Raw genomic sequence first — 113,503 nt, 5'->3', positions numbered from 1 at the left:
GGCGAATGCCCAACAGGCCCGCCAGTCCATGCCCAATCCACTCGTTGGTCAACATCCGCGGCCCCTGCGGGTTTTGGTGGAACTTCACGGCGCACAGCCCCAAACCGTCACTCAGGAAGAACTTCTGGGGCTGAGAATTCCCCCGTCCCACCGGCCCCAGGTACAGCTCTGCCCTTGGGATGGTTCTGCCACTCGCCGCCAAGCCTTAGATCACCTCCACCGTCAGGGTCTTGGTCGTGTCGTTACCCAGAATGTCGATGACCTTGACGAGCACGGTGTACTGGCCCCGCTCCAGGTACTCGTGCCGGGCGCTCAATTCCAGTTTGGTCTGTTTGCGGGTGCGGTACGCCTGCCACTGGTTGTGGAAGGTGTCGCCCCTGAAGTCCCAGTCCACCGCCCAGTAGTCCACGAGTTGCGACCAGTGGGTGATGCTCTTTTGCACGTCGGCGGGAATGTCGTCCTGCGGCATCAGGAAATCCGTCAGGGTCAGTGTTAGCCTGCGGGCCTTCGTTTCCGCCCGCACATCCAGCGCCCCCAGCTCGAAGAAGTGGATGTCCCCCTGCTCGACCGCCTTTTTCTCCAGCACCTCGCGCGGAATCTTGCGGAAGCGCACGTCCACTCCCGCGTCGCGCGCCATGTTCTTGCCGGTCTCGTTCAGCTCGAAGGCGAAGTCCCAGCCCAGCACGTCCACCGCCGCCGTCGCGCCCGCCCCGCCCGCGCGCTTGAACACCTCGCGGGTGATCGCCTTGAGGTCCCCCTCAGTCACGGGCGCGTCCACCGCCCCCACGTGCACCAGCCGCCCCGCCTTGACTCCGTGTGTCCACGTTCCGCCTGGCAGTTCCTCGGCCCCGTATAGCCGCAGGATAAAACTGCGATACGCCGCCTCGCGCGCCCGCCCTGCCGTCTCGTCCTCCCACTCCGCCGCCTGCCACGCCTGCCGCTCGTACTTGCCCAGGTTCTGCACCACAAAGGGCCCCACCTCGGGAATACTCAGCAGCCGCTTGCGCGTCGTGTGAATGGCAAACCGCCCCAGATCGCAGGTGATCCACCGCCGCCCCAGCTTCTCGGCCACCGCCGCCGTCGTGCCCGATCCGCAAAAGCAGTCCAGTACGAGGTCCCCGGGGTTAGAGGAGGCTTTAATGATGCGTTCGAGGAGAGCTTCGGGTTTTTGGGTGGGGTAGTTGACGTTCTCAGTCTTATCCGCCGGTTGCAACATAGATAACCGCCACACGTTGTCAACCACACGCTCATCCCGGACCTGATAGAGGACGTTGCCTTCGTCATCCCGAGCGTTTACCATTTTTCCATCAACTTTTTGACGAACAAGTTGTTTTACAGGCGCCTCACGTTTTTCCTCAAGTGGATTAAAGGTGTAGTCAGCCTGTTTATTTCTAGTGTACCAGTAGATTACATCAGTGGAGCGAGGAAAGACGCCCTTCCTCGTGTCAGGCATTTTGTTATAATAATACCAATATATTTCATTTCTAAAATTCTCCCTGCCAAAAACATCATCCATGATTGCCCTACAGTAATAGCCTGCATTCCAATCTAAGTGGATATAAATGCTGCCGGTCTCCGAAAGCAAGTCTTTCAATATAAGACTTGTTTCGTAAAACCACTGCAAAAACCCATCCAGCCCCCGTCCCCACGTATCCCTGTACGCCTTTTGTTCCAAGATGCTCGGCTGTTTCATGAAGGAGGCGGCCTGGCTTCCTTCCATCTTCGGGTCGTCGGGAATCTGGGCGGTGAAGCTGAAATCCGCCCCGGTGGCGAAGGGCGGGTCAATGTAAATCAGGTCCACTTTACCCCGGAACTCTTCCAGAAGGCTGGGCAACACGTATTTCTTGTCTCCCCAGATCAGGCGGTTGCGCCACTCGGTTTCCTTGCCGGTGGCAAAAAAGTCCAGCATCTTCATGCGCTGCTGGCTGCTCTCGTTGACGGTCTCAATGGTCTGGAACGGGAGGGCCAGACGCACGGGCTGAACACGCTTGCCGGAAGGATCGTACTTGCCCTCCCAGATGAGTTCGACGGGCATGGAGCCCAGTGTAGGGGAAAGGGTAGAGAGGTTGCGGGCAGGTGTGAGGGTCGTTCCGAAAACGCCCCCGAACTCGTTGTACCGGAGGCCCTTTACTCCACGCCGGCATCCGGCCAGCCTCTCCCTGCCCCTTCCAGAGCCGGGCCCGGGCCTGCCGAATGTGGCGGTTAGCTAGATCAGGCGTCGTCCGTATGTGATCGGTGCCGGTGAGGGTTGGCAAGGCCAGCCCTGCTTCCAGGCGTCCACGGACCGGCCTTCGACCCCGGGGAGGAGGTCTAGCTCCCTCTACTCCACGGGCCGGGCTCTTCTTTCTTCTTGCACGATTCACCAATCGCTCTCTAGAATGAGACTTCGTTCCTCGACGGGGAGGTTCCCACCATGCCTGCGACGAAAACACAATGGCTTCGACGCCTGGAAGACTTGACGACATCTGCCGCCTCACGCTTCGCTTCCTGCGCCGTGCGGTGAAGGAGATTGGACCGACGTCGTGGCACCCGCTGTTCGAAAACATCGTCTGGACCGCTCCCCTCTTGACAACGGGGGCAGTCTCCTGCTGTGCAATGCACATGTTTCCATCCCGTCTCTTTTGCTCCTCCCTGCGAGATTCGGGCGATGTGAGGAAGCTTTTTAAGATCAGCTCTGCCTCCCTAGCCTTTACAACCCAGCCTCTTGCCCCTCATAATCCGGCCAGGGGGTAGGAACGTGGCCTACAAGAAACTCAGCGAGCAGATGCACGAACTCGACAACATTCAACGCAGCGACGCCTTTCTCAAGTCGTTCCGGGAGGCGGTGCGCGAAGGGAAATTCGAGGCGACGTATCTGCCCGAGCGTTTCACGCTGCCCAAGCAGTTCAGCCGCCGGGGCGCCGAGGGCACCTATCAGCGCGAGACGAAGGAGATGCTCTTCGAGGTCACGCCCGAGTTCGAGAAGTGGTTCGAGCAAACGAACAAGGAACTCGGCGCCACCCGCCGCGCGGGCAACGTGAAGCCCAGCCTGGAGGCCATCGAGTCGGGCCAGATCGACTTCAAGACGCTCGCCGCCGAGACCCGCAAGCGGATGCAGGCGAGCTTCGAGAAGGGGCAGACGCTGGGCAAGAGCCGCGCGAAGGCCACCGCCGGAACCCGGACGGGCGGGGGCGCGGGGCGCCGCAAGAAGTCGGCCTGAGCGGACAGGGTGGGGGGCTGGGCCGCGTCCGGGAGACGGCGCCGCCCGGCCCCCTTTGCCGTCTGTGCGCCTCCCCGTAAGATAACGGGCGATGATGTCCGCTCCGCAAGGGACCGCCCCCCAACCCGACGCCGCCTCTCCCACGCTCCGGCGCGGGCTCCTTCTCGTGATCACGGGCGCCTCGGGGGTGGGCAAGGGCACCCTGCGCGAACGCTGGCTGGCGGGCCAGGACGTGTTCTACTCGACCTCGTGGACCACCCGCGAGGCCCGGCCCGGCGAGCGCGACGGGCTGGACTACGTGTTCGTGACCCCCGAGGTCTTCCTCGACCAGGCGCGGCAGGGCGGTTTCCTGGAGCACGCGCAGTTCGTCGGCAACCATTACGGCACCCCGGCCCAGCCCATCGAGGCGGCGCTCGCTCGCGGTCAGGACGTGGTGCTGGAGATCGAGGTCGAGGGGGCGATGCAGGTCAAGGAGCGGATGGGGGACGAGGCGATTCTCGTCTTCATCATGCCGCCCAGCCTCACCGAGCTGCGCCGCCGTCTGGTGGGCCGCGCGACCGAGACGCCCGAGCGGATCGAGAAACGCCTCGCCCGCGCCGTGGGCGAGATCACCCACGCCCACGCCTTCCGCTACGTCATCGTGAACGACGACCTGGACCGCGCGGTCGCCGAACTCCACGCCGTCCAGCGGGCCGAGCGCGCCCGCCAGCTTCCCGAGGAGGAGTGGACGCCGGAGGACCACGCCGCCGCGCGCCTGGCCGAGACGGTGCGCAGCACGGCCCTCACGAACGAGGACCTCAGCCGCGTGGTGAACACCTGACCTATCCTGCCCCTATGGGTCTGGAACTCGTGCAGGGGGACATCGCCAGGGAGCGGACGTGCGCGGTCGTCACCGCCGCGAACAGGGAACTCGCGGGCGGCGGGGGCGTGGACGGCGTGATCCACCGGGCCGCCGGGCCCGAATTGCTGCGAGCCATCCGGCGGATCGGGGGCACGCCGACGGGCACGGCGGTGATCACGCCCGCCTTCGGTCTGGAGCGGCGGGGCGTGCGCTTCGTGATCCACGCGGTCGGCCCGATCTGGCGCGGGGGCACCCACGGCGAGGCGGAGCTGCTGGCGGGCGCCTACCGCGAGAGCGTGCGCCTGGCGGTGGAGCAGGACTGCCCCTCGGTCGCCTTCCCCGCCATCAGCACGGGCGTCTACGGTTACCCGCTGGAAGAGGCCGCCCAGGTGACCCTCCACACCCTGCGAGACGAACTTGCCCGTCACCCGGGGCTGACCGTGCGCCTCATCCTGCACGGGGCAGGAACGCTGAACGTGTTTCGCCGGGTGCTGGCGATGTTGGACGAGGGCACTGGGAAGCACGCAGGACATTGAGGGCACACCTGCCCGGGAGGCAGGAGAGGATGGCCGCCACGCCCCCCGGACCCGACACCCGGCGCATAGGGTTGACGAATCGTGTATAAGACGCTATCTTCCCACTATCACCGCCCGAGAGGCGGCTTTTTTATTGCCCCTCCAGCACGGCCAGCGCCTCCCGGGCCTCCTCCAGTTCCACCTGGGCCGTGCGTCCCGGCGCGGCGAGGGGGGTCAAGCGGGCGACGTCCGCGCGCACCAGGCGCCACAAGACCTCCGGCCTTTCCCGCAGCAGGTGCGGGCCGTAGCGCAGGGCGGCGTCTTCGGGCAACCCCGCGTAGGCCGGGTCGGGGCCATCCCGGCGCTCCAGGCGCAGCACGGGATAGGGCCAGTACCCGGGAATCAATCGCTCGGCGGTGAGGTGGTAGCCCTGCTCCCGCGCCCACACCCGCAGGGGCCGGGCGGAGTCGTTCGTTTGCAGCACGAGCGTGGGCGGCAGTCTCTCCCCCGCCCGGCGCAGGATGCCGAGGGCCGTGCCCGCACCCATCCCGCTCACGCTCGCGCTGCCGATCTCGCCGGGGAGGAGGGGGGCGAAGCCGTCTCCCTCGCGCACCTCGATCCGGTCTTCCAGCCGGGCCAGGGCCACGTTCCGCCGCGCATGGGCGAGGGGGCCGGGGTTGAGTTCGACGACCACGCAGCGCCGAACCCGTCCCTCCCGGATCAGGTGGATGGGGAGGTGGGCGTGGTCCGAGCCGATGTCCGCGTGCGCCTCCGCCTCGACGAGCGCGAGCACCGCCGCCAGCCGGGGGTCAAGGGCGGGAGTCGGCATGGGGTTCTCCGTGACCGGGCGAGGTGAGCTGCCACGCGGGTCCGTCGCGGCCCTTCCCCGCCGAGAGGCCGGGGCCGGGTCTCCACGGGCGGGAGGGGGATGGAAGTCTCGTCTCAGCCGAGGGGCTCACGGAAGGGGCCTCACCTCGTCGCCGACGCGGATCACGCCGCCCCGCAGCACCCGCGCCGTCAGGCCCCCGTGCCCGCGCACCGCGTTGTACCCGCCCGGCCCCAGCGTCTCCTCCATCCGCGAGCAGGGGTGGCACTCTCCAGTCGTCTCCAGCACGACCTCCCCGATCTGGAGGCGGGCCTCCTTGAGGGCGAGAAGCGGGATACCCGAGACGAGCAGGTTGCGCCGCAGCATCTCGGGCGTGGCCTCCCCCAGCCCCGCCAGCGCCGCGATCACGGGCAGGTGCTCGGCCTGGAGGAGGGTGACCTGCCGCCGTCCGGGTCCGCCGGGGATAGGCTGGGCGGGCGGCGCGGCCCGCGCGACCTCTCCCGGTTCCCCGACAAGCGCCGGGACGCGGGCGGGGAGTGTCTTGCCGTGGTCGCCGAGGAGGCCGACGAGGGGGTGCGCCTCGGCCTCCGGCACGCTCCGCACGGGACCGCGCCTCGCCACGCGCAGGCCGATCCAGTCCACCCGGCCCGGGCGGGGGAAGGTGGCGCGCAGCTCGTGGATCGTCTTCACCCGCGCAGGGTAGAGGACCCAGCCCCCGGAAATGGGAATTCGTTGCTAGACTGCCCGGCATGAGGCGCCCGACCCGACGTTCCTATCCGCCCCGCCGCACGGTGGGGTGAGGGTCAGGCACAGCCCGAAATCCAACCCGGAGGCGGCGCACGGTGAGAAGACCTGTGCGCCGCCCCCCTTTTGTGGAGCCAGCATGAACGAAATCCGCCGAAGCCTCCCCGTGGACGAACAGCTCGCCATCCTCGAACGCGGCGCCCATGACCTCGTGACCAAGGACGACCTGCGCCGCAAGCTCTCTCGCAGCCTGGAGACGGGCGCGCCCCTGCGCGTCAAGCTCGGCGCCGACCCCACGCGGCCCGACCTGCACCTCGGGCACGCGGTCATCCTGCGCAAGATGCGGCAATTCCAGGACCTCGGGCATAAGGTCATCATGCTCATCGGCGACTTCACCGCGATGATCGGCGACCCCAGCGGCAAGTCCAAGACACGCCCGCCCCTCACGCTGGAGGAGACCCGCGCCAACGCCCTGAGCTACCTCGACCAGTGCAGGCTGATCCTGCGCGACGACCCCGAGGTGCTGGAAATTCGCTACAACGGCGAGTGGCTGGAGCCGATGGGCTACGCCGACGTGATCCGGCTGGCGAGCCGCTATACGGTGGCCCGCATCCTGGAACGCGACGACTTCACCAAGCGGCTCAACGCGGGCACGCCCATCTCCATGCACGAACTCCTCTACCCGCTGACCCAGGGCTACGACTCGGTGGCGCTGCACGCGGACGTGGAACTCGGCGGCACCGATCAACTCTTCAACAACCTCGTGGGCCGCGCCCTGCAACGCGACTACGGCCAGGAGCCTCAGGTCGTGATGACCCTGCCCCTCCTCGTGGGGCTCGACGGCGTGGAGAAGATGTCCAAGAGCCTGGGCAACTACATCGGCCTGACCGACGAGCCCGACGCGATGTTCGCCGGGTTGATGAAGGTGCCCGACCCCCTGCTGGAGAATTACCTGACGCTGCTCACCGACCTGCCGCGGGAGCGCGTCGCGGAACTCCTCGCCGGGCACCCCGTCGCCGCCCACCGCGAACTCGCCCGCGAGGTCGTCGCGTGGCTGCACCCGGGCTCGGACCTCGACGCCGCCGAGGCCCGCTTCCGCTCGGTGGCGCAGGGCGGCATCCCCGAAAACGTCCCCACCGTGACCGTCCCCGCCTCCGAACTCAACCCCGAGGGCAAGGTCAGCATGGCGCGGCTCGCCGTTCTCGCGGGCTTCGAGCCCAGCCTAGGGGCGGCCCGTAAGCTCATCCAGAACCGGGGCCTGAGGCTCAACGGCGAGACGTACCTCGAACCGCAGGGGACCCTGACCCTGGAAGGGGGCAGCGCGGTCATCCAGAAGGGCAAGGACCGCTTCGCGCGGGTTGTCCCGGGTTCCTGATCCCTCCTCGTCCTCGCAGAGCCTCCACGGCCTTCCTGTGCGGTCGCCGGAAAGGTCACGAAACCCCGAAACCCGGAAAGTTATGCACAGGACGCTGTGGATAACACCCGAGCCTGTGAAGAACGTCCTGGAGCGGCTTTATCGCCGCCGCTCTCCAGAGTTATCCACAGCCCGAGTGTGGAAAAGCCCGCTCCCTGTGGATAAAAACCTGACTGGCCCATCACGCGGACGTGGTGGACCGATCTTGGTTGGTCGGCTTGCCGTCAGGGGGGCGCCGCGAGGCCGGGGTCACACCCGGTCGCTCAGGTCCTCCTCGCGCAGCCGCTCGACGCGCAGCATGTTGGTCGTGCCGCGCACGCCGAAGGGCACGCCCGCCGTGATCACGTAGCGGTCGCCCACGTCGGCGAGGCCGCTCTTTTTCAGCTCGTCGTTGGCGATGCGCACCATGTCGTCGGTGTCGTGGGGGTCCTCGCTGAGCATGGGCACCACGCCCCACGAGAGCGCGAGCTGGTTGCGGGTCTGCTCGTTGGGGGTCAGGGCCAGGATCGCCACCGCGGGGCGGTTCTTGGCAATGCGGGTCGCCGCGCCGCCCGTGCTCGTGAAGGTCACGATGGCGGGCGAGTCGAGCTTCTCGCCGATGGAGCACGCCGCGAAGGCGATGGAGTCCTGCGCGAGTTCGGTGTCGATCACGACCTGGCGCTGGAGCATGGCGTAATGCTCGCTTCCTTCGGCCTCGCGGGCGATGCGGTCCATCATGGCGACCGCCTCGACCGGGTACGAGCCCGCCGCCGACTCCGCCGAGAGCATCACCGCGTCGGTGCCGTCGTAGATCGCGTTCGCCACGTCCGACGCCTCGGCGCGGGTGGGCCGGGGCAGGTTGATCATGCTCTCGAGCATCTGCGTCGCGGTGATCACCGGCTTGCCCGCCTCGCGGCACAGGCGGATCAATCTCTTCTGGATCGTCGGCACCTGCTCGGGGCGCATCTCCACGCCGAGGTCGCCGCGCGCCACCATGATGCCGTCCACCTCGCGCAGGATGTCCTCGAAGCGGTCCACCGCCTGCGGCTTCTCGATCTTCGCCATCAGCTTGGCCCGGCTGCCGAAGCGGGCGAGGTAGTGCCGGGCGAGCAGCAGGTCGTCGCGCGAGCGCACGAAGCTCAGGGCCACCCAGTCCACGCCCAGCCCCGCCCCGAATTCCATGTCCTGCACGTCTTTCTCGGACAGGGCGGGCACAGCGAGGTCGGCCTGCGGCACGTTGATGCCCTTGTTGTTCTTCAGGACGCCGCCGATCACGACGCTGGTCGAGATGTCGTTACCGCGCACCTGGGTCACCCGCAGGGCGAGGTTGCCGTCGTCGAGCAGCAGCAGCATCCCGGGGTGAACGTCGAGCGCCAGCCCCTTGTAGGTGCTGCTCACCCGCTGCGCGTCACCCTCCACGTCATCCATCGTGATCGTGAAGCCCTGCCCGGGCTCCAGGGTCACCGCCCCCCCCGCGAAGCGCCCCACCCGGATCTTCGGCCCCTGGAGGTCTTGCAGGATGCCGATGGCCCGCCCCTTCTGCGCGGCGAGTTCACGCACCATCGCGTACGTCTGGCGGTGGTCCTCCGGGTCCCCGTGGCTGAAGTTCATCCGCACCACGTTCAGCCCCGCGTCCATCATCCGCCCCAGCGTCTCGGGATTGCGGCTCGCCGGGCCGATGGTGGCGACGATCTTCGTTGCCCTGTCGAAATGTTTCATGTGGAATGTCCTGTCTTTCTATGTTGGGAACGGTTCCAGGATCGGCCAGCAATCAGCGATCAGCCGTCAGCCGTTCCTGAGAGCTGATCGCTGACGGCTGAGGGCTTCTTACCTCAGCGCCCGGCGCCCCAGGTACACCGCCGCAGCTCCCAGCGCGTCCTCGATGCGCAGGAGCTGGTTGTACTTGGCGATGCGGTCGGAGCGGGAGGCCGAGCCCGTTTTGATCTGCCCGGCGTTCGTGGCGACGGCGAGGTCGGCGATGAAGGCGTCCTCCGACTCGCCCGAGCGGTGGCTGATGACCGTGCCGTAGCGGTTGCGCTTGGCGAGTTCGATGGCGTCCATCGACTCGGTGAGGGACCCGATCTGGTTCACCTTCACCAGAATCGCGTTGCCCACCCCCGTCTCGATACCGCGCCCCAGCCGCTCGGGGTTCGTCACGAACAGGTCGTCGCCCACGAGCTGCACCCGGTCGCCGATGCGCTGGGTCAGGAGACGCCAGCCGTCCCAGTCGTCCTCGGCGAGGCCGTCCTCGATGCTCACGATGGGATAGCGCCCCGCCCAGTCGGCCCAGAAGTCCACCATCTCCCCCGTCGAGAGGGTGCGGCCCTCACTCTCCAGGTGGTACTGGCCGCCTTTGTACAGCTCGGTCACGGCGGGGTCGAGCGCGATGCAGATGTCCTTGCCCGGCTCGTACCCGGCCTTCTGGATCGCTTCGAGGAGGACTTCGAGCGCCTCCTCGTTGCTCTTGAGGTCCGGGGCGAAGCCGCCCTCGTCGCCCACGTTGGTGTTGTACCCGCGCCCGTTGAGGACTTTCTTCAGCGCGTGGAAGGTCTCGGCTCCGTAGCGCAGCGCCTCGCGGAAAGTGGAGGCGCCGACGGGCATGACCATGAACTCCTGGAAGTCCACCGAGTTGTCCGCGTGCGCGCCGCCGTTGATGACGTTCATCATCGGGACGGGAAGCGTCTTGGCGTTGCTGCCGCCCAGGTAGCGGTAGAGGGGAATGTCCAGCTCGTTCGCGGCGGCGCGGGCGGTGGCGAGGCTGACGGCGAGGATCGCGTTGCCCCCCAGGCGGCCCTTGTTCGGGCTGCCGTCGAGCTCCAGCATCGCGGCGTCCACCGCCCCCTGGTCGGAGGCGTCGAGGCCGACCACGGCGGGTCCGAGGACCTCGTTCACGTTCTGGACGGCCTTCTGGACGCCCTTGCCGCCGTAGCGCGGGCCGCCGTCACGCAATTCGAGCGCCTCGTGCGATCCCGTGCTCGCTCCCGAGGGCACGATGGCGCGGCCCGAGAAGCCGGAGTCGAGGTGAACTTCCGCCTCGACGGTCGGGTTTCCGCGCGAGTCGAGCACTTCACGGGCGATGACTTTCTCGATGTTCATGGCTCTTTCCTCCCCGAATTCGAACCTGCGCTTCAAACCCGGGCCCCCGATCTGGTCAGGGGCGCCAGGTGTACCCGGCACACTATAAGCGGGCTCACGGTGGACGTGCCTCCAGCCGTCTAAAGCACGTCCATTCCCGGGAAGGGCGAGGAGGGGGGAGAGGCCCCAGGGCGAACATGCCTCTCCTTGCCCCTGGCTGGCCCCTTAAACGCGTAGCGTGACGATGACCGCCATGTACCCGCCCCCCCCGCTTCCGCGGAAGATGGCGGGGCTCGTGGAGCCCGAGAAGAGGAGTTCGGCCTCCCCTTCGATGGGACCCAGGGCGTCGAGGACGTGCCGGGCGTTGAAGGCGAGGCTCATGGCGGGCTCGGAGCCGCCCTGCACCACGTCCACGGTGTCCTGCGCGCGCCCATAGTCGCCCTCGGCGGCGAGGCGCAGCTTGCCCTCCGAGACGAGGAACTCGACCCGGTTGTTCGCGTTCTTGTCAGCCAGTACCGCCACGCGGCCCACGGCCTCCTTGAGGGCGGTGGCGGGCAGCGTCACCTGGAGCTTGATGTCCTTGGGGATCACCCGCTCGTAGTCGGGGAAGTCGCCGTCGAGGAGCTTGAGGTTCATCCTTACCCGGTCGGTGGTGACGCTGAGCATCCCCTCGCCGTAGGTGAAACGGGCCTCGCCGTCCTTGAGCACGCGGATCAGCTCGTCGGCGCTGCGGGCGGGCACGATCAGGCTCTTTCCGTCGCCGCTCGCCGGGAAGTCGCGGATGGCGACCCGGTAGCCGTCGGAGGCGACGACGCGGGCACCCGAGGCGCGGTGCTCCAACTTGATCCCGCGGAAGACCGCCTGGAACGCCTCGTTGCTCGCCGCATAGCGGACGCTGCCGAGCGACCGGGAGAGTTCGGCGGCGTCGAGGCTCACGTCGGCGTGGGCCGGAAAGCTCAGCGGCGGATAGGCGTCCAACTCCCCGGTCTGGAGCTTGAAGTCCGACCCGCCCGCACGCACGGCGAGTTCGGCGCCGCTCAGTTCGAGTTCGACGAGTTCCCCGCCCAGGTTGCGGACGATCTGCGCGAAGAGGTGCGCGGGCACGACGAAGCTGTGCGGCTCCTGCACCTCCGCGGGCACGAAGCACGACAGGTCGATTTCGAGGTTGGTACCGCTCAGGGTCAGGCCCGCGTCGGAGGGCTCGACCTTCAGGGCGGTCAGGAGGGGATTGCTGCTGCGGCTGGGAACGACCCGTTCCAGCAGGCCGAGTCCCTCGCTCAGGGTCTTCTTGGTGACGTGTGCTCTCATCTTTCTGGTCTCTGCCCCTTCCCGGTCCTGGGTCTGTCTTCTTTTCTCTTTTACCTGTTCTGTAAAAGAGAAAAAAATAGTAGTAGTAGTAATAGGGCCTGTGGAAACTGTGGAAAACCCACTTTGGGCCGCGCTGGGTGCACAAAAGTTATCCACAGGCCGCCTGTGGAAACCTGTGGATAAGCTGTGGATAACTCCCGACTTATCCACAGGCCACTGGACCTGTGGATAACTGCCCGACTTTTCCACAGGGTTATCCACAGGAAAACGGCACTTATCCACAGGTTATCCACAACCTTATCCACAGGTCGTGAAACTTTGCACAGGTGTTTGGAACGATTTTTGGAACTTTTTCTGTCCTTGAAAGAAAAGAAGATGAGATTATGCATCTTTTTCCTCATCTTCCACACCTTTGATCTGGCGGCGGAGGGTGTCGAGAGATGCGGTCAACTCCTCGTCCCGGCCCACCTGTTCGGTGACCTTGGAGACGGCGTGCATGACCGTGGAATGGTCGCGTCCGAAGAACTGGCCGATCTCGGGGAGGGAATGGCTGGTCAGCTCGCGGGTGAGGTACATGGCGACCTGGCGCGGCACGACGACCTCGCGGACGCGGCCCGAACCCCGGATGACCTCGGGGGGCAGGTTGAAGTGGGAGGCAACCTGCCGCAGCACGTCCGTCATCTCGATCTTGACCTCGTGCGGCGTGAAGACGTTGCTCAGCGCGCGGGCGGCCACCGCGCGGGAGAAGGGGACGTTGTTGAGGCTGGCGAAGGCCACCACCCGCATCAGCGCGCCCTCCAGCTCGCGGATGTTGCTCGTGACCTGCCGGGCGATGAGTTCGAGCACCTCCTGCGGAATGTCGATGCGGTTGTGCTCGGCGTTCATCTTCAGGATCGCCACCCGTGTCTCGAACTCGGGGGTCTGGATGTCGGTGATCAGGCCCCACTCGAAGCGGCTGCGCAGGCGTCCGGCCAGCGTCTCGATGTCCTTGGGCGGGCGGTCCGAACTCAGGATGATCTGCTTGTGGCTCTCGTACAGCGCGTTGAAGGTGTGGAAGAACTCCTCCTGGGTGCGCTCCTTGCCCCCCAGGAATTGGATGTCGTCCACCAGCAGCAGGTCCACCGAGCGGTAACGGTTGCGGAACTGGGTCATCCGGTCGTCGCGGATCGCGTTGATCAGGTCGTTCGTAAAGGACTCGGTGGAGACGTACTCGATGCGCTTCTCTGGAAAGCGTTCGGCCATGTAGTGCCCCACCGCGTGCATCAGGTGGGTCTTGCCCAGCCCCACGTCCCCGTAGATGAAAAGCGGATTGTACGCCTTGCCGGGCGACTCCGCGACCGCGAGCGCCGCCGCGTGGGCGAGGTTGTTGTTGGGGCCCACCACGAAGTTCTCGAAGGTGTACTTCGGGTTGAGCGTCTTGCGGTTCTCGCCTGGTGGTGGTGCGGGCGGGGCGCCCGGCGGCGGCTTGCGCGGCCCGGACGGCGGGGGGGGCGGCGGGTCCTGCGGGAGGATCATCGCCTCCTGCACGGCGGGGAGCACCTGGAAACTCACCTGGGGGTGCTCGGCGCCGAGCGATCTCAGGGCGTCTTCGAGGAGGCCCTGGTACTGCCGACGCACGAAGTCCTGGGCGAACGAGTTGCGCACGCCCAGCACCAGCGACCCCTCCTGAACGCCCAGGTTCTTCATGGGCGCGAACCAGGTGTGGTACTCGACTTCCGTGATGTTTTTGCGGACGTACCCGAGCACGTCGGCCCAGATTTCCTGCGAGATAAGCCGCACCTCCCCCTCGAAACGAGCGGGGGTCAGCATACCACCCGGCCTTTTTGCCCCTTTCCCGCCCGGCCTACCTTCTCGCGGCCACGAATGCGGCCCCGCTCCGGGGGGAGGGGGCCGGTTTGGAGGGGAGGGCACCTCTGAGTCGGAATTCCTCAGGAGGCGCCCGTCAGGTCGTACACGGCCTCGCCGCCCCGCCCGAGAATCAGGACGTACTCGCGAGTCGTGGGGTCCACGTTCAGGCCCAGGGCATAGGACTCGCCCGCCTGGAGGTCTACGGTGGTCGCCTCCAGCACGGTGCCGCTCAACGAGTTGCGCACGCTGAGGGTGCGGCGCCCGGGAGGCAACACGACCACCCGGTACGGCACGTCGGGGCGCACCTGCCGCAGGATCGGCGTGCCGTCGAGCAGCACGTCCACGGCGCCCGCCCGCCCGGTCAACGACCGGTACACCAGGGTGGCGGCGTCCGCCCGAACGGCGTAGGGGGAGGAGGGCTCGGCGAGCACCTGGACAGGCTGGGCCGTCTGGGCCGGCGCGCACCCGCTCAGGGCACCCACGGCCAGGGTGCCGAGGGCCAGCAGGGCGAGGGCGGGACGGGCGGTTTTGGGTGTGGTCATGGGGGGTGCCTCCGGGAAAGGGTCTGTGGCCTCGCCCGTCAGGCTAGGGCCCCACCGTTTTGCGTTCGCGCGGGTCCGCTAAAGACGGCGTGGGCCCTCCCCCTCATGAAAAGCGCCGCCCCCGGGGGAGCGGGGACGGGGCTGGGGCGGAGGAGGCGCTCAGTCGCCGTTCACCACCTTCGACATGGCGGCGCCGCTGGCGAGAGCGAGGGTGTAGCCCGGCGTGTCCTCGTCGTTCTGGAGGCTCAGGGCGTAGAGGGTGTTGCCGAGGACGTTCACGGTCGTGGTCGCCAGCACCTCGCCGCCCCGGTTGGTCTTCACGGTGACGACGTGCGTGCCGGGCGTCAGGAAGAGCGTGCCGGGCCGGTCGGTCGCCTGCACGCCCGCCTCGATCCGCGTGCCGTCCACGTACACGTCCACCGCGCCCGGGCGGCCCGTGTCGGCGAGGAAGAGGACGTTGGGGCGGGCCTGGGGGGTCGTCTGGGCCGAGGCCGTGCCGAGGGCTCCGGTCAGCGTCAGGGCGAGGGCGGCGGGGATCAGGGCAGTCTGGGCGAGCTTGTTCATGGTCGTTCCTCCGGTGCGGTTTCAGGTGGGCCCCTGTGGCTTTCCTGCTGCCCGAAGGCTAGGCGCCGAACTTCAACGTTCCTCGCGCGCCCTGCGAAGATCGTGTGCAGCGCTGCTCAAGCCCGCCTTCACGCCTCTGCCAGCCAACGCTCAGCCCTCTCCCACCGCCCGCAGCACCTCCGCCTCGCGCTCACGGGTCAGGAAGACCTTCTGAGGGTGGTCCGCACTCCACGCCCGGGTGTCCCGCGCCGTCGTGAGGGGGTCTTGGAGCGTCAGGCCCGCCGCCCGCGCCCGGTCGTTCGAGACGTTCATCACGCCGCCCTGCTCGCCGTTCGCGGGAACGTACGCGGGAAGGTCATGCCAACGGAGACCGTGCGCCTCCAGCGTCGCCGCGTCCACCCAGACGGGCGTGGCGCCTGGGCCCGTCGCCTCCCGCACCGTGTCCAGGAAGTCTCGCCAGCTCAACCGGGGGCCGGAGAGGTTGAACACGCCGGGCACGCCCTCCTCCAGCACCGTCACCGTGAAGCGGGCGAGGTCGCGGGCGTCGATGACCTGTAAGAAGTCCGAGCCGTCGCCGGGAGCCAGGAAGTCGCCCCCCGCGGCCACCCGGTCCACCCAGTACGTGTAGCGCCCGGTCGGGTCAAAAGGTCCCGCCACAATCTGCGGGCGCAGGATGGTCGCGCGCTCCCCAAGCACCTCCCCCACGATGCGCTCGCAGGTCACCTTGAGGGGGCCGTACGTCTCGCCCGTCACTTCCGTCACGCTCTCGGCGGCCTCCGGGAGCAGCGGGTCGTCCTCGCGGATGGGGTGGCGAGCCTGCTCGGCGTACACGCTGACGGTGCTCACGAAGACGTAACGGCCCACCCGGTCCCGCAGCGCCCCGGCGCTCGCGCGCACCTGCCGGGGCGTGTAGCCGCTCACGTCCACGCAGGCGTCCCACTCCCGACCTGCCAGGGCCGAGAGGCCCGCTTCCCCCTCGTCGCGGTCGCCGCGCAGCCGCTCGACCTCGCCCGGCAGTTCGTCGGGGGTGCGCCCGCGTGTCAGGACGCTCACCCGGTGCCCGCCCGCGAGCAGGGCCTCCACGAGGTGCCGTCCCACGAATTGTGTGCCGCCCAGGACCAGAACGCTCATCTTCGCCATGCCCCAGCATTCCACGCCGCTAGCATGGGCCCATGAGCCCGCTGTGCTGCCAGGTGGTCCCGTGAAGGTGCGCTTCGTTCCGGGCCGGGTCCGCGTTCGTCTCGACGACCTCGAGGTCGCGGCCCTGGCCCTGGGCGACACCGTGACGGTGCGGGTCGAGTGGCCGAGTGGCGGCTGGGCGGTCGTCCTCGACCCGGCGGCGACGGGGGTCTCCGGCGAGGGCGGCACGCTGACGGTGGGCCTGCACGGCCTGCTCCCCGACCTCGTGGACGGCGGCGAAGAAGGCGTCGAGCTGCCCGGCCCGCCGCGCGTGAGCGTAGAAAAGGATTACGGGCCGCAGCACGCCTGAGCCGTGCCGCCGCGCGCGCCGTGAACTTTTCCGGCTCACCGGAGGGGCCGGGCGCCGCACAATGGACGCCTGCTATGACGATCCCAGGTGTGAGACCGCTTCAGACCGGCGACCTTGCCCCCGACTTCACGGCCACGGACGAGGGCGGGCGCCCCGTGAGCCCCTCGCGGTGGCGGGGGCGGTGGGTGGTTCTGTTCTTCTTTCCGCGCGCGGCGGCCACCCACTGCCAGATGCAGGCGCGGCGCTTCCAGGCCCTCTTCCCCGAGTTCCAGGCGGCGGGGGCCCACGTCGTGGGCGTGAGCAGCGACACCCGGCAGCGCCAGACCGAATTCCGGGGGCTGTGCGACCTGAGCTTTCCCCTGCTCTCCGACCGCCACGGGCAGATCAGCCGCCTGTACGGGGTGCTGGACGCCCCCGAGCCCGGCGAGGAGGTTGCGCTCGCCCGCCGCGAGACCTTCCTGATCTCCCCGGAGGGCCGGGTCGCGCACCGCTGGCGGGAGGTCGTGCCCAACGTGCACGCCGCCGAGGTCCTCCAGACGCTCCACACCCTCCAGGCGCCCCCGGCCTGAGGACGCGGTGCCTCTCCCTGCATGTGGGGCGCCCCAACGGCCCCTCACCTCGCCTCCCTCACCCGCTGACTAGGCTGGGGGCATGAACAGGAGCGGACGATGACCGACGACGGAGCGGCGGCGACGGGCGGCATGAGAGGCATCACGGAGGACACCCCGGACCACGCGGGCGCCCCCGGGGAGGCGGGCAGCGTCGATGGGGTCTCCGCCTTCGGGGGCGAGCCGGAGGTCGGGGAGGCCGAGGGGTTCATTGCGCCCGACGACCCCCCGCAGGCCACGGATGCGGTCACGGCGGATAGGCAAGGCGAGCGGGAAGAGGGCCTCGTCAGCGGCCTCGGCGGGGGCGTGACGGGCACGGACGACCTCTGAGGCCAGGTTCCCTCCTTACTCCCGGGCCGTCTCCCACGCCGCCAGCGTGGCCTCCCCGGCGGGGGTGAGGGCGTAGCGGGCCCGCGTGTGGCCGGGTCCACCTTCACGAACAATCCATTTCTGTGCCTCCAGCTCCTTGAGGATCACGACGCTCAGTCGCCTGCCCCCCAGCGTGGAGGACGGGCCGCGCCCCGTCTGCCGGGTGTGGATGACGAGTTCGGCGCCCTCCCGGAGAGCTGTCAGAATCCGCGCCTGGGCTTGCGTCGGCGTCACCCGCTCCCCTCCCCTACCGCCGCGCCCAGCGCCCACCGACCTCCTCGGCCAGCCCCATGAGTTGGAGCATCACGAGGGCAGTCTGCAAGTCGGGCAGGGCGAGGCCGGTCGAGGCGTGCAGGTCGTCGAGGGTGGCGGGGGTCGTGAGGGCGGCGTAGGCGCGGGCCTGCTCGGGGGGCAGGTCGGGGGCGGGGGCGGCGGGGGCCGCGTCCCAGCCGAGGTCGCTCAGGACGTCGCCCGCCGTCTCGGTGAGGACGGCCCCCTCGCGCAGCAGGCGGTGGGGCCCGGCGGCGCGGGGGTCTCCGGCGCGGCCCGGCACGGCGAAAACCGCGCGCCCGCATTCGAGGGCGTGCGTGGCGGTGATCAGGCTCCCGCTCTTGAGTTCCCCCTCCACGACGACGGTGCCCGCCGAGAGCGCGGCGATCAGGCGGTTGCGGGTGGGAAAGTGGTGCTGGGCCGGTCCGGTGCCGAGCGGGTACTCGCTGAGCAGGGTCAGGCGCCCCGCGAGGCGCCCGTTCTCGGCGGGGTAGACGCGGTTCACGGCGCTTCCGAGGACGCCCACGCTCACGCCCCCGGCCTCCACGCTCGCCGTGTGGGCGGCGGTGTCCACCCCCCGGGCGAGCCCGCTCACGACCGTCACGCCCGCCCGCGCGAGGTCGGCGGCGAGGGCGCGGGTCAGCGCGAGGGCGTGGGGGCTCGCCGCCCGCGTGCCCACGATCCCCACCGCGCGCGGCACGACCGGGAAGTCCGGCAACTCCCCTTTCACCCACAGCACCGGGGGCGGGTCGCCGAGAGCGTCGAGCGCAGGTGGGTAGCCCTCCAGCCCGCGTCCGAGCAGGGTGACGCCCTCCGAATTGGCCTTGTCCAGTTCGGCCTCCGCCTGCTCGCCCGCCTTGGGGTGGCCGATGGCCTCCAGCGACTTCACGTCGAGGCCCGGCACCTCGCGCAGGGCCGTCAGGGGAGCGCGCAGGGCGGCCTGGGCACTCCCGAAGTGCCTGCGCAGTCCCTCGATGCGGCGCGGCCCGAGGTGGGGCGTGAAGCGCAGGGTGAGCAGGGCGCGCAGCTCGGCCAGCGCGGGGAGGGAGACGGCGGAGGTCACCGGGGCAGCATAGGGGGCGAACACGCACAAAATTCCTTCTCCGGGCGCGTGGAGGCAGCGCCCTCCGCTCAGGGTTCCTCGGCCAGCGGCACCGTCCGTTCGGAGGAAAACTGGAAGAGGGCCACCACCCGGCGGCCCTCCCTCTCCCCCACCCGCAGCGCCTCCCGCCGGGCCTCCTCCCGGTCGAACCGCCCCGTCACGGTGTCCAGGTACAGGTCACCTTCCGGGTGAATCCACGCCCCGAAGGCCCGCCACTCCGGGGAGTTCTGCCCCAGAAGGGAGCGGTGTGTCTCCACGAAATGCCGCAGGGGCGCCTCCCAGTCCACCGATGCCCGGACGATCACGGTCTGGCCGGGGTGCCGGGGATAGAGCCACCGCGCGCCCGGGTTGGTGGGTCGCCCGGCGGGGTCGAACGTGGCCCCGCCCGCCGCACGGATGGTCTGGAGCAGGAGCGGGACGTCCATTCCCGGCCTCCTCACGGGACCGGCAGGGCTTCCCTTTCCTCCTCCGCCTCCCCGACCTCCTCCTCGTCGTCGCCGAGGGCCGCGCCGGGCAGGGTCAGGGTGAACTGGGCGCCGCCCACCGCCTCGCCGGGCCGCCCCTCCTGCGCCCGCGCGCTCCCCGCCGTCAGGGTCCCGCCGTGCAGCACCGCGATCTGGCGGGCCACGCTCAGGCCCAGGCCGCTCGAGCCGCTGCCGCTCACGAAGGGGTCGAAGATGCGCTCGCCGAGGTCGGCGGGCAGGCCGGGGCCCGAGTCGCGCACCGTGAAGGTGACGTGCTCGGAGGTCTCGCGCAGGGTCACCGACACCTGCCCCCCCGGCCCGGCGGCGCGGCGCGCGTTGGCGAGGAGGTTGCGCAGCGCCTGGGTCAGGCGGTCGGGGTCGCACAGGATCATGCCGTCCCAGTCGCCCACGAAGGTCAGCCCGGAGACCAGCCGGTCGAGTCGCCCGCGCAGGGTCGCCGCCGGGATGAAGTGCCACACCAGCCGCATCTCCAGTTGCCCGCGGGCGAGCTGCATCAGGTCCTGGGTCGTGAAGGTCAGCTCGTCGGCCACGAGGGCGGCGCGCACGACCTCCGGGTCCCCGCCGCGCTCGGCGGCCCGCGCGAGGCTGGCCTTGAGGACGGTCAGGGGCGCCCCGAGTTCGTGGACGATCTGCCCGAGAAGCTGCTTTTCACGCGCCTGCCCCGCCTCGATCCGCAGGAGCAGGCGGTTGAGCGCCGCGAGGAGGCGGTGAAGCTCGTCCTCACGCGCCGGGAGGGGCAGGGTGGCGAGGCTGCGGGTGGGGTCGATGCGGTCGGCGAGGTCGGCGGCCTCCCCCAGCCCCGCGAGCGCGCGGCGCCCGACGAGCCACCCCACCACGAACATCAGGAGGGGCGTGACGAGCAGGGCGAGCAGCAGGGCATTCAGGGCGATGCGCCGCGCGTCGATCAGGGCGTCTTCCGGCAGAGCCACCCAGAGGGTGCCGAAATCGCCGAGCGTGCGGGTGGTCGTCCGGGCGGGGACTTCGGCGATCTGCACCGTCCCCTGCCCCTCGAAGGGGAAGGGCGCCCCCTCGTACTGCCGCAGGGCGGGCGTGGCGGCGAGGACCCGCCCGTCCTCGTCCACGATCATGGTGTAGACGCCCGTGCCCCCCGGCGACTTCCCGAGGCTCTGGCCCCGGCCCAGGAACGCCTCGGCGAGGCTGTCGGCCCGCTCGTTGAGCCGGGTCTGGAACTGCGCGTCCATCTGCCGCAGCAGCAGCGTCATCACGCCCAGCCCGATCACCCCGATCAGCGCGAACGCCACGAGCGTGTACACCAGCGCCAGCCGGAAGCGCAGGCTGTGCCGCCACGCCACCCGGGCGGTGCGCAGGGGGGCGCGGCTCACCGGGTCACCTCCAAAACAGACCCGCCCCGGCGGTCGGGCGCGGGGCGGGCAGGGGTCGGGGTCATGGCCCGGAGTTTAGACGCCGTGCCCTCAGGCTTGCAGGACATAACCGACGTTGCGGATGGTGCGGATGCGCAGGTCGCTGTGGGCCTGCTCCAGCTTCTTGCGCAGTTGGGAGATGCGGACCTCGACGGAGTTGCTGTTGGGCGTCTCCCAGCCGTAGAGGTGCGACTCGATGTCGGCGCGCGAGAACACCCGCTCGGGCGTGCGCATCATCAGCTCCAGGATGCGCGCCTCGTGTTCGGTGAGGTTCACGTTCTTGTCGTTGACGGTCAGCAGCAGACTGCTCGTCGAGAGGCTGGTGTTGCCGAGGTTCACGCCCGTCCCGGCGGCGGTGCGCCGAAGCAGGGCCGTGATCCGCGCGTCGAGTTCGGGCATGGCAAAGGGTTTGGTGAGGTAGTCGTCCGCCCCCGCGTTCAGCCCCGCGACCCGCTCCTGCACGCCGCTGCGGGCCGAGAGCACCAGCACGGGCGTGCTCGAATACTGCCGCAGCGCCTGCACGAGGTCGAGGCCGTCGCCGTCCGGGAGGTTGAGGTCGAGCAAGATGAGCTGGGCCGAGTGGGTGCCGAGCCACCCCTGGGCGTCCTTGAGGGTAGAGGCGTGGTGAACGAGGTAGTCGGCGGAGAGGTATTCCTTGAGGAGCGGCCCGAGGTGCGGGTCGTCCTCCACGACGAGAATCTGGGCGAGCATTCAGCGGTCTCCTTGGGGGGGGGCCGGGGGGGTGGGGTCGGCGGGCATCCTCGTCCGGTCCAGGGCGGCCCTGCTCTTGTCCGCCCCCGCGCGCAGGCCCGGCAGCAGCAGCGTCTGCCCGGTGGGCTGGGGGAGCAGGTTGAGCTTCAGGCCGTCCAGGAAGCGTTTGAGGGGCAGGCTGCCTCCCGGCGTCTCCAGGGTGAGCTGCCCGGCCCTGAGGAAGCCGTCGTACCGGCTTTGCACGTTCGCGTACAGCCCGGCAGCCTTCTCGTCCTCCTCGCGGGAGAAGAGCGCCACCACCGGGCCGGTGTAGTCCCTGACGAGCTGCACGGTCATGCCGCCCTTTCCGTTCGTCTCGCCGTACCCCAGCTTGGTCTGGAGTTCGCGGTCCCAGACGATGAGCTTGAGCGCCTGCGCCGGGGAGGCGAAGGCGAGCAGCGTCAGGAGCGCGAGGGTGCGGGTCAGGGTCATCGGGTTCACTGTATCCAATCCGGGAGCACACAACCGAGTTGCGCCCGTGACCAGCCATCCTAGACCCCCAAGCTGACGGCCCTTTGACCGCCCCTTGAGGGGAAATTTAAACGCCCCCGGGGCGGTCAACCTCGGGGGCCGACGGCGGACCGCCCCTAGATCGCCTCCAGCAGCAGCCGGTCGGGGTTTTCGAGGAGCCGGATGACCTCCTTGCAAAACCGGGCCGCCTCCGCCCCGTCCACCAGGCGGTGGTCGAAGCTCAGCGAGAGGTACATCATGTGCGCCACGACGATCTCACCTTGCTCGTTCACGATAGGCCGCTTCTGGATGGAGTGCACGCTCAGGATCGCCGCGTCGGGCACGTTGATGATCGGGAAGGAGAACAGCGCCCCGATGGAGCCGATGTTCGTCACGGAGAAGGTGCTTCCGGCCATGTCCTCGGGCGTGAGCCTCCCCGCCTGCGCCCGCGCGGCGAGGTCCGTGACCTGCCCGGCGAGTTCGAAAACGCTCCTCGTGTTCACGTCGCGCAGCACGGGCACGGTCAGGCCCGCCTCGGTGGCGACCGCCATCCCGATGTTGTAGTAGCGCTTCATGACGATCTCGCCCGTCGCCTCGTCGTACGAGGAGTTCAGGCTGGGGTACTTCCGCAGGGCCGCCGCGACCGCCTTGAAGATGAAGGGGAGGTAGCTAAGCCGCACGCCCGCCGCCTGCGCCTCGTCCTTCACGCGCGAGCGGAACTCGACCAGTTTGCTCAGGTTCACCTCGTCCACGGTCAGGGTGCGGACGGTGTAGAGGTGGCTCGCCTGCATCTGGTTGGAGATCGCCCGGCGCATCCCCCGCAGCGGCACCCGCTCCTCAAGGTGCTCGTACCCCCTGGGCGTGCGGTACTGGGGCGGGGGGACGGGCAGGCCGCCTCCCCCTTTCGCGGCGGGCGCCGGAGCCTGGGCGGGCGGAGGCGTGACGGGCGTTGGGGGAAGAGGAGTGGGCGCCGGGGCCTCCCCCGCCGAGGTGGCCTGTGCGTGGGCGCTTACGTCCTCCATCCGCACCCGCCCGTTGGGGCCGCTGCCGCGCACCTGCGCGAGGTCTACCCCGAGTTCGCGGGCGAGCCGACGCGCGGCGGGGACGGCGGGGACCCGACCCGCGCTCTGGGTGGGCGCCGGAGCCTGGGCGGGCGGGCTGAGGGTGGCCGTCCCGCCGCCCCGGGTCCCCAGCCCCTGCACGGTCACCGTCTCGTTGGAGGTAAACGCCTTGAAGAGGCTGGCGTCGTCGTCCGCGCTCGCGGCGATCTGCCCCGTCTCCACAATGCTTCCCCCGCCGCTCCCCACGTCGGCGTCCCCGGCCATCTGGGACCGCTCCTCCTCGGCCTGGAGGGGCAGGTCGGCCTTCGTTTCCGGAACCGCCGGGGAAGGCGCGCTCTCCCCTCCCCTCCCCGCCGCCTCGTCGATGAGGGCGATGGGGGCGTGGACGGCCACCACGTCGCCCTCCTTCGCCAGCCGCTGACGCAGCACGCCCGCGACGGGACTGGGGAGTTCGACGGTCACCTTGTCGGTCATGACCTCGCACAGGGGTTGCTCGAGGGCCACGCTCTCGCCCTCTCCCACCAACCACTTCAAGATTTCGCCCTCGACCACGCTCTCGGCGAGTTCGGGCAACAGCACTTCTCTCACTGGGGACCTCGTTGGATGAATGGTCAGCGCACTCAGCGCAGGAACAACATGCGGGCCACACCGTAGAGCATCAGCAGCACGCCCAGAACCTGAATCCAGCGCTCCCCCCGCGCGTACACCCACGCGCTCACCCCCAGGGCCACGAACATCGCGCCGACGAGGAGGTGCGGCCAGGGCTCGGGCGCCCTCTGGACCAGCGGATACACGGTGAAGCCGATGGCGAGCCCGAGGATGCCGAGCAGGGGGCGCAGGAGGTCCGGTCTCATGCCCTGACCTTACGGCTAGTAGTTGAGGACCTTCACGCACGCCGCCGCGATGCGGTTGGCGCCGGGGAGGTACACCTTGTCCTGCACGTAGGGGTAGGGGGTGTCGAAGCCCGCGACCTGCGACACGGGCGCGAGCAGGGCGTCGAACAGCTCCTCCTGAATCACGTACGCGACCTCGCCCATGAAGTTCGCGGTGCGCGGCGCCTCGCTGACGAGAACCGCGCGCCCGGTCTTCTCCACGCTGGTGAGCACGAGGTCGCGGTCCCAGGGGACGAGCGAGCGCAGGTCGATCACCTCCGCCTCGACCCCCTCCTTGGACAGGGCCGCCGCCGCCTTCTCCACGTCGGGCATCACCCCGCCGTAGCCGATCAGGGTGAGGTCCCGCCCCTCTCGGCGCACGGCCCCCCGCCCCAGCTCGACCGTGTAGTCGTGGGCCGGGACCTCCCCCTTCGCCGCGCGGTACAGCCGCTTGGGCTCGAAGTAGATCACCGGGTCATGGCCCCGGATCGCCGCCTTCAGGAGCCCCTTCGCGTCGTAGGGAGTGCTCGGCATGACGACCTTGAGCCCCGGCGTGTGCGCGTAATACGCCTCCGGACTCTGGCTGTGGTGGTGCCCGCCCTTCACGCCGCCGCCCGAGGGGGTGCGGATGACCAGGGGCGCGGTGAACTGCCCGCCCGAGCGGTAGCGGATCTTGGCCGCCTGGCTGACGATCTGGTCGAAGCCCGGCCCCATGTAGTCCGCGAACTGGACCTCGGCGACGGGCCTAAGGCCGCGCACCGCCATCCCGACCGCCGCGCCCACGATGCTCGCCTCGCTGAGGGGGGTGTCGAAGACCCGCCGCTCGCCGAACTCGGCCTGGAGGCCCGCCGTCGCCAGGAAGACGCCGCCGCGCGCCCCCACGTCCTGCCCGAAGACGACCACCCGCTCGTCGCGGGCGAGTTCTTCCCGCAGCGCCTCGGTGACCGCCTGGATCAGGGTGAGGGTGCGAGTTCCCTGCGCCTCGCTCCCCTGGACGGCGGGTTTGGGTTCGGTGGCCGTCATGCCCGGCCCCCCGTCTGCTCGGCGCGCAGGAAGGCGGCCTGCTCGCGCAGGTGGACGGGCAGGTCGGCGTACACGTCCTCGAACATGATCCGCCAGTCGGGCTGCCCGCTCGCCTCGGCCTGCCCCACCGCCTCGTCCACCTCGCGGTGGGTGGCGGCGATCAGCCCCGCACGCTCCTCGGCGCTTACCGGGTGGCCCAGGTGCTCCAGCAGCCCCTCGACGCGGGTGATGGGGTCGCGGGCCGTCCAGAGCGCCACCTCCTCGCGGGTGCGGTAGTTCTTCTCGGCGTCGGCGTCCGCGTTGGAGTGCGAGCCCACCCGGTAGGTCAGGCACTCGACGAGGGCGGGGCCGCTTCCCCGTCGCAGCTCCTCCACGACGTGTGCCAGGACCTCCATCACCGCCACGATGTCGTTGCCGTCCACCAGGTAGCCCGGCATCCCGTACGCGCGGGCCTTGACGTGGACCGTCTCGCTCGCCATCTGGCCCCTCAGCGGCGTGCTGATCGCCCACTGGTTGTTCTCGCACACGAAGAGGCAGGGCGCCCCGTTCACGGCGGCCATGTTCACGCCCGCGTGCCAGTCGCCCTCGCTCGTCGCCCCGTCCCCGAAAGTGCAGACGGTGATCTCGTCCACCCCCAGGTATTTTTGCGCCATGGCGTTTCCGGCGGCGGGCGGCACCTGCGAGGCGATGGAGGAACTGATGGAGACGAAATTCTGCCGCCCCGCACCGAAGTGGTGGGGCATCTGGCGACCGCGGCAGGGGTCCGAGTTGGTGCCGAGGCACTGGCTCACGAGGTCGAGCAGCGGCACCCCCATCGTTAGCCCGAGGGCGTGGTCGCGGTAGTACGGCCACACCCAGTCGTGCCCGACGCGGATCGAGCGGGCGAGGCCGACCTGGGTGGCCTCCATCCCGCGCGACTGGGCGTAGAAAGTGGTGCGGCCCTGGCGGAGCAGGGTGACGAGTTTGCGGTCAAACTCCCGCGCCCGCACCATGTCGCGGTGCAGGCCCCGCAGCACCTCGGGGGTGAAGCGGGCGGGCAGTTCCCGGATTGGTTGGCCGTCGTCGGCGACCCACGAGAGCGGGTCGGGGGTGAACGGCTGAATCATGGCGGGCCTCCTGAGCGGCGCGGCAGAGGGCCCCACACCGTGAGGTCTCCACCGATCTGTCTAGCAAACGCTCGTTAGGCATTCTAGCGGTTCGGGTCTGGTCCTGCCGAACGCCCCCGGGGGGCATCCGCAGGGGTGAGACACGGGGCCACCGTAAGCCTCGCCGGAGTGCCCACCTCTCCCCCGTTGCTACACTCGCGCTGACATGAGCGGCTGGAACGTGATCGTGATCGGTGGAGGACACGCGGGCCTGGAAGCGGCCTGGGCCGCCGCGAAGTTTGCCCGCACGGCCCTCCTCGTCGGCAACCCGGCGACCGTCGGGCGGATGCCGTGCAATCCGGCGGTGGGTGGCCCCGGCAAGAGTCAGCTCGTCTTCGAGGTCCAGGCGCTCGGCGGCCTGATGGGTCGCCTCGCCGACGAGACCGCCATCCACACCCGCGTGCTCAACGCCAGCAAGGGCCCCGCCGTCCAGTCCCTGCGGGTCCAGAACGAGCGCGACGCCTACGCCGAGCGGGCGCAGGACGTGATCCTGGGCCACCCCGAGATCGACGTGGTGCGCGGGGAGGCCGCCGACCTGGAGCCCGACGGACGTGGTGGCTGGCTCGTCGTCACCACCGATGGCCGCCGCCTCGCCGCCCGCAGCGTGGTGATCGCGGCGGGAACCTTTATGCGTGCCGTCACGTGGTATGGCCGCCACTCCCGCCCCGAGGGCCGCCAGGGCGAGCCGCCCTCCCGCTTCCTGAGCCAGCCGCTCGCCCGCGCCGGGCATGTCCTCAAACGCTACAAGACGGGCACGCCGCCCCGCGTCCGCGCCGACTCGGTGCGCTTCGCCGACCTGCTGGAGATTCCCGCCGATCCCCAGCCGCGCGGCTTCACCGGGCGTCCCGGCCCCCGTGCCGCCGAGTCACCCACCTGGCAGACCCACACGACCCCCGAGACGCACCGCTTGATCGCCGAGAACCTGCATGAGTCTCCTATGTACGCCGGGGATATCGAGGGCCTGGGCCCGCGCTACTGCCCCAGCATCGAGGACAAGGTGGTGCGGTTCGCCCACCATGACCGTCACCTTCTCTTCGTCGAACCCGACGGGGTGCAGACGAGCGAGGTGTATCTCCAGGGGTTCAGCTCCAGCCTGCCGCCCCGACTTCAGGACGCCCTCGTCCGCACGCTGCCGGGCTTCGAGGCCGCTGTCATCCAGCGCTACGCCTACGCCGTCGAGTACGACGTGGTGGACTCCACCGAGCTGACCCTCAACCTCGAATCGCGCCACCTCCCCGGCGTCTTCACGGCGGGCCAGATCAACGGCACGAGCGGGTACGAGGAGGCGGCGGCGCAGGGTCTGGTGGCGGGGACAGCGGCGGCTCGCCGGGCCGCGGGGCTCGGTGGGCGTCAGATTTCACGTGAAACGGGCTACCTCGGGGTCCTTCTCGACGACCTCGTGTTCAAGGGGAGCGACGAGCCTTACCGCATGATGACGAGCCGCGTGGAGCACCGCCTGATCGTGCGCCAGGACAACGCCGACGAGCGCCTGACCGAGCTGGGTTTCGAACTCGGTCTCGTGGACGAGGCGCAGCGTGACCGGGTGCGTGAGAAGTACGCGCGAGTCGCCGAGGGGATGCGCAGGCTTCATCAGCAGCGCGTCCAGGGTCAAACCGGCGACGCCTGGCTCCGACGCCCGGAGTTCTCGCTCGCAGAGGTCGAGGCCCTGGGTGTGACGCTGCCGACGCTGACCTCGGAGGAGCGCGAGGCGTTGGAGATCCGAGTGAAGTACGCAGGCTACATCGAGCGAGCCGAGCGACAACTTGCCACTGAGGCCCGGGCGCGTGAGGTCAGCCTGAGCGGCCTCGACTTCTCCCAGGTGCCCGCCCTGTCCAATGAGGCGCGCGAGAAGCTCAGCCGGGCCCGCCCCGCGACGGTAGATCAGGCGGCGCGCGTTCCCGGAGTGCGGCACGCCGACGTGAGCGCCCTCCTCGTCCACATGAAGCGGGCCGCCGGCGTTTCACGGGAAACTTGACGGTGAAACAAAAGGGGAGGAGGTTAGAGGTTGCCGCAGTTTGAAGAAGGCGTGCTGCTGGGCGTCCTGATCGGGGAGGGCCACTTCGGCGGCGACGGGAAGCAGCCGCACGTCACGGTGCGGATGCACACCCGGCATGAGCGGCTGTTCGGGCGGCTGGTGGAGTGGTGCCCGGGTTCACGGCTCTACGGGCCGTACGAGCACGGCGGGCGCCGTTATTTTCAATGGATGGCGCGTGGAGAGGTGTTGCGGGGGCGGCTCGTGCCCCTGCTCGACCGCCTGCCGCTGGAGGAGATCGATGGACACGTGTTCGAGCGCTATCAGGCGATGAAAGAGCAGTACGGGCTATGACCCCTGAAGGAAGAGAACTCTTGTTGAGCACGGCGGCAGAGCTGGGCCTCGACCTCACCGGACGGGCAGAGGCGTTCGGGCGACTGCTCGACCTGCTCGTCACGGCGGCGGATCAGACCAACCTGACCTCGTTGAGAGGCGAGCGCGACATCATTCTCAAGCACTTCGTGGACTCGTTGACCTGCCTGCGGGGCGAATGGCTGGACGGGGAGGTGCGGGTCCTCGACCTGGGAACGGGCGCCGGGTTCCCGGCCCTGCCCCTCGCCATCGTGCGCCCGGAGCTGAGCGTCACGGCGTTGGACGCGACCCGCAAGAAAGTCGAGTTCGTGGGCCGCGCGGCGCGCCACCTCGGGCTGACGAACGTGGAAGCGCTGGTGGGCCGCGCGGAGACCCTGGGACGCCAGCCGGGGCAGCGCGAGGGCTACGACCGGGTGGTCACGCGGGCGGTGGCGGCGTTGCCCATCCTCGCCGAATTGAGTCTGCCCTTTCTCCCGGTGGGGGGCCTGCTCGTCGCGCAGAAGGGGGCGCTCGGTCCCGAGGAGTTGGAGGCGGGCAGCCGGGCGGCGGCGGAGGTCGGGGGAGAGGTGCGGGCGGTGGAGCCTTTCACGCTGCCCGTGTTGGGGGATGCGCGCACGCTGGTGGTGGTCGAGAAGACGGGGCCCACGCCGGAGCGGTACCCCCGCCGGGAGGGCGTGCCGAACAAGCAGCCGCTATTCTGGAAGGCGACGTGAAGATCCTCGGAGTCGTGAACCAGAAGGGTGGGGTGGGGAAGACCACCACCGCCATCAATCTCGCCGCGTACCTGGCGGCGGGCGGACGCCGGGTGCTGCTCCTCGACATGGACCCCCAGGGCAACGCGTCCAGCGGCCTCGGCCTGCGCGGGCAGGAGCGCGGCCTGTACGAGGCCCTCGACGACCCCGGACGCGTCCCCGAGCTGATCCAGCCCTCGGGCCAGCCGGGGCTCGACGTGCTGCCCGCCACCCCCGACCTCGCCGGCGCGGGCGTCGAACTCGCGGGCGACCCGCAGGCCCTCACCCGCCTCCTGGGTCAGGTGGAGGGCTACGACCTCATCCTGATCGACGCGCCGCCCAGCCTGGGGCCGCTCACGGTGAACGTGCTCGCCGCCGCCGACGCCCTGCTGATCCCCCTCCAGGCCGAGTATTTCGCGCTGGAGGGGCTGGCGGGCCTGATGGAGACGGTGGAGCGGGTGCGCGGTGGGCTCAACCCGCGGTTGAGGGTGCTCGGGGTGGCGATCACGATGTTCGACGGGCGCACGAACCTGGGGCAGGAGGTCGAGACGATGGTGCGCCAGCACTTCGGGGAACTCGTCTTCTGGTCGGTCGTGCCCCGCAACGTGCGGCTCTCCGAGGCGCCCAGCTTCGCCAAGCCCATCAACGCCTTTGCGCCCCTGTCGAGCGGGGCGGCGGCGTACAAGCGGCTCGCCGAGGAGGTGATGCAGCGTGTCGAAAAAATCTAGCGGCCTGGGGCGCGGCCTCGACGCCCTGCTCGGCAAGCCGCAGCCCGCCGCTGGCGAGGCGGGACCGGCGGTGCAGAACGTCCGGGTCGAGAAGATCGTCCAAGCGGCCTACCAGCCCCGGCAGGTCTTCGGGCCGGAGGCGCTCGCTGAGCTGGCGGGCAGCATTCGGGAGAAGGGCGTGTTGCAACCCCTCCTCGTGCGCCCGCGCGGCGACGGCTTCGAGATCGTGGCGGGGGAGCGGCGCTGGCGGGCCTCGCAGCTCGCGGGCCTGACCGAGGTGCCCGTCATCGTGCGCGACCTCGGGGACCGCGAGGCGCTGGAGATCGCCGTCGTCGAGAACCTTCAGCGCGAGGACCTCGGCCCGCTGGAGGAGGCGCGGGCGTATCAGGCCCTGCTCGATCAGGGCCTCAATCAGGAGGGGGTGGCGCAGGCGGTCGGCAAGGGCCGTTCCACCATCTCCAACGCCCTGCGCCTGCTCAGCCTGCCGGAGGCCGCCTTGAGAGCTCTCGACGCCGGGGAGATCACCGCCGGGCACGCCCGCGCCGTGCTCGCCCAGCCGGAGGCCGACCGCGCCTGGGCCCTCGACCAGATTCGCACCCGCCGCCTGAGCGTCCGCGAGGCGGAGGCGTTGAAGCGCGAACCCAGAACCTCCGCCCCGATTCAGGTCAACCCGCCCCGCCCCTACCGTCAGGTCGAACTCGACCTCAGCCGCCGCACGGGCACGAAGGTCCGCATCACGGGCGAGGACCGCGGGAAGGTGGAGTTGAACTACGCCTCGCGCGAGGAACTCGACCGCATCCTCGACCTCCTCGGGTACGCGGTGGAGTAGGCGAAAGGGAAGGCGGGGGAGAGCCGCTCGACTCTCCCCCGCCTCTCCGTTGTGCCTTCAGCGCCGCGCGCCCACCAGGAAGATGTTCGGCCAGGGGCGGTAGGTGCTCTTCAGGGTGTCCTGCTTGAAGGTCTTGCCGTCACGCACGAACTTGCGGGTGACCTCCATCACCGCGCCGGGGGCGGCCCAGTCCACCTGCTTGCGCTGCCCGGCGGGAACCGAGGCGTCCCGGATCACGCGGTCGGCGGGGGCGGGCGTGCTCCGCAGCGTGCGCGGGGTGCCGACCTCCACCGTGAAGTCGCGCGCCTTGCCGAAGACGTGGACGGCGAGCCGGGCCTCCTCGTCGTTCCACTCGCTCTGGAACCACAAAGACCCGCCCGTGTCGTTGGCGAACTTGAGGTCGAGAAAGGGCTGGTAGATCGTGGCGTCGAGGCCCTGCGGCTCGTAATAGTGGACCTGATAGGAGTGGTTTTGCCGCTCCAGCACGGGCAGGCCCGCGTTGTAAAGGGTGCGGAAGACCGTCGTGCTGACCTGGCAGATGCCGCCGCCCAGCCCGCTCGCGGTGCGCTCCCCCGCGATGACGAGGCCGGGCACGAACCCGCCTCTGGCCGTCACGGGCCCGACGATCTGGTTGAAGGAGACGACCCGGCTCTCGACGAGGCGGTCGCGGAAACGCACGGCGCCGACGTGGATGTTCGTCATCCGCTCGGGGCTGCTGCCGTAGTAGTTCGTCTCGCCCGTGCCGAGGTGGGCGGTGATCCCGCGCGTCAGGAAGTAGTCGAGCGTGCGCTTGGGGGCCGTCTGCCCGGTCACGACGACGTTGGCCTTCACCCCGCGCGGGTCCTTGAGGGCGGCGAGGACGTTCGCGCGGGTCTTCGCCTCGTCCACCGTCAGGCCGTTGCGCTGCACGACCGCCCAGCCGTCCCACTGGTTCTCGAAGCGGGCGTCCTGGGGCTGACGGGGCAACTCGGCCAGGAATTGGCGCAGGTCCGCCTCCAGGCTCGCCGTGATCGTGCCGCGCGCCCGCAGCTCCGCCACGCGCGGGCCGGGCAGGGTGAGGGTGCGGCTAAAGGGCACCGTCGTCTTCTTGCCGTCCACAAGCGCGGGCCACGGCGCCTGCACCGTGATGAGGAGCGGCGCCGACCGTGCCGGGGCGGCGGGCGGCGTCACCGTCGGCGCGGGTGCCGGGGCAGGGACAGGTGGCGGAGCCGGAGTGGGCGCCGGGGGCTGCACCGGGGCGACGGGCACAGGCGTCGGCGGGGTGGGAGCCGGGGCCGGGGTGGGGGCAGGCGCGGGCGCTGGAGCCGCCGTCGGCGCGGAGATCGGGGCAGACGGGAGAGGCAGCGCGGGGATGTCGAGGCTCGTCTGGGCCGACGCTCCGCCCAGCAGCACGCTCACGAGGACGGCGGCGCTTCTGGGGGCAGCGCTCCTGAAAACCGGGGCCATAGCGCGAAGTATCTCACGGTCCCGGGGTCGAAACGTGACTGCGTGCTGAGGACGGGGGAGGGGAGAGGTGGCCCTCAGCGCGCGAGCGGCGCGGCCTCCCGCACCTCCCCGAGCTGCCGGACGATCTCCGCCACGGCGGCCACCGCGTGATGCCGCCCATTCTCGATGAAGACCTGATTCGTCCGCCCCGCGAAACCCGCCGAGCCCACCACGAACAGCCCCGGCACGCTGCTCTCGTAATGTTCGCTCAGGACCAGGCACTCGTCGGGCTGGGTGGCGAGGTCCAACCCCGCCAGGAAGGAGAGATCGGGTCGGTAGCCCGTCAGCGCGAAGGTGAAGTGGGTGGGCAGCCTGAAGGTCGTGCCGTCCTCCCTTTGCACGAGCACGTGGTCAGGGTGAATCTCGACCACCCGCGAGGAGAAGTGCGCTGCGATGCTCCCCTCCTTGATGCGGTTTTCCAGGTCGGGGCGCACCCAGTATTTGATCGTGCTCTTGAGTTCGGGCGCCCGCACCACCATCGTCACGTTCGCCCCGCCGCGCCACAGGTCGAGGGCCGCGTCGGCGGCGGAGTTGCCCGCGCCGATCACGGTGACGTTCAGGCCCATGAAGGGGTGCGCTTCCGTGTAGTAGTGCGAGACGTTGGGGCTGTTCTCGCCGGGAATGCCGAGGGGAAGCGGGTTGTCGTAGTACCCGGTCGCCACCACGACCCGCCGCGCCTCGACCACGCCGGGCGTGCCGTCCTGCGCCTCAATCTCCAGGGTGAAGCCCGCCGGGGCCGCGTGCACCCGCCTCACCTCGGTGTACTGCCGCACGTTCAGCTCCTCGCGCTGGGTGACGAGGCGATAGTACATCAGGGCGTCGCGGCGGTCGGGCTTGTCGTGCCCGGTAACAAACGGGTGGTTGCCGATTTCCAGCTCGGGCGCGGTGGTGAAAAAGGTCATGTAGGTCGGGTACTCGAAGATGGCGTTCACCACGCAGCCCTTTTCGAGCACGACGTAACTCAGGCCCGCGCGCGTGCAGGCGATGGCGGCGGCGAGGCCCACCGGTCCGGCCCCCACGATGGCAACGTCGAAGAGTCCACTCATGCCGGGTAGTGTGTCAGAGGGACGCAAAACGGACGGTGAGGCGAGTCCGTCAGGCGATTTCTTTCCGCAGCGGCGTTCCTGGAAGCGGGACAGGCCCCATCCCTCCCCCCCGCCGATTAGACTCGGCGCATGACCACCCACTCTGACGCGCGGGGGGCCACCCGCACCGAGTCCGACACGATGGGCCAGCTTCAGGTCGCCTCGGACCGGTACTGGGGCGCCCAGACCGAGCGCTCGATCCACAATTTCCCTATCGGGCGCGACACCTTCGTCTGGGGCCGCCCAGTCATCCGCGCGCTCGGCATTTTGAAGAAAGGCGCCGCGCAGGCGAACGCCGAACTGGGCGAGTTGCCGGGTGACGTGGCCGACCTGATCGTCCGCGCCGCCGACGAGGTGATTGCGGGGCGGCTCGACGAGCATTTCCCGCTCGTCGTCTTCCAGACGGGCTCGGGCACCCAGAGCAACATGAACGCGAACGAGGTCATCTCGAACCGCGCCATCGAGCTCGCGGGCGGCGAGCTGGGAAGCAAGTTGCCCGTCCACCCCAACGACCACGTGAACCGCGGCCAGAGCAGCAACGACACCTTCCCGACCGCCATGCACATCGCCGTCGTGCTGGAGCTGAACGAGCGGCTCTACGACAGCGTGGGCAAGCTGCGGGACACGCTCGCGGCCAAGGCTGAGGAGTACAGGGACCTCGTGAAGGTGGGACGCACGCACCTGCAAGACGCCACCCCCATCACGCTCGGGCAGGAGATCGGCGGGTGGGTCGCTCAGCTCGACTACGCGCTCGCGGAGGTGAAGCACGCCGAGGGGGGCCTGTACGACCTCGCCATCGGGGGAACGGCGGTCGGGACGGGCCTGAACGCCCACCCGAAGTTCGGTGACCTCGCCGCGCAGAAGTACGAGGCCGAGACGGGGTTCCCCTTCCGCTCCGCCGAGAACAAGTTCGCCGCCCTCTCAGCCCACGACGCGCTGGTGCAGACCTCGGCGGCGCTGCGGACCCTCGCCGGGGCGCTGATGAAGATGGCAAACGACGTGCGTTGGCTCGCCTCGGGCCCCCGCAACGGCATCGGCGAGATCACCATCCCCGAGAACGAGCCCGGCTCCTCCATCATGCCCGGCAAGGTCAACCCCACCCAGTCGGAGGCGATGACGATGGTCACGACCCGCGTCTTCGGCAACGACGCGACCGTGGCGTTTGCGGGCTCGCAGGGCAACTTCCAGCTCAACGTCTTCAAGCCGGTGATGGTCCACGCCGTGCTGGAGAGCATCCGCCTGATCGGCGACGCCTGCCTCGCCTTCAACGACAACTGCGCGGTGGGCATCGAGCCCGCCTATGAGAAGATCGAGCACAACCTCGCCGTCAACCTGATGCAGGTCACCGCCCTGAACAAGCACATCGGCTACGACAAGGCCGCCGCCATCGCCAAGAAAGCGCACAAGGAGGGAAGTAGCCTCAAGGAAGCCGCCCTTGGGCTGGGCCACGTGACGGCGGAACAGTTCGACGAGTGGGTCGTGCCGCTGGAGATGACCCACAGTTAAGGCGGGCCGGAAACCACAGGGCTACTCCGCAGAGGCAGGAGTGGCCCTCTTCCTCGTCTCCGAGACGAGTTTGTATGCCTGCACCAGCGTGCCCAGGGCCAGCGCCGCCGACTCCCGCCGGGAGTTGACATTCTGCGGGCTGGGATGCGGGCAGGCCAGGGTGGGGAGCGGAGAGCCGATAAGGGGCCAGACCTTCCCGGCGTGGCGCCCGACGAGCACGACCACCCGCAGGTCGGGGAGGAGGCCGAGAACCTGGCGGGTGAGGGAAACGGCGTCCGCGTATTGCCCCGGACGGGGCGTGACGACGACGCCCGCGCTCATCTGCCAGGGCACGGCGTTCCACACGGCCACGTCCCGCCGCCGCAGGCCCGAGAGGTGCAGCAGGCAGCGCAGGTTCTCCGCCGTGCCGTCGGGGTTGTCCACCGAGACGAAATGGGTGCGGCTCACCGCCGGGCCGGGCGTCTCGAGGAGCAGCAACACCCGGGCCGACACGCCGCCGTCCTCCGGGTCGAAGAAGGGGACCCAGCGCCCGCTTTTGGCCTGGACCTGTTCGGCCCAGCGGTTGAGTGGAGAGACGTGAGGCTCGAAGCTGCGCTCCAGCCGGGCCTGTCGCAGTGCAGGGACTTCAAGGCTGCGGGTTTGCAAAAGGCTCCTTTCCTGTCGTGGGTCTTCGGCCTCGGTCCTCACGGTGAGCCCAAAATCGGCCTGCATAGGTTTGACACTCGCTGCATCCGGCGCTCTCCTTTTTCTATCACCGTCCGAGAAGGCGGCTTTTTTATTGTCTCCCCGCCGGGCCGCGGCCATAAACGCCCCTTCACCGGAGTCTCGCCCGCCCGCCGACCCGCAGGGGCAGGCTGACCCCATGACCGACGACCAGAAGCAGGGCTACGATCCCGCCAACACGTCGCCCGCCGAGGGCCAGAGCCACGCGATTCCCGACGCGGCGCGCGGCCAGGACCCGGGAGTGGACCCCGCCGACAAGGACGCGGCGGAGGGCGAGCGCGACGAGGTGGAAAGCAGCGCCACCCCGGGCCGTGACTGAGCCCCTGTTCGGGCCGCCCGAAGGTGAGCGGCCCCTGAACGCGGCCCGCCCGGAGTCGGAGCGGGCCGAACTGCTGGGCTGGATGTTTGGCCGCGTGCACGAGGAGTACGGCGACCGCACCCACGAGCCCCGGCGCGAGCCCATGCACGAACTCATCAGCACCATCCTCTCCCAGCGCACGACCCATCAGGACGAGGAGGCCGCCTACGGGGAGTTGCGGCAACTCGGCGACTGGGACACCATCATCGACACGCCGACCGAGGTCGTGGCGCACGCGATCCGGCGCAGCAACTACCCCGAGAGCAAGGCGCCGCGCATCCAGGCCACGTTGCGCGCCATTCGCGAGCAGCGGGGCGGGTACAGCCTCGACTTCCTCGCCGAGATGCCCGTCAAGGACGCGATGAAGTGGCTCACCGACCTGCCGGGGGTGGGCCTCAAGACCGCCTCGCTCGTCTTGCTGTTCAACTACGCGCGGCCCGTCTTCCCGGTCGACACGCATGTCCACCGCGTCACGACCCGCGTCGGCGCGATTCCCCGCATGGGCGAGCAGGCGGCGCACCGGGCGCTCCTGAAGCTCCTGCCCCCCGACCCGCCCTTCCTGTACGAGCTGCACCTCAACCTGCTGCGGCACGGCCAGCGGGTGTGTACGTGGACCCGCCCGAGGTGCCCCGCCTGCGTGCTGCGCGAACGTTGCGACGCGCACGCCATCTACGGGAACAACGTGCCGAGCTTCGGGGACAAGCCGGGGAAGTCTTCGTAAGGCAGCACGAGCCTTCTGGATCCGTCCTTCTTTGCAGTGGCGCCGCGGAAGTCTGAAACCATGACACCGACCCAAACCAGCCTGTCACGCTCAAGCCCGGCGTCCACTCCCACTTCATCGTCGTGAGCGGTGACAACCAGGTCCGGTTCAACTTGAGAGAGCTTGCCCAGGTCCTCAAGTGAGCCGTCGGTATTCAGACGCACCCGGTTTTGCTCGTCCCTGTGGTTGAAATGCCTAAACCCTCGCAGTCAGCGAAGCTTCACCCTCGCTCCCGCTCCCGCAGCACGAGCTGGATCAGCCCCAGCGTCACGAGTTCCGCCTCCTCGGGCCTCACGGGGCGCAGTTCCTCCACCATGAAGCGGCGAGAGAAGACGCTGCGGCGTTTGCGGACCCGGAAGGCGGGCTCTCCGGCGGCGTCGGTGACCGTGTACGTGGGGTTGACGAGGTAGTCGAAGCCCAGCGCGATCAGGTCGCCGATGAAAGGGATGGCGTCGAGCACGCCCTCGACCACGCTCATCCAGGGCTGGTCGTCGACGACGGTGAATTCCACGCGCTCGTCCGGGCCCAGGAGTTCGTAGCTCGCCGCCCAGAGGGTCCGCAGGCCCCGGGCCTGGAGCGAGCCCACCAGGGGGCCGTCCTGGCGCCGAATCTCGCGCCGGGCCCGCCAGTCGAGCGCCCCCGCCATCAGCCCCCGGGCGCGGATGCCGTGCGTCTGCTGCCGCCTGGCCTCGTCGGCGTAGACCCGCACCTCGTCGCGGATGCTGAAAAACTTCTCCTTGACGACGGCGACGAGGCGGCCCTCGGCATCCGTGATGCGCAGCTCGGTCAGGAGGCTGAACTTGAATTCCAGCGTGAGGGGAAAGGTGGGATTCACACCCCGGGGTACGGAGTCAGGCGGGGTCCGGTTCCCACCTGTCGAACCGGAGGCCCGGAGTGACGCCCGTTCCCTGCGCCCAGAGCTGTGCGGGCTGGGCCTTGCGAGCCTGGGGCTGGACGGTCTGAATTCGTACCGCGCCCACGCCGCACGCGACGGTCAATCCGCCCTCGTCCACCCGCAGCACCTCGCCCGGCTGACCCGACCCCTCCGCCACGCTCAGGCCGCCGAGCTTGAGGCGTGCTCCGTGCAGGAAGGCGGTCGTCTGCGGCCACGCGGCCACCCCCCGGTAGCGGTTCACCACCGCCCGCGCGCCCTCCCCCCAGCGCACGAAGCCGTCCTCCTTCACGAGCATGGGGGCGTGGGTGGCCTGGGCGTCGTTCTGCGGAGTCGGGGAGAGGTCCGGCAGTCGGGAGAGCGCGTCCACGATCAGCCGCGACGCCTGCGTGCTCAGCGCGTCCGCGAGTTCGAGGCTCGTCCACTCGGGCGCGATGGGGAGGGGTTCTTGCAGCAGGACCGGGCCGGTGTCCATCCCCTCGTCGGTCTGCATGATCGTCGTGCCCGTGACCGTCTCGCCGCGGATCAGGGCCCACTGGATCGGCGCCGCGCCCCGGTAGGCGGGGAGGAGGCTGGTGTGGGTGTTCAGAAAGCCGGACCGGGGAACGGCGAGCAGGGAGCCGGGCAGGATTTTCCCGTAGGCGCAGGTGACGGCCACGTCCGCCCCGCTTTCCCGCAGCCGGGCCTCGAACGTCGCGCTCCCCCGCAGTTTCTTCGGCTGGGCGAGCGGCAGGCCGAGTTCGGCGGCCCGGGCGGCGACGGGCGGCGGCGTGAGGTTGAGCCCCCGCCCCACCGGCTTGTCGGGCTGCGCGACGACGAGGACGACCTCGAAGCGTTCCCGGATCGCCTCCAGCACCGGCAGCGCGAAGGCAGGTGAGCCGAAGAAGGCGACGCGCGGGGGGGTCAACCCTGGGCCTCCAGCGTTTGCAGGTAAGCGCGGGCGCGGCCCTTCAGCTCGGCCAGATACTCGACGTACTCCTCGGTCACGGCGCCGGGCAGGCGGTCGAGGTAATACAGGCCGTGCAGGTGGTCGGTCTCGTGCTGGAAGATGCGGGCGAGGAAGGCGCCCGTCTCCATGCTGTGCCGTTCGCCGCCCAGGTCGGTGTACGTCACCCGAATCTCGCTGTGGCGGGGCACGTCCGTCCGCTTGAGGCCGGGGATGCTCAGGCAGCCCTCGCCGAAAGCCGTGTCCACGCGGTCCGAGAGCGGTTCCACCACCGGGTTGAGCACCACGAACTCGCGCAGCGCGCGGGCCCTGAGCGGCTTGCCCTCCTCGGTGTCGTCGTCGTACTCGACGGCCACGAAAAGTTGCACAGGGAGACCGACCTGCGGCCCGGCCAGCCCCGCCCCGCGCGCCTCGTACATCGTCTCCAGCATCGTGCGGGCGACCTCACGCAGCGGCTGGGGAGCGAAACCGGGCACCTGAACCGGCGCCGAAAGGTCCTCGACCACCCGCGCCTGTCCCCGCAAGACCGGATCGCCGTAGAGCCGGATGGGGTAGAGGCCCGCCCCCGTCACTTGGCCCGTTCCTTGCCCGCCTCGGCGAGGGAATGGAGGTACGCCTTGGCCTGACGCTGCATGGACGCGAGGGCCTTGCGGTGGTCTTCGGTCACCTCGGGCGGCAGGCGGTCGAGGAAGAACACGCCGTCGAGGTGGTCGGTCTCGTGCTGGAAGACGCGGGCGAGGTAGTCGTCGGCCTCGATGACGCGCTCCTGGCCGTCCAGATCGGTGTAGCGGACCTGCACGGCGCGGACGCGGGGCACGCCCTCCTCGTAGATGCCGGGGATGCTCAGGCAGCCTTCCTGGTAGGAGCGGTCCTTTTTCTTGTCGATCACGGTCAGCACCGGGTTGAGCATCACGAACTCGCGCAGGACGCGGGACTTGAGGGGCGCGTCGCCGCCTTCTTGCTCCTCCTCGTCGTCCTCGTACTCGGCGGCCACGAACATCCGCACCGGAAGGCCCACCTGGGGAGCGGCGAGCCCGACGCCGCGCGCCTCGAACATGGTCTCCAGCATGGTGTTCGCCACCTCGCGCACGGTCTGGGGCCCCGAACCGGGCACGGTGAGGGTGCCCTCGGGGCTCAGGGGCCGCGCCTTGCGGCGCAACACGGGGTCACCGTACAGGCGGATGGGGTAGACGCGGGGGGCCTGGGCCATAGCACCCCTTTTTACCAGAGCCTGCCGGAGTGTGGCCCCACGCCCGCACCTTTGCCGCAGGGGGACCCCTCCAAAGGTCTGGGCCCGGCCCCAGGGTCCTCTCACGTTGTCCCCACTCCCCGCCCCTAGGTTCGGAGGGAGTCCAGCCCCACAGGAGGTCTTTGCCATGCCTACGCGCCCCATCCTCGCCCTGACGACCGCCCTCCTCGCCTCCCTCGCCGCCGCGCAGACGGCGCAGCCCGCCACGACGGCCCCGACCACGGCGGCCACCCCCGCCCCCGCCGGGAACGCCGCCCAGGCCGCCGCCGAGGCCCGGCAGCTCGCCGAGCGGGCCCGCGCCACCTACCCCCAGGGCAGCGCGAACATCGACCAGACCCTCTGGAAGGGGGCCGCCGCCGCCGCCGACCGGGCCGCGGGGCTTGAGCCCCAGAATCCCGAGTACCTGCGCCTGCGCGCCCAGATCTACACCGAGGTGGGCTTCTGGCGTCAGGCAGAACTCGCCTGGGCCGCGTATTTCCGGGTCGCGCCCGCCGCTCCCGGGAGCGCGGAGGCGCGGCAGGCCGCGAGCGTTCAGTACAACCTCGGGTACGCCGCCTACACCCGCAACCAGCCGACCGAGGCCGCGCGCTTTTTCTCGGCCTGCCTGGAGTTCGACCCGGCGAGCGTGCCGTGCGCGACCTGGGCCGCCCGCACCGCGCTGGAGGCCGGGGACTACGCCCGCGCGCAGACCCTCTACAGCCGGGCGCTGAGCCTCGCCCCCGGGGACCGGACGCTCACGTACTTTCAGGGGGTGGCGCAGCGGGCCAGCCGCTACGGCCCCGCCGCCACGCGCGCCTTCAGCCGGGCGTACGCGGACCTCGACGCGGGACGCGGGGCACAGGCCCTCGCCGGGTTTCAGGAAGCCGCCCGGAGTGCGCCTAACTTCATCGAGGCGTGGCGAGAGGCCGGGAGAACCGCGCTCGAACTCGGGAACGCTCAGGCCGCCCGCGCTGCCTACCAGGCCGCCGCCGCCCTGCCCGAGGCGAACGCGGCGGACCGCTACAACCTCACGGTGGCCCAGGAGGGCGAGCGGTACGGGCTCGCCGCCACGCGCGCTTTCCGCGACGCCTACGCGAAGTACGCGGCGGGCGACAAGGCGGGCGCCGAGGCGGGCTTCCTGGAGGCCACCCGGCAAAACCCGCAGTACGCCAAGGCGTGGTCGTGGCTGGGCCGCACCCGCTACGAGGCGAGGAGCTTCACCGGGGCCGCCGACGCCTACGCCCAGGCCGTGCGCCTCGACCCGACCGACCGGTCGAGCGCGTACTTCCTGCGGCTCGCGCAGCAGGGGAAGTAGAGGGGCGCTCTCCCATGAGCGGGGTCTGGCAGCGAGCCGGGCCCCGCTTCTCTCATCCGGGTTCACGCCCCCATCAGACTTGGCCCATACGCTGGGGGCCATGCGTCCCCTTGCCCTCCTTCTGCTGCCCCTCACCCTCGGCCTCGCCGCCTGTGGCCCGCGCGGCGTGCAGGCGCCCGAGGCCTACGACGTCAGCGGCACCGTCAGCGGCGACTGGGGCACGGGCCCCATGCTGCGGCTCGCCCTCGTCGGCTCGGGGTTCCCGAGCGTCGTGACCAACGAGAGCGGGCGGGCCCAGACGCCCTTCCCGGCGAACGGCAACCCCTGGACCTTCGGGTTCGACCTGCCCAACATCCCCGGGGTCTTCGGCGTCTATCAGATCGTCGCGTACAACGACGCGAACAACAACGCGCAGTACGACATCGGCGAGAGCTTTGCCCGCAACAGCCAGTGGCTGGTCTACAGCTCGGTGGGCGGCAACGTCCCCGCCACCCAGGTCACCCCCGAACTCAACGTCGAGCAGGGCTGGAACGTCTACGACCGCCGCGCGGGCACCCTGCGCCCCGGTCCTCCCAGCGAGAAGATCACCGGCTACGACATCAGCCGCTGACCCTCAGTCTCGCTTCCCCGAACGCTGCCTTCCCGGCGGCGTTCTTTTTTGGCCCGCCTAGAGCATTTGACATAAAAACGCTGTCATGCTGAGCCCAACGCTCGCGCTCGAGGGTCAACTCCGCGAAGCATCTCGTCTGCCTTGCAGGGACCCTTCGCTTCGCTCAGGGTGACAACTCTTCTTTGGTCGAATGAGCTAAAGGTTGTCCCTGAAAAACGCCACGCTCCGGTCGAGCGCCACCCGCAGGTTCCGGCTGAGGTTGTGGTTGTCCCCCTCGTAGCGGTACGCCTCCACGCCCTGCCCGGCGGCGCGCAGGTCCCGCGCGAGGTCCTGCTGGAACGAGTAGGGCACGTCCTCGTCGGCGGTCCCGTGGTGAAGCTGGATGGGCCGCCCGTTCAGGTCCTCCAGGTAGGCGTTCGGGCTCAGCGCCCGCAGGTACCGCCGCTGGAGGGGGTCGAGGGTGGGCCGCGCCGCGCCCGGTGCCCGGTTCCAGTCGGTCGCCAGCACGTCGTAGCTCGCCACCACGCCCGCCCAGAGGGAGGCGGCCCGGAGGTCACGGTCCACCAGCATCGCGCGCAAGGAGAGTTGCCCACCCATGCTGTGCCCCCACAGCCCAAGTCTCCTGGCATTCACCCGCGAGTCCCGCTTGAGGCTCGCGGCGGCGTTGAGCACGTCCACCGTGTAGCCGGGATCGTTGTACCCGCCCGCCGCCACGCCCTCCGAGCTGCCGTGCCCCCGGTAGTCGCTCTTGAGCGTCACGAAGCCCGACCGCGCGAAGGCGTCCTGATAGGCGACGTACCGCTCGGTCGTCCGGTACTCGTCCGGCGGGATGTAGCCGTGGTTGAACACGATGGCGGGCCAGCCTCCGGCAGGCGGCGTGCCGCGCGGTACCGTGAGGAGCGCATAGATGGTCAGCCCGTCCGACTCGTAGCTCACGACCTGCCGGGAGTAGTTCGTGCCCGGATTCAGGTTCCGCACGACGGTCAGCGCGCTCCCCGGGTACTCCCGCGCCCGCAACGCCTGGATGCTGATGGGCTCGCGCGCGACGAGGGCCTCTATCGCCGCGTCCGTCACCCCGCCGGAGGGAGGGGAGGGAGAAGGCGCCGAGGTCTGAGGCGGATTCGTCGGGGTGTCCCGCTCCACCCACGGCACCTCGAAGGGCAACTGCTCCGGCTGAGTGACCGCGACGTACCCCGCCCCGAGGGCGAGGGCGAGCAGGGCGAGGGAGGGCAGGCGCCTCATGACGAGGGGTGGGCCGCCCTCACAGCCGCTCCTTGAAGAAGGCCACCGACCGCGCGAGCGCCGTGTAGAGATTGCGGGTCAGGTCGTGGTTGTCTCCCGGGTAGACGTAACTCTGCACCGGCTTGCCGATGCTCCGGAGCTGGGACACGAGGGACGTGTGGAAGGCCACGGGCACGTCCTCGTCCGCCGTGCCGATGTGGAGTTGAAGAGGGCCGCCGAGGTCGCGCAGGTAGGAGTTGGCGCTGAGGGCGTTCCAGAACTGCGGGTTGGCCTTCGGTGTGCCGTACTTCTCCACCGCCCTCTTTCGCAGTTCGAGCACCCGGCGCGGGATGGAGGCGGGAACGGGGCTGTTCCACTCGTTCATGATCTGGTCGTAGTCGCCCACCACCCCGGCCCAAATGACCCCCGCCTTGACGCTGCGGTCGATGACCATCGCGCGCAGGGTGAGAAAGCTGCCCATCGAGTGCCCCCACATGCCGATGCGGTCGGCGTTGACGCGGGGGTCTTTCTTCAGACTCGTCAGCGCGTTCATCACGTCCGTGGTGTAGCCGGGCGAGTAGTAGCCGCCGAGGGCCTCCCCCTGGCTGCTGCCGTGCCCCCGGTAGTCGCTCTTGAGGGTCACGAAGCCCGCGCGGGCGAAGGCGTCCTGGTAGGCGACGTAGCGCTCGGTCGTCCGGTACACGTCCGGCGGGATGTAGCCGTGGTTGAACACGACGGCGGGCCAACCCCCGGCGGGCGGCGTGCCGTTGGGGACGGTGAGGAGCGCGTTGATCCTGAGCCCGTCCGAGAGGTAGCTCACCACGTAGCGCCTGTAATTGCTCCCGGCGCGCAGGGTCTGCCGCACGGTGAGGGCGCTCCCCGGGTACGCCTTCTTCCGGGCGGCGGGAATGCTCATCTGCGCGGCGTCCACCTTCGCCAGCGCCGCCGCCGACTGGGCGTGCGCGGTGGGGGCGGCAAGGACCAGCAGGGGCGGCAGCAGGACGAGGGCTCGCTTCATGGAGGGCAGCCTAAGCGGCGCGGATGAGCGCGACGGGATGACCCGCCACCAAGGCACGCAGAGCGAACGTTCAGCGCCCCCTCAAGCGTCTGTCATGGGCTTACAGCCGCGCGTCCAGCGGCTCGCTCTCCAACGCCAGCACGCCGAGCACGCACTCATGGACCCGCCCCACGCCTGCCCCCTCGACGAGGCGGTGCAGCCCCTCCAGTCCCAGGTGGAACTCGCGCAGCGCCCGGCTCCGCTTGGCGGCCAGCGAGCGGGAACGCAGCCGCCCCAGGTTCTCCGGGCGGGTGTACTCCGGCCCGTAGATGATCCGCAGGTACTCCCGGCCCCGCACCTTCACGGCAGGTTGCAGGCTGCGCTTCTCCGGGTCGAGGAAGGCGAGCGGCTTGACGACCATGCCCTCGCCGCCGTTCTCGGTGAGGGAGAGCCACCACTCGGTCGCCTCCCGCTCGCTCGCCTCATCTCCCAGGGTGACGAGGCGGTGGGCCGTGCGCCCGAAAAGCGTCGGGTCCGCGTCGGCCAACCTTCCCAGCATCTCCAGGTGCCAGAGGTGGTCCTTGTCTGCGTGGACGGCCCCCTCCGAGGCGAGGAGGTGGAAGGGCCTCACCTGCACGTCCCCCGGGCCCTCGACACGGCGGACGTAGGCGCGGTAGGCGTCCCGGTAGGTGAGGAGGTTGCCCGCCCGCTCGCGGGTGCGTTCGAGCAATTCACCGACTTCGAGACCACGCGCCCGCGCCGCCTCCAACGCTGCCACGGCAGCAGGCAGGGCCGCGTTCCCCGCCGCGCCGACCGCCGCGTACTGGTTCCGGATCAGCTCCTCCGCCTTCAGGCTCCACGGCAGAATCTCGGCGTCGAGGACGAGCCAGCCCGTGTTCAGCTCCTCCCACAGCCCGGCGCGGGTGACGGCGGCGCGGGCGCGGGTCAGCACGTCCGCCTCCCAGTCCTCCTTGAGAAAGGGGCGCCCGGTGCGGGTGTAAATCCGGCCCGTGCCCTCCCCGCTGAAGCGTTGCCGGGCCGCCGCCTCATCCCTTGCCAGGACGAGGACGGCGCGGCTACCCATGTGCTTTTCCTCGCACACGACCCGTTCCACGCCCTGCGAGCGGAAGTAGGCGAAGGCTTCCTGCGGGTGTTCCAGAAGGTCCTCCCGCGCGCTCGTCTCCACCGGGCTCATCGTGGGCGGGAGGGAGGGGCACCACGCCGGGTCCACCCCGAAGCGCCCGAAGGTCTCGACTGCCGCCGCCCGCTCGCCCTCCCGCAGGGCAATGCCGCCGAAGGTGCGGGTCTCGATCCGGGCCTTCCCCGTCAGGGCGGCGAGGTCGGGCACCCCGTCCGTTCCCGGCGTCTCCGGTGCGGCGAGGGGACGCGCGGGCACCGTGTACTGGGCGTGGGCGGGCACGCTGACGGTCTCCATCTCCGGGTAACGCAGTGCGGTCAGCGAGCCGCCGAACGCGCAGCCGGTGTCGATGTTGAGGGTCCGGTTGACCCACCTCGGCCCGGCGACGGGGGTGTGTCCGTACACCACATACGCCGCCCCCCGGTACTCCTGCGCCCAGTCGCGCCGCACGGGGAGGCCGAGTTCGTCCGTGCTCCCGTCCACGTCGCCGTAAAGGGCGAAGGACCGCACCCGTCCCGATGCCCGGCCCTGATACCGCTCCGGCAGCCCCGCGTGCGCGACGACCACCCGCCCGCCGTCGAGGACGAGGTGGCTCACCAGCCCGTCGAGGAAGGTCCGCACCCGCGCCCGAAACTCCGGCCCGGCGGCGTCCAACTGCTCCAGCGTCACGTCCAGCCCGTGCTGCGCCTTGACCGCCTTGCCGTCCAGAGCGCGCCCCAGCTTGTCGTCGTGGTTGCCGGGAACGCACAGGACCGTGCCCGCCCCCACCATCCCCATCACCAGCCGCAGCACGCCCGCGCTGTCGGGCCCCCGGTCCACGAGGTCGCCCACGAAGACGGCGGTGCGGCCTGGGGGAGGGGTGACCGTCTCGCCGTCCAGCCGGTAGCCCAGCCGCTCCAGCAACTCCCGCAACTCGGGCAGGCAGCCGTGCACGTCCCCGATGAAGTCGAAGGGCCCCGTCAACTCCTTGCGGTTGGTGTAGAGAGGGACGCGCATGACGGTCGCCGCCTCGACCTCCTCTTCAGAGTGCAACACCCAGACGTGCCGGAAGCCCTCCTTCTGGAGGCCGCGCAGGGTGCGCCGCAACTCCGAGACCTGCCGCCCGATCACGGAGGCCGGGAAGTCCCGATCCGTCCGGGCCGCGTGCCGGGCCTCCAACACCGCCCTCGGCAAGTCGAGGACGATGGCGACGGGCAGCACGTCATGTGCTCGGGCGAGGTCCACCAGACGGCGGCGGTCCTCCGGGCGCACGCTCGTTGCGTCCACCACGGTCAGTCGCCCGCGCGCGAGCCGCTTGCCGCCCACGAAGAACAGGCTGTCGAAGGCGTCCCCCGTCGCCTCCAGGCTGTTTTCGTCGTCGCTGACGAGGGCGCGGAAGAAGTCGCTGCTCAGCACCTCGCTGGGGAGGAAGTGCCGCGCCGCGAAGGACGACTTGCCGGAGGAGGACGCGCCGACGAGGGCGACGAGGGAGAGTTCGGGGAGGGGGATGTGCATGGGGCGAGACCTCAAGGGCCGATGCTCGCACATGGGAGGAGGATAGGCATGGGCAGATTGGCGGAGGGGGGATCGGTAACCTAAGTGTGGATAATCAGGTAAGCTAATCCTATGGCTGATGCCCCGAATCAAACTCAATCTCTTACTCAAATGGTACAGGATGTCAGAGCTGGAAGGCTGATGTTACCTGAGTTTCAGAGGGATTTTCGTTGGGACTTAGAACAAACACATGAGCTGTTTGATTCCCTTATTCAAGATATTTTTATCGGTTCTATCATATACGGCAAACCATCTTTTGCGATGACACTACGTAAAATTGATGATCGTAAAAGAAAGTCCGGGAGAGATAAAAAGTCAAGTAAAAATAGCGAACCTGAGTATTTGAATGAAGTTCAAATGAGACAGAAATCCGATATGGGACTCAGAGTTATATTAGACGGTCAACAAAGAGTGACAAGTATATACCGTGCGTTGACTGGCGAGGGTGGAGATCAGGTTTGGGTTTATTTTAAGCCTGATGTAGACCCAAGGACTCTATCTAGTCAAAAATTAGAGGACGTGTATGATAGAGTTGCTGGAGAAGACAATGAAAATTATGTATGTGTGAGATTGGAGGACGCCTATAATATAGAAGTAAAAAGCTACGAAGACGAAGATTTAAACATGATATTTAGTAGGACGAAATTTTCAAATAGAGTCGACATTGACTCAGAAGAGTTAGAGAGGGCTAGGAAAATATATCGTAGGGCAGCAAGACTATTACTCGCTCTCTTCAAGCAAGAGAAATTGGTTACATTCCATTTATTAGACATGAGTTTAGAAAAATTTTGTGCCTTTTTTGAGAGAAGTAATAGTAGAGGCATACAACTCAACTTCACGGATGTTCTCGCCGCCAAGTTATACTCTGGTTTCAATCTACGAAAAGAGTTTAAATCTTTAGAAGCCGAGTTAGGAGAGAGCGTTAACCGAGAGTTGATGGTCAGAACAGTTGCGCTTTTGAAACGGTCCAGTAATAACGGGACCACATCCAACCGCAAGATTGATAAACAAGCTTTACTAAACGAACTAGAGGCACACGATTTCAATGTGTTTTGGGGCGTAGCTGCTGCTTTGTATAAAAAGACCAGAAATTATTTGCAAACTCAGAGGCTGCTGGTATCATCGTCACTTGCGCCGTACGAGAATATGCTAGTACCGTTGATGATATTTATGCACGAAGTAGGAGACACAAGTAAAGTAAACCAGGATCAGGCGGAATTTTTGAAGTGGTGGTATTGGTCCTCGATATTCAGTTCAAGATACTCGGGAACTACAAACGAAACTATACTGTTAGATGTTGAGGCACTCAAAAGTATCGCGAAAAAGCAAAAACTTCCTCCAACTTATTTTTCCACTTTTCGAAGCAAGTTGGAGGAGCCCAGTGATCTTTTAACCTATACACGTCCATCTGGTGCTATATATAGAGGCATTTTGAATTTGCTTCACTACAGTGCGCCAGATGGCCTTCTAGATTGGAATAGTACACAGAAAGTGGGAACAAATGATAGATTGGAAGAGCACCATATATTTCCTAGTGCTCTGCTTGATCAATTCGACAACAAGGTTCTCGATCAAGGTTTAGCGAAGGAGTACGGAGATTCTGTAGTCAATCGTGCTCTGATGCCAAAACTTACTAACATAAAAGTTGGCAAAAGGTGGCCGGAGGATTATTTAAACGAACTTAAAGAGTCGAACCGTCTACTAGATAAAAGCTTGGAGGCCCAGCACATACCTAAGGAGTTGCTAAATGGCATGGAATTTCATAGTTTTTTAGAGGCTAGGAGTAGGGCGCTATTTAAGCTAGTAAAAGCCTTTACATCAATGAGGCAGGATTTAGTAAGGGAACTTTGGTCTCTTTAAATTAAGCATCTTGTGTTGTTGAACACCGCCATCTGCGTCACCGGGCCGTACTCGGGATGCACCTCGCCCACGTCCTCGAACCGCACCGCGTAGCCGTGGTCCCGCGCCGCCCCCTCCGCCCAGGCCCGGAACTCGGCGCGCGTCCACTCGAAGCGGTGGTCGGCGTGCCGCATCCCGGCGTCCTCACCGAAGACCGCGTTGTATTCCCGGTTGGGCGTCGTCACGACCACCCTCCCCGGGCGCGCGTCGCCGAAGAGGTTGGTGGTCAGGGCCTGGAGCCGGTGCGGTTCGAGGTGTTCGATGACCTCCACGAGGGCGGCGGCGTCGAAACCGCGCAGCCGGGCGTCGCGGTAGGTCAGGCTGCCGTGCAGGAGGCGGACGCGTCCGGCAAGTTCGGGGCGCTCCCGCAGGTGCAGCTTCTCGGCGGCGATCTCCAGGGAGCGGGCGCTGACGTCGAGGCCCACAAGTTCGCGGAACTGCGGGGCGGCGAGGAGACGGCGCAGCAACTTGCCCTCCCCGCAGCCCAGGTCGAGGATGCGGGCGGCGCCGCTGGCCTTCAAGACCTCCGCCACCCGGTCCAGCCGCTCGTCGTGGAGGCGGGGTCGGGCCTCGCGCGCAGGCTCCTCGTCCTCCGCCTCCGGGGTGAAGGTCGCCTCCGCCTGCCGCACCAGCTCCCGGAAGCGCAGGAAACGCCTCGTGATGAACTCACGCTCCGGATGTTCGTCCAGCCACCCCGAACCGTGCCGCAGCAGCTTCTCCACCTCGGCATCGTCGAGGTAATAGTGCTTGCGACCGTCGAGCACGGGCAGCAGGACGTACAGGTGGGCGAGGAGGTCCCGCAGGCGCACCGTGCCCGCCAGCCGCAGCCGCACGTAGGGCCGCTCGCCCCAGTCCGGGAAGAGGGGGTCGAGGGGGATGGGTTCCGCCTGCACCACGTACCCCAACGGGCCGAAAAGTCGTCCGGGCAGGTCGGCGGGACCCCGCGCGGCCACGCAGGGCAGCTCGGCGACGAGGGGCAGCGGCGTGTTGGCGAGTTCCTGCCGCTCCTTGCTCCGCCCCGTCATCGCTGTGCCGAAAGCGTCGCGCAGGGCCACAGCGAGGAAGCTGCCCCCCGCGTAGGGCCGGTCGTTCACGTACGGTTCGAGCGGGGTGCCCTCCCCGGCGCGGGTGTGGCGCGAGAGGGCGACCGGATCGACCTCCAGCAGCAGGGCCGCCGTGCAGCTCTCCGGGGTCGCCTCCGGGTAGAAGACGGTGGACCGCCCGAAAGGCAACTCACGCACCAGCACGCGGCCCGGGTGCTTGTGCAGCAGGAAGCCCAGGTCGGTCGCCGGGAAAGCCTCTGGTCCGGAGCGGGTGGCGGTGAGGGTGAGGAGCATCGTGGGGGCAGGCTAGCGCGGCCCCTTTGCTCTGGGCGTCCGTCATGTGGCGGAGCCGGGGGAGGCACGCTGGCCCGCAGGCACCCCGTACAATCGGGGCTGATGCTGTGGACCCGGCCCCTGACCATGCTGCGGCTGCTCGCGCTGCTGGTCGCCAGCGAACTCGTGCGCACCGGCTTTTTCGTGTCGGCGCTGCCCGTGGCGGGGCCGGGGCTGGGGCTCGGCGCGGCGGTGATCGGGCTGATGGTGGGCGGGCACTACCTCGCCGACGCGCTCGCCAAGGGGCCCCTGGGGCTCGTCACCGAGCGGTGGGGGCTGGGCCGGGTGCTCGGGCTGGGCGCGGCACTCGGGCTCGCGGCGGTGCTGGGGGCCCGGCTCGCCCCGTCCCCCGCGTGGGGGGTGTTGGGCTGTGCGGTGTGGGGCCTCGCCTACGCCGCCCTCTGGCCGGGGGTGATGAGCACGTCGCAGACGCTGGCCCGGCCCGGACGCACGGCGCGGGCGCTCGCGGTCTCCAGCCTCAGCGTCGCCCCCGCCATCCTGGGCGGCGTGCTGGGGGTAGGACCGCTGATGCAGGCGCGGCCCGAGACGGCGTGGGCGCTCCTGGTGGGCGCCCAGGTCGCGGCGCTCGTCCTCGCCCTCAGCCTGTGGGGGCTGCGCCTGCCCGGCACGGCGGAAGGGGGGGGCGGGAGCCGGGTCAGCGTGTGGCGCGGCTGGTCGCGGGTCGCGGTGCTGCTTCCCGCCGCCTTCGCGCAGACGCTGGCACCTGGGCTGCTCGTCACCGTGTTCTATCCCCTCCTCGCGCGGCTGGGGCTGGGGCTGGGCGACCTGATTGGGCCGGGGGCGCTCGCGCTCGCGGTGTTCGGGGCCTCGTTCTGGGGGGCGGGCCGGGTGGCCGACCGGGCGCACCCCCGCCGCGCCCTCGCGCCCGGCCTGCTCCTGCTCGCGCTGACCTTCGGGGTGGCGGCCCTGCCCGGGGTGGAGACGCGGCTGTGGCTCCTCGCCCCCCTGCTCGGGGTCGGGTACGGGGCCTTCGTCGTGGGGTGGAACGGGCTCGTCGGGCGGGTGCTGCCGGACGCCCACCGCGCCGCCGCCTGGGGCACGGTCATGGCCGTCGAGGCGCTGGGGTACGCGGTGGGCCCGGTGCTGGGCGGCCTGCTGTGGGCGAGCTTCGGCCCGGCGGGCGTCTTCACCCTGGGGGCCGCCGTCTTCCTCCTCGCAGAGGCGTACTACCTCCTCCCGGGCCGGATGGTCACGCGCCCGCTGCCCCAGCCGCAGGGGGAGACCTCCTGACCGTCCTCTTCACCGGCCTCTCGTCGCCCTTCCCAGTCTCCTCCGGCCCAGACCGTGGGGCTCTGTGCTCATCCAGTGATCCGGCCCAGCCTGCACGATAAGCCGATGGCAATGGTCGTTCTGCTTGGAGGTGCCTCGGGCACAGGAAAAACGCAGGTGAGCTACCCGCTCGCACACCGCTTGGGGATCAGCGTGACGGAGGTGGACGACCTGCACCTCGCGGTCATGCACCTGACCACGCCCGAGCGACAGCCCGCCCTGCATTGCTGGTTCACCCACCCCGACCCCGGTTCCCTCTCCGCCGACCAGATCGTGCGGGCCCACCTGGCCGCCTCACGTGCCCTGCCGCCTGCGCTGGAGGCCGTCGTGCTGAACCACGTGAAGGAAGGGCCACCCCTCGTGCTGGAGGGCGACTACCTCCTGCCCGAGTTGGCGGCGCGCCCGGCCCTCGTCGACGCCTTTGCGCGTGGCGAGGTCCGGGCCGTCTTCTTGCACGAGCCGGACGAGGAGCAACTCGTTCGCAACCTGCGGTCACGGGAACCCGGGGAGGGGGAGCAACGTGGCCGGGCTCATGTCAGTTGGAACCTGAGTCTGTGGCTCCGGGAGGAGGCCGAGCGTTACGGTCTGTCCGCCCTCCCCGCCCGCCCGTGGGAGACGTTGCTCGACCGGCTGGTGGACGCCCTGAAGTTGGCGTGAGCGGAGATCACCTCAACCTGTCCTGGCCCCCCGGCCCGCACGGTCACAGCCCCTCCGGATCCAGGAGCAGCGGCTCCTCCACCTCGAAGGCCTCGGCGTAGCGCACCCGGGCGAGGGTGCCCCAGTACATCAGGCGGGCGCGGCGGCGCTCCACGACCTCGGGGGTGACCGTCTCGGAGACGTGCCCTCCGGCGAACTGGCTGGCGTGCGCGCGGATGGCGGCCTCCCACTCGGGCAGGACCGCCTCCACGTCGACGAGCACGTTCGCCGCGATGTCCCCGTTGCCCTGGTAGAGCAGCACCCGGGAGACGCGGTGCGGCTCGCCCTCCAGATCGGCCCGGCGCAGCGCGGCGAGGTGCAGCGCCCGCCGGGCGAGGTGGGAGGTGCCGAAGTGGTCGGGGTGGCGGTCCCGGGGGTGCGGCAGGGCGAGCACGCGCGGGCGCACCTCGCGCAGCACCCCGGCGAGGGCGTGGGCCCCCTGCGGCGTGTCGGCCAGTTCCCCGTCCGGGAGGCCGAGCTGCCCGCGCCACGCGAGCCCCAGAATCCGGGCCGCCGCCACGCACTCCGCCGCGCGCTCCCCCGGGGTGCCCTGGGTGCCGCGCTCGCCGCGCGAGAGTTCGAGGACGCCGACGGCCCGGCCCGCCCGCGCCAGCCGCAGCAGGGTGCCCCCCGCCCCGATCTCGGCGTCGTCGGGGTGGGGAGCCAGGCAAAGCCAGTCGAGGGGCCGCGGGGTGCCGAAGGTCGTCTGCGCCGTCATGCCCCGCAGGATAGGGGGCGGGGAAAGCGGCCCCTACCCCTTCGCCGACCGGCGCGGCACGAGCGCCATCACGCAGGCGTAGACGACCACGTGCATGAGGTTGAGGATCAGAATGACGGAGACCGGGACGTTCGGGATCGAAAAGGGCGTGACGAAGGAGGCGACGAGCAAGGCGAGCGCGAGGACCGCGAAGATCCGGTTGGGCTGACGGGTGAGCCGGGCGATCAGCGCGTACACCACGCCCGCCCCCAGCGCGCCGATGAACGACAGGCCCAGGACGGGCACCACCGAGAAGGGCATCTGCCGCGGCCCGGCGAGCACGTCCTGAAAAGCCCCCGGGGGGGGGGGGGGGGGGCGGGGGGGGGGGGGGGGGGGGGGGGGGGGGGGGGGGGGGGGGGGGGGGGGGGCGGGGGGGGGGGGGGGGCGGGGGGGGGGGGGGGGGGGGGGGGGGTGGCGCGGGCCGCGCGCACGGTGAGCGCGACCGGATCGCTGGCGGGGAAGGTCAGTTCGGGCGCCTCGTCGAGGAGTCGGTCCTGCCCGCTCTGCGGGGCGGGCGGCAGCGGCAGGAGCAGGGGCGTGTGCGTCCGGGTGGCGACGAGACGGCGGGCCCTGACCTTCAGAGGGGACCTCCTGCCGGGCGGGGCGTGCCGGGTCTGGCAGGTGTGGTGGGGACGGGCGAGGGCGGCGCGGGGGTGTGCACGGCGGCCACGGGCGCGAGGCCCCCAGGCGCCACCGGGCACCCCAGGCAGACGAGGGCGTACCAGATGTGGTCGGCGTCGCCGCAGAGGTGGTGCCTGCCGCTCAGGTACAGGTCGTGGGACGCGACCGGCCCGAGCACCCGGCGCACGTCGCGCAGCGAGGCCTCGCCGGACCCGAAGGGGGACGACACGAACACCCGGTCGAGCGTGCCGGGCACCCAGCGGCAGGTGAGGGACGAAAGACTCAAGGGGTCCTCCAGGGAAGCTCCCAAACGGGGGGGTGCGAGATGCCAGACGGGCTGCCGGGGCCAGGACTGCATGCCTTCCTCCTGCGCAGGTCTGGCCTTTCGTGTTCGGGCCGAGGCACCCCTGGTACCCGGACTGACGGCCTGCGAACTCCCTTGCGGGCGGCTACTCCCCGGCGACGGCTCCCCTTTGTCTCGATGGTAGGGACCCCGGTCCCCGCCGCGCCATGCGTCTTCCTTAAGCTCGGTTCGGGCCGCCTCACATCCTCCGGGGTCCCGGATGAGGATAGGCCGCACAGCCGGGGTTCGGCGAAGGGGGCAGGGGGCTGGCCCTCACGAAGTTCCCAGTGGGGCCTGTTACGGTGGGGGCACAACCGCGGGGGAGTAGCCGCCTGAGAGCAGGTGCGCGCGCCGTCAGTCCGAAAGCAACGCTTTCCGGCGCTTCGCAGCGAGGGCCAGACCCACAGGAGGGAGGTGTGACATGCACCCGTCCGCCCGGGTCTGGCCCCCGCTCACCCACCGCCCGCCGTGAAGGCTCTGCCCGGCCCAGCCGGGCCGAACACGACCCTGACAGGTCGCTCAGACAGGTGGCCGAGTCAGGCGCCCGGCCCCCACCGCCCGCCCGCGCGGCCCGGCGCCTCCCCCGTCGGTGCGGGCGGAAAGGACCCCAGCGATGACCCTGCGTGTGCTTGTTCCCACCGACTTCTCCCCGGCGGCGGGGAAGGCCCTGGCGGTGGCGCGCGCCGCCTTCCCGGACGCGCGCCCCCACCTCCTGCACGTCGCCCCGCCGCGCCCCGCCCGCTCTCCGGCGGGAGAGCCCGCCCGCGAGCGCGAGGCCCTGGACGCCCTGGGTGGGGGAGCCCTCGCCTCCGGGCCGCCCGCCGAGGAGGTGCTGCGCTGCGCGCGGCAGGGGGCCTTCGACCTGATCGTCCTCGGCAAGGCCGGGCCCCGGCAGTCCGAGCGCGGGGCGGGCCCCGTGACCGAGCGGGTGATCCGCGACTCGCCCGTGCCCGTCCTGAGCGTCTCCGCCGCCGCCCCTCCCGTTCCCGGGTCGGGGGCGCGTGTCCTCCTCCTGATGGACTTCTCGCCCGGCGCGCTCGGGGCGCTCGACTTCCTGCGGCGGTCGTGGCCGGACGCGCAGATTCAGCCGCTGCACGTTGTGGACCCGGGGGCACTCGACACGCCGCTCGCGCTGCCTATGCTCTCCAGCCCCCCCGCCCTGCGCGGCGCGAGCACCCGACTCCTGCGCGAGCGCAACGAGCTGTGGGAGCGCGAGGCCCGCGGGCGGCTGGAGGGCCTGGGCGGCGGCGAGGTCGCCTGGGGCCCGCCCGCCGAGGTCGCCCTCGACCGGGCCCGCCGCGGCGAGTGCGACGTGATCGCCCTGGGCACGAGCGCCAAGCGCGGCCTCGACCGCCTGCTCTTCGGCTCGGTGGCCCGCCGCATCGTGCGCGAGTCGCCCGTCCCCGTCCTGACGGTCTCCGGCCCGCTGCCCAAGCCCGCTTGAGTCTCGCCGCGTCATACACCGCTTCAAGCGCCTCGCTCTGCGACCTGGGGCGCAGGGGAGGGCAGAATTATAAAGACTCCGCCCTCCCGGGCTTCCCGGGCTGTGGTGGAGAAAAGTTGGCGTGCTACACACGCGAAGTCAAATCAGGCGTCCGAGTCCCGAGGGGGGCCGCCTTGGTCTTCCAACCCGTCTAGCAACCCTGTAGGATAGCCGTCGATGCTGCGGAGGTTCTTGCGCTCCCAGTAGCGTCTCAAGCCCTCCTCGCCCCAGGCCTCCGCTTGGCGGGTCAGGGCCGAGCGTTCCTCCCGGAAGTCGAGGAGCGGCACGCCGAAGCCGCAGGAGGTCTGCACGAGGTTCACGCGCAGCTCAATGATCTGCCGGGTGCCGGGCAGAAGGGTGAAGGCTGAGGCGCGGGCCTCGAACTCCGGCGTTCCCAGGGCCAGCGCGCAGCCCACGCCGTAGAGCCGCAGGATCAGCGGCGAGCCCTCGAACGCGCAGAACATGAGGGTCAGGCGGGGCGATAGGCGTAGGTGGGCGGCGGTCTCGTTGCCGCTGCCGGTCAGGTCGAGGTACGCGACGGTGTGGTCGTCGAGGAGCCGCAACGTGTCCAGCCCCCTGGGCGAGATGTTGACCCGCCCCTCCGGCGCCGCGCTGCCCGTGAAAAAGACGTGCTGACGGGCGATGAACTCGGCGTGCTCGGGGAGGATGCGGTCGAACTGCTTCGCCATAGACCCAGGATAAAAAAGAAAAAGGCCCCCGAGTGGGGACCCTTCTTCTCTTGACTTCGCTCAGACCGCGAGGACCTGGCGACCGTTGTAGTAGCCGCAGCTCGGGCAGATGTGGTGGCTGAGCTTCTTGGCGTGGCAGTGGGGGCACTCGCCGAGGGTGGGGGGGGTGAGCGCGTGGTGGCTGCGGCGCATGTCGCGCTTGCTCTTGCTCGTCTTCTTCTTGGGAACGGGGTGCTTCGCCATGACTCTTTCTCCTCGGGAAGCCGCTCGGCGTCTGGGACTGGTGGAACGCTGCCGGGGCTTTTCTGCTCAGCCCTCGTGGGCGAGACAACAGCCGGGAGTATAACACGGCTGCCTGGATGGAGGCGAGGGGCCAGGTGCCTCTCCCCGCCGGGTGCGGGACGCCGCGCGGCATGAGGACGGCGGGTCACCCTGCCACTCCAGCCCCAGCCTGTTCAGGAGGTCCGTCGGCGCGAAGGCCGCCCACACCCGCCCGGTCAGGACTCCCGGAAGGCGGGGAGGATCAGGGTCCTCTCCTGCTACCACGCGGCGTGTTCGGTCGCGCCATCCGTCCCACCCCCACCGTGTCCCCCGCCCAGGGTCGTCACGGCCCGCGTTCTTCCGTCCAGGTAGGAGGATCGCGCAGGGCGTTTTAGAGTGCTCGCGTGCATGAACTCGCGCTCCCTTCCGTCACGCTGGCGCAGGGGCTGTATTTCCTCGACCTGCTGGGGGTCCTCGCCTTCAGCCTGTCGGGGGCGCTGCTGGGCGTGCGCAAGAGGTTCGACCTCTTCGGCGTCCTGGTGCTGGGCTGCGTGACCGCCGTCGGCGGCGGGGCGGTGCGCGACAGCCTGACCGGGCAGGCCCTCCCCGTCTTCCTGCGCGACGAGACGTACCTCTGGATGGCGCTCGCGGGGGCCGTCCTGAGCTTCGCCTTCGGGGAACGGCTCGCCCGCTTCGAGAAGGCCCTGAGCGTGTTCGACTCGCTGGGCCTGAGCCTCTTCGCCGCCTCGGGGGCGCTTGGGGCCATCGCCATCGGGCTCGGGCCGCTGGGGGTGACGTTTGCCGGGATGCTCAGCGGGGTGGGGGGCGGCATCATCCGCGACCTGATCGCCAACGAGGTCCCCGAGGTCATGTACCGCCGCGACCAGCTCTACGCGACCGCCGCCGCCGGGGGCGCCCTCGTCGTGTATCTGCTGCACGGCCACGTCACGACCTTTCAGGCCCAGCTCGGCGGCATCATCACCGTCTTACTGCTGCGCTGGGTTTCGCGCCGGGGGTGGGTGCGGCTCCCCGTGCGGAGGTTGCCGGGGGGGTAGGTAAGACTTCGCCGGATTCCCCACCGTCTGCGGGCGGGGGGGCACGTTACAAAACGGCCATGATCCAAGCGGAACGGGTGCAGGTGCTCAGGCCGGGCGAGCCGTCGGGGAAGGGGTTCGTCTTGCTGTGGGTGCAGTCGAGCGTGCGGACGCGGGACAACCACGCCCTCGAGTACGCGGCGGGCGAGGCGCGGCGGCTGGGTGTGCCCCTCGCCGCCGTCTTCGGCCTGAACCCGGATTACCCGGAGGCGAACGCCCGCCACTTCCAGTACCTGCTGGAGGGCTTGCGCGACCTGCGGGCCGGGCTGGCGCGGCGCGGCGTCCCCCTGCGCGTTGGCGTCGGCCACCCGCCCGACGTGGTGCTGGACGCCGCCCGGGGTGCTTGCCTCGTCGTCACCGACCGGGGGTACCTGCGCCCCGGACGCCAGTGGCGCGAGGCCCTCGCGGGGCGGCTGGAGGTGCCCTTCGTGCAGGTCGAATCTGACGCAGTGGTGCCGATCCGCACCGTGTCGGACAAGCAGGAGGTCGGCGCCCGCACCCTGCGGCCCAGGCTCCACCGCGTGCTGGAACGGTTCCTGGTGCCCGTGGACGTGGAGGAGGGAGCGCAGGGCCACCCCGACTGGGACCCCGGCCTGGACGTCTCGGACCCGGCCCTGACCGTGCGCGCCCTGGGGGTGGACAACAGCGTGCCCCCCGGCGAGGAGGAGGGGGGCGAGGCGAGGGCGCTCGCCCGGCTCGACCACTTCGTCACCCGGTTGCTGCCGCGCTACGACTCCGGGCGGCGCGACCCCAACGTGGACGGGGGCAGCCGCCTGAGTGCCTACCTCCACTACGGGCACCTCTCGCCGCTGACGGCGGCCCTCGCGGCGCGGGAGCACTCGGACGGCGGGCCCGGCCTCGACACCTTCCTGGAGGAGATGATCGTGCGGCGGGAGCTGAGCTTCAACTACTGCGAGTTCAACCCCGCCTACGACCGCTACGAGGGCCTGCCCGCCTGGGCGCGAAAGACGCTGGAGGAGCGCGCGGGCGACCCCCGCCCCCACCTCTACACCCGTGAGGAACTCGACGCGGCGCAGACCCACGACCGCTACTGGAACGCCGCCCACACCGAGATGGTCCGCACGGGCCGGATGCACAACGCGATGCGGATGTACTGGGGCAAGAAGATTCTGGAGTGGGGCCCCTCGCCCCAGGAGGCCTACGACACGACCTTGTGGCTGAACAACCGCTACCAGCTCGACGGGCGCGACGCCAACTCCTACGCCAGCGTGGGTTGGGTCTTCGGCCTGCACGACCGCCCCTGGGCCCCGCGCCCCATCTTCGGCAACGTGCGCTACCTCGCCGCCTCGGGCCTGAGCCGCAAGTTCGATGCCGACGCCTACGCCCGCAGGTGGACCTGACGGGGGGGCACACCTGAGCATCTTGCTCACCTCACTCCAGCCGGGGTGGTATGCTGCGCCGCAGGGCCGCTGGTGTCCGGCTCACACAAAACAGGGCAGCGCAAGGTCTGCCTTCCCCGGCGTACCCCGGGAGGGCAGAAGACGAGGTGGAGGTGAGCGAGGGTTTCTGCGGATGCCTCCAGGCCCCGGCACGGGCCTACCCGACCTTCCTCCGGGGAGGTGAAGCGCGGCGATAAGCTTCTCGCGGTGACGCGGAGATAAGGCCGCGCGGTGCCCACAAACCCACCCAGACACCGCCCGCCCTGGCCGTGCGCCGGGAGCGGGTCAAGGAGCACGTATGTGCGGAATCGTCGGATATATCGGAGGCAGGCAGGCGCAGGACGTGCTCATCTCGGGCCTCGCCAAGTTGGAATACCGCGGCTACGACAGCGCGGGCGTGGCCGTCGCGGACGGCGAGCGGGTCGTGGTGAGGAAGAAGGCCGGGAAGCTCGCCAACCTCAGCGGTGAACTCGTCCACCACCCCCTCCCCGGCACGCTGGGCATCGGGCACACGCGCTGGGCCACCCACGGCCTGCCCAACGACACGAACGCCCACCCCCACGCCACCGAGGACGGGCGCATCGTCATCATCCACAACGGGATCATCGAGAACTACCTCTCGCTGAAAGAGGGCCTGATCTCACGCGGCCACACCTTCAAGAGCGAGACCGACTCGGAGGTGCTGGCCCACCTGATCGAGGAGGCGTACCAAGGGGACCTGTACGAGGCCGTGAGACAGGCCCTCTCGCAGGTGCGCGGCGCCTACGGCATCGTCGTCACTCACGTCGCCCACCGCGAGATCGTGGCGGCCCGCACCGTGAGCCCGCTCGTCATGGGCGTGGGCGAGGGCGAGATGTTCCTGGCGTCGGACGTGCCCGCCCTGCTGCCGTACACGCGCAATATGGTCTTCCTCCACGACGGCGACATGGTGGTGCTGCACGACGACGGCTTCCGGGTCACCGACTTGCAAGGCAACCCCGTCGAGCGAAGCATCGACCGCATCGAGTGGGACGCCGAGGCGGCGGAGAAGGGCGGCTTCGACACCTACATGCTCAAGGAGATCTACGAGCAGCCCACCGCCCTGACGAATACCCTGATCGGGCGCCTGCACGACGACACGGGCGAGGTGAACCTCGACATCGGCCTCGACCCCCAGAGCTTCAAGCGCATCTCGATCATCGCCTGCGGCACGGCCTACTACGCGGGGCTGGTGGGCGAGTACCTGATCGAACAACTCGCGCGCATCCCGGTCGAGGTGGACGTGGCCTCCGAGTACCGTTACCGCTCGCCCCTGGTGAGCGAGCAGACCCTCGCCATCGTGGTGAGCCAGTCGGGCGAGACCATCGACACGCTCGAAGCCCTGCGTGAGGCGAAGAAGGGCGGCGCGAAGACCCTCGGGGTGATCAACGCCAAGGGAAGCTCCATGACCCGCGAACTCGACGACACCCTCTACATCCACGCCGGGCCCGAGATCGGCGTGGCGAGCACCAAGGCGTACACCGCCCAGGTCAGCGCGATGCTGATGCTCGCCCTGTGGCTCGCCCGCGCGCGCGGAACGCTGAGCGAGACGCGGGCCCAGGAACTCCTGCACGCCGCCCGCGAGCTGCCGCGTCTGGTGGAAGAAGCCCTCGCCCCCGAGCGGGTGGAGCAGATCAGGCGCGTGGCCGAGAAGTACGCAGGCGCCCGCGACTACCTCTTCCTGGGCCGCGGGGTGAACGCACCCACCGCCTTCGAGGGGGCCTTGAAGCTCAAGGAGATCAGCTACATCCACGCGGAAGGCTACGCGGCGGGCGAGATGAAGCACGGCCCCATCGCGTTGATCGACGAGAAGCTCCCCGTCGTGGTGATCGCCACCGAGAGCCCGCTGCTGGAAAAGACCATCTCCAACGTGCAGGAGGTGCGCGCCCGCTCCGGCAAGGTGATCGCGCTGCTCTCCGACGGCGACACGGAGAATGCCGGGCACGCCGACGACGTGTTGTACGTCCCCCGCGCCCACGAGGCGGTGAGCCCGGTGGTGAACGTGGTGGCGCTGCAACTGCTGAGCTACTTCACGGCGACGGCGCTGGGCAAGGACGTGGACAAGCCGAGGAACCTGGCGAAGTCAGTGACGGTGGAATAAGTTCGGTTTGATCGGGCGCGTCGAATGTATGTCGGAAAAAAGTTCTTTACTTTAAAAAAAGTCATTGACTTCTGGAATAAAGTTTCTTACTCTCGTTTAGAGCTACTCATCTGGATGGGGTAAGTTTTCAAAATACCACCCCGCCACCGTCCTGGGCGAGCGCAAGCTCGCCCCTACTGTTATGGAGGCCTATGGCGAAGCGCAACAGAGGCTTGACCAAGGAATCAATCCTCAAGCGGTGGAAGGAGGGGAGGGGCCAGGGTGAGGGGGCAGAGTACCAGCCCTGGTTGTCCATTCAGGACGTTCCTTCCCAGGGGCAGGTCAACCGTCAGCGCGGGTGGAAGACGGGACGGGTTCACCACCTGATGAGTTTGAACGAGCTGCGCTACTTCTACCTGTTGGAGTGGGCTCCAAACGTTATAGACATCCGCGAGCAATTCCCACTCTGGCCCCCCGAGGAGACCGAAGCCATCGCCAAAGAGTTGGGGTTCAAACACCCCTCACCGCCTGGAGGCGGGTCTATGGTCATGACTTCCGATTTTTACATCTCTTTGCAGGATGGCGAAGATGCAGTGCGGACTGTGAAACAAGGTGTAGAACTGAGTGATGAGCGCACTGTACAGAAGCTCGATATAGAACGTGAATACTGGAGTAGGCGCGACGTAAGCTGGGGTATTGTTGTAGCTGATGACATCCCCCTCCCTTCGGTGGAAAACATTGAGTGGCTGCATTCGCACCTTATTCTTGATGGGTTTGACTTAAATCCTGACGATGTTCCTACGCTAACCCAGTATCTGACTAGTGAGGTACGTACCAGTGCCGACGCTCTTTCCAACGTTGCTCGCCGGTGTGACGATGACTTGGGGCTGGAACATGGAAGCTGCCTGGCTTTAGCGCGGCATTTACTCGCCACTCGGCAGTGGGAGACAGACATGTCCATTCGGATTAACCCTGCCCGTCCGCTCGTCTTGCGTCAGGCTCGGGAGGAATAGACTGTGCATCTCGTCGAAAACGTGTTGATGGAGACGGTGTTAGACGACAACACGATTTGCGCCGAGCGTGTTCTCTATATCGACCGATCTACCGACGCTCTTGTAAGCATCGACCTTCTTAAAGAAAAGGCGTTGCCTACTTGGTTCAAGCTCTCCGAAGTGGAGGCAGAGGTTGACAGAGGCAGCAGGCGTCTTCTCCGGCATGATCCGTGGCTGGCTACTCCACGTGGAGACGAACAACTTAGTGAGGCTGAGCGTTCGGGCCGGGACCGGGCCTGGGCTGCCATAGAACCCGTCGTGCAGGCCAAACCGGAGATGTACGAGCGCAAGGCGCGGGGCATCCTCATCGCCCAGGTCATTCAAGAGGGACGCGCGACCAAGCCGACCCTCTACACCTACCTGTACCGTTATTGGCGGGGCGGCCAGACTATCTTCGCCCTGATTCCTCGTTTTGAAAACTCTGGCGCCCTAGGTAAGACACGCACAAGCAGTGCAGCGAGTGGCCCGAAGCGTGGCCGGAGGACGACCGTTGAGAAGCTAACGGGGGAGGCCCCAGGAGTCAACGTGGACGAGCGCACCCGCGCGCTGCTGGTCCAGATTGGGGAGGAGTTCTACGAGAACAAGCTGGGGGTCACTAAGAAAATGGCCTATGAGGCGGGGATCATGAAGTACTTCCACGAGGGCTACGAACCGCTCCCTGACGGAACGCGAGTACCCATTTTGCCCTCGCCGGAGAAACTGCCGACCCTGGCCCAGTTCGACTACTGGTACGGCAGAGCCAAGAACCCGGACAAGGCCCTCCTCGCCCGTGAGGGCAAGCGCGCGTACAACCTCAAGCACCGGGGGATGCGCGGTGAGTCCACCTCAATGGCCTACGGACCCGGCTCGCTCTACCAGATCGACTCCACCGTGGGGGACGTGTATCTCGTGTCCTCCCGCGATCCCCGCCTCATCGTTGGCCGTCCGGTAATTTACGTTGTGGTTGATACTTTCAGCCGCCTCGTTGTCGGCTTCACCGTCGGATTGGAAGGACCAAGTTGGATGGGGGCCGTGCTTGCCTTCGAGCATGTCGCCACGGATAAGGTCGAATACTGCCATTCCCTGGGAATCCCCATTACGCCGGACCTCTGGCCCGCACAGCACTTCCCCGAAGCCGTGATTGCGGACCGAGGCGAGTTGGAGGGAGGTAGCGCAGATGCTCTTGTCACAGGCTTCGGGGTGCGCGTTGCGAACACGCCCCCCTACCGTGCTGATTGGAAAGCCATCGTCGAGCGGCGCTTTCGCCTGATAAACGACCGGATCATCCACTGGCTACCGGGCGCAGTGCGGCGTAGTGTGCGTGGCGATAGAGACTACCGACTGGACGCCGTTATGACGCTCGCCCAGTTACGTAAAGTTCTCACGCTCTGTTTCCTCGAACACAACCGGACCGCCCTCATCCCCAACTACCCACGCGACGAAGACATGAAGCGCAGCCGTGTGCGTGCCAATCCCTTGGAGTTGTGGCACTGGGGCCGGGAGCATCGCACGGGCCGTTTGAAGTACTTCCCTCCCGAGACCGTACGCCGGGGCCTGCTGCCCCGCGCCAAGGCGGCCATGACGCCACGTGGTCTGCGCTACGGCCAGCAGTACTACACCTGTGAATACATTGAGGCACATGATTGGCGGTCCAAAGCGCGCCAGAACGGGACGTGGCGCGAGAGCATTGCGTTCGATCCCTGGTCAAGCGCACAGATTTGGCTGGAACTGAAGGGCCACAAGGACCTCATCCCATGCGAGGAGATTCCAGGGTTGAATGCTGCTGGCGGTGTTCCTTGGCCCGAGCTGGAATTGGAGTATGCCCTCGACGAGCTGTACCGGCGGCGTGACCAGGGCCACCGCCAGCAGACCCGGGCGCGGATCGACGTTCAAATCCAGCAGGTGATGGACGAAGCCAAAGTTCAAAGCGCGTCCATACCGTCCACCGAGTCGAACGCACAGCGCGTACGTGGCATTCAGGGAAACCGTCAGGTCGAGAAACTCTTCGAGCGGGAGGGTGCGGGTCAGGCCTCGCCCGAGTCGCCACTCAAACCGCCGTCTAAGGGACCGAACCGTCCCACAACTATCCCTCTGTTTGACCCGTCCGTCTCGGCAGAGCTGGATGCCCTCGTGGACGATTGGGAGGACTGAATGACGATTGAAGCGTTTTCACCGCCACCCGTGGATGGAGCACGCCGCGTGTACAGGGCCAGCTACTCGACCGCTGAGAGCGATACCTGGCTCGACAACCCCTTGATTGAGGCCCTTCCTCCCTTGATGACGGACGGCGAGTTCTCGAAAGGGGTCCGCTTCTTCCCTCCACATGATAGGGAGATGACGCACCATCCCAAGCATCTGCGGTTGATGTATATCCAGAGAACTTTGCAGTTCTTTGTACCGATGGAAAAGCACCTTCTGCTCCACCAACGGCTGGCAAGAATCATCCGCGACGGTTATATTCCTCGCAACCCTATTCACGATCTTGGGTGGAGCCGCCTACATCAGCAGGTGGAACACATCGCCCAGAAGCTCAAATATGGAATTGAGCAGTATGAACCTCCATCTGCTTTGGGCTTCGCTCTAATCGGCCTCGGCGGCACTGGGAAGACGGTAGCTGTAAAAAATGTGCTACGTACCTACCCCAAGGTGCTAATCCACCGCACCTATACGGATAGCCTCGGGCGTCCGCATCACCTAATGCGGACGCAGATTGTCTTTCTTAGACTCGATTGCCCCAACGACGGCACCTTGAAATCCCTGTGCCTGAATTTCTTCAAGGCCGTGGATGAACTGATTGGAAGCACAAAGTATCATAAGGATTATGGCTTTAAGGGCACCAGGCAACGGACTGCCACCGAAATGTTGCCCGATATGGCGAAGGTTGCGGCCCTGCACTCCATTGGTTTACTAATTATCGATGAAATTCAATTCCTCAGCAAGCAGAAAAGTGGTGGCCGTGAGCAGATGTTGCAATGGTTCACCGAACTGGTCAATACAATCAAACTTCCCGTCGTGTTGATTGGAACACCGCGGGCCGATGAAGTCCTCAACTCGGCCTTCTGGCAGATGCGCCGCAATGCCGGGCAGGGTGAGGGTCATTGGGCCCGTATGGCGCAGGACGGGGAGTGGGACAGGTTTCTGTCCTCCATGTGGCGTTACCAATTTGTCAAGCACCCGTCCCGGATGGCCGAGACCACCGACAAGGAGGGGAAGACAGTCAAGCAGGTGCCGCGCGATCTGAGCGAGATGCTGTACGACGAGTCGCAGGGGATCGCTGACTTCGCCGTCAAGATGTTCATGATCGCCCAGGAGCGTGCCATCAACTCCGGGCTGGAACAACTGACCCCCGAACTTATTCATCAAGTTGCCAAAGATGCCTTCGGTAAGGCGAGGATTATTCTTCAGGGCATCAAGAACAACGATCCCAAGGTGCTGGCGCAGGTGGACGACGTGAAGTTTGATTTAGAGCGCCTCCGGGAGAAGAACACTCCCCGGCCTGTTCACGCTCAGGGCGATGTACCTCCACCGGTCTCTCCTCCCGAAGGCCCCTTGAGTCAACTCGGTCAACCGGAACACGCTGCCGTGACGCCGCTCCTGCCCCCGCTTGTGAAGGACGCTCTGACCCGTGGCTTGAGTGGGATGCAGGGGTTGCGTGATGCCGGTTACATCTGCTCGCCCACCGAGTTCGGCTTCTGAGGGCGGCGTGGTCGCCCTTTTTCCCTCCCCCTATGAGGACGAGCTGCTGTACAGCCTCTGCGCGCGTTATGCGCGCCTGATGGGGTACGGCAACCTCAAGACCACCCTGTGGCACCTGTTCGGGCGAGAGACAATCACCGCCGTCATGGACCTCCCGACGCACCTCGGCCACCTCGCCGGGCAACTCGCCGACATCGGCGGGCCGGGGGTGGAAGAGTTGATAGACCAGCATACGCTGCTGCCGTACTTCGCCGCTTTTCATCTCCCTGAGCGGCGTGAGGAGGTTCGCGCCGCCATGCGTGGGGACGGGCATCCGCACTGGCGGCTCGGTTTGATGGCGAGCCGCGTAGCCGCGGCGAGGGCCCTGCGTTTCTGTCCATCCTGTGTCACCGAGGAACGGACCCGACATGGTGAAGCGTACTGGCACCGCGCACATCAGCTCCCCGGTGTTCTCGTCTGTGAGCGGCACGCCGTGTGGCTGGAAGAGAGTGAGGTGGTCCTGCCCGCTCCAGTTACCCGTCACGTGTTCATCCCGGCAGAAACGGTCATCCCTCAGAACCTGTTCGCACGTCAGGTCCCCGAGGGGTGTGAGCGGGACGTGCTGCTCGACCTCGCCCGGCGGGCCCTCGGCGTGATGGTTGGGCCGCCCCCTGCTGTCCTGCCCTCCGCCTTGCGAGATGGTTACCTCGCCGCACTTGCGGAGCGTCAACTTGCCACCTTCAGCGGACAGGCGCACATTGAGGAGGTGCGCGCTGCCCTGCGAACCGTTTTTCCCGCGGAGGTTATGGAACGGATAGGGCTTCCCCCCGAGGACGATGGCTGGTGGCTACGCCTGCTGCGTAAACCTCGTGTGGCCGCGCACACCCTGCACCACCTGCTTATGCAGGCTTTCCTGGGGCTCCACCGCGAGAGGCTCGGCACAACCCCTCCGCCCTTCGGCTCGGGCCCCTGGCCTTGCCTCAATGCTGCCAGCGCACACCACGGAGAGCCGCGCATTGAACGTGTTCAGGTGAACTACACCTGCAATGCGCGTGAGCCTATCGGGACCTTCACGTGCTCGTGTGGGTTCGCGTACCGCCGAGTAGGCCCGGACCGGACCCCCCAAGATGCCCGGCGCCTCGACCGTGTGGCGGCCTACGGCCCCGTGTGGGAGTTCGCCTTGCGGAAGTTCTGGCTTGACCCGGCCCTCTCGCTGCGTGAGCTGTCCCGGCGGCTCGGCTTCGACCCCGGGACGGTCCGTCAACAGGCGGCACGCCTGGGCCTGCCACCGCAGCGACCCGGCTCCCGAGGTGCGAAGCCCCCCAGGGAGAAGATCGATGTCCCCGGCACCACCGCTTGGAACTGGCGCCGGGAAGAGTGCCGGGCCGCCTGGCAGCAGCAGAGGGAAGAGAAGCCGGAGGCGTCCACAAGTGGACTGAGGCGTCTGATTCCCGGCGTGTATATCTGGCTCTACCGCCACGACCGCAACTGGCTCACCCGCAACAAGCCCCTGCGGACCACTCCTCGGCCATCCATACCGCGCGTGGATTGGGGGCGGCGTGACACCCGCCTGGCCCGTGAGCTGCGCCGCGCTGCCCAGGACCTCCTGCGCTTGGAGCGGCCAATCCGGGTGACCCCCGGACGCCTTGGGCGCGAGGTGGGGCAGGCGGCGCTGCTGGAGCAGCATCTCGGCAGGTTGCCCAGATGCGCGCGGGTGCTGGCAGAGGTGTCCGAGACGCGCGAGGCGTTCGCTGTCCGCCGAATTCGCCGGGCTGCCGCTGGGCTGCAACAGATGGGAGGGCGTATTCCCCGCTGGCACTTCGCTCGCCTCTGCGGCCTGCGCCCGGAGTTACTCGCTGTGCCTGAGGTCGCCCAGGCTTTCGAGCAAGCATGGGCTGCCCTGCTGACGCGGTTCGAGGTGCCCGCCGCATGAGCGGACAGGCGCCCTTCCGCTTGAGGCCTTGGCCTTTCGAGGCAGGCGAGGTGGTAACTCTCGCCTGGGTGCGCTCACCTTACAAGGAAGGCCCGGAGGACCAGTGGAAATTTGGGGCCGTTTTCCGCTCCCGGCAAAGCGAGCCGCGGGAACTTTCCCTCGACTGGGCGATGCTTCCCCTGATGGCCCTGGGACAGTACTACCGGGACGGCGAGCCCCTGGAGAACCGTTTTGAGACTGCGAATAGTACGATTGACCTCTCCAAGGCAGGCCCACCGGAGTTGATGGATGTTCGTGACGTGTTGCCGCGGAGCATGTACCGCCTGGACCCCTTGGAGGAGTGGCAGGAGCAGTGCTGGGTGTGGACCCTTCCCGGCAAGGATCGGAAGAAGTTCGTTGTGCCCGTGCTCGTTCTATTGAGGGGACGGTTGGCGCAGGGCGACTTCTTCACGACGGGTCTGCTCAATGGGTTGACGCTCGACACCCCCACCCGGCGCGAGGTGGAGGGCAACGTCTTGCATCTGCGCTTTCAAGCCTCGTTCCCGCTCCCTGTTCCTCCCCAGGAGCGCGAGGCGTTCCTCACGCTCCTGGCCCGCTTGCTCTGCGATCCGTCCTTTGAGAACGCCTACCGGAGCGTTGCCCTCGGACGTGTGGAAAACCCGAACGGTCCACTGAAGTGCGATCTGCCCGAGCTGTCTCCCCAATGGGGAATGCGGGTACTTTCCCGAGGCAATGTTCGTCTGGTACAAGAGATACTCCAGGCTGAGCCCCTGCTGGAGTTGCCTGTGGAGGGCGTTGCCTATGTCCATCCCCTCTACCCGAGGCGCACGGTCTCGCTGCCTAGGCCGAAGACGACCGACCGTCGCCAGACCGGCGGCCAGCCGGTAGTAGACTACCTGGGCCCGGCATCCAAAAGGCCGAGGACGCGCCACAACCTCTCCGCACCAACTGCCGGACTGGTCGAGCGTCACAAGTTGACTATCACCAACGAGGGACGCGAGGAGGAGGGTCCGGGGAACTCCCTTTATCTCCAGAAAAAGGGAAAGGGCGAGCGGCTCGTCAGCCTGGCGGACAAGGGGCGAAATGGCACAGCCCCTCAAGCCGGGGTGCGGATGGGTTCCAACCGGGCCGCGCCACCCGAGCCCGAGGACGTGACCTGGGAGATGGTCGAAGAGTGGGCGCAGCCGCAGGAAGATGGGCTCAACACCTGGCGGGAGATGCTGGCGACCTTCTGGCAGAAGTACCCGCGGGTGAACGTCGTCTTCCGCCTCGGGCCCAAGCTGCTCCCGGGTCAGGAGAAGCCCCTGGGAAGACCCTATGCGGTGGTGGCCCTGGCCGTGGGGGACGATCCACCCCTCTGGCTCATCGAATTCGCCCATCGCCCGGAGCGCAAACTCTCCACACTGGTCCTCTGGGGTGAGGCGTGCGCCGAGTGGGACACCTTTGAGCCCCTGCTGATCCAGGTGCTGCTGAATGGGCTTGACCGCAAGGAATGGTGGAACCTCGCCAAGCTGGAGGAGATTGAGGCGGCAACCGGGGTCCGTATCCGGCGCCTGCCGCACTCACCAGGCGGTGTCCAACGTCGGGCCGAACGAATCTTCGGGCTTCTGTCCTCTAAATTGGCTCCTGATGAGGGCCCGCAGGGCGGCACCTGGCAGCCCAGGTCTGGAAAGTAGGGTCACGTCCCCATCTGCTCGTCCGGCATGAGCAGCTCGTAGAGTTGTCGTCCCACGGCTCCTGCCAGCGCCGTCATGTTGTCGATGCTGACATTGCGCTCGCCGCGCTCCACCTGGGCGATGTACGACCAGTTCATGTCGGCAGCCTCCGCCACATCTTCCAATGTCAGCTCCTGAGCGTGGCGTTCAGCCCGCAGCCGCTGCCCAAAGAGGCGTCTGAGCGGGCTCGGGTTGGGCGTCTTTTTGATCCGCGGCATTGGGGCAGCCTCGGAAGGACCCCTTGATGCTGTACAGTTATTGAGGGTACTATCAATCAGGGAATAATATGAGAAATGTTCGCCGGGAGGGCTGTTTGACGCTTTCATCTCTTCGTCTGTCCGAATCGCTAGGAGACCTGGGAGTGGTTCCCGGGGTGGGTCAAGTTGCCCTCGTCGGGGGATTCAAAACGCGCCCCAGGCCGTTGGACCCCACTGGGGAGAGGGGAAGCCCGGAGTGAAGGTCCTCCCGGCAGCTCCCCTCCTCCTCCTGGCCCTGCTCCCCGCCTGTCAGAAAAAGCCTGATCCTGCCCAACTGAACGCCGTCGCGCAGTACTACGTGGATGAGGGTGGTTTGGCCCTGAATGCCTCGGGGAGTCGAACCTACGCCCGCCCCTGCCTCAACCCGGTGAGCCTGTCGCAGACCCTGGTGGGCGGCGCTTTTGCGCTCCCAGGCAAACTCGTGCAGTTCATCGAGGCCAACAAGCTGGGGACGACCACCCATACCCAGAGGCCCTCCGGCTACGACGCCGTGCGGATCACCCCCACCCCTGCGTACAAGGACAACTGGTTGGGCCGGGGCGACTACAAGTCTTTCTGCTTCGGCAAGTACGAGTTGGTCAGGGCCGAGTCGGTGGCCGACGCCGAGCCGATCACGGCGGGCGCCTCGGAGCCCCACCTGATTCCCGGCGTGCAGGCGCGGGCCACCCGGATCACCTTCCGTCTGGCGGGCGTGCCGGGGGGCGACTTCGTGCAGGGGCTCAAGGACGACCCCACCCTGCTCGCCCGGGGTTCTATGGCTCCCGATGACTATGGGCGAGAGTTGACGGTGGTGGCGACCCTGCCCACACGCATCGAGGACTTCAACACGGATCGCTGAGCACGTTCATTCCCCAGAGGTGCTTCATGAACATAAAACCCGCTTCGCTGTTGCTCCTGCTCCTGCTCGCTGCCTGTGCTCCCGTGACGACGGCCCAGGCCCCGACTACCGTGACCACGACTGCCCAGTATCGCGCCGCCGCTCGGGCCAATGAGGACAGTCCTGTGCTCGCGTCGGTCGTCTCCCTCGCCCCTGCCGCTCCGCACGCCGAGGGTCGGCAGCCGTGGCGCGCGGAAGAGATTCAACGCAACAGCCTAGTGCTGCGCTCCAGGGCCGTGGTCCTCAACACCCGTACCTTCGAGAGCACGCTCCGAAGCTTGCCCTATGAAATGGTCTTCAACGTCATCACTGCCAACAACGTCACCACGTTGACGGCCACATATAGCAGTCAGCACGCAAACACGGCGCAGTACATTTTCGATCAGCTCGACAAGAGATTCCAGCGGGTGAAATGACCCCCAGGCGCTGACTGAAGGGAAGACCACACCATTCATTGAAGGAGAGACCATGACTCATCCTGTTTCCCTTCCCGCCACTGAAGGACATTGCCGTGCGGCTTGATCTGTCCCGGGCGCACTCACGCTTTCTGGGGCTCACGGGCAACTACAAGCCGCGCCGACCCGAGGAACTGGTTCCCATAAAGCGGGTGGAGATTACCCCTCCAGCCAAAATCGTCCTGCTGGCCCAGCTTGATGCCCCCGGACGCCTCCGGGGAGGGCCGCTCTTCGGATACAGAAGGGACGGCGTAATCTTTGTGCTTCGTGCCGCCGCCAATGGGTACACCTGCTGGCACGGAACTGAACACGGACCCCTGGACATGGATGAACGCTACCTGCTCGGCTACCTCGACTGCCTGCGAGAACAGGAAGATACGCCTCTGCCCATTGATTGGGTGGGCAACTGGTTGAGCTATCCCAACAGCCAGCTTGCCGATCAACTGGACGAGGACTTGACATGGATCACGCGGGCCAGCCAGACGCGGCTGATCGATGATGAACACTGCCTGCTGATCGTGGGGCAGGGGGAGGGTGGGCTGACGGCGCACGCCTATACCGAGAGGAGCGCGGATGGCAGCGTGGTCATCCTGTTCCACAACCTTGCAGGCGTGCAGCCCCCGGTGTCCGAACCCTGATGCCTGAGCAGGATGAGGGCACCTTCTTTCTGCATCGAGGTGTCCTAACTGGGCGGCCTGTGTCTGGAACGGGAGCGAGACGATGGAGGAGAGTCAGGTGACCCGCGGTGCTCAGACCGATCCGAAGTTCGACAAGATCGCCCTTTTAGCGCATTACGCGGCCCGACGGGAGGATGTCCTGACTTATCTGGGCATCGTGCTGCTCAACGTGGACCTCCAGGAGGACCGAGCGCACTTTCTGAAATTCATAGAATTGCGGTGGGAGATCGAACGAACGACCCCGGAGGCCGTGTTCTTGGGGTGCAACCTGGATATGGGGGATTTCGGAACGTACCGCTTTGAGTCTTCTCTGGGGTTGACTTACACCAAGGGCGTGACGACGCTCAGCAGAGTCATCTCACTGACAAATTCCGAACTCAAATTTTTCAAAGATGTGACCGAACAGTTAGATGAGGTCCTTAAAAGAGTCCGTGTGGAGCGTCCTCGGGCAGTTCCCTCAGTCTGTTTAACCGTGCCCTTTTTTCAGGGTTATCCACCTACTATGGAAACTTCGAGCTTCTGGAAAACGATTAGTAGCGGCGAATCACCTTAAAGGGTTCGCGGTGTCAACGGTGAGAATTACAAAAAACTGCGGGTTGGGGATGGTCCTTATGAGTCACCACGGCTTGCAGTCGTCTTGTTGCCCAATTCTTGAGTGTAGAGACAACGGCGAAAGGTGGAACACAACCCGTTTCTCTACGGTAGAGTCTACCGTGAACTTGTAGCTTCTTAGCTACCGAGTTGTCGCTTCCGCTAATAAGTGAGGACAGTGCCGGGCAGATATTCGCCCCACGTCTGCCCCTCACCCGCCCCCAACCCGTGCGTCATTTTGCTTGTTTGAATCCTCTTGCTCGTGCTGTTCGACGCCCGGGTAGGCTGCTGGGGCACCGTGGGGGAAGGGTGCGGAGAATATGGGCTACAGCAGTGTCTGCCAGAGGGCTTGCACTGCGGCCTGGGTGCGGGCGGCGGCTTTGAGCTTCACGAAAATGCCCCCTACATGGAGCGAACATGGTGGAGATGGATGCGCTGCTGGACGGTGTAGGAGGTCATGGTCGCTGTCAACGCCGAGGAGACGGGCGGGAGATTGTGGCGGCAGCGTAGGCAACTGGCCGGGCGGCTGCACGGGGAACTGCACGTCACCGCGGTACGCCCCTTCCGGCTGAGCAGCGAGCAGTCGAGAATCCTGGGCACCTTCCGTACTATCACGGGGGCGCTGGGCGGCGGGTTCAGCGTACTGGAGAGTGCGGGCGGCCTGACGGCTGCCCTGGTGCGTTTTGTGCAGGACCGGCACGCGGCCCAGGTGGTAATGGGCGAGACTAGCCTCTACTCCTCTGTCTCATTGCAAGTGGGCGCAGATTCCCTGCTACTCCGACACTTAGGGGCGCGCGGCTTTGTCTCCGATCACATAGACGCCGACCTCCGCCATCGGCAGCTATTCTAGGCATACCTGTTTTCTACGCTCTTCCAGGCTGTCCAACGTCGTGGTCCCGCCTTCTAGCAACAGCCCACAAGAACATTACCTAATCGAACACTTTTGAAACATCCTCCGCTTCCATATCGGGAATTTCTGAGTACTCCTTTCTTAGTATATCCTTGTCAAGGAGCGGCCTCTTTCTTGCTGAAGATAGATTTCCTCCTGCCATGTAGAGGAGGACGTAATACGCTACTTTACGATTATCGCCTGCGAATATAATCCTGTTCCTCTTGGAATTCCAAAGTAGGTTCTTCCAAGGAGCCTCATTAAGGTTCATTGGCAGTGTTGCAAGCTCCGAAGCGGCTTGATTTACAAGATCAAGCCTATTTGAGGCAGTATTTTGTGAATACTGCTTCACGAGAGTGGATATGGTGTTTACTATAATTTGCAACCCTATTGGACGAAAAATTAGGTGACCACCCTCTTCATTGCGGTACTTATAAGCCAACTCCTCTTTGGCAGAACTCTCTAAAACCTCTTTAAGTTGGGGGAAGTTATTTTTCAAGGAGTCCATGAGGGTGACCGCTTCCAAATAAAGCTCCTCTATTATATCTTCGCCTGGTCTAAACAGTTTAAATTGCTTCCAAGTTTTGACATCTCTTTCTCCCATTAGGAAGGTATCTAGAATATCATATAAAGTTATTATCATGGTAAAACTAATTTTATCCGATGAGGACAAACTACTACCTTCACCCTCCACATTAATCTTTCCTCTTAATGGTTTATAATCATTTAAAAGACGCCTTACAACGACTGCTACTACGTCGTCTTCGTCCAAAGCTATAACATCCTTTTTGACTACTGCCTTAGCGTGTTTATTCAATGTGGTAAATAACCTTCTTGTTCGCTGATATCCCTCTTCGTCTTTTGCCCTAATTTCATTTGCAACACCAGAGACGAAGATGACGCTTAATCTGTCCTCTCCTAACTCTGGATTTGTCCTGAGAGCTTCTTGTATCCCGCTAACCCTATGCTGGCCGTCAATTGCCCACAACTTGGTATCTGGTTGCAAGGTAAGTATTCCAAAAACACCTTCCGTGTCTTCAACCACATCATTGTCATCTTCAATATATGGTCGAAGTTTTAATTCCCTCCAATCGGGACTTCCTCCATAGACGCCAATTACTACAGTGTTGAAGAAGCGTTGTGGTTGTGATTTAATGTAATTGCTTATATCCTTCGACCTCTCTGTCAGCCTACGTTGTAAGTAATGACCTAAATCCTCACTTTGGTGAATTGCTCCGGAATTTTTAACTCTTGCCGCAATATCTTTGAATTTTATAGCCGATATGTAGTACGTCCAAGTTCCCATTCGTGCTTGTAATGCAGGAGCATGTATCGTTTTCGACGTCTCTTCGTTAACCATAGACTCCTCACTTAAAAATTGGCTCTCACCGGTTTGCTAACCTCAGCCGGTATCTCTCTGTTTAGGGGCGGCAGTAAGGCCTTTATTAGATTATCCTCTGTAGGAGTGAGGATTGCTTGAGGTACTTCCGCAAAATAAAACCAGACCTTTAAGTATTTGTTAAGGAAGTTATGAATAGCTGGTCTTCTATTGTCTTTAATGCGGCTCCTGAGGTATTCTCCAAATCGTCGTCTTAGTGAGCTGGCTTGCCCAACATACATCAAATACGAAATTGCCGGATGACCAGCAATTTCAGGCTGTAATAGAAATGTATATATGCCTGGACGTGTTGGTAGAGACTTAGACTCGGATTTGTCTAAGAGAACTTTCTGCCAAACCAGTGGTGGCGAGCTTGGATACTCCGACCAAAGTTTTGGAGAAAGGATAAGAGTCCTCTCGTGCAGCTTTATATGATCCGCATCAACTAAAAAACTAGTCAAGCTCTACCTCTTACGAATGGGCTGATAAGTCGTTGGTGCGGCTGGGGTGAGCTGCCGTGAGAGAACTGCCAGGCGCGCAACTTCTGCGCCTCACAGGTAGTGTGCCCCGTTTAAGTTTTACGGAGTAACAGGCTATAGTAAACAGGTTGTGGCGATTCCTGTCCAGTCTGACCTCTCCAAGCTCGGCTTCTCCGGCCACGAAACCTTCCCCTTCCGCTACGGCTGGCTGAGAAAAGCAGCGATTGGGGCAGAGGTTAGCCCCACCTACTTTTCTCAGCCGCTGGCACTGGTGCTGCTCGGCGTGGGCAAAAATATGGTCCAGAGCATTCGGCACTGGGGCACGGCCACTGGAATGCTGGTTGACTTGGGGCGCGGGGCGGTCAAACCCAGTGACATCGGCCAGCGGCTCCTGAGCGAGTGGGACCCCTACCTGGAGGAGGCGGGCTCGCTGTGGCTGGTGCATTGGCTCCTAGTGAACAATCCTGCGAAGGCCGCAGCTTGGCACTACGCCTTCTTCCACTACCCTCGCCGGGATTTCACCAAGGCGGAGATGGTGGAGCATCTGTCCGACTGGGCCGCGCGGCACGATGCCAGGAACAAGCTCTCCACCATCGAGCGGGATGTGGACTGCCTGCTCCGAACGTACCTGCCGGGCAAAAGCAGCAAGAAGGGCGTGGCGGAGGAGTCATTTGATTGCCCCCTGGCCGAGCTACGGCTCCTTCAGACCCTGGAGGACGGCGAGCGGTTCGGCTTCGTCTTCGGCGCAAAACGGTCGCTGCCTGACGCTATCTTCGCCTACGCACTGCTGGACTTCCTGGAAAGGGTCCAAGGAGAGCGGCAGACGGTAGTGCTGCATGAGGCCCTGTACGAGCCTGGCAGCCCCGGGCAGGCGTTTAAGCTGAGTGAGAACTCTCTAATTGAGGGCGTTGAGGCGGTGGAGGCACTGACAAGGGGCGCGGTACAAATGGACGATACGGCGGGGCTGAAGCAAATCTACCTGCGTAGGTCGGTGGACAAGATGGCTCTTCTGGACGCTTTCTACGCGGGCCAGGTATGACCGCTGCCCACCAGATGGGGCCTCCCTCACTCCCAGCCGCCCGGTTCCTACGTTCTGTTCGGTTGGAACAGGACATTCACAGCAGCAAGGCATTGCAGGGCTACATCATTACGCCCGAAGTTCGGAAGGTACTGCGGCGAATCGTCACAGCCCTGAGGGTCGATGGAGCGGCGCGGGCCCTGACCCTAACGGGGCCGTATGGGACGGGGAAGTCGGCGTTCGCCCTCTTCCTCTCGCGGTTGGTTCAGGAGCCCGGTGGCGAGGCTTGGCGAATGCTGTCCCAGGTGGACGGTCTGCTGGCGAGAGACGTGCAGCAGGTGTTGGTCAAGCCGCTTCTCCCAGTCGCCCTGACCCTGCGACGTGCGCGTTTGAGTGTGTCCCTGCTGGAAGGATTACAGCAAGCGGCGCAGGAGTTGGCCGGAGCTGAGACCCTCGTCGCCGAACTCGCTTCCGTTCTGGGCTCGGCTCACGACGGGATGGACTCCCGCAGGATGTTGAACTACGTGGCCGCCCTCCAGGAGCAGGCGGTGGAGGCGGGCTTCGGCGGGCTGGTCATCTTGTTCGACGAGCTGGGCAAGGGGCTGGAGCACGAGGCGCGGTATGGCGGCGACGATCTCTACCTCCTGCAAGAACTGGCGGAGGTCGCAGTTCGGAGTGGGGAGACACCACTGCTCTTCGTGGGGGTCCTCCACCAGGGGTTTCAACAGTACGGCGAGCACCTGCTGGCTTCGGCTCGCAAGGAGTGGGGGAAGGTTCAGGGCCGCTTCGAGGACGTTCCCTTCTTGGAGCCGCCCGAGCAGCAGATGAGGCTGGCCGCTCAGGCACTCGGGGTTCTTTCACCGCCGCCGAGTTCAGCCGTGCGGGCGCGGGCCCAGTCCGCCGCACAGGCCCTTACGGAGTTGGCGCAGGCCCCGAAGTCTATTCCTCCCCTGGAGTTCGTCTCGCTGGCCTCAGAGGCGGCTCCGGTTCACCCTGCGGCCCTCCTGGCACTGCCCTACGTGTTTCGGCGGTTCGCGCAGAATGAGCGTTCCCTCTTCGCATACTTGCTGAGCGGCGAGCCGCACGCCATCCCGCAACAGTGGCGGGAGCGCCAGGACCTCGTTCGGCTCCCCGACCTGTTCGACTACTTCAACGTCAACCTCCTCTCCAGTCTGTCTCGGCAGGCGTTCGCCCGCCGCTGGCTTGAGGTGCTGGACGCGCTGGAGCGCGAGCCCGGTTTGACACCGCTGGATGTTGAGCTGCTCAAGACTGTCGGCCTATTGGGGGTCCTCAGTGACATGGGTGCCCTTAGCGCCACGTATGAGCTGATCTGTGTGGCGCTGAGGGATGTGCCCGAGGACCCCGAGGTGCGGGCCAGTCTGCAACGCTTGCAGGACAAATCGCTCATTACCTATCGCCGCTTCAACCACACCTACCGGGTGTGGGAGGGCAGTGACATCGACATTGAGGAGCGGCTGGAGGAGGGTCGCCGCACCGTTGGCGCTAGCCTCGCCCTCTCCGAAATCTTGGAGCGGCACCTCCCGCGCCGCCCGCTAGTGGCCCGGCGCCATTCCTTCGACACAGGGACCCTCCGCTACTTCGAGGTCCACTATGCGGACGCGCCGCGTCCCCCCGCCACCCTGCGAACCGACAGTGGTGGGGAGGGGCTGCTGCTGTGTGCTTTGCCCGGCACCGTGGAGCAGGCGGACACCTTCGCACAGTGGGCCCAGGAGCCGGAAGTGGCAGACCGCCCTGAACTCATCGTGGTTATCCCGCAGCAGCTCCACACATTGCGCGAGGCGGCCATCGAAGTCCGCGCCCTGCACTGGCTCAAGGAAAACACGCCGGAACTCCGCGACGACCGCGTGGCTCGCCGCGAGGTGGCTGAACGCCTCGCCCACCTGGAGGCGGTGCTGGCGGGTGCTGTCGAACAGCTTCTCGACCCACGCCCTGCTCCTATTGGTAGTGAGGCCGCGTACTGGTATGAGGGCAAGGCGCTGGATATTCGCACGCCCCGGCAGGCCGTTCAACTCCTCTCGGGAGTCCTCGACGAGGTGTACCACGACTCTCCCCGGGTGCAGAACGAACTGGTCAACCGGCGGACCCTCTCCTCGGCTGCCGCTGCGGCGCGCAACAAGCTGATGGGGTTGATGCTCTCCTCGGCGGGAGAACCACTGCTGGGCCTAGACCCCGAGTATTTCCCGCCCGAGCGCAGCATGTACGAGAGTGTCCTGCGGGAAACCAAGCTCCACGTTCCCGTCAACCCCGACGAGGAAGAGGGCGCCTGGCACTTCACCGATCCCCCAGCGGAGCACCACACCAACCTTCGCCCAGCGTGGCAGGCCATTGCGTCCACCATCTTCGGGGCTGAGGAGCCCTTCAATGTTGGCCGCCTCTTTGGCCTGCTGGCAGCACCGCCCTACGGCGTGACCGAGGGCTTACAGCCGGTGCTGCTCGCCACCTTCATGGAGGCGCACCCCACCGAGGTCAGCTTTTACCGGGAGGGCCGCTTCGAGCCCGAGCCTGGGATCGCTGACTTTGAAGTCCTTGCGCGCCGCCCCGAGTTGTTCGCTGTCATGGGCAGTCGGCTCAGGGGTGGGCGGGCGGATGTCATCCACCGCCTGGCGAGGGGCTACCGCACCGAAGCCGCCCTGGTTCCCGTCGTCCGCGCCCTGATTCGCGGGGTCAGGAGTCTCCCCGAGACCTCCTGGCGCACCCGGCAGCTTCCAGAAGAGGTGCTGCGCCTGCGCGAAACCTTTAACCAGGCCCGCAGCCCCGAGCAACTCCTGTTCGCCGACATCCCCGCCGCCCTGGGCTTGGAGTCCATCACCGACGAGCCCACCCCGCCCGAACAGATCGAGGCGTTCTTCGACGCCCTCAACGCTGCCAACACCATCTGGAATGGGCACGCCCCACGGCAAACTCAGCAGGCGCGCACCCTCCTCCTCACCGCCCTCGGGTTTCCCGACACGGACCAGGGGTGGGAGGGCTTGATCGAGCAGGCGAGTCGGCTTCAGGACCGGCCTCTGCCCAACTCGCTGATCCCGCTCGTCAAGCGGCTAAGTGTAGCGGGCGATCAATCCTCCGTCCTCGATGGCGTCCTGGCCCTCGTCGCGGGCCGCTCCCCGCGCTCTTGGACGGACGCCGACGCCGAGCGTTTCCCCACCCAGGCTCAGGCCCTCGCCCAGACCTACACGGTCGTTGCCAGCCAACTGGGGTACACCAGCCCGGAAGTGGAGCAAAGCAGCGAAGGCTATGCCCAGCAGGTCCGCGAAACCTTGGAGCTGGGCCGTCGTGACCTCAGCCCGCAGCAGAAAGACGCCCTGCGCCTGGCCCTCCTGAAACTCCTCCAGGAACTGGAGGGCTAAGCCAGGCCTCTGTGTATGATGTGCGGCCCGAAGCCGCCCAGCCTTACAGTACGCTGGGCCTATGCCAGAGCGCCCCACCGCAGAGCCGCGCCACATCCTGTCCCTCTCGGGCGGGAAAGACAGCACGGCTCTCGCCATTTACATGAGGGATAGAGTTCCCCAGATGGAATACGTTTTTTGCGACACTGGGGAGGAGTTAAAGGAGACATACGATTATTTAGAACGCCTACAAGCATACTTGGGTAAAGAGATAAAATACTTAAAGAATAACCGCTATGGTTTCACCGATTTGCTGAAAGCCCGCAATGGGTATCTGCCATCACCGCAGTCTAGATGGTGTACACAGTATTTGAAAATACTTCCGTTTGAACAAGAAGTGGGAAATGATGAGGTCATAAGTTATGTTGCTCTTAGGGCTGATGAGGGCTACAGAACCGGCTACATTTCGACAAAGCCGAACATCAAGGCGGTTTATCCTTTCAAGGAAGAGAGCATTAGAAAAGCTGACGTTTACCAAATGCTTGAGGAAAGCGGACTCGGCATTCCTGAGTATTACCAATGGCGTTCCCGTTCGGGCTGTTACTTTTGTTTCTACCAACAAAGAATTGAGTGGGTTGGTCTATTAGAAAAGCACGAGGACCTATTTTGGGAGGCCGAAAAGTTTGAGAAGGCCGACGAGGTAACTGGCGAACGGTACACTTGGAACAGCAGAGAAAGCCTGAGAGAGCTGGCACAACCCGAACGAGTGCAACAGATTAAGGACGAGTTCGCAAGGCGGCAGACTTGGGCCAAACGTTCTGATCCGAACGCCAGCCTCATCAGCGTTCTTGAGGAAGATGCTGAAGAAGGGTGTCTAATTTGCCAGTTGTAAGCCCTCGCGTGGAAGGTTTGACCTTTCACAGGAGCTTCGCTGTTAATCGGCCTGCTATGGCCGCAATTTTGGCAAATGCTGGCGCGACGTTAGAGGAGTTACGGGAGGCGACTAACCTTGGAACTATCTATTTAGAGTCAATGCCTCGCTACGCCCGCGCGTGTGGCTTGATCCAATTTGGAAACACCAACCTTACAGCCCTTGGAGAACACGTCCTAGAGCATGACCCATCCCTTTCCCTCTCGGCGACGCAGTGGCTCATGCACTACCACCTGTGCGCCCCGCATGGCCCTGGCCCGCGCTTTTGGCATGACCTGATCCTGCGACTACCGCACCTGCCCCAGCCCTTTCGCAAAGGCGAGGTGGTGGCCGAGATTGACCGCAGCGTACGCGAAGACTCCGGCGCGGCGCTCAAGGACCGGGGGATCGAGAGTACGGCGACCATCTTCCTGGGCAGCTACACGAAAACAGACGCCCTGGGGCCGCTGGAAATCATGGAGGAGGCAGGGGGCGACTACACCTTCAGGTCGCCGGAGTCGCCGCCTGTCGGGGTGTTCGCCTACGCGCTGTCTCACTACTGGCAGGGGCAACTGGGGGCGCAGCAGACCTGCACGCTGGATGACCTGGGCGAACCGGGCGGCCTGGGCAGCTTGTTCCTAATGGGGTCGTTCGATGTGAACCGCGCCCTGCGGCAACTGGCACGTCGGGGACTGTTGGAACTGTGGATGGCGGCCCCGCCGTACCAGGTGACCCGTCCCCCCGCCCCCGAGAAGTTGCTGGGAGGCATCTATGCCGCCGAATGACGCCGACTGGCTACCTGCTGAGCTGCCTTCGGAGGAAAGTGGCGAGACCAACCCCACCGCTGAGGCGCGCGAGGTCGTGTCCCGCCTGAATGGGCGCGGGTTGTACACCCGGACGGGGCTGCTGCTGCTGCCCCACAATTGGCTGGGCCGCGAGGGCGAGGTGGCGGTGCGCCTGGGGGCGGCCCACGTGAACTACCAGGCGTGGAAGGTGGGGCGGCTGGCGCCCGGCCAGAACTTCCTGATGTACTCAGTCCAGCGGCTGATCGAGGAACTGGACGCCCTGTGCCAGGAACCCCACCCGTACCGAACGCTGCTGGTGTCGGTGTTCGACCTGCCGCTCTCGGCGCTGACCCCGGCGGAGCGGCGCATCTTCTGGACCTTTCTGTTCGGCACCTTCAGCAAACGCCCCCGCGCCGTGCTCCTGGCCCTCCCCGGGGCGGCGGCGGTGCTTCCCGACGACCACGAGCAAGCAGCGTGGCGGGCGGCGGGCCGTCTGGCCCACTGGCCGTCGTAACACAGACAAGCCCGCCCTCCTCCCCCCTCGCTGCCCCCATGAAGACGGAAAGGAACTCACCCCAGCCATGACCCCCCCGCTCAGCATCCGCGACATCGCCCAGCCAGACACCACCACGCAGTTCGTCAGCGACGTGCAGCTCTCCACGTTCTACGACAACGCGGCGTTCAACCGTGACCTCATGCAGCGATTCATGTTCACACGCGGTACTGGGGGCCACACGGAGCGCAAGGGGACGGCGGACCTGCTGCGGCTGCTGCATCAGAGCGTCACGGCGATTGGGGCGACGGGCGACAACCGCTTCGTGTTCATGGCAACGTACGGTCACGGCAAGAGCCACCTGGGGCTGGCGCTCGCCAATTATTTCGGGGCACCGCGCGGCTCGCAGGAACTGGAAACGGTGCTGCACAAGCTGGAGCACGCGCTGCCGCAAGACGAGGCACAGGTGTTCCGCGACTTCCGCGCCAACGAGGCCAAGGCCCCCTTCCTGGTGCTGATCCTGCGGGGGGACCGCCCCGGCAGCCTGCGCGACGCTTTCTTTCAGGCGCTGGACCGTGCCCTGAGCGGACATGGGGGAGAGCAGACCTTTCAGCCGCCCTTCTGGTTCGACAAGGCCGACGAGCTGCTGGAGCGCCTGGGCAAGAACCCGACTGATGCGGTGACCGCGAACGCTTTTCTGACTGGGCACGGACGCGACCTGCCCAGCCTACGGCAGGAGATCGGGGAGCGGCGCTCGGGCGCGTACCAGCTTGCGGTGGGGGCCTTCCGGGCTGTTCACGGTATCGAGCCGAATCTGGGTGGCGAGACGGCACTCAACGACGCGGTGGAGTGGATTGTCAAAGACCTTTGCGGGCCGGGCAAACCCTTCGGTGGGCTGCTCATCCTGTTTGACGAGTTCAGCCGCTTTGTGCAGGACTACGGGCAGAACAACCCGGTAGGCGCACCCCTTCAGGAGTTGCTGAGCGGGGTGGGGCACGCTTCGGCGCGCGGGAAGGCGCTGTTCGTGGGACTCTCGCAGCACGATCCGGTGGTTATAGCCAACCGCTATGGCGGCGGCGAGGAACTCATCAAGGAACTCAACCGCATCCCCGAGCCCAACCGCCACAGGATGCAGACCATGCTTGAGGACGTGTTGGGAGGTGTCCTCAAGACCAACGATGCGGCCTGGCAGCAGTTCATGGGCGACCCCAGGGTGGGGATCACGGTTAGCGAGGCCAGCGATACGGCACGGCTCCTGTTCGCGGATCGCTACGGCCCTAAGCAGCTCAGTTGGGACCTGAAGACCATCCTCAACAAGGTTGCTAAGCAGTGCTTTCCGCTGCACCCGCTGACCACCGCCTTCCTGTCCAGCGTGACCCTGCACTCGTCGGGCACCGTGCGCTCAGTCCTGGGCTTTCTTCAAGACGAGCGGGGGGACGTGATGCCGCGCTTTCGGGAGCCCGCCCTCACCCAGAGCGGTCAGCCCAACTGGGTCCTGCCCACCCGCCTGGTGGATTACTTCGGAGAAGCACTGGGCGAGGACAAGTACAAGAATTTCAAGAACGTTATCAAGCCCGACCTGACGGGCGAGCAACAGGAAGTGCTCAAGGCCATGCTGCTCCTCGACGTGGCCGAGTTGCCGACCAAGCAGGCCGGGGGCTACGCGGCGGTGATCGCCAACCTGACGGGCCTGGAGGAGGGGCAGGCCGGGCGCACCCTGCGGACGTTGGAAGAACAGCATTACATCCGCTATGACTCGGCCAACAAGACGTATTCCTTCAACATCGGCTCCAGCGGCGCCCAGGACCTCGACCGCCTCCTGAACGAGACCATAGCCAAGCGCGAGGAAGACAAGAAGCTGGCCCAGCTCTTTGAGCAGTTCAGCGGCGGCACCAACCCGGTCAATAGCCTAAATCTGGGCAAGCCATACCCCGTTGACATCTCCTGGGGACACCCGGACGACTGGGCGGCGAAGGAGGTGATGGTCCCCGTCAGCGCGCTCAAGCAGGACCTGCTGACCGCGTTGCGGAACAAGTACGCCGTACCCATCGACAGCCCCCCCGAGGCGCGCGGCGTCGTGGTGTTGGTGGTTCCCAAGACCCAGAAGGAAGCCGACGAGGCCGTCGAAAAAATAAAGCACCTGCTCTCCCAGTCGGAAAAAGACCACGCCGCCCCGCTTCTCTTCCTGGTGCCGCGAGAGGCCCACGCCGAGCTGCACACCAACCTGCTGAAGCTGGCGCTGCTGAACGAAGCCCTGTTCAAGAACACCGCCCGGCCAAAGGTGGGCGAGAGCGCCTTAGGCGAGCTGGAACAGAGCTTGAGCAGCAAGGTCACCAAAGGGCTGGACGGGCTGCGGACGGGCAGCGTGATGGTCGCTCCCCCAGCCATGCAGCAGGCCCTCGACGCGCGGCTGCGCCCCGGGATGGCGAACCGGGTGGGCGAGGCACTCAAGGTGGTGTACGACCTCGCCTACCCGCATCACCCCGATAGCTTCTTCACGCAGTACAAGCAGAGCACCGTGAATCTGACCCGGGCCACGGTGGATGTGATCTACGAGTTGCTGGATAACAGTCTCGATCAGGTGAAGTGGTCGGCGGGCGCGAAGGTACCCGGCGAGGTGGTCAAGCTCCTGCAAAAAGACTGGAAGATTGTCAGCCTTCAGCAGCAGGTGATGGAGCCGGAGTTCACCCGGGTCAAGACCGCTTGGGACCGCGTTGAGGGGACCTTCTCCCCCAGGATCAGGAGTGCTTACGCCGACAAGGTGCTGTTGGAGCTGTTGCAACCTCCCTATGGCTATGACCAGAACACCCTGGCGCTGCTCTTCGCCGCCTGGATAGGCCGCAACCGGGACGCTATCGCCATCAGCGGCGTGGGCAAGCTCAGTCGTCCGGCTCCCGGTGCCAAAGAAGCCTTTAAAAATCCGGGCATGTTTTTGAAGGCGATGTCCGGGGTGCAAATCCACCGCAAGGACATCGCAGGGGAAAAGGCCAAGGTAGGAGAGGTCTTAGCGCAACTGAAGGGCGGCTCGTTCACTGCTGCCGAGGTCAAGCGCGGGATCAACACGCTTCAGGAGTTTAAGGACAACAACCCACGCTACGACGCGGACTACCTGGAGCAGATCGACGGGGCGATCGCCAAGCTGCAACTGGGACTGGACAAGCAGGCCGCCTATGACAAGACCGCCGACACGTTTGAGGCCAGGCTCAGTCAGGCCCGCACTGTCACGCAGATCAAGCCACTGGCCGACAACCTCAAAACAGGCTTCCCTGGCCTGAGCGTGGTGCAATCCGACAAACCCACCATCGAGCAGCTTCAGGAACGGTTGCTCAAACACGCTGCCAGCCTGACCGCAGCAGAAATCAAGCAGCACACGCAACTTCAGGATATTTCCCAGTATTCCTTGCGCGCCGCTGCCCTGAAGAGCCTTTCCGACGCGCTGTACCAACTTGGTCTCCCTGAATTGAAGGCGCAGGCCGACGCTGCCCTGCAAACTCTGGCTGGAGCCAGGCAGGCACTGGAAGCCAGCCAAGCTGAAGCCGCCGAACTTAAGCTCGTCAGCAACATTTCGGTGAAGGGGAATTTGGCGGCGCTGCGAGACAGCCTGGACGCTCTCCGAACCCTTGAATTGAAGTCTGACAGAGCCTATGCCCTCTCCGAAGAGAAGTATTCGCAGCTCAAGCAGGCGATTGCGGGTTTAGAGGGCAGACTGCCCTCCTGGGAAACAGCCCTGGAAACGGTGCTGGATGCTGGAGCGGCGGGCAAGCTAGGCAAGGAGCTAGTGGCGGGAAGCTCCCTGTACGAAGGGACGGAGGAGGCTGAGCGGCTTGCCGAACTTCAAAACCGCGCCGATGCCCTGACCCGCTACTTCGGTGGGCTGAGCAGCGCGCCGTCACTCCACGAGCCTGCGGACGTAGAACACCGCCGCGCGGCCCTGGAAGCGTTGAGACAGGAACACCAGGGCGTCCTGAATGCCGAGCAATGCGCCCAGCTCGACGTGGCCCTGACCAAGCTGGAGCAGCAGCACCAAAACCTGGAGGACAAGGCGACGGAGTGGCTCCGGCAGCAGCAACAGCAGTTTTCCTCGGGCAACACCAAGGGGCTGGAGCAGGCCCTGGACATGGCCCCACGTTTCCTGAACGAGGTGGGACGGACCGCCCTGAGTGACTTGCGCTCCGCCCTGCGCTCGCAGCTTGATGCCGTCGCCCAGGAAGAGCAACAGCTTAAACTGCTGGCCTCCCTCCCGCAGTCGGGCAGCCTGACGACCCTCCAGGGCAGCCTGGAAGAGTTGGGCAATCTCCCGCTGCTCTCCGGCAAGGTCAGCGAGGCGGCAATGAAGAAGCGCGGCGCGATAGAAGCCGAACTCGCACGCCTGGGCAGTCTCCCACAGACGTGGCAGGCGCAGGCTGCCGACGCCACCGACCTACGGGCCGTCGAAGGGCTTGCAAAGGAAGTCACCCGCCACGAGGCGGCCTTCGCGGGCAGCCCGCAACAGGAAGTGCTTGGCTCGTTGGCCCGTCAATTGGGTGACCTCATCCGGGTCCTCCGGCGGGCAGGTGACCTGCGGGTCAGCCCCTCCACCCGCCTGCGCGAATTACTGGAGCGTCAGGCCGAGCAGGAACAACTGCTGGACGAGCCTGTTCTCTCCGCCCGGCAGCGTGGTGTGTTGGAGCAGGACGTGGCACGCACCTGTCAGCTCTTCGGGGAGCAGGTGGGCAAGCTCGAACAGGAGCTGGAGGGGTACGACACCAAGCTGTCGGCAGCCCTGACCGTGGGTGACCTGGAGAAGCTGGACTTCAGCCGTGTTCCCCGCGCTGGCCTACCCGAATCCCTAGCACGGCAACTGGAGGACCTGGAGGGGCGGCGGCACGAACTGCGGCGGGGGCTCTCCGACGCGGCGGCCCTCGGTAAAGCTACCTGGCGCAACAGTTCGGAGGCACAGGAGGTGCTGCGGGAGTACGGGGCCATGCTGACCCTGCCCCTCTGGTCGGAGAGGCAGCGGGAACAGCTTGAAGCGCAGGGCAACGCCTTGAGAACCAAGGTGCAGGCCAAACACGGGGAAGCCGCCGCCTGGCTGACCGAGCGTGAGCAGAAGTTGCCGACGTTGACCGGCAAGGGCCTCGCGCAGCTTGAGGGCGAGCTGGCGCAACCTCACCCCTTCCTGGACGGGTCGGAGGAAGACCGTCTGACCGCCCTGCGTCACAGTCTGCAAGCCAGACTGGAAGAAGACCAGGCGCTTCAGATCGAAACCCTGTTCGAGAAAATTGAGTCGCCGCAGCGCCGCACCGCCCTGCTCCAGCGGCTGCAAAGTCTGTTGCTGGCGGAAACACCATGACCTCCCAGCGGGTGCAGTACCACGTGGACCTCACCGGAGACGCGGAACAGCAAGGCGCCCAGAGTGTCGGCACCGAGGCGGAGTTTCTGCGGCAGGCCCTGGCCGGAGAGCCGCTGCTCATTCACGGGGCGTCCCTCGCCCATTGGGCGGAGACCTTCGCCGTTGGTCGTGGGGTGGCCTGCACCAAGGTGTACTCGGCGGCGGTGAAACTCCAACACCTGGCCCCCGGACTCGGCGCCGCTCCGGCTAAGGTGCTGCTGCAACGTTGGCCCGAATTGGGTCAGGATGCTTATCTGAGCGGGAACATGGCCGCAGTTGTGGCTCACCTCGCAGGCGGCAGGCCGCTGGGGAGCGCCGAACACGCTGCCGAGTGGTTGCAGTTGCGCCTGGAAGCGCCACCGGAGTTGCAACTGGCTCTCACGCAGGTTGGCAGCACGGTGGCAGAAATGGCTCCATCCACTTGGCAGACAGCCTATGCCGCCCCACAGAATGAAGTGGAGCCGCTGCTGCTGGACTGGCTGGGCCTGCGAGGGAGTGCGTACCGCTGGCCGGTGCCCTTTCCCCTGCCGCTACGGGGACCCGTACAGGAATTGGTACGGCAGCGTGTGGCGACCGGCGTTGCAGAGCATGGCTTTGATGCCTTCTCGCGCTGGCAGGCGGAAGGGGCCGCCGTTGAGGTGCTAGGGATAGGAGCTGTCAACGCCGCAAATTGGTTGCGGCAACACCCCGCGGCCTTGACCCTGAGCGCCGTCCAACGCCTGCGCGAGTTCCTGCCGACCGACGCCTACGACAAGCTGCTGGGTGACCTACCGGCCACCCTGCCCGCCTCACCACCTGAACAGCCTGATGCGTGGGCGAGCTGGATGCAGCGGGAGTATCTGCCATACCGAGTCTCGAAGAAGGCGGATCAGCGGGCCCTCCTCCCCATTCAGCAGGAGTTCGCGGAACGCTTCCTCACGGTGTACGCCAAGGCCCTCAACGGTGGAACCCAGGCCGAGTGGCTGGTGTGGCAACGCAGCGCCGCCCTGCGGGAGAGTCCCCGCCTGACCCTGGTAGCGATCTGCGACGGCCTCAGCCTGCAAGACCTCGCCACTTTGCAGCGTCACCTGGCGCAGCAGGACACGGGACAGCGGCTGAGCGACCTGGGAAGCCAGATTGCCTTTCCCGCCCTGCCCACCATTACGCACCAGGCCAAGCCCGCGCTGCAACGGGGGGTGGCTCCCACGCTGAGCGAGCAGGGGCCTCCCCTGGGACCGTCCTTCACCCAGGAGGGCAAGGTGAGGGCGGCGCTGGAAGCAGGTCAACCCGGTGACATCGTGTTCTGGAACTATGTCAAGACCGACAAGCTCTACCACGAGGCCCAAACCCTGGACGAGGCCCGCACTACAGCGGATGTCACGCTGCTTGGGCTGGCACGGCGGCTCCTAGGTCTCATGCTCGAAGCCATCCCTGCGGACGTTCCGGCTCAGTTGATCATCACTACCGATCATGGCCGCCTGTTGCTGGAGTCCGAACGAACGGTGACCCCGCCCGACCACTTCACCCCAGAGGGGCGGGCGGCCTTCGGGCAGTGGGATACCATTCCTGCCCAAGGGTTCGAGATCGGCGAGGAGTACGCCCTGCTGGGCCGGACCACCTTCGGCATGACTCAGGACGCGGCGGTGATGTGGAACGACCAGACCTTTCGCACGGTGTCCGGTGCTACGGGGCACGTCGTCTGCCCACATGGCGGCATCACCCCCGAAGAGGTGCTGATTCCCTGGGCTGTTTACGCGCGTGACCTCGACTTCCGCCTGCCAACCTTCGAAATTTCCGGCAAGGGCGAGGCGGAACAGCCCGGCACACTGACTCTCCGGGCCATCAACCCCAACGCGCTGCCCTTGACGGTGACTGGCGCCTCAGGAACGCTAGCCCTACGGCTGGGCGCTCTCGCCGGTTGGACACTTCCGGCCCATGACGTTACCGAGCGGACTATTCTCCTGACGGATTGGCCCAGGTCCGCCGATCTGCCCACTCTGACCCTTAAACTCGCGGTGCAGGCGGGGCAGGGGGCGGCGCAGTCTGTTGACGCAGGAGTGGCCCTGAAGACGGAAGAATTGTATACCCCCACCACCAATATCCTGGATGACCTGCTGTGACAAACACTGACTTTGCCCCCCAACCTTTGAGCCCGTCTCCGGTAGGTGCTCTGGATGCTGAGGCCCTGAAGCATCTCAATGCCAAGGTGACCGAGGTCTTTCGCTCGCTCGCCATCGACAAGCGACGCCTGCCCGCCAGCCAGTTGAATAAGCGCGGCATTCCTGCTTACGTGGCCGAGTGGGTGTTGGAGAGCGTCGTGCCCGGCCAAGGCGAACTTAGCCAGGGAGAGGCGACCAGGGTGCTGGAGTGGGCGGCGCGGGTGATTCCTGGCCCCAGTGAGCAACACATCATCAAGCACAAGCTGGCGCAGGGACAGACGGTCAAGGTGTTGACCCCCCTGCAAGCCGAAATCCAGCTCAAAAAGGGCAAGGAACCCGAACGGCTCGCACAACTCAGCCTGCTAGGAATTTCCGACGCTTACATCTCTGACGCTTTGCTGGAGGAGCATCCTGACCTGCTGCGCCAGGGGATGTGGGGCGTGGTGGAACTGGGCGCGTTGAAAGATGGCGTGGCTGTGTTGTCCTTTAAGCCGATGCAGGCCATGGTCAACCTGCCCCTGTTCAAGGAAGCTCGCAAGAAATTCACCCTGCATGAATGGCGGGCACTCCTGCTCACTACGCTGGGTTTTGATCCCGCCGCCTTTTCCGAGGAACAGCAGACCTGGCTGCTGTGCCGCCTGCTCCCGCTGGTGCAGAAGAATATGCACATGCTAGAGCTGGCCCCCAAGGGCACCGGCAAGAGCTTCACCTACGAGAACATCAGTCCCAAGGTGCGCCTCATTAGCGGCGGCAACGTTTCGCCAGCCGTTTTGTTCGTCAACAACGCCAGTGGAACCTGGGGCATTCTGGCCCGCTTCAAGGTAGTCGTGCTCGACGAGGTGCAGACTGCCCGGTTCGAGCAGCCGGAGGAGATCGTGGGCGGGCTCAAGGGCTACCTCGCCAACGGCAAGCTCACCCGCGGCGGGCTGCATGAAACGGCCAGCGATTGCGGCTTTGTGATGCTGGCGAACATCACGCTGGATGACCAGCAAAACCCAGTGAAGGCGTCTTTGGTGGAAGAACTTCCCAAATTCCTGCGCGAGACTGCCTTTCTCGACCGTATCAAAGCCCTGATCCCCGGCTGGGAGCTGCCGAAGCTGAGTTCCAAGTTGCTGATCGGCAACGACTCTCTGCTGACCGTCGGCCTTAAGTCCGACTTTTTCGGGGACGCGCTCATCGCCCTGCGTGAGGACCTGAGCGCCGAGAGTTTCAGCGCCAAGGCTGTGCAACTGGGGGGCGACAAGCCATACCGCCGCAACGAGGAGTCGGTACGAGCCATTGCGGCGGGTCTGATGAAGATTCAATTCCCGCATGGAGAAGTCGAACCAGCCGACTTTTACCGGTACTGCCTCAAGCCCGCCATTCAATTGCGTCAGGGTATATGGAACGAACTGTACGCCCTCGATGGCGAGTACCGGCAATATGAACTGCGTATTTCCCAGGCGAAAGTATGAGCAGCCCGGCGACTTCGAACGAGACTATTTACCTCGATTACAACGCCACTACACCCTGTGACCCGCGTGTCGTCGAAGAAATGTTGCCCTACTTCACGGCTGACTTTGCCAACCCTTCCAGCGGAACCCATAGTCCGGGCAGGCGGGCGGCTGACGTATTGGAGCGGGCACGGGAGCGGGTGGCTGGGCTGGTCTCGGCCAACCCCCGGGACGTGGTGTTCACCTCCGGCGCCACCGAGAGCAACAACCTTGCCCTGTACGGCGTCGCGCGGGCGGCGCTAGCAAACGGCGATGGGAGGCGCCGGATCATCACGTCATTGACCGAACACAAGGCGGTGTTGGAACCGTGCCGGGAGCTGGCCCAGGCAGGGTTTGACGTGCAGTACGTCCCAGTGGACCGCACAGGCATCGTGGATTTGGAGGCGCTGGAACATCTCCTCACCCCAGAGACGCTGCTCGTCTCCATTCAGGCCGCCAATAGCGAGGTGGGGACGGTGCAACCCCTCGCTGAGATTACGGAGATGACGCAGGAGGCAGGGGCCTTCTTCCACTGCGATGCCACACAGGCGGTGGGCCGTGTTCCACTGGAATGGCAGCGCCTGCCTATCGACCTGCTGGCTTTCAGCAGCCACAAGATGTACGGCCCAAAGGGGGCGGGGGCGCTCATCGCGCGGCGGGCAATCCGGCAGGGACGCCTCAACCCCCTGACACGGGGAGGTGGGCAGGAAGCCAACCTGCGGGCGGGGACCCAGAATGTTCCGGCCATTGTGGGTTTCGGAGCGGCGTGCCACATCCTTGGAACGGAAGGGGCCAGCGAAGCAGAACGGTTCTCTGTACTCCGGGATGCCTTCGAGACGGAGCTGCGACAAAGATTGCCAGACATCGCCTTCAACGGACACCCCATCCAAAGGCTTCCCAATACCAGTAGCGTGACGGTTCGGGGCGTCGAAGCGGATGCTCTGCTGGCAAACCTGCCCCACCTGGCCCTCAGCTTGGGCTCCGCCTGTAATTCGGGTGCGCTGGAACCTTCCTATGTCCTCTTGGCCCTTGGTCTGGCGCGCGAGGACGCTGAAGCCACCTTCCGCCTCAGCATAGGACGCTGGACTACATCTCAGGGTTTTGGGGTAGCGACCGAAGAGGTAGCGCAGGCGGCGACAAGGTTGCGGCAACTGGCTGAGGTGGAGTAAAGGGAGGCGTCATCCCTCTGCCATTATTAATAGACTTTTAAACAAATCTACCCATGAAGAGTGGAGATTGGCTATGGATCTTGAAAAGGCGATATCCGCAGTAGAAAGATTTTTCCTTGATATTATAGGGAACATAATTCCAGGAGGAGTACTTTTAATTGGCATAATACATCTGTTTAATCCGTCAATACTCCCATACTATGCATTAAATATTAACATCTCTAGTGCAACATGGTTGTGCATAGTGACGATTATGTACGTTTTAGGATACGCCACCTCCTCATTTTCAAAGGTGATTATAAGACTTTTAAAGTTGAGTGGTAATTTAAGAAAAAAGTTTGATGACAAGGAGATCGCCAAAAAGATCTTCTTAAGGAGCAAAATTAGAGCGCTGGCGTCACGTCTCGAAATTGAAGCAGAGGACAGTGCGGGTATGTTCAGACTCAGAAATTACATCCTGAGTCGGGTATCTACAGAGGACAATTACCTTACTAGGAGGTTTAGATTCATATCCTTACTTAACATAGGTCTGGCCTCATCGCTCTTGATTGTTATGTTACTTACGGCGCTATGTACCGTAATCAGTATAATATTAGATAGAACACTGATATACCCATTCAGTACAATAATATACATAGGTATGGCATTGCTTATTGTTGCATTTATAGACCGATTCATCGAGTTTCATATACGTACTCTTGAGCTACCTTTCTCAGTTTGGGACGTGCCTTGAGTAAGTAAACTTTGCCAAAAGCCTTGTTTTAGCTACGCTAGAAGCTGGCGGATGAACTCAGGAGGCGTTCAAGCGGGTCGGTGGCCCAGGGACTAACGTTCAGGAAGTGGTGGAGGCTTTGATACGGCTGCCCGACATGCTCGGCAATGGGCTCAGTGCTCTTTCGTTCCAGAGGGGCGAGCAGGCCCCGAACGTATCTGGGGAGGCAGGTGCGCTGCTTGGGATGGTCGAAGATTTTCAGACAAGGAGACAGGAAGTCGGAAAACGACCGCTGCCAGTTGTGGGGGACGGGCACGCCTGCCAGGATCGGTCACCACGGCCAGGGGCGGCGCTCAGCCGCCCCTGACTGACAAAGTCCTGTTAGGGCCTGGTGAGGTTATGGGCGAGTACGGCCAGGACGACGCGCAGCCGCAAGCCTGGGAGAGTCTTGGCTTGAACGGAGCGAATCTGCCCGGCAACCAGTTGGGAGAAGACGGTTTCGATGCGTCTGCGAAGTGCGGGGTGGCGGGAGTCCCGCCACCCCGTGTCATAGCGCGTGTTCTTCTTGGGGGGAAACACGAAGCCCAGCGCAGCATCGCCCTTGTCCCCGATGACTTTCGGACCCCCACACGCCGCCCACTGCTGGTTCAACTCGTAGCCCACCGTCACGTCGTGGAGGTGAGCAGGTCGCAGGACGTACTGGACGACCTTTCCCGCCGCAGTCACCCAGGCATGCAATTTGTAGCCATAGAAGTCACCCTGGGTTCCATACCCCCACCGCGCTCCCAAAAACGCGCAGCGTTTCGTGCGTTTGGGACGGCAAATCGGGAGGGGCATGGAGTCGATGATGACCTCAGCCAAGTGTTCTGCGGTTTTCGCCAAGCCTTCGAGACGTGCCAGGAGCCGCAGGCTGCGCGTGTACGCCTGGGTGTACGAGGGAAGACCGGCACGGTCTTCCCTCAGCAAACTCCACCAGATCGAAGCGTAGGGCATCTTGAACACGAACCGGCTGAGCAGCAACGCCAGCAGCCAGGCGTCTGTGATTTTCTGGTGGGCGCAGCTCTTCTGGGTGCTGAAGTGCCGACGGGTCCAACGGTAGAAGTGACGGATGGCCGCCCGGCGGCCTAGACTGTGACGGGGACGATATCTAGCCATATCGTCCCCCTTTTTACGCGCTCAGCACGCCGTTTTGCCCCTCCGTACCTAGGCCCTAAACGGCGTCTCCAGCCCGGGTCCACCGCTGCCGCCGGAGTAAAGAACTTTATTCTTGGGACGGGCTGCGCGAGGAGGAGGAGAAGTAAAGAGTTTTATTATGGAGGAGGCTGAGTAGGCTCAGCCTAGACGCGGTGGGGGGCGGACAGAGTTAAAGACTTTTTCCCGTCTTACAAGGGGTGGTGTGCTAAGGCAGGACGTAGCTTTCCGCAAGGAGCTGACAGAGCTAAAGGAGCTTTGGCGGGCTTCGCTCTTCGGCTCTGACCGTTCCTATGACGGGGTTGTGATCGTCAGCGAAATGAAGGTCAACACCCACGCTGACCAATACGGACCGGAAATGCTGCGGAAGTACCACCAGGCTCTCCGGGCGGTGATGAAATGTGTAGAGCAGCCTGTTCCCTACGCGGGCGGTGCGAGCGAGCAATAGGCCGTCTTCTCCCGTCAGAAGTATTTACGAGATAGGCCACCCGGCGCATCCCCGCCCGCCGCGCCTTCCTTACCCTGGCCGGGTGAATCCCCACTTCATCCGCCCGCCCCGCCTCGTTCCCGGTTCCCGCGTCGCGGCGCTCAGCCTGAGCAGCGGCTTCGTCACGGAGGTGATGGGCCGCTACCACGCGGGCGTGCGGCAGGTCGCCGACACCCTCGGCTGGGAGGTCGTGCCCGCCCCGAACGCCCTGCGCGGCCCGGAGTACCTGGCCGAGAACCCCCAGGCCCGCGCCGACGACCTGCACTGGGCGCTGCGAAACCCTAACATTCACGGCATGGTCAGCATCATCGGCGGGGACGACTCGGTGCGGCTCCTGCCCTTCCTCGACCCGGGGCTGATCCATACCCACCCCAAGGCGTTCCTCGGCTACAGCGACACGACGATCCCCCTGACCCAGTTCCTGCGGGCGGGCGTGAGGGCGTATTACGGCCCGTCCCTCCTCACCGACCTCGCGGAGAACGGCGGAATGCACCCCTTCGCCCTGGAGGGGCTGCGGCGGGCGCTGGTGGAGGAACCGCGCCCCTTCGACCTCGCGCCCGCCCCCGAGTGGACGGAATTTCGGCAGGAGTGGGGGGACGAGAGCTTGCAGGAGGTCCGCCGTCCCTTCCAGCCCGGCGACGGCTGGGTGTGGCTGCAAGGTGAGGCGCCCGCCGAGGGGCACCTGATGGGCGGCTGCCTGGAGGTGCTCGACATGCTCAACGGCACGCCGGGCTGGCCTGCCCCCGACCTCTGGCGCGGCGCGGTCCTCGCCCTGGAGACGAGCGAGGACGTGCCCCCGCCCGCGCAGGTGGGCTACTGGCTGCGCAACTACGCGGCGCAGGGCATCCTCGCTGGGGCCGCCGGGCTGATGCTCGCCCGCCCGCGCGGCTACACACCGGAGATGGTAGAAGACCTCTCCCGCTGGGTGCGCCGCGTGCTCGCCGAGGCGGGCCGCGCCGACCTTCCGGTGGTGGCGAACGTGGACTTCGGGCACACCAGCCCGCAGCTCACCCTGCCCCTGGGCGGTGTGGCCCGGCTCGACCCTCTGGCGGGGCGGGTGACGGTCACGCCCTGAGAGCAGTGCCCTCCTCCCGACCGTCTGGGCGCGTGCCGAGCCGCTATGATGGCGCGGTGCGGCTGCTGCTGCTCTCCGACATCCACGCCAACCACGCCGCCCTGGAGGCGGTCTTGCGCGACGCCGCCGCCCGGCGCTTCGAGCGGGTCGTCCACCTCGGCGACGCGGTGGGCTACGGTCCCCACCCGGCGGAGGTGCTCCAGACCCTGCGCGACGCGGGGGCCGTGTGCGTGCTGGGCAACCACGACGGGATGCTCCTCGACTACGCGGACGGGCGCCGCCTGCCCCGCGAGAGCGTCGTCTCGGTCGCCCTGCGCTGGCAGCTCGAACGCCTCTCCGGGCGCGACCTCAACATGATCCGCACCTGGCGCGACGGCATCGACGACCCGGAGGTCGGCGCCCGCTACCGCCACGGCTCGCCCCTGAGCCGCGACGAGTACATCGACTCGGTGACCGCCGCCCGCGAGGCCTTTGCGGGGTGGGGGGGGCGCCTCGGCTTCGTGGGCCACACCCACATCCCCGGGGTGTACGCCACCCTCAACGCCCCGGTCGGCGAGTGGGTCAAGTTCCAGGGCTTCCCGGAGGGTGGAGGCTACCTCGTCCCGCCCGGCGCCCGCGTGATCCTCAACCCCGGCAGCGTCGGCCAGCCGCGGGACGGCAATCCCCGCGCGAGCTACGCCGTCTTCGACACCGAGCGGGCCTACTTCGAGGTCTTCCGCGTTCCCTACGACGTCGCCCGCACCCAGGAGGCGGCGCTGGAGGCCGGGCTGCCCCAGGTCCTCGCGGCGCGGCTGGCGATAGGGAAGTGATGGGGGGCGGGATGCGGTGCGCGGTGGGCGGGACGCGGGACAGGCTGCGTCCCCCCGCGTCCCACCCATGACCCTTCCCCCCGCCGCCCTCCTCCACGGCCCGCTCCTCGAACAGACGGGCGTGTTCGGGGGCAACGCCCTGCTGCTCACCGGGCCCGCCCGGGTGGGCAAGCGGGACGTGGCCCTGGCGGTTGCCGCCCAGCACAACTGCACGGGCACGCGCGGCATGTACGGGGAGGGCTGCGGGACGTGTCCCTCGTGCCTCGCTTTCGCGGCGGGGGCGCACCCCGACCTCCTCGTCGTCGAGCCGCGCACCACCACGGCGACGGGCAAGACGGCGCGGCGAAAGCTCATTCCCATCGGCGCGATCCTGGAGGGGCGGGACTCGGGCCGCGAGTACGAGACGCACGTCTTCGAGTTTCTGGAGGTCCGGCCCACCTTCCGCCGCCGGGTGGTGATCGTGGACGGGGCCGAGCATCTGGGGCAGGAGGCGGCGAACGCGCTCCTCAAGCTCGTGGAGGAGCCCCCGCACGGCGCCCTCTTCGTCTTTCTCGCCGAGGACGTGCGCGCGGTGATCCCCACCATCGTGAGCCGCAGCGCCCGCCTGAGCGTGGCACCCGCCGCCGACCGGGCCATCGAGCGCGGCCTCGCCCTCGGTGGGGAGGCGCCCGACCCCGATCTCGTCGCCTTCGCCGCCGGGCGGGCCGGGGTCCTCGCCGAGCGGGAGGCCGTGCGCGCGGCGCTGGAGGGCGCCGCCGAGTTCACCCGGGCGGTCGGCGCGGGCATGTGGCAGGCCCTGGAGGGCGCCGCGCATCTGGAGAAACGCTGGGACCCGGCGTGGCACCCCGAGGCCCTGCGCTTCGTCTGGCGCACCCAGTCGCCCCACGCCCGCGCCCGCGCCGACACCGCCCTCGAAGCCTTGCAGTCGGCGCTGGAGGCGTACGCGAACCCGGGCCTGAGCTTCCAGGTCTTCGCGCTGGCGCTGCGGGAGGCGCTGGGGTAGGGGAGAAGATGGGCCGCACGGGGCCGCGCCGCTGAGCTAGGCTCTGGGACGTTCATGACGGAAACAGCGCGGCGGATGCAGGACTTCGTGGCCTACTGGCGCACCCTGCGGGGCGACGAGAAGGGCGAGAGTCAGGTCTTCCTGGACCGGCTGTTCCAGGCGTTCGGGCACGCGGGGTACAAGGAAGCGGGCGCGGAGCTGGAACACCGCGTCGCCAAACAGGGCGGCGGCAAGAGGTTCGCGGACCTCGTGTGGCGACCCCGCGTGCTGATCGAAATGAAAAAGCGCGGCGAGGGCCTGGCGAACCACCACCAGCAGGCCTTCGACTACTGGTTGAGGCTGGTGCCGGATAGGCCGCGTTACGCCGTCCTGTGCAACTTCGACGAGCTGTGGGTGTACGACTTTGGCACCCAGCTCGACGAGCCGATGGACCGCGTGCGCATCGACGAGCTGCCGGAACGCTACGCGGTGCTGAACTTCCTGTTTCCGCAGGAGGGGCCGCCCCTGTTCGGCAACAACCGGGTGGACGTGACCCGCGAGGCCGCCGACAGCGTGGCGCGGGTGCTCAACAGCGTCATCCTGCGCGGCGAGGACCGGGGCCGGGCCCAGCGGTTCCTCCTCCAGTGCGTCATGGCGATGTTCGCGGAGGACTTCGAGCTGATCCCACGCGGCTTTTTCACCGAGCTGACTGACGACGCGCGGCAGGGGAAGGCCAGCAGCTACGACCTCTTCGGTGGGCTGTTCCGGCAGATGAACACGAGGGAACGGGCGCGCGGAGGCCGCTTCGCCCCCATCCCGTACTTCAACGGCGGGCTGTTCAGCGTCGTGGACCCCATCGAACTGAACCGAGACGAGCTGCACCTCCTGCACCGGGCCGCGTTGGAGAACAACTGGGCGCGGATTCAGCCGCAGATTTTCGGGGTGCTGTTCCAGAGCAGCATGGGCAAGGCCGACCGGCACGCCAGAGGCGCGCACTACACCAGTGAAGCCGACATCATGCGCGTCGTGCTGCCCACGGTCGTCACGCCGTTTCAGACGCGGATTGATGCCGCGGGCACGCAAAAGGAACTGCGCGGCCTGCTGGACGAACTCGCCTCGTTCCACGTCCTCGACCCCGCGTGCGGCAGCGGCAATTTTCTGTATGTCGCGTACCGGGAGCTGCGCCGTCTGGAGGCCCGCGCCCTGCTGCGGCTGCGGGACCTGTCCGCGCCGGGCACGCCGCTGCCGCCTGGCCGCGTCAGCATCCGGCAGATGCACGGGCTGGAGTACGACCCTTTCGGCGCGGAACTCGCCAAGGTGACCCTCACGCTCGCCAAGGAACTCGCCATCCGCGAGATGCAGGGCCTGCTGGGCAACACCGGCCTGGACTTCGACCAGCCGCTCCCGCTGGACAACCTCGACGACCGCATCGTGCAGGGCGACGCCCTCTTTACCCCCTGGCCGCGCGTGAACGCCGTCGTCGGCAACCCGCCCTTTCAGAGCAAGAACAAACTTCAGCGCGAGATGGGCCCGGCCTACGTCCGCAAGCTGCGCGCCGCCTACCCCGACGTGCCGGGCCGCGCCGACTACTGCGTCTACTGGATTCGCCGGGCGCACGACCACCTGGAAGAAGGCCAGCGGGCCGGGCTGGTCGGCACGAACACCATCCGCCAGAACGACAGCCGCGTGGGCGGCCTGGATTACGTCACCGCGCACGGCGGCACCCTCACCGACGCCGTGAGCAGCCAGGTCTGGAGCGGGGACGCCGCCGTTCACGTCAGCATCGTCAACTGGGTCCGGGGTCCGCAGCCGGGGCCCAAGCACCTGAGCTGGCAGGTAGGAGACCGCCGCGACAGCCCGTGGCAGAGCGTGGACGTGCCCGTCATCAACTCCGCCCTCTCTGCCGGAACCGACGTGACCGCCGCGCAGAGGTTGAGCGTCAACGCCCGCAGCGGCGCGTGCTACCAGGGCCAGACACACGGCCACAAGGGTTTTCTGCTGGACGGCTTGGAGGTCGGGCAGATGATGAACGCCGACCGCAAGAATGCCGAGGTCATCTTTCCGTACCTGACGGCAGACGAGTTGTTGAGCACCGCCCCACCGCATCCCAGCCGCTACGTCATTGATTTCCAGCCGCGTGACGTGTTCGCCGCCAGAGCCTACAAGCTGCCATTTACACGGGTCGAACGCGAAGTCTTGCCAGCGAGAGAGGCCGCCGCCGCCGAGGAGGAACAGCGCAACGCCGAGGTTGTGGCCGTCAATCCGAAGGCCAAGACGAACAAGCACCACCGCAATTTCCTGAATCAGTGGTGGCTGCTGTCCTACGGGCGCGGCGAACTCATTGAGAAAATCGCGTCCCTGCCCCGTTACGTCGCCTGCGGTCAGGTCACGAAGCGTCCGATCTTCGAGTTCGTCTCCTCGGAGATTCGCCCGAATGCCGCGCTGATCGTCTTTCCACTGTCCGATGATTATTCGTTCGGAGTCCTGCAATCCTCGATGCACTGGGAATGGCTCAAAGCCCGTAGCTCGACGATGAAGGGGGACTTCCGCTACACCTCCGATACCGTCTTCGACTCCTTCCCCTGGCCTCAATCCCCCACATCTGAGCAGGTGCGGGCGGTGGCGGAGGCGGCGGTGGCGCTGCGCGGGCTGCGCAACGAGGTGATGAAGCGCCAGGGCTGGAGCCTGCGCGACCTGTACCGCACGCTGGACACGCCGGGCAAGAACCCTTTGCGGGACGCGCAGGAACGGCTGGACGCGGCGGTGCGGGCGGCATATGGAATGCCCGCGGGCGCGGACGTGCTGGCCTTCCTGCTGGCCCTGAACGCGGAACTGGCGGCGGCGGAGGCGCGGGGGGCGGCCATCGTGGGGCCGGGCCTGCCCGCTGGCCTGAACGCGGCGGACTTCACGACGGCGGACGCGGTGCGGCCCCTGGGCTAAGTTGTACCGTGTTTTGCGGAGTCTGCGGCTTTTGCGGTAAACTGGCCCCATGACTCCCAAGCCTCAAGCCCTGCTTACCGTCACCGAGGTCGCGCGGCTCCTACACGTGAGCGACGACACCGTGCGGCGCCAGATCAGGGAAGGCGACCTGGAAGCCATCCAGATTGGCACCACCCCGACCGGGCGACCGCGCTACCGCGTCCCAAAGGCTGCCGTCGATGCCCGGCTCGGGCGGCGTGTGCCTGTGGCGACACCCAGCCTCGACCGGCTGCGGGAGGTCTTCTCGGTGCTCTCCGATGAGGAGCGCGAGGAGCTGATTGAGCGGGCCATCGAGTGGGCACGCTCTCAGCGAACGGACGAGCCCGATGATCGCCCCCGTCTGCCTGAGCCGACCAGGGAGGAGATCGTGCGGAAGTTCGGTAGACGGCTCCTGACCAGGAAGCGGGCAGGCTGAGTGCCGGATGCTCCCCGTGTGATCCCAGACGTGAACGTCATTCTTAGCGGCGCGACGAGCCCACGCGGTCCCGCCCGTGACCTGCTGCTTGCGGCAAAGCGTTTCGACGTGGTGTTCGTGTTGGGCGAGGAGCATTTTGTGGAATTGCGGCGGGTGTTGACGTATCAGAATGTGTTGTCGCTGGGTGGTGGGCTCACGGCCGCCGAGGCGTTCGGGCTTGCCTACGACTTGCTTCAAGTGGCGGAGGTGGTGCAGCGGGTGCAGTCGTTCGATTGGCCGTCTTGCCCGGACCCGAAAGACTGGTATCTACTCAACCTGTTGATGACCTCAGAGGCCGAGGCACTTGTCACGAAGGATAAACATCTCCTGCGGATGCACGACAAGCTCGGGTTGCCGGTATATGAGCCGAAGGAACTGGTGCGGCTCGGCGTGATCTAACGTCACGGCAACCGGGCATTCGACGGGCCCCTCTCGCCCTAAAGCCCCAGAACATCCCGCACCGCCTGAGCGATGCGTTCGAAGTCCGCCGCCGCGAGAACGCCCCGGCGCCTCACCAAGCGCAGATCCTTGTTGATGGCCCGGATCATGTGCGGCTGCGCCCACGAGATCTTGGTGAGGCCGTTGTCGTCGGTGGGTTCCACCCGCACGTTCAACATCCCCTCACGTCTCGGGGGCACGCTCGTCAGGGGCACAACGGTCGTCAAGGGCATTTTTGAGCGGTTCAATTCGTCGATGCTCAGGATGACCGCCGGGTGTTGATCCTTGCCCTCGCTCTGTAACGAAGGATTGAACTGCACCTGCCAGACCTCCCCGCGCTGCGGTTCAGCCACGCCGGTTCAGCTCCACCCGGAGGTCTTCCATGCCCTCTTCTCCCAAGCGCGCGACCTCGGCGGCGTAGTCTGGGTCCTCGAAAGCTTCCAGCTCCAGCGCGAGATTCCGCAGCTTGTGTTCACGCAGGGCCTGCTCGACCGCTTGCTCGATAAAGGCGCTCACGTCCTTGACTTCCCCCCGCTGCACCAATTCGCGCACCCGACTGTGGGTGTGGCGGGTAAGCGTGTGGGTGACCTTAATTTTTTCCGTCGAGGGGGCCATATTCCAAAATCATACCGTCACTTCGTACCACTTATGGGTGGTACAGACCCAAGACCCTGGGTGCCTGCTTGGCCGGAGAGGCGGGTGCCGATCCTGGGGTTCTCCTGCCCATCTACACTCCTCCTCATGACGAGAGCGAGGCAACACGGCACGGCACAGGTCTGGACCCTCCCGACCGGGCCCTTGCAGGAAAACGCGGTGCTCGTGGCGGGGCAGGGTGGCGAAGGCTTTCTCTTCGACCCCGGCGACGAGGCCGAGCGGGTGCTGGCCCTCGTGCGCGAGGCGGGCGTGACGGTGCGCGGCATCCTCCTCACCCACGCGCATTTCGACCATATCGGCGCGGTGCAGCCGGTGCGGGAGGCGCTGGAGGTGCCCGTCTCCCTCCACCCCGCCGACCTCCCCCTCTACCGCCTGGGCGCGGCGTCGGCGGCCCGCTGGAACCTGCCGTTCATCCAGCCGGAGGCGCCCGAGCACGAGATCACCCAGGGGCAGACTTTCCAGGCGGGCGACCTGACCCTCACCGCGCGCGAGTTGCCGGGACACGCGCCGGGGCACGTCGTCTTCGTCGGAGAGGGCTTCGTGGTGGCGGGCGATACGCTCTTTCAGGGCGGAATCGGGCGCACCGACCTGCCGGGCGGGAACCATCCCCAACTGCTCGCGGGGATCGCGCGCGAGCTGCTGTCGCTGCCGGGCGAGACCGCCGTGTACCCCGGCCACGGCCCGGCCACGACCATAGGGGCCGAGCGGCGCACCAACCCCTTCCTGCGCTGAGTCGTCGCGGCTCTCCCTCCCCATTCGGCCAGGAGGACACCCGGCGGGCGGGCGGAGTAAGGTCCGGGCATGTGGCGCAACGTCCGGCTCTGGTGGCAGACCCCGCAGCTCCACGCCCCCGGGGAGGATGCCCGGCGGGTCACCTGGCTCGAACTCTTCTACGATCTCGTCTTCGTGGTCGTGATCTCGCGGCTGGCGCACCACCTCGCGGGGCACCCCGACGCGCGCAGCCTGGGCGAGTTCCTGCTCTTGTTCGTCCCGGTGTGGTGGGTGTGGCTGAGCGTCGCGTACTACAACGAGCGCTTCGAGACCTACGACCTGAGCTTCCGCGCCGTCACCTTCTTCCAGATGCTCGCCGTGGCGGGGATGGCCGCGACCGCCGAGTACGGGCTGGGCAAGACCGCGACCGGCTTCGCGCTGTCGTACGCCTTCGCCCGGGCGCTGATCACATGGATGTGGTGGCGGGCGGGGCGGCACAATCCGGGGGTGCGGCCCGTCACCGACGTGTACGTGCGCGGCTTCAGCGCCAGCATCGTCCTCTGGACCGTCGCGGCCTTCCTGACCGGCCCGCTGGCGCTGATCCTCAAGGGAGTGGGGCTCCTGATCGACCTCGTGACGCCGCTGCTGACCCTCGCCGACCAGCCGCGCGTCTTTCCCGCGCCCGCGCGCAAGCTGCCCGAACGCTTTGGCCTCTTCGTGATCATCGTGCTCGGGGAGAGCCTCGTGGGCGTCGTGAACGGGCTGGCGGAGGTGGAGACCCTGGGCCCGGTGACCGTGCTGCGCTTCGTGTTGGGCCTGCTGCTGGGCTTCGGGCTGTGGTGGGTCTACTTCGACTACATCGGTCGGCGGGAGCCCGACTCGCACAACCGCTGGCGCTTCCTGGCGTGGTCCTACCTCCACCTGCCCCTCGTGGTCGGGATCACCCTGATCGGCGCGATGGTCGAGCACGCCGTGGCGGTGGAGGGGCCCGCCGAGCCGGGCGTGCGCTGGCTGCTGGCGGGGGGCTTCGCGCTGTTCTACCTCGCCTGCATGGGGCTGGAATTCACGCTGGAGCCGGAAAAGGAGCTGCTCTTCACCGCCCGCCAGCTCGCCCCGCTGCGCCTGCTCACGGCGGGGGTCGCGCTGACGCTGCCCCTTTTCCTGACCTCGCTCTCGGGGCTGGTGCTGGGGCTGATCTTCCTGCACCTCCTGCACGCCGGGTTGGGGGTGCGGGCGTGGTTCGCCAGCGGCAACGTCGGGCGCACCGACATGCACTGACGGGGAGGTCGGGGGGGAATGGGGACAGAAGGACGCGCGCCCCTCATGCCTGCCCCACGGGGAGCTTTACCCTGAAGGGGTGACGCCCCCCCGCCTCCCGCCCCCGTCCACTTGCCCCAGGTGCCGCCCGTGCCCGGCGTAGGGCGTGGTCAGGGCGCCGTCTTGGACCGGGCGCTGACCGAGCTGAGCTACAGCACGAACACCGCCAACGCCCTGATCCACCTCTACCGCGCCGAGGTCGGCAAGATGACCGCCTACCGCCAGCGCCTCGACACGACGACGAACTGGGCGGTCGTCACCACCGCCGGTCTGGCCTCCTTCGCGCTGGGGAACCCCGACAACAGCCACGTCACCTTCCTCTTCGCCATGTTCCTGAACTACTACTTCCTGCGGCTGGAGGCCCGGAGATTCCGCACCTTCGAGATCGCCCACCACCGGGTGCGGATCATGGAGCGTTTCTTCTACCCGGCGATGCTCGGCGACGCGGTGGACCCCGGCTGGCACCAACTGCTGCTGGCCGAACTCGGCAAGCCCCGCAGCCCGATGAGCCGCGCCGACGCCCTGGGCTGGCGGCTCAACCGCAACTACCTGTGGATCTACGCGGCGGTGCTCTTCGCGTGGTTCGCCAAGCTCGACCTGTCGCAGCCCAAGGGCTGGGTGCTCGAATTCCCCGAAGCGCTCTCGCTCGCCGACATCGGCAACTTCCCCGGCTGGCTGGTGTTCGTGGGGGTGATAGTGTTCTACGGCTACCTGATCGTGCTGGCGGTGCGGGCGGCGCGCACCTACCCGCTGGAGGAGGGGTGAGTGGCTCGTGGTGAGTGGTGAAAAGAGGACCCGAACCACTGACCACTCACCACTTCCCCCTGACCCGCCCCTCCCGCCACCCCTGCACCCCCGCGAGCAGCAGCGCCTGGGCGGGCAGGCTCCATAGGTACACGCCGGGCCGCCGCGCGGTCAAACACAGCCCCAGGGCGAGGAGCTGGGTGCTCAGCCCCAGGTTCACCGCGACCACGTTGATCTCGCGCGGGGTGTAGGCGAGGCGGTCGTCGGGGGTGGGAGGCCCGCCTGCCGCCGCGCGCAGCCGCCCCTCGAAAAGGGCCCCGAGCACACGCTCCTGCGGGGTGAAGTACAGGGCGTATCCCCTCTTCAGGGCCGCCAGGACGCGCGGGTCGTCTCCCGCCTGGGCGGGCGGATCGCGGAAGACCTCGCCCCGGGCCTCCCGGTGGTCGCGCTCCCACAGGTAGTCCACGCTCAGGATCAGGCTCTGGAGCACCGTGAGCGGCACCCCCCACCACCCGGCGAGGCCCACCAGAACGGCGGCGTTCACGAGGAGGTCGCCCTCGGTGTCGAGGTAGCGCCCCGTCTCGGTCGTCTGCCCGGTCGCGCGGGCGAGCTGCCCGTCGAGGTTGTCGAGCAGGGTCTTGACCTGGAGGAGCACGGCGGGCGTGACCCGGTGCCCCCGCCGCAGGAGCACGCCCACCCCGACCCCCAGCGCCGTGTGGGCCAGCACGACGTGGAGGGGATTAATGCCCCGCTGGGCCAGCGGCGACACCAGCCGCGCGGCGAGGGGTCGGAACACGCCCTCGCACACCCACTCGCGGGCGGGGCGGGCCTTGGCGTGGGTCGGCGGGGAGGGTGGGTGGCCGGAGGGCTCCACCCCGGCGGACGGGTGCTCCTCAGCGCCTGCGGCCACTGTGCGGCGGTCCCTTGCGGACGCCCGCGTACCGGTTGCGCTCCTTGCGGCGCTCAGCGCTCGTCGTCTTGCCCTTCGTGCCCGTCCGCGCCGCCGCCCCCACCGTCCGGCGCGGCGCGAAGGTGTCCACGTTCAGGAAGCGCGCGAGCGGGATGTACAGCGCCAGCACGAAGAGCAGGGTGCCCCACCACGTGTCGAGGTACGGCCCCAGCCCGACCACGCGCAGCAGCGCCGAGAGCACCGTCGCCAGCACCGTGAAGAGGAGCACCCGCAGCAGCAGCCGCCCGAGCTTGCGCCGCGTGAAACCCGGCTCGGGGTCGGGGGTGGTCAGCCAGCGCCAGAAGTTCACGCCTCCCCCCCGTCCGCGCCCGTGGCCGCCCGCGCCGACGCCCCCAGCGTCACCCGGTCGCGGAAGCCCACGAGTTCGGGCCACTCCGTCTGCCCGCCGTCCACGTCGATCACCAGCGCGGGCTTGTGCGTCTGTCCGGCGAGGCGGTTCAGGGCCGCCCGGTGCGCCCCGTCCCGCGCGGGAGACGCGAAGAGGACGCCCCGCACCGCGCTCTTGCCTTCCAGCAACTTGAGGGCGCCGAAGAGTTCACGCTCCCCGGCGGGAGCCGTCGCCCGCTCCATCCGCTCCCCCCGCGCCGCCACCTGCGAGGCGGGCAGCTCGGAGGAGAAGACGGGGTGCAGGCCCAGCCCCTCCAGCGCCGAGCGCAGCCCCCCGCCGAGGTCCGGGTCGCCGAGCAGGGCACGCGGGCCGATCACGGCGACCGTCACCCGCGAGGCCCGGCTCAGGGCTGGCATCTCCTCGCGTCCCCCCGACGCCAGCGGCTTGACGCGCTCCAGCGCCAGCCGCACCCGGCCCGGGTTGCGGGTGAGGCGTTGCCCGAGGTCCATCGCCGCCGCCGCCATCTCGTCGCCGCCCTCGGGCAGGGGAATCAGGGTCGGCAGGCCGCTGAGCCGCCGGGGCAGCAGTTCGGTCAGCGCCTCCCCCCAGGCGTCGTTCGCCACCGGGGCCGCCCTCGGCACGAGCACGGCGTCCACCCGCCCGAGTTCGAGAATCCGCCCCAGCGCGAGCTGCACCTGCACCGGCTCTCCCGGCAGGCTCTCCCGGCCCAGCGCGAGGGCCTCCCCGGTGGGGAGGGAGGGCGTCACCGTCTCCACCCCGAGTTCCCTGAGCAGCGCCGCCCAGTAGCGGGCATGTCGCGTGCCCAGCGAGTTCAGCAGACCGACCTTCATCCCGGGCAGTCTACAGGGGTGGGAGGATGGGGGACGGGACGACCTTCCCGTATCCTGCCCCGCATGACCCTGAGCCTCCCCGACTCCCTGCGCCGCGTGCTCCCCGCCGCCCGCTGGGAGGCCGTCACCCACGGCGAGAGCGGCGCGGGCGTGTGGCGGGGCCAGCGGTACGTGGTGAAGGTTCAGGTGCGCGGCGGCCTGCCGTCGAGTTCCCTCCTTCAGGAGCGCGAACGTCTGCGCTGGCTCACGGGCCGGGTGCCTGTCCCGGCGGTCGTGGGCTACGAGACGACCGCCGAACACGAATACCTCGCCATGACGCGCCTGCCCGGCCTTCCCATGAGCGACCCGGACGTCCTGCTCCACCCCGAGCGGGCAGTCAGCCTCCTCGCCCGCGCCCTGCGCGAACTCCACGCCCTCCCCGTGCGCGAGTGCCCCTTCACCATGACCCTGCCCGTCATGCTGCGCCTCGCCCGCGAACGGGTGGCGGCGGGGCTGGTGGACGAGGAGGACTTCGACGACGAGCGCCTCGGAAAGAGCGCCGCCGAGGTCTTCAATCAACTCGTCCGCACCCGCCCCGAGTCGGAAGACCTCGTGGTCACGCACGGGGACGCCTGCCTCCCCAACCTGATCGTGAGCGGTGAGTACGTCGAAGGCTTCGTGGATGTGGGCCGCGCCGGGATCGCCGACCGCCACGCCGACCTCGCCCTGGCGCACCGCAGCTTGATTCGCAACCTCGGGCCGGAACACGCCGAACGCTTCCTCGACACGTACGGGCGCTCACTCGTGGACGAGCGGAAACTGGCGTACTACCGGCTGGCGGACGAGTTTTTCTAGGCTGAGCGGCGCCCGACCCGCCGCGCCGCCGAGCTTGCATTCTTCCGCCCTGTCCGGTTCCCGCCCCCATGCTCTACTGCCTCCCGTGCGTCTCCTGTCGCGGTTCGTCGCCCGTCATCCCTGGCCGGTCGTCGCCTGCTGGGTGCTGCTCGCCCTGCTCAGCGCCTACCCCGCCTCCCTCGCCCCGCGTGCCCTGAGCGCCAACCCCGGCGCCCTGAAGGATGCCGAGAGCACCCGCGTCACCACCCTGCTCCGCGAGAGGTTCGGCGAGACGGACACGAACACCGCCCTGCTGGTCACCCGCCTCAATCCGCCCCTGACCACGCCGGAGGGCCGGGCCACCCACGACCGCTTCATCCGGGGACTGGGGGAGGTCGAGGGCGTCACGCGCGTCCTGCCCGGCGGCGCGCAGGGGGCCGTGCCCACCGTGAGTCCGGACGGCGCCCTGGCCCTGACCGTCGCCCAGATTCCGCTGCTGGAGGGCGCGACCGAGACCCTGGCCCGCGTGCGCGCCTATGCCGACGAGGCCGAGCGGGAGGCGGGGGCGGGCCGACTCGCCGTGCGCGTGACGGGCGGGCAGGCCATCGCGGACGACTTCACCGAATTCGCGGAGGGCGACACCAAACGCAGCGAGTTCGCCGCCCTGCCCCTCACAGCGCTGGTCCTCCTGCTCGTCTTCGGGGCGCTCGTCGCCACCGGGCTGCCCCTGGTAATCGGCGTCCTGAGCATCACCGTGGCGATGGCGGGCGTGTACGGGCTGACGCGGGTGACGGAGGTCTCCACCTTCGCCCAGAGCGTCGTGACCCTGCTCGGCCTCGGGGCGGGGATCGACTACGCCCTGTTGATGGTCAACCGCTTCCGGGAGGAACTCGCCCGGGACGGGGACTCAAGAGCGGCGGCCTCCCGTACCGTCCTCACGGCGGGGCGCAGCGTCCTGTTCAGCGGCCTGACCGTCGCCATCGCGATGGCCGCCCTGATCCTCCCGCCCATCGCCTTCGTGCGCTCGATGGGGTTGGGAGGCGTCCTCGCCGTCCTCCTCACCGTGCTCGCCAGCGTGACCGCCCTGCCCGCCCTCCTCGCCCTGCTCGGCGAAAGGGTGAACAGCCCCCGCCTCCTGCGCTTCACCTGGAGCCAGAACGCGGCGGCCTCGGGCGCCTGGACCGCCTTCGCCCGGCGGGTGACGGCCCGGCCCTGGCTCGCGGTGGGGCTCAGCACCCTCTTCCTGCTCGTGCTCGCCCTCCCGGCCCGGGACATGCGGACGGGCTACGCGGGCGCGTGGGGCCTCACGCCGGGGGTGGAGAGCCGCGACGCACTCGCCGATGTGCGCGACCTCGGCTCGGGCGGCCTCCTCAGCCAGTTCGAGGTCATCCTCGATCTGGAGGGGCAGAGGTACGGCCCGCAGGAACGCGCCCGCTTCCGGGAGGTGGTGGAAGACCTGCTCGCCCTGCCCGGCGTGCAGACCGTGATCAGCCCTTTCCTGACGCCCGCCGACCTCGCGGGCGGGAGTGGGGCGAGCCTGGGCACGGACTCGCTCGGCGCCCTGAGCCTCCTCACCCGCCGCTCTTTCAGCGCCGACCGGACCCTGCTGCGGGTGACGGTGATTCCCGACCGATACCTGCGCGCCGACCAGATCGACCCCTTCGAGACCCGGTTGCGCGCCACCCTCGCGGCGAGCGGCTTTCCCTTCCTGCTGGGGGGAGCGCCCATCGGCGAGCGGGAGTTCAGCCACGCGATCACGGACGCCTTTCCCGCCGCCGTCCTCACCGTCTTCGCGGCGACCTTCGTGCTGCTGATGGTCGCCTTCCGCAGCCTGCTCGTGCCCCTCAAGAGCATCGTGATGAACGCGCTGACGGTGGGGGCAGCCTACGGGGTCGTCACGCTCGTGGTGCAGGGCGGTTTCCTCGCCGCGCCGCTCGGCATCCCGCAGGACGTGGGCGTGCTCGACTCCAGCCTGCCCCTCTTGCTCTTCGCGGTCCTCTTCGGCCTGAGCATGGACTACGAGATTTTCCTGCTCTCCCGCGTGCAGGAGGAGGTGCTGCGCGGCCACCCCAACGACGAGGCCGTCGTGCTCGCCGTGGGCCGCACCGCCCGGATCATCACCTCGGCGGCGGTGATCATGTTCATCGTCTTTTGCGCCTTTATCGCCGGGCGCGTCGTCGCCAACAAGAGCATCGGCCTGGGGCTGGCCGTCGCCGTGGCGCTCGACGCGACCCTCGTGCGCCTCGTCCTCGTCCCCGCCTTCCTCAAGATCGCCGGGAAGTGGAACTGGTGGCTGCCGGGGTGGCTCGACCGCCTGCTCCCGAGGGTCAGCATCGAGCACCATGAGCCGCCCGCCGGGGTTGTGGTGGGCGCTCCCCTCCCCGTGCGGAGCAGCGAGCGGCGGGCGAAGGGCGGCTGAGGTTAACGCCCCTCCGGCGCCGCGCCCGGCTCCCGACTCACCACGGTCCCCCGAGTGTCGATGGGAAAGTCTTCCACCCGCCCCGTCAGCCTGTTCTTCCGCATGACGCCGTGCAGGTAGGCGTGTAGCCTCACCGTCTCCTCCCGCGTGTCGTGGAAGCACAGCACCGTGGGCCCCGCGCCGCTGAGGGCCGCCCCCAGGGCGCCGTGCCGGTGCGCCTCCTCCAGAATGTCGCTGAGACCCGGCACCAGGGGCGCGCGCCAGATCTGGTGGATGTAGTCCTGCATCGCGTGCCGCAGGAGGTCGAGGCGACCCTGCGAGAGCGCGGCGGCTAGGAGTGCGGCGTGCGAGAGGGCGTGCACGGCGTCCGCCCGGCTGTATTCCTTGGGGAGCACGGCGCGGGCCTTGCTCGTGGACAGCTCGAAGTCGGGGATGAGCACGGTGACGCCGAGGTTCGGGGGCGGTTCCAGCCGGACGTAGTGCGTGCCGAGCCTGTCGAGCGTGGCGACCACGATCCCGCCGAAGAGGGCCGGGGCCACGTTATCGGGGTGCCCCTCCTCGCGCGCCGCCACGTCGAGCACCGCCTCGTCGTCCAGGGGCCGCCCCAGCAACTCATTGCCCGCGACGATCCCGGCGACGAGCGCGGCGGCGCTGCTCCCCAGCCCACGCGCCAGCGGCACCTCCGTCTCGATCTCCACCCGCGCGGGCGGCAGGTCCCGCTTCACTCTCTTCGCCGCGAGGAGCATCGCCCGGTAGACGTAGTTGCTCTCGTCGGCAGGCGTGCCTTCCAGCTCGGGCCCCAGCGGCACGACCTCCGTCACGTCCTGCGGCGTCACCCGCAGCGTGGTGAAGAGGGGAACGCTCAGCCCCAGGCTGTCGAAGCCGGGGCCGAGGTTCGCGCTCGACGCCGGTGCGCGGACGGTGAAGGGGGTCATGGTTGCTCTCGTAACACGTGGAGAGCCGAGGCGCCCCGTTCTTCCCACTTCCCACTTCCCACTTCCCACTCACCCCGCGTCCCGCGCACCGCGCACCGCCTCCTCACCCTCAAAGAATGCTCTCCAACACCCGCTCCATGTTCGCCTCGATGCCCCTGGGCGCCTCGACCGCGCGCATGGCGGCGTTGGGGTCCTTCAGGCCGTTGCCCGTCAGCACGGCGACGACCGTCTGTCCGGGCGTGAGCTTCCCGGCGGCGTGCATCTTCAGCAGGCCCGCGACCGGGGTCGCGCTGGCGGGCTCGCAGAACACGCCCTCCTGCGCCACGAGGTTGTAGGCGTGCATGATCTCGTCGTCGTCCGCCATGTCGAAGAGTCCGCCGCTCTCCTGCACCGCCGCCCGCGCGAGGTGGGCGCTCGCCGGATTCCCGATGCGGATGGCCGTGGCAATCGTCTGCGGCTCGTCCACGATGGCGTTGCGGACGAAGGGAGCGGCCCCCTCCGCCTGAAAGCCCCACATCTTCGGCAGGGCGCCGCTCTTCCCGGCTTCGTGGTATTCCCGGAAGCCCATCCAGTACGCGCTGATGTTGCCCGCGTTTCCCACCGGGATGGCGAGGATATCGGGCGCGTGCCCCAACGTGTCCACGACCTCGAACGCGCCCGTCTTCTGCCCTTGCAGGCGGTAGGGGTTCACCGAGTTCACCAGGGCGATGGGGTGCTCGTCGCTGATCTGCCGCACGAGCCTCAGCGCCACGTCGAAGTTCCCGTTGATCGCCACGATCCGGGCCCCGTACGCCATCGCCTGCGCGAGCTTGCCCAGCGCGATGTTGCCGTCTGGGATCAGCACGATGCACTTCAGGCCCGACCGGGCGGCGTACGCGGCGGCGGCGGCGCTGGTGTTCCCGGTGCTCGCGCAGATGATGGTGTCGGCCCCGGCCTCGACCGCCTTGGCGACGGCCATCACCATGCCGCGGTCCTTGAAGCTCCCGGTGGGGTTCAGGCCCTCGTACTTCAGGTAGAGGTCCACCCCCAGGTGGGCGCTGAGCCTCGGCGCGGGGATCAGGGGCGTGTTCCCCTCGTGCAGGGTGAGGGCAGGCGTCTTGTCGGTGACGGGCAGATATTCGCGGTAGCGTTCGATGAGTCCGGGCATGGGGCGCTCCTCCGTGCCGCACGGCGGCGGCGGGTCCGCCCATGCTAGCGGTGACGGCCCGGGTCGGCTCCCAGGAGTCAAGACAGGGCAGACCCACGCGGGCGTCAGCCTGCCGTCAGACATGAGGCCCCCCCGAACGTGTTCGGAGCTCTTCCTTAGCGGGAATTCGCCGGACCTCCACCCCACCTTGGGTCAGCCTTGAGAAGGTAGCATGCCACACACTGAGAGCCGGGTGCGAGTCTCATTGTGCCATCACAACGAGTGGTTGATCGTTGAAACTCAACGTCCTGGAGGTCAAATCATGGGTTGGATCATCACTATTCTGGTAGGTGCGCTGTGCGGTTGGCTCGCGAGCCTGATCATGAAGACGGACGCCCAGCAGGGTGCGGTCGCCAACATCCTGATCGGCATCGTCGGGGCCTTCCTCGCCCAGTGGATCTTCGGCAGCCTGCTCAACATCGGCGGCGCGGGTGCGGCGGGTGCGGGCTTTTCCTTCTGGAGCATCATCTGGGGTGTGATCGGCAGCGTCATCCTGATCGCCATCCTCAAGGCGCTCAAGGTCCTGCGTTAAGCTCGCTCTCCACTCGACCGGGTTCCCTCACGGGGCCCGGTTTTTTGTGGGTGTGGCGTGGGTGGCTACCCAGCGGACGCGGGGGTGTGCTACCTTTGGAAGGCTTGCCTGATCCCGCCCGGCGCGGCGGCGCTTCCCGGCACCCCAGCCGGAGGGTCCCCTCCTGTGGCAGAACACCGGGTCAGGCTCAAGAAGGAGTGCGAAGATGTCCAAAGTATGCGAAATGTGCGGCAAGGGGCCAATTGTCGTGAACTCGGTCATTCGCCGCGGTAAGGCCCGCGCGGCGGGTGGCGTCGGTCGCAAGACCACCGGCATCACCAAGCGGACCCAGAAGCCCAACCTCCAGCCCCTCACCGTCACCCGGGCGGGCGTGTCCGTGCGGATGCGCGTCTGCACGAAATGCCGCAAGAACGTGATCTGAGGCAAGGCCAAGTCCCAGCCTCGAAGCGTCCCTGTCCCGAGCGGATGGGGGCGCTTCTGTTCTGGGCTGTCCCTCTGCGGCCTGGGCCCCGGCGAGCGATTACACCTTCCGCTTGCGGTCTTGCACCACGCTGGCGATGAGGAGCAGCAGCGTCCCCACGACCACGCAGGAATCCGCGATGTTGAAGATCGGGAAGTCCCCGGCACCCACGGCCCGGGTGACCGCACTCAGCGGAGGGGCGTGCAGCATGTCGGTCACCTTGCCCTGCCGCAGCCCGTCGATGGTGTTGCCGATGGCCCCGGCGGCGATTATGCTGAGCACGACCGTCAGAAAGCGGCCCTGCGGACGCACGGTGACGTAGACGAGCAGGCCCACGCCCACGGCCAGCCGCGCCAGGGCCAGCGGCACGGCGGAGCCCGAAAAGAGGCTCCACGCCGCGCCCGTGTTGAAGGTGAGCTGCCACTCCAGCAGGCCCGGCAGGAAGGCGACGGGCGCCGCCCCGTAGGTCAGGTTGGCGAGCGCCCACGCCTTGAGACCCTGATCGGCGGCGACCAGGAGGGCGGCAATCAGGAGAGGCACCCAGACGGGGAAGGGGCGCGTGCGGTCGAGCAGGGTCGGCACCCGGGAAGTATAGGGAGACAGGTCACCTCTGCCGAGTGGACCCGCCCGCAGCCCTCACATTGTCTGCCCGGGAGCCCCCGACAATGGAGGGTATGGCAAACGTGGAGTCTTTCGACCTCGACCACACCAGAGTGCACGCCCCCTACGTCCGGCTGGCAGGCGTGAAAACCACCCCGCGCGGCGACAGCATCAGCAAGTACGACCTGCGGCTGCTGCAACCCAACCGGGGGGCCATCGACCCGGCGGCCATCCACACGCTCGAACACCTGCTCGCGGGGTATCTGCGCGACCACCTCGACCATGTGGTGGACGTCTCTCCGATGGGCTGCCGCACCGGCATGTACATGGCTGTCATCGGCGAGCCCGATGAGCAGGGCGTCCTGCGCGCCTTCGAGGCGGCCCTGCGCGACACCGAGGCTCACGACCGTCCCATTCCCGGGGTCAGCGAACTCGAGTGCGGCAACTACCGCGACCACGACCTCAACGCCGCCCGCCAGCACGCCCGTGACGCCCTGGCCCAGGGCCTCCGGGTCCAGGAGACGGTGCTGCTGCAACGCTGACCCCTCTCTTCGCGGCGCTCAGACAATATCCCCGGCCTCCGCGCCGGGGGTGTGCTTTCCGGCAGTCGCCCGACCTGAAGAGGGGCGGTGGAGGTGTTGACAAGACGGGGGCGGGCCTGTATCTTTTCTGAGCCTCGGTTGAGGCGAGCAGCATGACAAGCGAAGGTGCGAGCGAGAAATGCACGAATTCACCCGTCTCTCCCTGTGGGAGAACGGGTTGAGGACAGAGACAGAATGGTCAAGAGAACAAGGGTCCACGGTGGATGCCCTGGCACTGGAGCCGATGAAGGACGCGCTTACCTGCGATAAGCCCCGACGAGCCGGAAAGAGGCGTTGACTCGGGGATCTCCGAATGGG

At 67.0% G+C, this 113,503-nt stretch carries 106 protein-coding genes, 1 rRNA gene and 1 pseudogene (1 of these 108 cut by a window edge); 59 read left to right on the top strand and 49 right to left on the bottom strand.

Features of this window, described 5'->3' with window-relative positions:
• Together A7B18_RS07805 and A7B18_RS07800 are read right to left on the bottom strand one after the other, a co-directional pair.
• A protein-coding gene (locus A7B18_RS07805; RefSeq protein ID WP_146009489.1) for a hypothetical protein crosses the window boundary here: on the bottom strand, window positions 1-55 show its start. It extends 641 nt beyond the left edge of the window; only the first 55 of its 696 coding nucleotides appear in the window; the start codon lies at window positions 53-55; the stop codon falls past the left edge of the window.
• Window positions 56-205: 150 nt separating this feature from the next.
• Window positions 206-2,035, bottom strand: coding sequence for a DNA methyltransferase (locus tag A7B18_RS07800; RefSeq protein WP_102126122.1), 1,830 nt, complete (start codon window positions 2,033-2,035; stop codon window positions 206-208).
• A gap of 702 nt (window positions 2,036-2,737) precedes the next feature.
• On the opposite strand from A7B18_RS07800, the gene A7B18_RS07795 reads away from it, so the two are divergent.
• From A7B18_RS07795 to A7B18_RS07785, 3 genes are all read left to right on the top strand, one after another.
• Window positions 2,738-3,199, top strand: a complete 462-nt coding sequence (locus tag A7B18_RS07795) for a hypothetical protein (protein ID WP_102126121.1) — start codon at window positions 2,738-2,740, stop codon at window positions 3,197-3,199.
• 91 nt (window positions 3,200-3,290) lie between these two features.
• The gene (gmk, locus tag A7B18_RS07790) at window positions 3,291-4,019 is read left to right on the top strand and encodes a guanylate kinase (protein WP_102126120.1); all 729 of its coding nucleotides are present in this window, start codon (window positions 3,291-3,293) and stop codon (window positions 4,017-4,019) included.
• Between the two features lie 14 nt (window positions 4,020-4,033).
• Entirely contained in the window at window positions 4,034-4,576 is a 543-nt protein-coding gene (locus A7B18_RS07785) for a macro domain-containing protein (protein ID WP_102126119.1), read from the top strand.
• A gap of 130 nt (window positions 4,577-4,706) precedes the next feature.
• On the opposite strand, the gene A7B18_RS07780 is transcribed toward A7B18_RS07785, so the two are convergent.
• Both A7B18_RS07780 and A7B18_RS07775 read right to left on the bottom strand, forming a co-directional pair.
• Window positions 4,707-5,384, bottom strand: a complete 678-nt coding sequence (locus tag A7B18_RS07780; RefSeq protein ID WP_102126118.1) for a tRNA (adenine(22)-N(1))-methyltransferase TrmK — start codon at window positions 5,382-5,384, stop codon at window positions 4,707-4,709.
• A 126-nt stretch (window positions 5,385-5,510) separates the two neighbouring features.
• Window positions 5,511-6,071 (bottom strand): MOSC domain-containing protein, encoded by a 561-nt coding sequence (locus A7B18_RS07775; RefSeq protein WP_180970067.1) that lies wholly within the window; start codon window positions 6,069-6,071, stop codon window positions 5,511-5,513.
• 193 nt (window positions 6,072-6,264) lie between these two features.
• Here A7B18_RS07775 and tyrS point away from each other — a divergent pair, with 193 nt between their 5' ends.
• Entirely contained in the window at window positions 6,265-7,500 is a 1,236-nt protein-coding gene (gene tyrS, locus A7B18_RS07770) for a tyrosine--tRNA ligase (protein WP_102126116.1), read from the top strand.
• 288 nt (window positions 7,501-7,788) lie between these two features.
• Here the strand turns inward: tyrS and pyk are convergent, their stop codons facing one another.
• The 7 genes from pyk to A7B18_RS07735 form a co-directional block, all read right to left on the bottom strand.
• Complete coding sequence (gene pyk / locus A7B18_RS07765; RefSeq protein ID WP_102126115.1) at window positions 7,789-9,237, bottom strand: pyruvate kinase; 1,449 nt, start codon at window positions 9,235-9,237, stop codon at window positions 7,789-7,791.
• Between the two features lie 108 nt (window positions 9,238-9,345).
• Window positions 9,346-10,614, bottom strand: a complete 1,269-nt coding sequence (eno, locus tag A7B18_RS07760; protein ID WP_102126114.1) for a phosphopyruvate hydratase — start codon at window positions 10,612-10,614, stop codon at window positions 9,346-9,348.
• 204 nt (window positions 10,615-10,818) lie between these two features.
• Window positions 10,819-11,901 carry a DNA polymerase III subunit beta gene (gene dnaN / locus A7B18_RS07755; RefSeq protein WP_102126113.1) on the bottom strand — a complete coding sequence of 361 codons (1,083 nt, stop codon included), beginning with the start codon at window positions 11,899-11,901 and terminating at the stop codon, window positions 10,819-10,821.
• A 381-nt stretch (window positions 11,902-12,282) separates the two neighbouring features.
• Window positions 12,283-13,710: a chromosomal replication initiator protein DnaA gene (gene dnaA / locus A7B18_RS07750; RefSeq protein WP_102126112.1), complete on the bottom strand. Its 1,428-nt coding sequence runs from the start codon at window positions 13,708-13,710 to the stop codon at window positions 12,283-12,285.
• A 119-nt stretch (window positions 13,711-13,829) separates the two neighbouring features.
• Window positions 13,830-14,291, bottom strand: coding sequence for a DUF4397 domain-containing protein (locus tag A7B18_RS07745; RefSeq protein WP_102126111.1), 462 nt, complete (start codon window positions 14,289-14,291; stop codon window positions 13,830-13,832).
• A gap of 159 nt (window positions 14,292-14,450) precedes the next feature.
• Window positions 14,451-14,855, bottom strand: coding sequence for a DUF4397 domain-containing protein (locus A7B18_RS07740; RefSeq protein ID WP_102126110.1), 405 nt, complete (start codon window positions 14,853-14,855; stop codon window positions 14,451-14,453).
• A gap of 150 nt (window positions 14,856-15,005) precedes the next feature.
• Window positions 15,006-15,995, bottom strand: a complete 990-nt coding sequence (locus A7B18_RS07735) for an SDR family oxidoreductase (RefSeq protein WP_245872787.1) — start codon at window positions 15,993-15,995, stop codon at window positions 15,006-15,008.
• A 61-nt stretch (window positions 15,996-16,056) separates the two neighbouring features.
• On the opposite strand from A7B18_RS07735, the gene A7B18_RS07730 reads away from it, so the two are divergent.
• The 3 genes from A7B18_RS07730 to A7B18_RS07720 all read left to right on the top strand — a co-directional run bounded on the left by A7B18_RS07730 (window position 16,057) and on the right by A7B18_RS07720 (window position 17,282).
• On the top strand, window positions 16,057-16,344 hold the full coding sequence (locus A7B18_RS07730; protein ID WP_102126109.1) for a hypothetical protein: 288 nt from the start codon (window positions 16,057-16,059) through the stop codon (window positions 16,342-16,344).
• Window positions 16,345-16,433: 89 nt separating this feature from the next.
• On the top strand, window positions 16,434-16,913 hold the full coding sequence (locus tag A7B18_RS07725; RefSeq protein ID WP_245872786.1) for a peroxiredoxin: 480 nt from the start codon (window positions 16,434-16,436) through the stop codon (window positions 16,911-16,913).
• Between the two features lie 99 nt (window positions 16,914-17,012).
• Window positions 17,013-17,282: a hypothetical protein gene (locus A7B18_RS07720; RefSeq protein ID WP_102126107.1), complete on the top strand. Its 270-nt coding sequence runs from the start codon at window positions 17,013-17,015 to the stop codon at window positions 17,280-17,282.
• A gap of 15 nt (window positions 17,283-17,297) precedes the next feature.
• Here A7B18_RS07720 and A7B18_RS07715 read toward each other — a convergent pair whose 3' ends face one another.
• The 10 genes from A7B18_RS07715 to A7B18_RS07670 form a co-directional block, all read right to left on the bottom strand.
• Entirely contained in the window at window positions 17,298-17,555 is a 258-nt protein-coding gene (locus tag A7B18_RS07715) for a hypothetical protein (protein WP_102126135.1), read from the bottom strand.
• A 13-nt stretch (window positions 17,556-17,568) separates the two neighbouring features.
• The gene (dprA, locus tag A7B18_RS07710; RefSeq protein ID WP_102126106.1) at window positions 17,569-18,654 is read right to left on the bottom strand and encodes a DNA-processing protein DprA; all 1,086 of its coding nucleotides are present in this window, start codon (window positions 18,652-18,654) and stop codon (window positions 17,569-17,571) included.
• 68 nt (window positions 18,655-18,722) lie between these two features.
• Entirely contained in the window at window positions 18,723-19,118 is a 396-nt protein-coding gene (locus tag A7B18_RS07705) for a hypothetical protein (protein WP_102126105.1), read from the bottom strand.
• A gap of 11 nt (window positions 19,119-19,129) precedes the next feature.
• On the bottom strand, window positions 19,130-20,521 hold the full coding sequence (locus tag A7B18_RS07700) for a sensor histidine kinase (RefSeq protein ID WP_102126104.1): 1,392 nt from the start codon (window positions 20,519-20,521) through the stop codon (window positions 19,130-19,132).
• 90 nt (window positions 20,522-20,611) lie between these two features.
• Window positions 20,612-21,271: a response regulator transcription factor gene (locus A7B18_RS07695; RefSeq protein WP_102126103.1), complete on the bottom strand. Its 660-nt coding sequence runs from the start codon at window positions 21,269-21,271 to the stop codon at window positions 20,612-20,614.
• Entirely contained in the window at window positions 21,272-21,742 is a 471-nt protein-coding gene (locus tag A7B18_RS07690) for a hypothetical protein (protein WP_245872785.1), read from the bottom strand. It abuts the gene before it with no gap.
• 155 nt (window positions 21,743-21,897) lie between these two features.
• The gene (locus A7B18_RS07685) at window positions 21,898-23,409 is read right to left on the bottom strand and encodes a dihydrolipoamide acetyltransferase family protein (RefSeq protein ID WP_102126102.1); all 1,512 of its coding nucleotides are present in this window, start codon (window positions 23,407-23,409) and stop codon (window positions 21,898-21,900) included.
• Between the two features lie 32 nt (window positions 23,410-23,441).
• Entirely contained in the window at window positions 23,442-23,675 is a 234-nt protein-coding gene (locus tag A7B18_RS07680) for a hypothetical protein (protein WP_102126101.1), read from the bottom strand.
• A 15-nt stretch (window positions 23,676-23,690) separates the two neighbouring features.
• Window positions 23,691-24,716 carry an alpha-ketoacid dehydrogenase subunit beta gene (locus A7B18_RS07675; protein WP_102126100.1) on the bottom strand — a complete coding sequence of 342 codons (1,026 nt, stop codon included), beginning with the start codon at window positions 24,714-24,716 and terminating at the stop codon, window positions 23,691-23,693.
• Complete coding sequence (locus A7B18_RS07670; protein WP_102126099.1) at window positions 24,713-25,822, bottom strand: thiamine pyrophosphate-dependent dehydrogenase E1 component subunit alpha; 1,110 nt, start codon at window positions 25,820-25,822, stop codon at window positions 24,713-24,715. The genes A7B18_RS07675 and A7B18_RS07670 overlap by 4 nt, the downstream gene beginning before the upstream one ends.
• A 205-nt stretch (window positions 25,823-26,027) precedes the next feature.
• On the opposite strand from A7B18_RS07670, the gene mnmG reads away from it, so the two are divergent.
• The 5 genes from mnmG to A7B18_RS07645 are packed head-to-tail and all read left to right on the top strand — an operon-like array spanning window position 26,028 to window position 30,493.
• A complete protein-coding gene (gene mnmG / locus A7B18_RS07665; protein ID WP_102126098.1) occupies window positions 26,028-27,836 on the top strand; it encodes a tRNA uridine-5-carboxymethylaminomethyl(34) synthesis enzyme MnmG in 1,809 nt (602 codons plus the stop codon).
• Window positions 27,837-27,866: 30 nt separating this feature from the next.
• Window positions 27,867-28,187: a hypothetical protein gene (locus A7B18_RS07660; RefSeq protein ID WP_102126097.1), complete on the top strand. Its 321-nt coding sequence runs from the start codon at window positions 27,867-27,869 to the stop codon at window positions 28,185-28,187.
• The gene (gene rsmG, locus A7B18_RS07655; RefSeq protein ID WP_102126096.1) at window positions 28,184-28,918 is read left to right on the top strand and encodes a 16S rRNA (guanine(527)-N(7))-methyltransferase RsmG; all 735 of its coding nucleotides are present in this window, start codon (window positions 28,184-28,186) and stop codon (window positions 28,916-28,918) included. Before A7B18_RS07660 ends, rsmG begins: the two co-directional genes overlap by 4 nt.
• Window positions 28,915-29,664, top strand: coding sequence for a ParA family protein (locus tag A7B18_RS07650; RefSeq protein WP_102126095.1), 750 nt, complete (start codon window positions 28,915-28,917; stop codon window positions 29,662-29,664). Before rsmG ends, A7B18_RS07650 begins: the two co-directional genes overlap by 4 nt.
• A complete protein-coding gene (locus A7B18_RS07645) occupies window positions 29,648-30,493 on the top strand; it encodes a ParB/RepB/Spo0J family partition protein (protein WP_102126094.1) in 846 nt (281 codons plus the stop codon). The genes A7B18_RS07650 and A7B18_RS07645 overlap by 17 nt, the downstream gene beginning before the upstream one ends.
• A 57-nt stretch (window positions 30,494-30,550) precedes the next feature.
• Here A7B18_RS07645 and A7B18_RS07640 read toward each other — a convergent pair whose 3' ends face one another.
• Both A7B18_RS07640 and A7B18_RS07635 read right to left on the bottom strand, forming a co-directional pair.
• The gene (locus A7B18_RS07640) at window positions 30,551-31,939 is read right to left on the bottom strand and encodes a VanW family protein (protein ID WP_102126093.1); all 1,389 of its coding nucleotides are present in this window, start codon (window positions 31,937-31,939) and stop codon (window positions 30,551-30,553) included.
• Window positions 31,940-32,013: 74 nt separating this feature from the next.
• Window positions 32,014-33,024: a YpdA family putative bacillithiol disulfide reductase gene (locus tag A7B18_RS07635; RefSeq protein ID WP_102126092.1), complete on the bottom strand. Its 1,011-nt coding sequence runs from the start codon at window positions 33,022-33,024 to the stop codon at window positions 32,014-32,016.
• Between the two features lie 129 nt (window positions 33,025-33,153).
• Between A7B18_RS07635 and fumC the strand changes: the two genes are divergently transcribed.
• Window positions 33,154-34,569: a class II fumarate hydratase gene (gene fumC / locus A7B18_RS07630; protein WP_102126091.1), complete on the top strand. Its 1,416-nt coding sequence runs from the start codon at window positions 33,154-33,156 to the stop codon at window positions 34,567-34,569.
• Window positions 34,570-34,590: 21 nt separating this feature from the next.
• Here fumC and A7B18_RS07625 read toward each other — a convergent pair whose 3' ends face one another.
• Window positions 34,591-35,214 (bottom strand): uracil-DNA glycosylase, encoded by a 624-nt coding sequence (locus tag A7B18_RS07625; protein WP_180970066.1) that lies wholly within the window; start codon window positions 35,212-35,214, stop codon window positions 34,591-34,593.
• A 217-nt stretch (window positions 35,215-35,431) separates the two neighbouring features.
• Here A7B18_RS07625 and A7B18_RS07620 point away from each other — a divergent pair, with 217 nt between their 5' ends.
• Together A7B18_RS07620 and A7B18_RS07615 are read left to right on the top strand one after the other, a co-directional pair.
• A complete protein-coding gene (locus tag A7B18_RS07620; protein WP_102126089.1) occupies window positions 35,432-35,611 on the top strand; it encodes a hypothetical protein in 180 nt (59 codons plus the stop codon).
• Window positions 35,604-36,371: a monofunctional DNA glycosylase gene (locus tag A7B18_RS07615; RefSeq protein ID WP_102126088.1), complete on the top strand. Its 768-nt coding sequence runs from the start codon at window positions 35,604-35,606 to the stop codon at window positions 36,369-36,371. The genes A7B18_RS07620 and A7B18_RS07615 overlap by 8 nt, the downstream gene beginning before the upstream one ends.
• Before the next feature lie 259 nt (window positions 36,372-36,630).
• On the opposite strand, the gene A7B18_RS07610 is transcribed toward A7B18_RS07615, so the two are convergent.
• The 4 genes from A7B18_RS07610 to def are packed head-to-tail and all read right to left on the bottom strand — an operon-like array spanning window position 36,631 to window position 39,458.
• Window positions 36,631-37,245, bottom strand: a complete 615-nt coding sequence (locus A7B18_RS07610; protein WP_102126087.1) for an LURP-one-related/scramblase family protein — start codon at window positions 37,243-37,245, stop codon at window positions 36,631-36,633.
• 16 nt (window positions 37,246-37,261) lie between these two features.
• Window positions 37,262-38,209 carry a methionyl-tRNA formyltransferase gene (fmt, locus tag A7B18_RS07605; RefSeq protein ID WP_102126086.1) on the bottom strand — a complete coding sequence of 316 codons (948 nt, stop codon included), beginning with the start codon at window positions 38,207-38,209 and terminating at the stop codon, window positions 37,262-37,264.
• Complete coding sequence (locus tag A7B18_RS07600) at window positions 38,206-38,820, bottom strand: peptide deformylase (protein ID WP_102126085.1); 615 nt, start codon at window positions 38,818-38,820, stop codon at window positions 38,206-38,208. Before A7B18_RS07600 ends, fmt begins: the two co-directional genes overlap by 4 nt.
• Complete coding sequence (gene def, locus A7B18_RS07595; RefSeq protein ID WP_102126084.1) at window positions 38,817-39,458, bottom strand: peptide deformylase; 642 nt, start codon at window positions 39,456-39,458, stop codon at window positions 38,817-38,819. The genes A7B18_RS07600 and def overlap by 4 nt, the downstream gene beginning before the upstream one ends.
• Before the next feature lie 166 nt (window positions 39,459-39,624).
• Between def and A7B18_RS07590 the strand changes: the two genes are divergently transcribed.
• Both A7B18_RS07590 and A7B18_RS07585 read left to right on the top strand, forming a co-directional pair.
• Window positions 39,625-40,791, top strand: coding sequence for a tetratricopeptide repeat protein (locus A7B18_RS07590; protein WP_102126083.1), 1,167 nt, complete (start codon window positions 39,625-39,627; stop codon window positions 40,789-40,791).
• 100 nt (window positions 40,792-40,891) lie between these two features.
• Window positions 40,892-41,401, top strand: coding sequence for a hypothetical protein (locus A7B18_RS07585; protein WP_102126082.1), 510 nt, complete (start codon window positions 40,892-40,894; stop codon window positions 41,399-41,401).
• Window positions 41,402-41,596: 195 nt separating this feature from the next.
• Here the strand turns inward: A7B18_RS07585 and A7B18_RS07580 are convergent, their stop codons facing one another.
• The 3 genes from A7B18_RS07580 to A7B18_RS07570 all read right to left on the bottom strand — a co-directional run bounded on the left by A7B18_RS07580 (window position 41,597) and on the right by A7B18_RS07570 (window position 46,251).
• Window positions 41,597-42,643, bottom strand: a complete 1,047-nt coding sequence (locus A7B18_RS07580; protein WP_102126081.1) for an alpha/beta hydrolase family protein — start codon at window positions 42,641-42,643, stop codon at window positions 41,597-41,599.
• 19 nt (window positions 42,644-42,662) lie between these two features.
• On the bottom strand, window positions 42,663-43,640 hold the full coding sequence (locus A7B18_RS07575; protein WP_102126080.1) for an alpha/beta hydrolase family protein: 978 nt from the start codon (window positions 43,638-43,640) through the stop codon (window positions 42,663-42,665).
• Window positions 43,641-43,740: 100 nt separating this feature from the next.
• Window positions 43,741-46,251 (bottom strand): polynucleotide kinase-phosphatase, encoded by a 2,511-nt coding sequence (locus A7B18_RS07570; protein ID WP_102126079.1) that lies wholly within the window; start codon window positions 46,249-46,251, stop codon window positions 43,741-43,743.
• A 111-nt stretch (window positions 46,252-46,362) separates the two neighbouring features.
• On the opposite strand from A7B18_RS07570, the gene A7B18_RS07565 reads away from it, so the two are divergent.
• The gene (locus A7B18_RS07565) at window positions 46,363-48,150 is read left to right on the top strand and encodes a GmrSD restriction endonuclease domain-containing protein (protein WP_102126134.1); all 1,788 of its coding nucleotides are present in this window, start codon (window positions 46,363-46,365) and stop codon (window positions 48,148-48,150) included.
• Here the strand turns inward: A7B18_RS07565 and A7B18_RS07560 are convergent.
• Complete coding sequence (locus A7B18_RS07560) at window positions 48,147-49,526, bottom strand: 3' terminal RNA ribose 2'-O-methyltransferase Hen1 (protein WP_102126078.1); 1,380 nt, start codon at window positions 49,524-49,526, stop codon at window positions 48,147-48,149. The two genes, A7B18_RS07565 and A7B18_RS07560, sit on opposite strands and share 4 nt — an antisense overlap.
• A gap of 102 nt (window positions 49,527-49,628) precedes the next feature.
• On the opposite strand from A7B18_RS07560, the gene A7B18_RS07555 reads away from it, so the two are divergent.
• Both A7B18_RS07555 and A7B18_RS07550 read left to right on the top strand, forming a co-directional pair.
• Window positions 49,629-50,816 (top strand): MFS transporter, encoded by a 1,188-nt coding sequence (locus A7B18_RS07555; protein WP_102126077.1) that lies wholly within the window; start codon window positions 49,629-49,631, stop codon window positions 50,814-50,816.
• A gap of 156 nt (window positions 50,817-50,972) precedes the next feature.
• Window positions 50,973-51,512, top strand: a complete 540-nt coding sequence (locus tag A7B18_RS07550) for a hypothetical protein (RefSeq protein WP_219722100.1) — start codon at window positions 50,973-50,975, stop codon at window positions 51,510-51,512.
• A gap of 43 nt (window positions 51,513-51,555) precedes the next feature.
• Here the strand turns inward: A7B18_RS07550 and bshB1 are convergent, their stop codons facing one another.
• The 3 genes from bshB1 to A7B18_RS07535 form a co-directional block, all read right to left on the bottom strand.
• Window positions 51,556-52,269: a bacillithiol biosynthesis deacetylase BshB1 gene (gene bshB1 / locus A7B18_RS07545; RefSeq protein WP_102126075.1), complete on the bottom strand. Its 714-nt coding sequence runs from the start codon at window positions 52,267-52,269 to the stop codon at window positions 51,556-51,558.
• A gap of 33 nt (window positions 52,270-52,302) precedes the next feature.
• Window positions 52,303-52,590 carry a DUF6069 family protein gene (locus A7B18_RS07540; protein WP_146009488.1) on the bottom strand — a complete coding sequence of 96 codons (288 nt, stop codon included), beginning with the start codon at window positions 52,588-52,590 and terminating at the stop codon, window positions 52,303-52,305.
• Window positions 52,591-52,885: 295 nt separating this feature from the next.
• Window positions 52,886-53,215, bottom strand: coding sequence for a hypothetical protein (locus A7B18_RS07535; RefSeq protein ID WP_146009487.1), 330 nt, complete (start codon window positions 53,213-53,215; stop codon window positions 52,886-52,888).
• 670 nt (window positions 53,216-53,885) lie between these two features.
• Here A7B18_RS07535 and A7B18_RS07530 point away from each other — a divergent pair.
• Complete coding sequence (locus tag A7B18_RS07530) at window positions 53,886-54,716, top strand: universal stress protein (RefSeq protein ID WP_102126072.1); 831 nt, start codon at window positions 53,886-53,888, stop codon at window positions 54,714-54,716.
• Between the two features lie 143 nt (window positions 54,717-54,859).
• Here A7B18_RS07530 and A7B18_RS07525 read toward each other — a convergent pair whose 3' ends face one another.
• Window positions 54,860-55,444: a pyridoxamine 5'-phosphate oxidase family protein gene (locus A7B18_RS07525; RefSeq protein ID WP_102126071.1), complete on the bottom strand. Its 585-nt coding sequence runs from the start codon at window positions 55,442-55,444 to the stop codon at window positions 54,860-54,862.
• A 60-nt stretch (window positions 55,445-55,504) separates the two neighbouring features.
• Complete coding sequence (gene rpmF / locus A7B18_RS07520) at window positions 55,505-55,687, bottom strand: 50S ribosomal protein L32 (protein ID WP_102126070.1); 183 nt, start codon at window positions 55,685-55,687, stop codon at window positions 55,505-55,507.
• Between the two features lie 422 nt (window positions 55,688-56,109).
• On the opposite strand from rpmF, the gene A7B18_RS07515 reads away from it, so the two are divergent.
• The 8 genes from A7B18_RS07515 to A7B18_RS07475 all read left to right on the top strand — a co-directional run bounded on the left by A7B18_RS07515 (window position 56,110) and on the right by A7B18_RS07475 (window position 68,612).
• Window positions 56,110-56,760, top strand: coding sequence for a trimeric intracellular cation channel family protein (locus A7B18_RS07515; RefSeq protein ID WP_102126069.1), 651 nt, complete (start codon window positions 56,110-56,112; stop codon window positions 56,758-56,760).
• Window positions 56,761-56,819: 59 nt separating this feature from the next.
• On the top strand, window positions 56,820-58,160 hold the full coding sequence (locus A7B18_RS07510; protein WP_102126068.1) for a deoxyribodipyrimidine photo-lyase: 1,341 nt from the start codon (window positions 56,820-56,822) through the stop codon (window positions 58,158-58,160).
• A gap of 337 nt (window positions 58,161-58,497) precedes the next feature.
• Entirely contained in the window at window positions 58,498-60,318 is a 1,821-nt protein-coding gene (gene glmS, locus A7B18_RS07505) for a glutamine--fructose-6-phosphate transaminase (isomerizing) (protein WP_102126067.1), read from the top strand.
• Window positions 60,319-60,509: 191 nt separating this feature from the next.
• Window positions 60,510-61,310, top strand: a complete 801-nt coding sequence (locus A7B18_RS07500) for a TnsA endonuclease C-terminal domain-containing protein (protein ID WP_102126066.1) — start codon at window positions 60,510-60,512, stop codon at window positions 61,308-61,310.
• Window positions 61,311-61,313: 3 nt separating this feature from the next.
• On the top strand, window positions 61,314-63,479 hold the full coding sequence (locus tag A7B18_RS07495; protein ID WP_102126065.1) for a DDE-type integrase/transposase/recombinase: 2,166 nt from the start codon (window positions 61,314-61,316) through the stop codon (window positions 63,477-63,479).
• On the top strand, window positions 63,480-65,024 hold the full coding sequence (locus A7B18_RS07490) for an ATP-binding protein (RefSeq protein ID WP_102126064.1): 1,545 nt from the start codon (window positions 63,480-63,482) through the stop codon (window positions 65,022-65,024). It abuts the gene before it with no gap.
• 7 nt (window positions 65,025-65,031) lie between these two features.
• Window positions 65,032-66,936 (top strand): TnsD family Tn7-like transposition protein, encoded by a 1,905-nt coding sequence (locus A7B18_RS07485; RefSeq protein WP_180970065.1) that lies wholly within the window; start codon window positions 65,032-65,034, stop codon window positions 66,934-66,936.
• Complete coding sequence (locus A7B18_RS07475; protein ID WP_180970064.1) at window positions 66,933-68,612, top strand: hypothetical protein; 1,680 nt, start codon at window positions 66,933-66,935, stop codon at window positions 68,610-68,612. Before A7B18_RS07485 ends, A7B18_RS07475 begins: the two co-directional genes overlap by 4 nt.
• A 2-nt stretch (window positions 68,613-68,614) precedes the next feature.
• On the opposite strand, the gene A7B18_RS07470 is transcribed toward A7B18_RS07475, so the two are convergent.
• Complete coding sequence (locus A7B18_RS07470; protein WP_102126060.1) at window positions 68,615-68,869, bottom strand: helix-turn-helix domain-containing protein; 255 nt, start codon at window positions 68,867-68,869, stop codon at window positions 68,615-68,617.
• A gap of 235 nt (window positions 68,870-69,104) precedes the next feature.
• Between A7B18_RS07470 and A7B18_RS07465 the strand changes: the two genes are divergently transcribed.
• The 5 genes from A7B18_RS07465 (at window position 69,105) to A7B18_RS07450 (ending at window position 72,358) form a co-directional block, all read left to right on the top strand.
• On the top strand, window positions 69,105-69,746 hold the full coding sequence (locus A7B18_RS07465) for a hypothetical protein (protein ID WP_102126059.1): 642 nt from the start codon (window positions 69,105-69,107) through the stop codon (window positions 69,744-69,746).
• Window positions 69,747-69,772: 26 nt separating this feature from the next.
• Window positions 69,773-70,201 carry a hypothetical protein gene (locus A7B18_RS07460; RefSeq protein ID WP_102126058.1) on the top strand — a complete coding sequence of 143 codons (429 nt, stop codon included), beginning with the start codon at window positions 69,773-69,775 and terminating at the stop codon, window positions 70,199-70,201.
• Between the two features lie 95 nt (window positions 70,202-70,296).
• Window positions 70,297-70,878: a hypothetical protein gene (locus A7B18_RS21335; RefSeq protein ID WP_146009485.1), complete on the top strand. Its 582-nt coding sequence runs from the start codon at window positions 70,297-70,299 to the stop codon at window positions 70,876-70,878.
• 97 nt (window positions 70,879-70,975) lie between these two features.
• Complete coding sequence (locus tag A7B18_RS21330) at window positions 70,976-71,470, top strand: hypothetical protein (RefSeq protein ID WP_146009484.1); 495 nt, start codon at window positions 70,976-70,978, stop codon at window positions 71,468-71,470.
• 495 nt (window positions 71,471-71,965) lie between these two features.
• Window positions 71,966-72,358 (top strand): adenine nucleotide alpha hydrolase family protein, encoded by a 393-nt coding sequence (locus tag A7B18_RS07450; RefSeq protein ID WP_102126056.1) that lies wholly within the window; start codon window positions 71,966-71,968, stop codon window positions 72,356-72,358.
• 79 nt (window positions 72,359-72,437) lie between these two features.
• On the opposite strand, the gene A7B18_RS07445 is transcribed toward A7B18_RS07450, so the two are convergent.
• Entirely contained in the window at window positions 72,438-73,757 is a 1,320-nt protein-coding gene (locus A7B18_RS07445; RefSeq protein WP_102126133.1) for a DGQHR domain-containing protein, read from the bottom strand.
• Window positions 73,758-74,384: 627 nt separating this feature from the next.
• Here A7B18_RS07445 and A7B18_RS07440 point away from each other — a divergent pair.
• The 10 genes from A7B18_RS07440 to A7B18_RS21325 all read left to right on the top strand — a co-directional run bounded on the left by A7B18_RS07440 (window position 74,385) and on the right by A7B18_RS21325 (window position 91,690).
• Window positions 74,385-75,293: a DUF4007 family protein gene (locus tag A7B18_RS07440; protein ID WP_219722099.1), complete on the top strand. Its 909-nt coding sequence runs from the start codon at window positions 74,385-74,387 to the stop codon at window positions 75,291-75,293.
• A 62-nt stretch (window positions 75,294-75,355) separates the two neighbouring features.
• Window positions 75,356-78,640, top strand: coding sequence for a hypothetical protein (locus A7B18_RS07435; RefSeq protein WP_146009483.1), 3,285 nt, complete (start codon window positions 75,356-75,358; stop codon window positions 78,638-78,640).
• 61 nt (window positions 78,641-78,701) lie between these two features.
• Window positions 78,702-79,511 carry a phosphoadenosine phosphosulfate reductase domain-containing protein gene (locus tag A7B18_RS07430; protein WP_102126054.1) on the top strand — a complete coding sequence of 270 codons (810 nt, stop codon included), beginning with the start codon at window positions 78,702-78,704 and terminating at the stop codon, window positions 79,509-79,511.
• Window positions 79,512-79,567: 56 nt separating this feature from the next.
• Window positions 79,568-80,314, top strand: coding sequence for a DUF4007 family protein (locus tag A7B18_RS07425; RefSeq protein WP_102126053.1), 747 nt, complete (start codon window positions 79,568-79,570; stop codon window positions 80,312-80,314).
• Entirely contained in the window at window positions 80,301-80,828 is a 528-nt protein-coding gene (locus A7B18_RS07420; protein WP_102126052.1) for a hypothetical protein, read from the top strand. Before A7B18_RS07425 ends, A7B18_RS07420 begins: the two co-directional genes overlap by 14 nt.
• A 67-nt stretch (window positions 80,829-80,895) precedes the next feature.
• Window positions 80,896-86,139 (top strand): coiled-coil domain-containing protein, encoded by a 5,244-nt coding sequence (locus A7B18_RS07415; RefSeq protein WP_102126051.1) that lies wholly within the window; start codon window positions 80,896-80,898, stop codon window positions 86,137-86,139.
• Entirely contained in the window at window positions 86,136-88,277 is a 2,142-nt protein-coding gene (locus A7B18_RS07410) for a hypothetical protein (protein WP_102126050.1), read from the top strand. Before A7B18_RS07415 ends, A7B18_RS07410 begins: the two co-directional genes overlap by 4 nt.
• Window positions 88,274-89,770 carry a BREX system Lon protease-like protein BrxL gene (gene brxL, locus A7B18_RS07405; protein WP_219722098.1) on the top strand — a complete coding sequence of 499 codons (1,497 nt, stop codon included), beginning with the start codon at window positions 88,274-88,276 and terminating at the stop codon, window positions 89,768-89,770. Before A7B18_RS07410 ends, brxL begins: the two co-directional genes overlap by 4 nt.
• A complete protein-coding gene (locus A7B18_RS07400) occupies window positions 89,767-90,957 on the top strand; it encodes a cysteine desulfurase family protein (RefSeq protein ID WP_102126049.1) in 1,191 nt (396 codons plus the stop codon). Before brxL ends, A7B18_RS07400 begins: the two co-directional genes overlap by 4 nt.
• A 73-nt stretch (window positions 90,958-91,030) precedes the next feature.
• Entirely contained in the window at window positions 91,031-91,690 is a 660-nt protein-coding gene (locus A7B18_RS21325) for a hypothetical protein (RefSeq protein ID WP_146009482.1), read from the top strand.
• Window positions 91,691-91,736: 46 nt separating this feature from the next.
• On the opposite strand, the pseudogene A7B18_RS07395 reads toward A7B18_RS21325, so the two are convergent.
• Window positions 91,737-91,985: pseudogene (locus A7B18_RS07395) on the bottom strand (transposase); the annotation flags it as partial.
• 65 nt (window positions 91,986-92,050) lie between these two features.
• On the bottom strand, window positions 92,051-92,824 hold the full coding sequence (locus A7B18_RS07390; RefSeq protein ID WP_102126048.1) for an IS982 family transposase: 774 nt from the start codon (window positions 92,822-92,824) through the stop codon (window positions 92,051-92,053).
• A gap of 566 nt (window positions 92,825-93,390) precedes the next feature.
• Between A7B18_RS07390 and A7B18_RS07380 the strand changes: the two genes are divergently transcribed.
• The 6 genes from A7B18_RS07380 (at window position 93,391) to A7B18_RS07355 (ending at window position 100,045) form a co-directional block, all read left to right on the top strand.
• Window positions 93,391-94,422, top strand: coding sequence for a S66 family peptidase (locus A7B18_RS07380; protein ID WP_102126046.1), 1,032 nt, complete (start codon window positions 93,391-93,393; stop codon window positions 94,420-94,422).
• A 56-nt stretch (window positions 94,423-94,478) separates the two neighbouring features.
• On the top strand, window positions 94,479-95,231 hold the full coding sequence (locus A7B18_RS07375) for a metallophosphoesterase family protein (RefSeq protein WP_102126045.1): 753 nt from the start codon (window positions 94,479-94,481) through the stop codon (window positions 95,229-95,231).
• A gap of 67 nt (window positions 95,232-95,298) precedes the next feature.
• On the top strand, window positions 95,299-96,234 hold the full coding sequence (locus tag A7B18_RS07370; RefSeq protein WP_102126044.1) for a DNA polymerase III: 936 nt from the start codon (window positions 95,299-95,301) through the stop codon (window positions 96,232-96,234).
• Window positions 96,235-96,288: 54 nt separating this feature from the next.
• Window positions 96,289-99,153 carry a class I SAM-dependent DNA methyltransferase gene (locus A7B18_RS07365; RefSeq protein WP_102126043.1) on the top strand — a complete coding sequence of 955 codons (2,865 nt, stop codon included), beginning with the start codon at window positions 96,289-96,291 and terminating at the stop codon, window positions 99,151-99,153.
• Between the two features lie 49 nt (window positions 99,154-99,202).
• Window positions 99,203-99,607, top strand: a complete 405-nt coding sequence (locus A7B18_RS07360; protein WP_102126042.1) for a helix-turn-helix domain-containing protein — start codon at window positions 99,203-99,205, stop codon at window positions 99,605-99,607.
• Window positions 99,608-100,045 carry a putative toxin-antitoxin system toxin component, PIN family gene (locus A7B18_RS07355; RefSeq protein WP_102126041.1) on the top strand — a complete coding sequence of 146 codons (438 nt, stop codon included), beginning with the start codon at window positions 99,608-99,610 and terminating at the stop codon, window positions 100,043-100,045.
• A gap of 38 nt (window positions 100,046-100,083) precedes the next feature.
• Here A7B18_RS07355 and A7B18_RS07350 read toward each other — a convergent pair whose 3' ends face one another.
• On the bottom strand, window positions 100,084-100,437 hold the full coding sequence (locus A7B18_RS07350; protein WP_102126040.1) for a type II toxin-antitoxin system PemK/MazF family toxin: 354 nt from the start codon (window positions 100,435-100,437) through the stop codon (window positions 100,084-100,086).
• Complete coding sequence (locus A7B18_RS07345) at window positions 100,430-100,699, bottom strand: hypothetical protein (RefSeq protein WP_102126039.1); 270 nt, start codon at window positions 100,697-100,699, stop codon at window positions 100,430-100,432. The genes A7B18_RS07350 and A7B18_RS07345 overlap by 8 nt, the downstream gene beginning before the upstream one ends.
• A gap of 126 nt (window positions 100,700-100,825) precedes the next feature.
• Between A7B18_RS07345 and A7B18_RS07340 the strand changes: the two genes are divergently transcribed.
• The 3 genes from A7B18_RS07340 to A7B18_RS07330 all read left to right on the top strand — a co-directional run bounded on the left by A7B18_RS07340 (window position 100,826) and on the right by A7B18_RS07330 (window position 103,531).
• Window positions 100,826-101,470: an MBL fold metallo-hydrolase gene (locus tag A7B18_RS07340; protein WP_102126038.1), complete on the top strand. Its 645-nt coding sequence runs from the start codon at window positions 100,826-100,828 to the stop codon at window positions 101,468-101,470.
• 69 nt (window positions 101,471-101,539) lie between these two features.
• Entirely contained in the window at window positions 101,540-102,727 is a 1,188-nt protein-coding gene (locus A7B18_RS07335; protein WP_102126037.1) for a low temperature requirement protein A, read from the top strand.
• Window positions 102,728-102,856: 129 nt separating this feature from the next.
• Window positions 102,857-103,531, top strand: coding sequence for a DUF2270 domain-containing protein (locus tag A7B18_RS07330; protein WP_102126130.1), 675 nt, complete (start codon window positions 102,857-102,859; stop codon window positions 103,529-103,531).
• Window positions 103,532-103,577: 46 nt separating this feature from the next.
• On the opposite strand, the gene A7B18_RS22850 is transcribed toward A7B18_RS07330, so the two are convergent.
• Genes A7B18_RS22850 through A7B18_RS07315 form a run of 3 tightly spaced genes read right to left on the bottom strand, consistent with a single transcriptional unit; the run spans window position 103,578 to window position 105,659 of the window.
• Window positions 103,578-104,384, bottom strand: coding sequence for a CDP-alcohol phosphatidyltransferase family protein (locus A7B18_RS22850; protein ID WP_102126036.1), 807 nt, complete (start codon window positions 104,382-104,384; stop codon window positions 103,578-103,580).
• A gap of 19 nt (window positions 104,385-104,403) precedes the next feature.
• Window positions 104,404-104,769, bottom strand: a complete 366-nt coding sequence (locus tag A7B18_RS07320; RefSeq protein ID WP_102126035.1) for a hypothetical protein — start codon at window positions 104,767-104,769, stop codon at window positions 104,404-104,406.
• On the bottom strand, window positions 104,766-105,659 hold the full coding sequence (locus A7B18_RS07315) for a hypothetical protein (protein WP_102126034.1): 894 nt from the start codon (window positions 105,657-105,659) through the stop codon (window positions 104,766-104,768). The genes A7B18_RS07320 and A7B18_RS07315 overlap by 4 nt, the downstream gene beginning before the upstream one ends.
• Window positions 105,660-105,722: 63 nt before the next feature.
• Between A7B18_RS07315 and A7B18_RS07310 the strand changes: the two genes are divergently transcribed.
• Together A7B18_RS07310 and A7B18_RS07305 are read left to right on the top strand one after the other, a co-directional pair.
• Window positions 105,723-106,493, top strand: a complete 771-nt coding sequence (locus A7B18_RS07310; RefSeq protein ID WP_102126033.1) for an APH(3') family aminoglycoside O-phosphotransferase — start codon at window positions 105,723-105,725, stop codon at window positions 106,491-106,493.
• 85 nt (window positions 106,494-106,578) lie between these two features.
• Window positions 106,579-108,891, top strand: coding sequence for an MMPL family transporter (locus A7B18_RS07305; RefSeq protein WP_102126032.1), 2,313 nt, complete (start codon window positions 106,579-106,581; stop codon window positions 108,889-108,891).
• A 2-nt stretch (window positions 108,892-108,893) separates the two neighbouring features.
• Here the strand turns inward: A7B18_RS07305 and thrB are convergent, their stop codons facing one another.
• Window positions 108,894-109,826 (bottom strand): homoserine kinase, encoded by a 933-nt coding sequence (gene thrB / locus A7B18_RS07300; protein ID WP_102126031.1) that lies wholly within the window; start codon window positions 109,824-109,826, stop codon window positions 108,894-108,896.
• A 109-nt stretch (window positions 109,827-109,935) separates the two neighbouring features.
• A complete protein-coding gene (thrC, locus tag A7B18_RS07295; RefSeq protein WP_102126030.1) occupies window positions 109,936-110,973 on the bottom strand; it encodes a threonine synthase in 1,038 nt (345 codons plus the stop codon).
• Between the two features lie 301 nt (window positions 110,974-111,274).
• Between thrC and A7B18_RS07290 the strand changes: the two genes are divergently transcribed.
• Together A7B18_RS07290 and rpmB are read left to right on the top strand one after the other, a co-directional pair.
• Window positions 111,275-111,544 (top strand): GlsB/YeaQ/YmgE family stress response membrane protein, encoded by a 270-nt coding sequence (locus A7B18_RS07290; RefSeq protein WP_102126029.1) that lies wholly within the window; start codon window positions 111,275-111,277, stop codon window positions 111,542-111,544.
• Window positions 111,545-111,749: 205 nt separating this feature from the next.
• Entirely contained in the window at window positions 111,750-111,965 is a 216-nt protein-coding gene (rpmB, locus tag A7B18_RS07285) for a 50S ribosomal protein L28 (protein ID WP_102126028.1), read from the top strand.
• Window positions 111,966-112,064: 99 nt separating this feature from the next.
• Here rpmB and lspA read toward each other — a convergent pair whose 3' ends face one another.
• A complete protein-coding gene (gene lspA / locus A7B18_RS07280) occupies window positions 112,065-112,586 on the bottom strand; it encodes a signal peptidase II (protein ID WP_102126027.1) in 522 nt (173 codons plus the stop codon).
• A 92-nt stretch (window positions 112,587-112,678) separates the two neighbouring features.
• Between lspA and A7B18_RS07275 the strand changes: the two genes are divergently transcribed.
• Together A7B18_RS07275 and A7B18_RS07270 are read left to right on the top strand one after the other, a co-directional pair.
• Window positions 112,679-113,146, top strand: coding sequence for an S-ribosylhomocysteine lyase (locus A7B18_RS07275; protein WP_180970062.1), 468 nt, complete (start codon window positions 112,679-112,681; stop codon window positions 113,144-113,146).
• 236 nt (window positions 113,147-113,382) lie between these two features.
• A 23S ribosomal RNA gene (locus A7B18_RS07270) occupies window positions 113,383-113,503 on the top strand; the annotation flags it as partial.

Origin of the sequence: Deinococcus planocerae, assembly GCF_002869765.1 — a bacterium.
Classification (GTDB): domain Bacteria; phylum Deinococcota; class Deinococci; order Deinococcales; family Deinococcaceae; genus Deinococcus; species Deinococcus planocerae.
Note: the sequence above shows the minus strand (reverse complement) of the source record. Positions and strands in the feature narration are given on the sequence as shown.

Excerpts from the sequence above, each read along its gene's own strand:
- A7B18_RS07445 (WP_102126133.1), bottom strand. The coding sequence starts at position 73,757 with ATGGTTAACGAAGAGACGTCGAAAACGATACATGCTCCTGCATTACAA.
- A7B18_RS07620 (WP_102126089.1), top strand. The coding sequence starts at position 35,432 with ATGACCGACGACCAGAAGCAGGGCTACGATCCCGCCAACACGTCGCCC.
- A7B18_RS07450 (WP_102126056.1), top strand. The coding sequence starts at position 71,966 with ATGGTCGCTGTCAACGCCGAGGAGACGGGCGGGAGATTGTGGCGGCAG.
- A7B18_RS07340 (WP_102126038.1), top strand. The coding sequence starts at position 100,826 with ATGACGAGAGCGAGGCAACACGGCACGGCACAGGTCTGGACCCTCCCG.
- A7B18_RS07335 (WP_102126037.1), top strand. The coding sequence starts at position 101,540 with ATGTGGCGCAACGTCCGGCTCTGGTGGCAGACCCCGCAGCTCCACGCC.
- fumC (WP_102126091.1), top strand. The coding sequence starts at position 33,154 with ATGACCACCCACTCTGACGCGCGGGGGGCCACCCGCACCGAGTCCGAC.
- A7B18_RS07780 (WP_102126118.1), bottom strand. The coding sequence starts at position 5,384 with ATGCCGACTCCCGCCCTTGACCCCCGGCTGGCGGCGGTGCTCGCGCTC.
- A7B18_RS07315 (WP_102126034.1), bottom strand. The coding sequence starts at position 105,659 with ATGAAGGTCGGTCTGCTGAACTCGCTGGGCACGCGACATGCCCGCTAC.
- dnaA (WP_102126112.1), bottom strand. The coding sequence starts at position 13,710 with ATGCTGACCCCCGCTCGTTTCGAGGGGGAGGTGCGGCTTATCTCGCAG.
- A7B18_RS07475 (WP_180970064.1), top strand. The coding sequence starts at position 66,933 with ATGAGCGGACAGGCGCCCTTCCGCTTGAGGCCTTGGCCTTTCGAGGCA.
- mnmG (WP_102126098.1), top strand. The coding sequence starts at position 26,028 with ATGAGCGGCTGGAACGTGATCGTGATCGGTGGAGGACACGCGGGCCTG.
- thrB (WP_102126031.1), bottom strand. The coding sequence starts at position 109,826 with ATGACCCCCTTCACCGTCCGCGCACCGGCGTCGAGCGCGAACCTCGGC.
- A7B18_RS07570 (WP_102126079.1), bottom strand. The coding sequence starts at position 46,251 with ATGCACATCCCCCTCCCCGAACTCTCCCTCGTCGCCCTCGTCGGCGCG.
- A7B18_RS07800 (WP_102126122.1), bottom strand. The coding sequence starts at position 2,035 with ATGCCCGTCGAACTCATCTGGGAGGGCAAGTACGATCCTTCCGGCAAG.
- A7B18_RS07420 (WP_102126052.1), top strand. The coding sequence starts at position 80,301 with ATGCCGCCGAATGACGCCGACTGGCTACCTGCTGAGCTGCCTTCGGAG.
- bshB1 (WP_102126075.1), bottom strand. The coding sequence starts at position 52,269 with ATGACGGCGCAGACGACCTTCGGCACCCCGCGGCCCCTCGACTGGCTT.
- eno (WP_102126114.1), bottom strand. The coding sequence starts at position 10,614 with ATGAACATCGAGAAAGTCATCGCCCGTGAAGTGCTCGACTCGCGCGGA.
- A7B18_RS07370 (WP_102126044.1), top strand. The coding sequence starts at position 95,299 with ATGACCCTTCCCCCCGCCGCCCTCCTCCACGGCCCGCTCCTCGAACAG.
- A7B18_RS07640 (WP_102126093.1), bottom strand. The coding sequence starts at position 31,939 with ATGGCCCCGGTTTTCAGGAGCGCTGCCCCCAGAAGCGCCGCCGTCCTC.
- A7B18_RS07410 (WP_102126050.1), top strand. The coding sequence starts at position 86,136 with ATGACCTCCCAGCGGGTGCAGTACCACGTGGACCTCACCGGAGACGCG.
- A7B18_RS07510 (WP_102126068.1), top strand. The coding sequence starts at position 56,820 with ATGATCCAAGCGGAACGGGTGCAGGTGCTCAGGCCGGGCGAGCCGTCG.
- glmS (WP_102126067.1), top strand. The coding sequence starts at position 58,498 with ATGTGCGGAATCGTCGGATATATCGGAGGCAGGCAGGCGCAGGACGTG.
- pyk (WP_102126115.1), bottom strand. The coding sequence starts at position 9,237 with ATGAAACATTTCGACAGGGCAACGAAGATCGTCGCCACCATCGGCCCG.
- A7B18_RS07530 (WP_102126072.1), top strand. The coding sequence starts at position 53,886 with ATGACCCTGCGTGTGCTTGTTCCCACCGACTTCTCCCCGGCGGCGGGG.
- A7B18_RS07360 (WP_102126042.1), top strand. The coding sequence starts at position 99,203 with ATGACTCCCAAGCCTCAAGCCCTGCTTACCGTCACCGAGGTCGCGCGG.
- dnaN (WP_102126113.1), bottom strand. The coding sequence starts at position 11,901 with ATGAGAGCACACGTCACCAAGAAGACCCTGAGCGAGGGACTCGGCCTG.
- A7B18_RS07560 (WP_102126078.1), bottom strand. The coding sequence starts at position 49,526 with ATGCTCCTCACCCTCACCGCCACCCGCTCCGGACCAGAGGCTTTCCCG.
- A7B18_RS07345 (WP_102126039.1), bottom strand. The coding sequence starts at position 100,699 with ATGGCCCCCTCGACGGAAAAAATTAAGGTCACCCACACGCTTACCCGC.
- A7B18_RS07735 (WP_245872787.1), bottom strand. The coding sequence starts at position 15,995 with ATGGCGAAGATGAGCGTTCTGGTCCTGGGCGGCACACAATTCGTGGGA.
- A7B18_RS07580 (WP_102126081.1), bottom strand. The coding sequence starts at position 42,643 with ATGAGGCGCCTGCCCTCCCTCGCCCTGCTCGCCCTCGCCCTCGGGGCG.
- A7B18_RS07565 (WP_102126134.1), top strand. The coding sequence starts at position 46,363 with ATGGCTGATGCCCCGAATCAAACTCAATCTCTTACTCAAATGGTACAG.
- gmk (WP_102126120.1), top strand. The coding sequence starts at position 3,291 with ATGATGTCCGCTCCGCAAGGGACCGCCCCCCAACCCGACGCCGCCTCT.
- rpmB (WP_102126028.1), top strand. The coding sequence starts at position 111,750 with ATGTCCAAAGTATGCGAAATGTGCGGCAAGGGGCCAATTGTCGTGAAC.
- A7B18_RS07490 (WP_102126064.1), top strand. The coding sequence starts at position 63,480 with ATGACGATTGAAGCGTTTTCACCGCCACCCGTGGATGGAGCACGCCGC.
- rpmF (WP_102126070.1), bottom strand. The coding sequence starts at position 55,687 with ATGGCGAAGCACCCCGTTCCCAAGAAGAAGACGAGCAAGAGCAAGCGC.
- A7B18_RS07635 (WP_102126092.1), bottom strand. The coding sequence starts at position 33,024 with ATGAGTGGACTCTTCGACGTTGCCATCGTGGGGGCCGGACCGGTGGGC.
- A7B18_RS07675 (WP_102126100.1), bottom strand. The coding sequence starts at position 24,716 with ATGACGGCCACCGAACCCAAACCCGCCGTCCAGGGGAGCGAGGCGCAG.
- A7B18_RS07400 (WP_102126049.1), top strand. The coding sequence starts at position 89,767 with ATGAGCAGCCCGGCGACTTCGAACGAGACTATTTACCTCGATTACAAC.
- rsmG (WP_102126096.1), top strand. The coding sequence starts at position 28,184 with ATGACCCCTGAAGGAAGAGAACTCTTGTTGAGCACGGCGGCAGAGCTG.
- A7B18_RS07290 (WP_102126029.1), top strand. The coding sequence starts at position 111,275 with ATGGGTTGGATCATCACTATTCTGGTAGGTGCGCTGTGCGGTTGGCTC.
- A7B18_RS07415 (WP_102126051.1), top strand. The coding sequence starts at position 80,896 with ATGACCCCCCCGCTCAGCATCCGCGACATCGCCCAGCCAGACACCACC.
- A7B18_RS07430 (WP_102126054.1), top strand. The coding sequence starts at position 78,702 with ATGCCAGAGCGCCCCACCGCAGAGCCGCGCCACATCCTGTCCCTCTCG.
- A7B18_RS07720 (WP_102126107.1), top strand. The coding sequence starts at position 17,013 with ATGACCGACGACGGAGCGGCGGCGACGGGCGGCATGAGAGGCATCACG.
- A7B18_RS07690 (WP_245872785.1), bottom strand. The coding sequence starts at position 21,742 with ATGACCCTGACCCGCACCCTCGCGCTCCTGACGCTGCTCGCCTTCGCC.
- thrC (WP_102126030.1), bottom strand. The coding sequence starts at position 110,973 with ATGCCCGGACTCATCGAACGCTACCGCGAATATCTGCCCGTCACCGAC.
- A7B18_RS07525 (WP_102126071.1), bottom strand. The coding sequence starts at position 55,444 with ATGGCGAAGCAGTTCGACCGCATCCTCCCCGAGCACGCCGAGTTCATC.
- A7B18_RS07785 (WP_102126119.1), top strand. The coding sequence starts at position 4,034 with ATGGGTCTGGAACTCGTGCAGGGGGACATCGCCAGGGAGCGGACGTGC.
- A7B18_RS07695 (WP_102126103.1), bottom strand. The coding sequence starts at position 21,271 with ATGCTCGCCCAGATTCTCGTCGTGGAGGACGACCCGCACCTCGGGCCG.
- A7B18_RS07575 (WP_102126080.1), bottom strand. The coding sequence starts at position 43,640 with ATGAAGCGAGCCCTCGTCCTGCTGCCGCCCCTGCTGGTCCTTGCCGCC.
- A7B18_RS21325 (WP_146009482.1), top strand. The coding sequence starts at position 91,031 with ATGGATCTTGAAAAGGCGATATCCGCAGTAGAAAGATTTTTCCTTGAT.
- A7B18_RS07555 (WP_102126077.1), top strand. The coding sequence starts at position 49,629 with ATGCTGTGGACCCGGCCCCTGACCATGCTGCGGCTGCTCGCGCTGCTG.
- A7B18_RS07310 (WP_102126033.1), top strand. The coding sequence starts at position 105,723 with ATGACCCTGAGCCTCCCCGACTCCCTGCGCCGCGTGCTCCCCGCCGCC.
- A7B18_RS07365 (WP_102126043.1), top strand. The coding sequence starts at position 96,289 with ATGACGGAAACAGCGCGGCGGATGCAGGACTTCGTGGCCTACTGGCGC.
- def (WP_102126084.1), bottom strand. The coding sequence starts at position 39,458 with ATGGCCCAGGCCCCCCGCGTCTACCCCATCCGCCTGTACGGTGACCCC.
- tyrS (WP_102126116.1), top strand. The coding sequence starts at position 6,265 with ATGAACGAAATCCGCCGAAGCCTCCCCGTGGACGAACAGCTCGCCATC.
- A7B18_RS07470 (WP_102126060.1), bottom strand. The coding sequence starts at position 68,869 with ATGCCGCGGATCAAAAAGACGCCCAACCCGAGCCCGCTCAGACGCCTC.
- A7B18_RS07390 (WP_102126048.1), bottom strand. The coding sequence starts at position 92,824 with ATGGCTAGATATCGTCCCCGTCACAGTCTAGGCCGCCGGGCGGCCATC.
- A7B18_RS07585 (WP_102126082.1), top strand. The coding sequence starts at position 40,892 with ATGCGTCCCCTTGCCCTCCTTCTGCTGCCCCTCACCCTCGGCCTCGCC.
- A7B18_RS07680 (WP_102126101.1), bottom strand. The coding sequence starts at position 23,675 with ATGAGACCGGACCTCCTGCGCCCCCTGCTCGGCATCCTCGGGCTCGCC.
- A7B18_RS07705 (WP_102126105.1), bottom strand. The coding sequence starts at position 19,118 with ATGGACGTCCCGCTCCTGCTCCAGACCATCCGTGCGGCGGGCGGGGCC.
- A7B18_RS07590 (WP_102126083.1), top strand. The coding sequence starts at position 39,625 with ATGCCTACGCGCCCCATCCTCGCCCTGACGACCGCCCTCCTCGCCTCC.
- A7B18_RS07425 (WP_102126053.1), top strand. The coding sequence starts at position 79,568 with ATGGCCGCAATTTTGGCAAATGCTGGCGCGACGTTAGAGGAGTTACGG.
- A7B18_RS07275 (WP_180970062.1), top strand. The coding sequence starts at position 112,679 with ATGGCAAACGTGGAGTCTTTCGACCTCGACCACACCAGAGTGCACGCC.
- A7B18_RS07745 (WP_102126111.1), bottom strand. The coding sequence starts at position 14,291 with ATGACCACACCCAAAACCGCCCGTCCCGCCCTCGCCCTGCTGGCCCTC.
- A7B18_RS07460 (WP_102126058.1), top strand. The coding sequence starts at position 69,773 with ATGAACATAAAACCCGCTTCGCTGTTGCTCCTGCTCCTGCTCGCTGCC.
- A7B18_RS07500 (WP_102126066.1), top strand. The coding sequence starts at position 60,510 with ATGGCGAAGCGCAACAGAGGCTTGACCAAGGAATCAATCCTCAAGCGG.
- A7B18_RS07670 (WP_102126099.1), bottom strand. The coding sequence starts at position 25,822 with ATGATTCAGCCGTTCACCCCCGACCCGCTCTCGTGGGTCGCCGACGAC.
- A7B18_RS07740 (WP_102126110.1), bottom strand. The coding sequence starts at position 14,855 with ATGAACAAGCTCGCCCAGACTGCCCTGATCCCCGCCGCCCTCGCCCTG.